102 protein-coding genes, 3 tRNA genes and 2 riboswitches (2 of these 107 only partly in view) are annotated in these 115,343 nt (G+C 51.5%); of the genes, 63 read left to right on the top strand and 42 right to left on the bottom strand.

The window, feature by feature from the left end:
• The 7 genes from KB213_RS02565 to KB213_RS02535 form a co-directional block, all read right to left on the bottom strand.
• On the bottom strand, positions 1-410 hold the 5' portion of the coding sequence (locus KB213_RS02565) for a CopD family protein (RefSeq protein WP_211680482.1). The gene continues 34 nt to the left of window position 1, outside the view; only the first 410 of its 444 coding nucleotides appear in the window; it begins with the start codon at positions 408-410; its stop codon lies off the left edge, out of view.
• A 2-nt stretch (positions 411-412) separates the two neighbouring features.
• On the bottom strand, positions 413-1,111 hold the full coding sequence (locus KB213_RS02560; protein WP_211680481.1) for an HAD family hydrolase: 699 nt from the start codon (positions 1,109-1,111) through the stop codon (positions 413-415).
• Positions 1,108-2,202, bottom strand: a complete 1,095-nt coding sequence (gene hemE, locus KB213_RS02555; protein WP_211680480.1) for a uroporphyrinogen decarboxylase — start codon at positions 2,200-2,202, stop codon at positions 1,108-1,110. Before hemE ends, KB213_RS02560 begins: the two co-directional genes overlap by 4 nt.
• Positions 2,203-2,586: 384 nt before the next feature.
• Positions 2,587-4,122: a xylulokinase gene (gene xylB / locus KB213_RS02550; RefSeq protein ID WP_211680479.1), complete on the bottom strand. Its 1,536-nt coding sequence runs from the start codon at positions 4,120-4,122 to the stop codon at positions 2,587-2,589.
• Positions 4,123-4,306: 184 nt separating this feature from the next.
• Positions 4,307-5,170: a hypothetical protein gene (locus tag KB213_RS02545; RefSeq protein WP_211680478.1), complete on the bottom strand. Its 864-nt coding sequence runs from the start codon at positions 5,168-5,170 to the stop codon at positions 4,307-4,309.
• A gap of 22 nt (positions 5,171-5,192) precedes the next feature.
• Positions 5,193-6,215: a ferritin-like domain-containing protein gene (locus KB213_RS02540; RefSeq protein ID WP_211680573.1), complete on the bottom strand. Its 1,023-nt coding sequence runs from the start codon at positions 6,213-6,215 to the stop codon at positions 5,193-5,195.
• Positions 6,216-6,268: 53 nt separating this feature from the next.
• Positions 6,269-6,883 (bottom strand): ATP-dependent Clp protease proteolytic subunit, encoded by a 615-nt coding sequence (locus KB213_RS02535; protein ID WP_211680477.1) that lies wholly within the window; start codon positions 6,881-6,883, stop codon positions 6,269-6,271.
• 178 nt (positions 6,884-7,061) lie between these two features.
• Between KB213_RS02535 and KB213_RS02530 the strand changes: the two genes are divergently transcribed.
• From KB213_RS02530 to KB213_RS02475, 12 genes are all read left to right on the top strand, one after another.
• A complete protein-coding gene (locus tag KB213_RS02530; RefSeq protein WP_346266652.1) occupies positions 7,062-7,937 on the top strand; it encodes a hypothetical protein in 876 nt (291 codons plus the stop codon).
• Positions 7,938-8,007: 70 nt separating this feature from the next.
• Entirely contained in the window at positions 8,008-9,246 is a 1,239-nt protein-coding gene (locus KB213_RS02525) for an LL-diaminopimelate aminotransferase (protein ID WP_211680476.1), read from the top strand.
• Positions 9,243-10,532 carry a homoserine dehydrogenase gene (locus tag KB213_RS02520; protein ID WP_211680475.1) on the top strand — a complete coding sequence of 430 codons (1,290 nt, stop codon included), beginning with the start codon at positions 9,243-9,245 and terminating at the stop codon, positions 10,530-10,532. Before KB213_RS02525 ends, KB213_RS02520 begins: the two co-directional genes overlap by 4 nt.
• The gene (gene glpX / locus KB213_RS02515) at positions 10,529-11,530 is read left to right on the top strand and encodes a class II fructose-bisphosphatase (protein ID WP_211680474.1); all 1,002 of its coding nucleotides are present in this window, start codon (positions 10,529-10,531) and stop codon (positions 11,528-11,530) included. The genes KB213_RS02520 and glpX overlap by 4 nt, the downstream gene beginning before the upstream one ends.
• Before the next feature lie 11 nt (positions 11,531-11,541).
• Positions 11,542-13,335 (top strand): single-stranded-DNA-specific exonuclease RecJ, encoded by a 1,794-nt coding sequence (gene recJ / locus KB213_RS02510; RefSeq protein WP_211680473.1) that lies wholly within the window; start codon positions 11,542-11,544, stop codon positions 13,333-13,335.
• A gap of 53 nt (positions 13,336-13,388) precedes the next feature.
• A tRNA-Glu gene (locus KB213_RS02505) sits at positions 13,389-13,464 on the top strand.
• Positions 13,465-13,722: 258 nt separating this feature from the next.
• Positions 13,723-14,535 (top strand): mechanosensitive ion channel family protein, encoded by an 813-nt coding sequence (locus tag KB213_RS02500; protein ID WP_068171438.1) that lies wholly within the window; start codon positions 13,723-13,725, stop codon positions 14,533-14,535.
• 207 nt (positions 14,536-14,742) lie between these two features.
• On the top strand, positions 14,743-16,236 hold the full coding sequence (locus KB213_RS02495) for a carbohydrate porin (protein ID WP_211680472.1): 1,494 nt from the start codon (positions 14,743-14,745) through the stop codon (positions 16,234-16,236).
• 7 nt (positions 16,237-16,243) lie between these two features.
• Complete coding sequence (locus tag KB213_RS02490; RefSeq protein WP_249110138.1) at positions 16,244-17,404, top strand: YncE family protein; 1,161 nt, start codon at positions 16,244-16,246, stop codon at positions 17,402-17,404.
• A gap of 18 nt (positions 17,405-17,422) precedes the next feature.
• Positions 17,423-18,625 carry a Dyp-type peroxidase gene (locus KB213_RS02485; RefSeq protein ID WP_211680471.1) on the top strand — a complete coding sequence of 401 codons (1,203 nt, stop codon included), beginning with the start codon at positions 17,423-17,425 and terminating at the stop codon, positions 18,623-18,625.
• A gap of 123 nt (positions 18,626-18,748) precedes the next feature.
• Positions 18,749-19,558: an alpha/beta fold hydrolase gene (locus KB213_RS02480; protein ID WP_211680470.1), complete on the top strand. Its 810-nt coding sequence runs from the start codon at positions 18,749-18,751 to the stop codon at positions 19,556-19,558.
• Positions 19,555-20,400 (top strand): sugar phosphate isomerase/epimerase family protein, encoded by an 846-nt coding sequence (locus KB213_RS02475; protein WP_211680469.1) that lies wholly within the window; start codon positions 19,555-19,557, stop codon positions 20,398-20,400. Before KB213_RS02480 ends, KB213_RS02475 begins: the two co-directional genes overlap by 4 nt.
• 17 nt (positions 20,401-20,417) lie before the next feature.
• Here the strand turns inward: KB213_RS02475 and KB213_RS02470 are convergent, their stop codons facing one another.
• A complete protein-coding gene (locus tag KB213_RS02470) occupies positions 20,418-21,479 on the bottom strand; it encodes a glycoside hydrolase family 28 protein (RefSeq protein ID WP_211680468.1) in 1,062 nt (353 codons plus the stop codon).
• Between the two features lie 478 nt (positions 21,480-21,957).
• Here KB213_RS02470 and KB213_RS02465 point away from each other — a divergent pair, with 478 nt between their 5' ends.
• The 4 genes from KB213_RS02465 to nadC all read left to right on the top strand — a co-directional run bounded on the left by KB213_RS02465 (position 21,958) and on the right by nadC (position 26,387).
• Positions 21,958-22,842 carry an NUDIX hydrolase gene (locus KB213_RS02465; protein ID WP_211680467.1) on the top strand — a complete coding sequence of 295 codons (885 nt, stop codon included), beginning with the start codon at positions 21,958-21,960 and terminating at the stop codon, positions 22,840-22,842.
• A gap of 214 nt (positions 22,843-23,056) precedes the next feature.
• The gene (gene nadA / locus KB213_RS02460; protein WP_211680466.1) at positions 23,057-24,040 is read left to right on the top strand and encodes a quinolinate synthase NadA; all 984 of its coding nucleotides are present in this window, start codon (positions 23,057-23,059) and stop codon (positions 24,038-24,040) included.
• 8 nt (positions 24,041-24,048) lie between these two features.
• Entirely contained in the window at positions 24,049-25,527 is a 1,479-nt protein-coding gene (locus KB213_RS02455) for an L-aspartate oxidase (protein WP_211680465.1), read from the top strand.
• On the top strand, positions 25,524-26,387 hold the full coding sequence (gene nadC, locus KB213_RS02450; protein WP_211680464.1) for a carboxylating nicotinate-nucleotide diphosphorylase: 864 nt from the start codon (positions 25,524-25,526) through the stop codon (positions 26,385-26,387). Before KB213_RS02455 ends, nadC begins: the two co-directional genes overlap by 4 nt.
• A 29-nt stretch (positions 26,388-26,416) precedes the next feature.
• On the opposite strand, the gene KB213_RS02445 is transcribed toward nadC, so the two are convergent.
• Positions 26,417-26,653 carry a hypothetical protein gene (locus KB213_RS02445; RefSeq protein ID WP_211680463.1) on the bottom strand — a complete coding sequence of 79 codons (237 nt, stop codon included), beginning with the start codon at positions 26,651-26,653 and terminating at the stop codon, positions 26,417-26,419.
• A gap of 197 nt (positions 26,654-26,850) precedes the next feature.
• Between KB213_RS02445 and KB213_RS02440 the strand changes: the two genes are divergently transcribed.
• Together KB213_RS02440 and murI are read left to right on the top strand one after the other, a co-directional pair.
• Positions 26,851-27,606 (top strand): orotate phosphoribosyltransferase, encoded by a 756-nt coding sequence (locus KB213_RS02440; protein ID WP_068173692.1) that lies wholly within the window; start codon positions 26,851-26,853, stop codon positions 27,604-27,606.
• Between the two features lie 5 nt (positions 27,607-27,611).
• Complete coding sequence (murI, locus tag KB213_RS02435) at positions 27,612-28,445, top strand: glutamate racemase (protein ID WP_211680462.1); 834 nt, start codon at positions 27,612-27,614, stop codon at positions 28,443-28,445.
• Positions 28,446-28,499: 54 nt separating this feature from the next.
• Here murI and KB213_RS02430 read toward each other — a convergent pair whose 3' ends face one another.
• Complete coding sequence (locus tag KB213_RS02430; RefSeq protein ID WP_211680461.1) at positions 28,500-30,932, bottom strand: hypothetical protein; 2,433 nt, start codon at positions 30,930-30,932, stop codon at positions 28,500-28,502.
• Between the two features lie 195 nt (positions 30,933-31,127).
• Positions 31,128-32,192, bottom strand: coding sequence for a transporter (locus KB213_RS02425; protein WP_211680460.1), 1,065 nt, complete (start codon positions 32,190-32,192; stop codon positions 31,128-31,130).
• Between the two features lie 255 nt (positions 32,193-32,447).
• Between KB213_RS02425 and ahcY the strand changes: the two genes are divergently transcribed.
• Both ahcY and KB213_RS02415 read left to right on the top strand, forming a co-directional pair.
• Positions 32,448-33,743, top strand: coding sequence for an adenosylhomocysteinase (ahcY, locus tag KB213_RS02420; RefSeq protein WP_068171405.1), 1,296 nt, complete (start codon positions 32,448-32,450; stop codon positions 33,741-33,743).
• Positions 33,744-33,824: 81 nt separating this feature from the next.
• A complete protein-coding gene (locus KB213_RS02415) occupies positions 33,825-34,208 on the top strand; it encodes a DUF3597 domain-containing protein (protein ID WP_211680459.1) in 384 nt (127 codons plus the stop codon).
• A gap of 81 nt (positions 34,209-34,289) precedes the next feature.
• On the opposite strand, the gene KB213_RS02410 is transcribed toward KB213_RS02415, so the two are convergent.
• The 4 genes from KB213_RS02410 to mutY all read right to left on the bottom strand — a co-directional run bounded on the left by KB213_RS02410 (position 34,290) and on the right by mutY (position 39,700).
• Positions 34,290-35,738, bottom strand: coding sequence for a PstS family phosphate ABC transporter substrate-binding protein (locus KB213_RS02410; protein WP_211680458.1), 1,449 nt, complete (start codon positions 35,736-35,738; stop codon positions 34,290-34,292).
• Positions 35,738-37,858 carry a TonB-dependent siderophore receptor gene (locus KB213_RS02405; RefSeq protein WP_211680457.1) on the bottom strand — a complete coding sequence of 707 codons (2,121 nt, stop codon included), beginning with the start codon at positions 37,856-37,858 and terminating at the stop codon, positions 35,738-35,740. The genes KB213_RS02410 and KB213_RS02405 overlap by 1 nt, the downstream gene beginning before the upstream one ends.
• A gap of 162 nt (positions 37,859-38,020) precedes the next feature.
• Positions 38,021-38,632: a hypothetical protein gene (locus tag KB213_RS02400; protein WP_211680456.1), complete on the bottom strand. Its 612-nt coding sequence runs from the start codon at positions 38,630-38,632 to the stop codon at positions 38,021-38,023.
• 12 nt (positions 38,633-38,644) lie between these two features.
• Entirely contained in the window at positions 38,645-39,700 is a 1,056-nt protein-coding gene (gene mutY / locus KB213_RS02395) for an A/G-specific adenine glycosylase (RefSeq protein ID WP_211680455.1), read from the bottom strand.
• Positions 39,701-39,710: 10 nt separating this feature from the next.
• On the opposite strand from mutY, the gene KB213_RS02390 reads away from it, so the two are divergent.
• Entirely contained in the window at positions 39,711-40,223 is a 513-nt protein-coding gene (locus tag KB213_RS02390) for a DUF721 domain-containing protein (RefSeq protein ID WP_211680454.1), read from the top strand.
• 82 nt (positions 40,224-40,305) lie between these two features.
• Here KB213_RS02390 and serB read toward each other — a convergent pair whose 3' ends face one another.
• Positions 40,306-41,190, bottom strand: a complete 885-nt coding sequence (gene serB, locus KB213_RS02385; RefSeq protein WP_211680453.1) for a phosphoserine phosphatase SerB — start codon at positions 41,188-41,190, stop codon at positions 40,306-40,308.
• Positions 41,191-41,253: 63 nt separating this feature from the next.
• Here serB and miaA point away from each other — a divergent pair, with 63 nt between their 5' ends.
• The 6 genes from miaA (at position 41,254) to speE (ending at position 47,299) form a co-directional block, all read left to right on the top strand.
• The gene (gene miaA / locus KB213_RS02380) at positions 41,254-42,237 is read left to right on the top strand and encodes a tRNA (adenosine(37)-N6)-dimethylallyltransferase MiaA (protein ID WP_211680452.1); all 984 of its coding nucleotides are present in this window, start codon (positions 41,254-41,256) and stop codon (positions 42,235-42,237) included.
• Positions 42,238-42,271: 34 nt separating this feature from the next.
• Positions 42,272-44,095, top strand: coding sequence for a biosynthetic-type acetolactate synthase large subunit (ilvB, locus tag KB213_RS02375; RefSeq protein ID WP_346266651.1), 1,824 nt, complete (start codon positions 42,272-42,274; stop codon positions 44,093-44,095).
• Positions 44,095-44,652: an acetolactate synthase small subunit gene (ilvN, locus tag KB213_RS02370; RefSeq protein WP_211680450.1), complete on the top strand. Its 558-nt coding sequence runs from the start codon at positions 44,095-44,097 to the stop codon at positions 44,650-44,652. Before ilvB ends, ilvN begins: the two co-directional genes overlap by 1 nt.
• Positions 44,652-45,671 carry a ketol-acid reductoisomerase gene (gene ilvC / locus KB213_RS02365; protein WP_068171397.1) on the top strand — a complete coding sequence of 340 codons (1,020 nt, stop codon included), beginning with the start codon at positions 44,652-44,654 and terminating at the stop codon, positions 45,669-45,671. The genes ilvN and ilvC overlap by 1 nt, the downstream gene beginning before the upstream one ends.
• Before the next feature lie 166 nt (positions 45,672-45,837).
• The gene (gene speD, locus KB213_RS02360; protein ID WP_211680449.1) at positions 45,838-46,314 is read left to right on the top strand and encodes an adenosylmethionine decarboxylase; all 477 of its coding nucleotides are present in this window, start codon (positions 45,838-45,840) and stop codon (positions 46,312-46,314) included.
• A gap of 115 nt (positions 46,315-46,429) precedes the next feature.
• Positions 46,430-47,299 (top strand): polyamine aminopropyltransferase, encoded by an 870-nt coding sequence (gene speE / locus KB213_RS02355; RefSeq protein WP_068171591.1) that lies wholly within the window; start codon positions 46,430-46,432, stop codon positions 47,297-47,299.
• Between the two features lie 86 nt (positions 47,300-47,385).
• Here the strand turns inward: speE and KB213_RS02350 are convergent, their stop codons facing one another.
• Positions 47,386-47,688, bottom strand: a complete 303-nt coding sequence (locus tag KB213_RS02350; RefSeq protein WP_211680448.1) for a putative quinol monooxygenase — start codon at positions 47,686-47,688, stop codon at positions 47,386-47,388.
• Positions 47,689-47,778: 90 nt separating this feature from the next.
• Positions 47,779-47,867: riboswitch (glycine riboswitch) on the top strand.
• A gap of 1 nt (position 47,868) precedes the next feature.
• Positions 47,869-47,943: riboswitch (glycine riboswitch) on the top strand.
• Between the two features lie 58 nt (positions 47,944-48,001).
• Between KB213_RS02350 and gcvT the strand changes: the two genes are divergently transcribed.
• From gcvT to gcvP, 3 genes are all read left to right on the top strand, one after another.
• Positions 48,002-49,135, top strand: coding sequence for a glycine cleavage system aminomethyltransferase GcvT (gcvT, locus tag KB213_RS02345; protein ID WP_211680447.1), 1,134 nt, complete (start codon positions 48,002-48,004; stop codon positions 49,133-49,135).
• Between the two features lie 40 nt (positions 49,136-49,175).
• Complete coding sequence (gene gcvH, locus KB213_RS02340; RefSeq protein WP_211680446.1) at positions 49,176-49,535, top strand: glycine cleavage system protein GcvH; 360 nt, start codon at positions 49,176-49,178, stop codon at positions 49,533-49,535.
• 324 nt (positions 49,536-49,859) lie between these two features.
• The gene (gcvP, locus tag KB213_RS02335; RefSeq protein ID WP_211680445.1) at positions 49,860-52,691 is read left to right on the top strand and encodes an aminomethyl-transferring glycine dehydrogenase; all 2,832 of its coding nucleotides are present in this window, start codon (positions 49,860-49,862) and stop codon (positions 52,689-52,691) included.
• Positions 52,692-52,722: 31 nt separating this feature from the next.
• Here gcvP and KB213_RS02330 read toward each other — a convergent pair whose 3' ends face one another.
• Positions 52,723-53,613: an NAD(P)-dependent oxidoreductase gene (locus KB213_RS02330; protein ID WP_211680444.1), complete on the bottom strand. Its 891-nt coding sequence runs from the start codon at positions 53,611-53,613 to the stop codon at positions 52,723-52,725.
• A gap of 192 nt (positions 53,614-53,805) precedes the next feature.
• Here KB213_RS02330 and KB213_RS02325 point away from each other — a divergent pair, with 192 nt between their 5' ends.
• The gene (locus tag KB213_RS02325; RefSeq protein WP_249110136.1) at positions 53,806-54,522 is read left to right on the top strand and encodes an AraC family transcriptional regulator; all 717 of its coding nucleotides are present in this window, start codon (positions 53,806-53,808) and stop codon (positions 54,520-54,522) included.
• A 63-nt stretch (positions 54,523-54,585) separates the two neighbouring features.
• On the opposite strand, the gene KB213_RS02320 is transcribed toward KB213_RS02325, so the two are convergent.
• Positions 54,586-58,050, bottom strand: a complete 3,465-nt coding sequence (locus KB213_RS02320; RefSeq protein ID WP_211680442.1) for an autotransporter outer membrane beta-barrel domain-containing protein — start codon at positions 58,048-58,050, stop codon at positions 54,586-54,588.
• 417 nt (positions 58,051-58,467) lie between these two features.
• Here KB213_RS02320 and KB213_RS02315 point away from each other — a divergent pair, with 417 nt between their 5' ends.
• Together KB213_RS02315 and KB213_RS02310 are read left to right on the top strand one after the other, a co-directional pair.
• Positions 58,468-58,770 carry a putative quinol monooxygenase gene (locus tag KB213_RS02315; RefSeq protein ID WP_249110134.1) on the top strand — a complete coding sequence of 101 codons (303 nt, stop codon included), beginning with the start codon at positions 58,468-58,470 and terminating at the stop codon, positions 58,768-58,770.
• A 37-nt stretch (positions 58,771-58,807) separates the two neighbouring features.
• Positions 58,808-59,017: a heavy-metal-associated domain-containing protein gene (locus KB213_RS02310; RefSeq protein WP_211680440.1), complete on the top strand. Its 210-nt coding sequence runs from the start codon at positions 58,808-58,810 to the stop codon at positions 59,015-59,017.
• Between the two features lie 4 nt (positions 59,018-59,021).
• Here the strand turns inward: KB213_RS02310 and KB213_RS02305 are convergent, their stop codons facing one another.
• From KB213_RS02305 to glnA, 3 genes are all read right to left on the bottom strand, one after another.
• The gene (locus tag KB213_RS02305) at positions 59,022-59,666 is read right to left on the bottom strand and encodes a trimeric intracellular cation channel family protein (RefSeq protein ID WP_211680439.1); all 645 of its coding nucleotides are present in this window, start codon (positions 59,664-59,666) and stop codon (positions 59,022-59,024) included.
• Positions 59,667-59,834: 168 nt separating this feature from the next.
• Positions 59,835-60,434 (bottom strand): hypothetical protein, encoded by a 600-nt coding sequence (locus KB213_RS02300; RefSeq protein WP_211680438.1) that lies wholly within the window; start codon positions 60,432-60,434, stop codon positions 59,835-59,837.
• A gap of 315 nt (positions 60,435-60,749) precedes the next feature.
• Positions 60,750-62,195, bottom strand: a complete 1,446-nt coding sequence (gene glnA, locus KB213_RS02295; RefSeq protein ID WP_068173644.1) for a type I glutamate--ammonia ligase — start codon at positions 62,193-62,195, stop codon at positions 60,750-60,752.
• A gap of 200 nt (positions 62,196-62,395) precedes the next feature.
• On the opposite strand from glnA, the gene KB213_RS02290 reads away from it, so the two are divergent.
• From KB213_RS02290 to KB213_RS02280, 3 genes are all read left to right on the top strand, one after another.
• Positions 62,396-63,559: an aminotransferase gene (locus tag KB213_RS02290; RefSeq protein ID WP_211680437.1), complete on the top strand. Its 1,164-nt coding sequence runs from the start codon at positions 62,396-62,398 to the stop codon at positions 63,557-63,559.
• A 25-nt stretch (positions 63,560-63,584) separates the two neighbouring features.
• Positions 63,585-65,063: a metalloprotease TldD gene (gene tldD, locus KB213_RS02285; protein WP_211680436.1), complete on the top strand. Its 1,479-nt coding sequence runs from the start codon at positions 63,585-63,587 to the stop codon at positions 65,061-65,063.
• Positions 65,064-65,229: 166 nt separating this feature from the next.
• Positions 65,230-65,451, top strand: coding sequence for a type II toxin-antitoxin system HicB family antitoxin (locus KB213_RS02280; RefSeq protein WP_211680435.1), 222 nt, complete (start codon positions 65,230-65,232; stop codon positions 65,449-65,451).
• Positions 65,452-65,596: 145 nt separating this feature from the next.
• Here the strand turns inward: KB213_RS02280 and KB213_RS02275 are convergent, their stop codons facing one another.
• Complete coding sequence (locus tag KB213_RS02275; RefSeq protein ID WP_211680434.1) at positions 65,597-65,899, bottom strand: YggT family protein; 303 nt, start codon at positions 65,897-65,899, stop codon at positions 65,597-65,599.
• Positions 65,900-66,154: 255 nt separating this feature from the next.
• Here KB213_RS02275 and KB213_RS02270 point away from each other — a divergent pair, with 255 nt between their 5' ends.
• The 4 genes from KB213_RS02270 (at position 66,155) to KB213_RS02255 (ending at position 70,984) form a co-directional block, all read left to right on the top strand.
• Positions 66,155-68,548: a TonB-dependent receptor gene (locus tag KB213_RS02270; protein ID WP_211680433.1), complete on the top strand. Its 2,394-nt coding sequence runs from the start codon at positions 66,155-66,157 to the stop codon at positions 68,546-68,548.
• A 2-nt stretch (positions 68,549-68,550) separates the two neighbouring features.
• Positions 68,551-69,744, top strand: a complete 1,194-nt coding sequence (locus KB213_RS02265; protein WP_211680432.1) for a phosphotransferase enzyme family protein — start codon at positions 68,551-68,553, stop codon at positions 69,742-69,744.
• A 10-nt stretch (positions 69,745-69,754) separates the two neighbouring features.
• The gene (gene pnuC, locus KB213_RS02260; protein WP_211680431.1) at positions 69,755-70,336 is read left to right on the top strand and encodes a nicotinamide riboside transporter PnuC; all 582 of its coding nucleotides are present in this window, start codon (positions 69,755-69,757) and stop codon (positions 70,334-70,336) included.
• A 123-nt stretch (positions 70,337-70,459) separates the two neighbouring features.
• Positions 70,460-70,984: a hypothetical protein gene (locus KB213_RS02255; protein ID WP_211680430.1), complete on the top strand. Its 525-nt coding sequence runs from the start codon at positions 70,460-70,462 to the stop codon at positions 70,982-70,984.
• A 261-nt stretch (positions 70,985-71,245) separates the two neighbouring features.
• On the opposite strand, the gene KB213_RS02250 is transcribed toward KB213_RS02255, so the two are convergent.
• The 4 genes from KB213_RS02250 to KB213_RS02235 all read right to left on the bottom strand — a co-directional run bounded on the left by KB213_RS02250 (position 71,246) and on the right by KB213_RS02235 (position 75,496).
• The gene (locus tag KB213_RS02250; RefSeq protein ID WP_068173348.1) at positions 71,246-73,432 is read right to left on the bottom strand and encodes a pyrroloquinoline quinone-dependent dehydrogenase; all 2,187 of its coding nucleotides are present in this window, start codon (positions 73,430-73,432) and stop codon (positions 71,246-71,248) included.
• Entirely contained in the window at positions 73,432-73,833 is a 402-nt protein-coding gene (locus KB213_RS02245) for a glycerol dehydrogenase (protein ID WP_211680429.1), read from the bottom strand. The genes KB213_RS02250 and KB213_RS02245 overlap by 1 nt, the downstream gene beginning before the upstream one ends.
• A gap of 111 nt (positions 73,834-73,944) precedes the next feature.
• A complete protein-coding gene (locus KB213_RS02240) occupies positions 73,945-74,517 on the bottom strand; it encodes a TetR/AcrR family transcriptional regulator (protein WP_211680428.1) in 573 nt (190 codons plus the stop codon).
• A gap of 529 nt (positions 74,518-75,046) precedes the next feature.
• Positions 75,047-75,496, bottom strand: a complete 450-nt coding sequence (locus tag KB213_RS02235) for a methylated-DNA--[protein]-cysteine S-methyltransferase (protein WP_211680427.1) — start codon at positions 75,494-75,496, stop codon at positions 75,047-75,049.
• A 569-nt stretch (positions 75,497-76,065) separates the two neighbouring features.
• Between KB213_RS02235 and mnmE the strand changes: the two genes are divergently transcribed.
• The 6 genes from mnmE to KB213_RS02205 all read left to right on the top strand — a co-directional run bounded on the left by mnmE (position 76,066) and on the right by KB213_RS02205 (position 81,632).
• Positions 76,066-77,361, top strand: coding sequence for a tRNA uridine-5-carboxymethylaminomethyl(34) synthesis GTPase MnmE (mnmE, locus tag KB213_RS02230; protein ID WP_211680426.1), 1,296 nt, complete (start codon positions 76,066-76,068; stop codon positions 77,359-77,361).
• A 3-nt stretch (positions 77,362-77,364) separates the two neighbouring features.
• Complete coding sequence (gene mnmG, locus KB213_RS02225) at positions 77,365-79,221, top strand: tRNA uridine-5-carboxymethylaminomethyl(34) synthesis enzyme MnmG (protein WP_211680425.1); 1,857 nt, start codon at positions 77,365-77,367, stop codon at positions 79,219-79,221.
• Positions 79,221-79,805, top strand: coding sequence for a 16S rRNA (guanine(527)-N(7))-methyltransferase RsmG (gene rsmG / locus KB213_RS02220; RefSeq protein WP_211680424.1), 585 nt, complete (start codon positions 79,221-79,223; stop codon positions 79,803-79,805). Before mnmG ends, rsmG begins: the two co-directional genes overlap by 1 nt.
• Positions 79,792-80,592 (top strand): ParA family protein, encoded by an 801-nt coding sequence (locus KB213_RS02215; RefSeq protein ID WP_068173373.1) that lies wholly within the window; start codon positions 79,792-79,794, stop codon positions 80,590-80,592. The genes rsmG and KB213_RS02215 overlap by 14 nt, the downstream gene beginning before the upstream one ends.
• Positions 80,593-80,596: 4 nt before the next feature.
• A complete protein-coding gene (locus KB213_RS02210; RefSeq protein WP_211680423.1) occupies positions 80,597-81,469 on the top strand; it encodes a ParB/RepB/Spo0J family partition protein in 873 nt (290 codons plus the stop codon).
• 87 nt (positions 81,470-81,556) lie between these two features.
• Positions 81,557-81,632 (top strand) — tRNA-Lys (locus KB213_RS02205).
• A 43-nt stretch (positions 81,633-81,675) separates the two neighbouring features.
• Here KB213_RS02205 and KB213_RS02200 read toward each other — a convergent pair.
• From KB213_RS02200 to queG, 3 genes are all read right to left on the bottom strand, one after another.
• Positions 81,676-82,509 (bottom strand): TerB family tellurite resistance protein, encoded by an 834-nt coding sequence (locus KB213_RS02200; RefSeq protein WP_211680422.1) that lies wholly within the window; start codon positions 82,507-82,509, stop codon positions 81,676-81,678.
• Between the two features lie 25 nt (positions 82,510-82,534).
• The gene (locus tag KB213_RS02195; RefSeq protein ID WP_068173367.1) at positions 82,535-82,765 is read right to left on the bottom strand and encodes a ribbon-helix-helix domain-containing protein; all 231 of its coding nucleotides are present in this window, start codon (positions 82,763-82,765) and stop codon (positions 82,535-82,537) included.
• A 177-nt stretch (positions 82,766-82,942) separates the two neighbouring features.
• Positions 82,943-84,028: a tRNA epoxyqueuosine(34) reductase QueG gene (gene queG, locus KB213_RS02190; RefSeq protein WP_211680421.1), complete on the bottom strand. Its 1,086-nt coding sequence runs from the start codon at positions 84,026-84,028 to the stop codon at positions 82,943-82,945.
• A gap of 153 nt (positions 84,029-84,181) precedes the next feature.
• Between queG and KB213_RS02185 the strand changes: the two genes are divergently transcribed.
• On the top strand, positions 84,182-85,600 hold the full coding sequence (locus tag KB213_RS02185) for a glycosyltransferase 61 family protein (protein ID WP_211680420.1): 1,419 nt from the start codon (positions 84,182-84,184) through the stop codon (positions 85,598-85,600).
• A gap of 114 nt (positions 85,601-85,714) precedes the next feature.
• On the opposite strand, the gene KB213_RS02180 is transcribed toward KB213_RS02185, so the two are convergent.
• The 4 genes from KB213_RS02180 to mazG form a co-directional block, all read right to left on the bottom strand.
• Positions 85,715-87,991 carry a TonB-dependent receptor gene (locus KB213_RS02180; RefSeq protein ID WP_211680419.1) on the bottom strand — a complete coding sequence of 759 codons (2,277 nt, stop codon included), beginning with the start codon at positions 87,989-87,991 and terminating at the stop codon, positions 85,715-85,717.
• Between the two features lie 158 nt (positions 87,992-88,149).
• Positions 88,150-89,292 (bottom strand): tRNA guanosine(34) transglycosylase Tgt, encoded by a 1,143-nt coding sequence (tgt, locus tag KB213_RS02175; protein WP_211680571.1) that lies wholly within the window; start codon positions 89,290-89,292, stop codon positions 88,150-88,152.
• Positions 89,293-89,324: 32 nt separating this feature from the next.
• Positions 89,325-90,368, bottom strand: a complete 1,044-nt coding sequence (gene queA, locus KB213_RS02170) for a tRNA preQ1(34) S-adenosylmethionine ribosyltransferase-isomerase QueA (RefSeq protein WP_211680418.1) — start codon at positions 90,366-90,368, stop codon at positions 89,325-89,327.
• An 87-nt stretch (positions 90,369-90,455) separates the two neighbouring features.
• Positions 90,456-91,241 (bottom strand): nucleoside triphosphate pyrophosphohydrolase, encoded by a 786-nt coding sequence (mazG, locus tag KB213_RS02165; protein WP_211680417.1) that lies wholly within the window; start codon positions 91,239-91,241, stop codon positions 90,456-90,458.
• A 107-nt stretch (positions 91,242-91,348) separates the two neighbouring features.
• On the opposite strand from mazG, the gene argC reads away from it, so the two are divergent.
• From argC to KB213_RS02130, 7 genes are all read left to right on the top strand, one after another.
• On the top strand, positions 91,349-92,248 hold the full coding sequence (gene argC / locus KB213_RS02160; RefSeq protein ID WP_211680416.1) for an N-acetyl-gamma-glutamyl-phosphate reductase: 900 nt from the start codon (positions 91,349-91,351) through the stop codon (positions 92,246-92,248).
• Between the two features lie 65 nt (positions 92,249-92,313).
• Positions 92,314-92,397 (top strand) — tRNA-Leu (locus tag KB213_RS02155).
• Positions 92,398-92,450: 53 nt separating this feature from the next.
• On the top strand, positions 92,451-93,608 hold the full coding sequence (locus KB213_RS02150) for a phosphoserine transaminase (protein ID WP_211680415.1): 1,158 nt from the start codon (positions 92,451-92,453) through the stop codon (positions 93,606-93,608).
• Positions 93,605-94,759 carry an ATP phosphoribosyltransferase regulatory subunit gene (locus KB213_RS02145; RefSeq protein ID WP_211680414.1) on the top strand — a complete coding sequence of 385 codons (1,155 nt, stop codon included), beginning with the start codon at positions 93,605-93,607 and terminating at the stop codon, positions 94,757-94,759. The genes KB213_RS02150 and KB213_RS02145 overlap by 4 nt, the downstream gene beginning before the upstream one ends.
• A gap of 39 nt (positions 94,760-94,798) precedes the next feature.
• Positions 94,799-96,088: an adenylosuccinate synthase gene (locus tag KB213_RS02140; RefSeq protein WP_211680413.1), complete on the top strand. Its 1,290-nt coding sequence runs from the start codon at positions 94,799-94,801 to the stop codon at positions 96,086-96,088.
• Between the two features lie 91 nt (positions 96,089-96,179).
• Positions 96,180-98,117 carry a serine/threonine-protein kinase gene (locus KB213_RS02135; RefSeq protein WP_211680412.1) on the top strand — a complete coding sequence of 646 codons (1,938 nt, stop codon included), beginning with the start codon at positions 96,180-96,182 and terminating at the stop codon, positions 98,115-98,117.
• 3 nt (positions 98,118-98,120) lie between these two features.
• Positions 98,121-98,558, top strand: coding sequence for a hypothetical protein (locus KB213_RS02130; RefSeq protein WP_211680411.1), 438 nt, complete (start codon positions 98,121-98,123; stop codon positions 98,556-98,558).
• Between the two features lie 18 nt (positions 98,559-98,576).
• Here the strand turns inward: KB213_RS02130 and ftsY are convergent, their stop codons facing one another.
• The 3 genes from ftsY to dapF all read right to left on the bottom strand — a co-directional run bounded on the left by ftsY (position 98,577) and on the right by dapF (position 101,859).
• Positions 98,577-99,533 carry a signal recognition particle-docking protein FtsY gene (gene ftsY / locus KB213_RS02125; RefSeq protein ID WP_211680410.1) on the bottom strand — a complete coding sequence of 319 codons (957 nt, stop codon included), beginning with the start codon at positions 99,531-99,533 and terminating at the stop codon, positions 98,577-98,579.
• Between the two features lie 308 nt (positions 99,534-99,841).
• Positions 99,842-101,068 carry a MiaB/RimO family radical SAM methylthiotransferase gene (locus tag KB213_RS02120; protein WP_211680409.1) on the bottom strand — a complete coding sequence of 409 codons (1,227 nt, stop codon included), beginning with the start codon at positions 101,066-101,068 and terminating at the stop codon, positions 99,842-99,844.
• Positions 101,065-101,859 (bottom strand): diaminopimelate epimerase, encoded by a 795-nt coding sequence (dapF, locus tag KB213_RS02115; protein ID WP_211680408.1) that lies wholly within the window; start codon positions 101,857-101,859, stop codon positions 101,065-101,067. Before dapF ends, KB213_RS02120 begins: the two co-directional genes overlap by 4 nt.
• Positions 101,860-101,962: 103 nt before the next feature.
• Between dapF and KB213_RS02110 the strand changes: the two genes are divergently transcribed.
• From KB213_RS02110 to KB213_RS02100, 3 genes are all read left to right on the top strand, one after another.
• Positions 101,963-102,613: a methyltransferase domain-containing protein gene (locus tag KB213_RS02110; protein WP_211680407.1), complete on the top strand. Its 651-nt coding sequence runs from the start codon at positions 101,963-101,965 to the stop codon at positions 102,611-102,613.
• Positions 102,614-102,790: 177 nt separating this feature from the next.
• Positions 102,791-104,602, top strand: coding sequence for a DEAD/DEAH box helicase (locus tag KB213_RS02105; protein WP_211680406.1), 1,812 nt, complete (start codon positions 102,791-102,793; stop codon positions 104,600-104,602).
• 351 nt (positions 104,603-104,953) lie between these two features.
• Positions 104,954-105,883: a hypothetical protein gene (locus KB213_RS02100; protein WP_211680405.1), complete on the top strand. Its 930-nt coding sequence runs from the start codon at positions 104,954-104,956 to the stop codon at positions 105,881-105,883.
• A 123-nt stretch (positions 105,884-106,006) separates the two neighbouring features.
• Here KB213_RS02100 and KB213_RS02095 read toward each other — a convergent pair whose 3' ends face one another.
• The 3 genes from KB213_RS02095 to KB213_RS02085 form a co-directional block, all read right to left on the bottom strand.
• On the bottom strand, positions 106,007-107,257 hold the full coding sequence (locus KB213_RS02095) for an alkaline phosphatase family protein (protein ID WP_211680404.1): 1,251 nt from the start codon (positions 107,255-107,257) through the stop codon (positions 106,007-106,009).
• A 65-nt stretch (positions 107,258-107,322) separates the two neighbouring features.
• Entirely contained in the window at positions 107,323-107,982 is a 660-nt protein-coding gene (grxB, locus tag KB213_RS02090; protein ID WP_211680403.1) for a glutaredoxin 2, read from the bottom strand.
• A gap of 210 nt (positions 107,983-108,192) precedes the next feature.
• Entirely contained in the window at positions 108,193-108,777 is a 585-nt protein-coding gene (locus KB213_RS02085; protein WP_211680402.1) for a YqgE/AlgH family protein, read from the bottom strand.
• Between the two features lie 100 nt (positions 108,778-108,877).
• Between KB213_RS02085 and KB213_RS02080 the strand changes: the two genes are divergently transcribed.
• Positions 108,878-109,633, top strand: a complete 756-nt coding sequence (locus KB213_RS02080) for an SDR family NAD(P)-dependent oxidoreductase (protein ID WP_211680570.1) — start codon at positions 108,878-108,880, stop codon at positions 109,631-109,633.
• 68 nt (positions 109,634-109,701) lie between these two features.
• Here KB213_RS02080 and KB213_RS02075 read toward each other — a convergent pair whose 3' ends face one another.
• Positions 109,702-110,934, bottom strand: a complete 1,233-nt coding sequence (locus KB213_RS02075) for a YncE family protein (RefSeq protein WP_211680401.1) — start codon at positions 110,932-110,934, stop codon at positions 109,702-109,704.
• Positions 110,931-111,779, bottom strand: coding sequence for a creatininase family protein (locus tag KB213_RS02070; protein WP_211680400.1), 849 nt, complete (start codon positions 111,777-111,779; stop codon positions 110,931-110,933). Before KB213_RS02070 ends, KB213_RS02075 begins: the two co-directional genes overlap by 4 nt.
• A gap of 158 nt (positions 111,780-111,937) precedes the next feature.
• Here KB213_RS02070 and KB213_RS02065 point away from each other — a divergent pair, with 158 nt between their 5' ends.
• The 5 genes from KB213_RS02065 to KB213_RS02045 form a co-directional block, all read left to right on the top strand.
• Positions 111,938-112,432, top strand: a complete 495-nt coding sequence (locus tag KB213_RS02065; RefSeq protein ID WP_068172728.1) for a DUF2721 domain-containing protein — start codon at positions 111,938-111,940, stop codon at positions 112,430-112,432.
• Positions 112,433-112,582: 150 nt separating this feature from the next.
• Positions 112,583-112,720 carry a hypothetical protein gene (locus KB213_RS02060; RefSeq protein WP_211680399.1) on the top strand — a complete coding sequence of 46 codons (138 nt, stop codon included), beginning with the start codon at positions 112,583-112,585 and terminating at the stop codon, positions 112,718-112,720.
• Positions 112,721-112,822: 102 nt separating this feature from the next.
• Positions 112,823-113,827 carry an ADP-glyceromanno-heptose 6-epimerase gene (gene rfaD, locus KB213_RS02055; RefSeq protein ID WP_211680398.1) on the top strand — a complete coding sequence of 335 codons (1,005 nt, stop codon included), beginning with the start codon at positions 112,823-112,825 and terminating at the stop codon, positions 113,825-113,827.
• 3 nt (positions 113,828-113,830) lie between these two features.
• Positions 113,831-114,349: a D-glycero-alpha-D-manno-heptose-1,7-bisphosphate 7-phosphatase gene (locus tag KB213_RS02050; protein ID WP_211680397.1), complete on the top strand. Its 519-nt coding sequence runs from the start codon at positions 113,831-113,833 to the stop codon at positions 114,347-114,349.
• 72 nt (positions 114,350-114,421) lie between these two features.
• A protein-coding gene (locus tag KB213_RS02045) for a putative bifunctional diguanylate cyclase/phosphodiesterase (RefSeq protein WP_211680396.1) crosses the window boundary here: on the top strand, positions 114,422-115,343 show its start. The gene runs 1,202 nt beyond the window's last position; 922 of the gene's 2,124 nt are visible here — the first part of the coding sequence; its start codon is at positions 114,422-114,424; its stop codon lies off the right edge, out of view.

Here is a 115,343-nt window from a genome sequence, read left to right as displayed (position 1 = left end):
ATCATTAAAATTGTCGGTATTTCATTCGCAATACGATAATATCGTTCTGTATGGTTATTTTTCTGTATGAAAAATTGTTTACGCCACACAGAACACATTCCATGAAAACCACAAAGTCCAATCACAGCGATAAGCTTCATCCACCACCATAGAGCCCCCCACTCAATGATACCCGGCAAAGAAGCAAGCGTACCACCAACGAGAATAGTCACGATCATCGCTGGATTCATGATCTGTTTGAGGAGTTTCCGCTCCATAACGGTAAAGCGCTCATACTCTGCAGATCCCGGCTCTGCTTGGCAGTGGTACACAAACAGTCGGGGGAGATAAAATAATCCCGCCATCCAAGCTGTAAAAGCCATAATGTGCAGTGCTATCAACCACTGCACATGCTCCATAACAGCCTGCATTATCACGATGCTTGGCTTTGCAGTACACGCTCCACTAAGGGGGCGAGTTCAGACATATGCGATATCCGCACAAAGCCAGGCTGCGGCCAAAAGGCAGGTAAAGGCTTACCGTCTTCCCTTAGCAAAACACAGCTCATACCAGCCTTCCAAGCTGCCTCTGCTCCAGGGTCACTGTCTTCAATAACAAGGCAGTTTTCTGGCGCTTGCCCCTCCTGCTGTGCGGCGTACAGATACACGGCAGGTGATGGCTTTGGTTCTCCCATGTCATTTGCTGAATGTATGCGGTTTTCTGGGAAAAATTGCGTCATATTCGTTCGTGTAAACTTTGCTTCCATCTCTTGGACAGATGAATTTGATCCAACACGAACCGGCATTCGCAAACGCCGTATTTCTTCAAGCATTTTAGGAGAACCACTTACAGGTTCTGCCATTTTTTCCATAATCTGTACAAGATTTTGACGTAAAATGAACGCCGTATTTTCTGGAAGTGAATGTCCTAATTCTGCTTCCAAATCTCGCACGACATCCGGCAAAGCCATGCCTATAAAACGTTTATGCGCCTCATCATCCGAGATTGATAAGCCTAAGCTACGCGCAAACTGCGCTGTAGCCTGACAAGATACAACCTCACTATCCACTAAAACACCATCACAATCAAAAATGATGAGTTTTAAGCTGCCAGAAGGATCAAGTGCCGTCATAAAGACCTTACCGCTGCAACAAGTTCTGCCACGTGTTCTGGAGGTGTATGCTGCATCACACCATGTCCAAGATTAAAAACATGTGAACGATGACGCAAAGAATGACAAATAGACTGTGCCTCTTGCACCATTGCCTTTCCGCCTGAAAACAAGATTGTCGGGTCTAAGTTGCCTTGTAATGTGACATGAGGGGCATGTTTATTCAGAAGATCAGAAATCTGTACAAGGTCAGCACTCGTATCAAGTGCCAAAGTGCCTATGCCTGTTTTTTGAGCATATTCAACAGCCATAACACCAGCTAAGCGAGGAAACCCAATAATAGGAATCTCAGGGTAACGCCCTCGTAAAATAGAAACAATCCGTCGGGTAGGTTCAATAACTGTACGTCTAAAAGCTGAAGGAGGTAGTAAACCTGCCCATGAATCAAAGAGCATAACAGCTTCAGCGCCCGCTTCGATTTGTCCAAAAAGCATCTCAGCAGTTTGTTCAACAAGAATATCAATTAAACGATCAAATAATAATGGGTTTTCCAACATCATTTTACGTGTTGTTGCAAAATCTCGTGACCCACCACCTTCAACCATGTAGCAAGAAACAGTAAAAGGACTGCCTGCAAAGCCTAATAAAGTTGTTTCTTTTGGTAAAGACTTCGTCAAACGCGTTAATGTTTCACGAATAGGAGCGGTAATCTCTGCAATACGTGCAGGATCTAAACGAGCTAAATCGTGTTCTGACCGAATAGGCTCTAGTACGGGGCCACGGCCTTCAATAAATTCTAATGATTGCCCCATAGCCCACGGCAAAATGAGAATATCTGAAAATAGAATAGCACCATCCATGCCATAACGTCGGATAGGCTGTAAGGTTAATTCTTCTGCAATATCCGGTGTTGTACACCGTGTTAAAAAGTCCGCTTGTGCGCGCAAAGCGCGGAATTCAGGCAAATATCGTCCAGCTTGTCGCATTAACCACATTGGTGGTGGCCATACTGCTTCGCCTTTGAGTGTTCTTATGAGTTTTTTTTCGACAGAGGCTGAACCAGTCACATCACAAGCTTTCAATGCGGAATCAGTGGAACGAAATGAATTCATAACGCTCACTAACCATGAATAATAAAAGAAAGAAATCCTGTTGGGATTATAGAACCCTGTGGTACTTGGGGTACCCGGCTTTCAGAGAATGTACCCCAGCTTACGCACAGTGTGTACAACTCTACACGATAGGAAAAATGCGGGCTGCATGATTCTATCCCGTTTTACCCACAGAGGGGGTGTGTACAATCCCCATTGCAGAGAGGTGTACCCACTCATCCCCAGTACTCGGTACTCGTCTACGGTAAGGCAGTACCGTCCCCATGTACCCCAGTACTCGAACACTGTACTGACAGGGTTAAAGTCAGGAGAGACTCGATTCCTTTTGGGGAGCCATAGTCTCTTCAAACCGTCTTGGCGATAGGCTTGCATGTACAAAGACATTCAAAGATCGGCACGACGACCATAGCTATGGCCATAATGATGGCCATGGGGCCCAGCGTGATGTGGTACACCATGGTTGGCGTTACTAATCTCTTTGAGTAAGGGGTACGCTGCACGATAACGCTCCTGAGATTGAGCGTAGGCATCACGAAGCGATGGATCAGGCATAAGTGTTTCTGCCCGTAATGGTGGCAGACAGATGTTGCTAATGTCTTCTTGTGTTACGGATAGTCGTGCTAACCGCGCAGCACCAAAAGCTCCTCCCTGTTCACCATGGGCTAGTCGGTTCAAAGGGAGGTCCAAAACAGAAGCTAGGATTGAAATCCATAAACGACTGCGCGAGCCACCGCCAATAACATCGGCTGAGCGCAGCATGGAGCCTGCGTCATGCAGGCCATCTAACGCATCACGAAAAGAATGAGCTACGCCTTCGAGAACCGCTTGTGTGAGTTCAGGGCGTGCTAAGGAACGATCAAGACCTAGAAAAGCCCCTCGAACATGACCGTCATTATAGGGTGTACGCTCACCGTTTAGGTAAGGTAGGAACAGTGCACGGGAGGGACGATCCACATGATCCGGCAGTTCCGATAATAACGTGCTAACATCGCAATGATTAATGTCGGCCCACCATGCCAGTGAGGAAGCTGCAGACAGTGTGACGCCCATTTGATGCCATGTTTGCGGCAGAGCATGGCACATGGCGTGGATGGCGCTCTGTGTGTTGGGACGAAAGCGATCTGTGGTGCACCATAGAACTCCAGAGGTGCCGAGGGATAAAAATGCATCTCCCGCTCGCACAGCGCCTAATCCTACCGCTGATGCCGCATTATCCCCTGCACTGCCTGCAATCTGTGGTGGGTGCTCTATGCCCCAGCGGGCGGCTAAGGACGCTGAGAGGGTTCCTGCGGCGTCAGTGCCTTCACAGAGGCGTGGCATAGCCTTTTGGCTTAATCCTGTGGCATCCAAAGCGGCATCAGACCATTTGCGCTGCCCGACATCTAACCAGAGCGTCCCTGACGCATCGGACATGTCTTCGATTTTCTCGCCACAGAGTTTAAATCTCAGCCATGCTTTTGGCAGCAGAACGTGACGGACATTTTTAAAAATATCTGGTTCGTGTTTACGCACCCATAAAAGTTTAGGTGCGGTGAAGCCAGGCATTGCGATATTGCCGCAAACAGCGCGACTTTGCGGGAAGGCATGTTCAAAGGTGCGGCATTCGGTATCTGACCGCACATCATTCCAAAGAATACAGGGTCGTAACACCTGATCCTGAGCCCCTAATAAGACAGCGCCATGTTGCTGCCCAGAGAGACCGATGCCTTTCACTTGCGCCATTGCTTGTGGAGCATCTTCTTTTAACCCATCAAGAGCTTCTAGAAGAGCCTCCCACCAGTGCTCTGGGTTTTGTTCACTCCAGCCATTATGGGGGGATTGGACGGAGAGTTTAACGGTGCGGTTCGCAAGGACGTGTTGCTGTTCATCGACCAAAATGGCTTTTAAACCGGAGGTGCCAGCATCAATACCAATATACATGAGGGAGATCCGTTTCAGCCTTCGCTTAGACGGTTTTGTTACGCCTCATGTTTAGAGTGGAGGGATCACGATCTTTGTGAAGGACTGCACGATTACGCGAGTAAGAGTATTATGGCCCTAGTGTTCTAGGCGCCATGGCGTATGTGGAGAGTAGATGGCCGAGTGATGTGCTACCTTCGCGTGGTTACGAGCTTTTTCGTCTTAGAAAAGGGCGAGTATGATCCCAAACTTTCAAACCACGTAAAGCGAGATCTGCAATTCCCGGTAGTAGCCGAGGCTGCATAAGGGATGGGTTAAAGGCTTGCATGCGCCGGGCATTTTCACGGTAGCAATCTTCAACAAAACCACGGAATGAAAAACCATCGAGGAACAGGTTGGTTTGTGTAACGGCAAAATCTTTCCCGTCATTTGCGTCCTGTCCACGTTTCGCCATACCGAAGAGACGTTTTGCCGCACGTCCATAAAAGCGTAAGGTTTTGAGTTGGCGCCGGGCGTTTCCTAAGCCTTTTTGTCGTTCACGCCATGCCATATAATTGATGAAGAACACGATATGCCGTGTTTCTTCAAACATGAGCACATCAAAAATTTCAAACATGGCTTCGGGCAGAAAACGTGATTGTCGTGCTGTTTTGAATGCACCAAACCCTAAAAAAGCATCCAGACATTCCCCAAAACCGAAATCGATAAAGGCTGTTTCAAGATCATCTGGAAAAGCTTCTAAGGGCTGGGGGTGTGCATCTAACCCATAACGCTCGATCATGACCTGAATAAGTTTGGCATGACGTGCTTCTTCTAGCCCCTGCAAGGCAACGGCTTCTTTTACGATTGGATCTTTAATCTGTGGTGTGAAAGCATCGACAATGGCACCGGCCCGGCGCTCTGTATGATACACTTCTTGCCAGAAAGGGACGGCACGCAGCTTAGCGAGGTCTTCCTCAGATAAAGCAGGCCAAGGGAGGCTTTCTGGATCAAACACCTGATGAGTGTCGATGAATTGCTGGCAGAAAAACCGTTTATGCGTTTCTGAACCGGCTTCAATCACAGACATAGTGCTCTCCCTTGGGGAACGGTTAGGCTGCGGCTTTACGCTTTCCAAACCGGGTTTGTGCTTTGTCCCATAGCTTTGCCCCTTTAATGATGACGCGGGCAATGGCTGGGGTGGTGGTTGGGCGTTTGAGGCGCACGTCATAACCGGAGAAACGGCGGGCATCTTCATCAAGGCAAAGCTGCATCAGTTCAGGCACTTTGATGTCGATATTCGTGACATCTTTTGCACCGTTTACCGTGAAGTTATTGTCTTGCGTATGTTCTTCACCATTATCATCCATGGAGCGCGCCAGTCCCATACGTTCATAGGCTAAGAACAGCCAAACACCGATCACGCGCAGTTCAAACCATGGGCGTTTCCAGAATGGCATGACCGCACGATGCCATGCGAGCCAGTTGGCGAACAGTAAGATATGGCGGCACTCTTCCTGCATGACAGGCTCAAATGTTTCGATCAGTTCGAGTGGGAAGAGACCTGAGCGTTCGGCGAGTGCGAAAAGTCCAAACGCAAAGAAGCTATCAACACATTCGGAGAAGCCTGTGACCAGATAGGCCCATTCTGTGTCTTTAGGTTCTTTATATTCTGGCTCTGGGGCCATTTTAATCTTGTAGGCTTCAACCAGCTTGGACAGCACTTCTTTATGACGGTTCTCTTCCCATGCATTGCGGGAGAGTGCGTCTTTCATCTCTGGGTCATCAATCATGGCGGCATAAGCGGCCATGCGTAAGCGTGCTTTGCCCTCCGTTTGCACGGCAATATCCCAAATTGGAAGAGAGGTAATGCGGTGCAATGTAACGGGGTCAAGCTCCGGCCAAGGAATGACCGAAGGTTTGTAAGGATTAAATGTATCGCGGAACATTTGCGCGGTTGCCCGCTTATGTTCATCAGTGCCGGGCTTTAGGGGGCCGGGGATGTCACTGCTCCAGTGGCGCGCCTCATAATCAACGCGTTCGAGCGTTTTCTGCGATGGGGCATCAGGCAGATGAGAATAGATCTCTTCGATCGATTTGGCGCTTTTGAGTGACGTTTGAGGCGCGCTGGTCATGGCGTGTTTTCGCGGCGCATTGTTCATGCGCCGTGCTCCTAAGTCGTTGAGCGTTAGGTGAGGTCAGTGGCAGAGGAAATGATACGGTTTACAAGGCCGTATTCGATCGCCTCTTCGGCAGACATCCAGTAGTTACGGTCCGTATCTTTCGCAACTTTTGCGTATTCTTGCCCTGTTTCCCGCGCGAAGAGGCGGTTGAGGCGTTCGCGCATTTTGATGATTTCGCGCGCTTCAATGTCGATATCAGTTGCGGGACCGCGCACGCCACCCATCGGTTGATGGAGCAGAAAGCGTGTATTGGGCAAGCAGACACGGCGTTCTGGTCGGCCAGCCGCATAAATAAGCGCACCAGCAGAAGCGACCCAGCCCGTGCCAATCATGTTGATGGGAGCGACAGAATCCACAAAACGGATCATGTCATGGATCGTGTCACCACTTTCGACATGGCCGCCGGGTGAATTGACGTAAACGTCGATGGGTTTGTTGGAATCGCCAGCGAGAGCCAAGAGGCGGCCGGTGACTTCACGGGCAAGCTTATCGTTGATCCCGCCGAAAATCAGCACTTTGCGTTGGTCAAACAACCGGTTTTCTAGTTCGGGCCCGGCTGAGGCTTTGATGTCCTCTTTTTCGGGGGCGTCGGTTTCTTCGTCAAAGCGTCGGAAGGTCATGCGTGTGATGTCCTTGATAGATTATAGTGGTCCAGCGTCTTCTTCCCCTATCCTGCGCCTCGTTTGCCTCGGTGCCAAGCCCGACAGTGCACGAAGTCTCGCCATGAAGGACGAGAGAGGCTAGGTTTCATAGAATTTCATCTTTGGGTTGAGCCAAAACAAGAGCGGGGTCGCGGCAGTGCTTGGACGAAAACACGGAATTGTGGTCGGTGGTTTCCTGTTAGGGCTGGCGGGGTGTGCGCATCAAGATGGTGTCGAGACGACTAATCAGTGGTGGCATAATTTTGAGGGTGGTGAGATTGCACAGTTGCGTGCACCACCGCCGGGACAAAGTGAGCCTTATCCTTTAGTGAGCAAAACACCAACGGAAGCGCCTGATTTGCCCTCTCCGGCAGCGCGTGAATTGCAAACGCAGCAATTGGAAATGGACCGTAACCTCGCACAGCGTGCAAGTGCGGCACAGGGACCATTACCGACCGTCCCAAAATCAGCGCCACCACCAACGGTGAAGACGGATAATAATGCTACGATGGGGGCTGCGACGGACCAGAAAGCGCCTCCATCAGTGGCCTCGGTGCCGCAGCACTCTGAGGCGGTGATGCCAAAATTTGTAGCGAAAACCTCAGTGAATTCAGGTGCTTTGCCAGAGATGGTGAGTGCTCCTCCTGTGCCTGTCTCGTTTCCGGGTTTCTCTGTGCCTATGACGGCCGGCACATCACAGGCGGTATTGCCGGAGATCAATGCGGCTACACCGGAAGGAACGCTTATTCGTTTTCAGGTCGCGACGGATCAGGTCGTTGGTGATGCTCAGTCAGCCTATCAGCATATTGCTGGGCAGCGTCACGGTCAGCGCGTTAAAATTTTGGGATTTGGTGCGGCAATGAGCGCTGATGCTGGATTGGCACCGGCAGATCAGGTTCGTGAGGTCTCACTGGGGCTTTTACGGGCACAAGTGGTGGCACGTGGTTTGATCGCGCAAGGTGTGCCGCAAAGTGTCATTGATCTGTCAGGAGAAGCTATTGGTGATGGGGTGCGGGTTCGTATTGCGCAGTAAGGCTGTTTCGCTTCTGTGAAAACCTGTCTATCGTCGTTGGTCCATTCAATTTGCTAACTTTGAGCTGGTCATGACTGAAGAGTTCCATCGTATCCGCCGCCTGCCCCCTTATGTGTTCGCTGAAGTGAACAAGGCCAAGGCAGCCGCCCGTGCGGCCGGTGAGGACATTATTGACCTTGGGATGGGAAACCCGGATTCAAAGCCGCCGGAACACGTAACGCAGAAATTGGTGGAAACACTGAATAATCCGCGTGTGCATGGTTATTCAGTGAGCCGAGGGATCCCTGGGCTACGGCGTGCACAGGCAGCGTATTATGAACGCCGATTTGGTGTGAAGGTTGACCCGGAAACGGAAGTGATCGTGACACTGGGCTCCAAAGAGGGGTTGGCTAATCTGGCATCGGCGATCACCAGTCCGGGTGATACTATTCTGGTGCCGAACCCATCATACCCCATTCATCAGTTCGGTTTTATGATTGCGGGTGCTTCTGTGCGTTCTATTCCGGCAACGCCAGATGAGGATATGTTGCGGGCGTTGTATCGTGCTGTGAAGCATTCTGTGCCAAAGCCTACAGCTCTTATTGTCAATTTTCCGTCTAACCCGACGGCATTTTTAGCAGATATTGATTTTTACAAAGAGTTGGTCACCTTTGCTCGCCGTGAAGGGGTCTGGATCCTCTCTGATCTTGCGTATAGCGAGATTTATTTTGGTGATACGCCACCGCCTTCGATCTTGTCTGTGCCCGGCGCAAAGGATGTTGCGGTAGAGTTCACGTCTATGTCTAAGACGTATTCTATGGCGGGTTGGCGTATGGGATTTGCTGTTGGTAATCCTCGGCTTATTCAGGCACTGACGCGGATTAAGTCTTATTTGGACTATGGCGCCTTTACCCCCATTCAAGTGGCATCAGTTGCTGCGTTGAATGGGCCGCAAGATTACGTGAATGATATGCGTAACCTCTATCGTGATCGGCGTGATGTTTTGCTGCGTGGGTTGCATGCTGCAGGTTGGGATGTGCCAACGCCAGAAGGGTCCATGTTTGCATGGGCGCCTATTCCGGAGAAATTCACCGAAATGGGCAGTGTTGAGTTCTCAAAATTATTGATGAAGGAAGCCGGCGTTGCCGTTGCACCGGGTTTAGGCTTTGGTGAGTATGGCGAAGGCTTTGTGCGCATTGGGTTGGTGGAAAATACGCAGCGTTTGCGTCAAGCAACGCGCTCCATCAAAGGATTTATGAGCCGACATGGAATAAGCCGCCCAGCGGACATGTCTTCGGCAGATACAGGATCAAAGGTGGTATCATCATGAAACCATTACGTATTGGCCTAGCGGGCCTTGGCACGGTTGGTGTTGGCGTTATTAAACTTCTGCGGGCGCATGCTGCGGAGTTAACGGCGCGTGGTGGCCGCTCGATTGAGGTTGTGGCTGTGAGCGCACGCAGCCGCACGCGGGATCGTGGTGTCTCGCTGGATGGTTTGCGGTGGTATGATGACCCTGTTGCCTTAGCGCAAGATGCAGAGATCGATGTTGCTGTTGAATTGATTGGCGGTTCAGAAGGTTCTGCTCGTGCGATGGTCGAAGCTGCGCTCGCACGTGGGATACCTGTTGTCACGGCCAATAAAGCCTTGGTTGCTTTGCATGGTGGTGCCCTCACAGCATTGGCTTCAAAGCACAATACAACGTTGTTTTATGAAGCTGCTGTTGCGGGCGGTATCCCCGCGATCAAGCTGGTGCGTGAAGCTTTGGCAGCAGACCGTTTGGAGAGTGTCGGTGGCATTTTGAACGGGACGTGTAATTACATCCTGACCGAAATGCGTGCGACAGGTCGTGACTTCGCGGATGTTCTGGCTGAAGCACAGGCTAAAGGTTATGCAGAAGCAGAGCCTTCCACAGATGTCGATGGATGGGATGCTGCGCATAAATTGGCTATTTTGGCGGGGATCGCTTTCCGTCCAATCCGGTTTGACAGTCTTTCGGTGCACGGTATTCGGGACGTGACGTCGGCGGATTTGCGCTTCGCGACGGAACTTGGTTATCGCATCAAGCTGTTAGGGCTGGCACGTCAGCAAGAGGGTAAGCCGCTTGAGGCTTGGGTGCGTCCGTGCATGGTGCCTGTATCGGTGCCGGTAGCGTCTGTTGAAGGTGTATTTAACGCCGTCACAACGTTTGGTCCTTTCTCCGGCCCGATGACGATTTCTGGGCGTGGTGCCGGTGAAGGCCCAACGGCGAGTGCTGTTGTCGCGGATTTGGTTGATGTAGCGCGTGGGGCATCTTTGCCGGTTTGGGGCGTTGCAGATGTGCCGGATGTGATTGATTGTGCGCCATTGGATGACGTGGAGAGTGCTTTCTATGTGCGTCTAGATGTGGCTGATCGTTCTGGTACGATGGCCGGATTGACCTCTGTTCTGCGTGACCATGATGTATCAGTGCATTTGGTTTCCCAGCATGAAGCAGCGCCGGGTCGTGCGCATGTTGCGCTGGTAACGCACCGTGTGACGGAGCGTGCCGTTCAGGAAGCAGTGGCAGGTTTGTCTGCTTTGCCAACGGTCAATGGAGCGCCGTTGGTGTTGAAAATTGAGGATAGTCTGCAATGAACGCCGCGCGCATCGCTCCACCGGATTATCCGAAAGACCGTAATCTTGCTTTAGAACTTGTGCGCGTTACAGAAGCCGCGGCGATTGCTGCTGCCGTCTGGACCGGGCGTGGGTGCAAGAACGAGGCGGATGGTGCCGCAGTTGAAGCGATGCGCGCAGCGTTTGATACGGTGTCGATCGATGGTGTTGTGACCATTGGTGAAGGTGAGATGGATGAAGCCCCCATGTTGTATATTGGGGAGCGTGTTGGATGTGGTGGTCCGGCGATGGATATCGCTGTGGATCCATTGGAGGGCACGAATTTATGTGCCCGGAGTTTACCTAGCGCTTTGACCGTTGTGGCTTTGGCTGAGCGTGGTCGCTTCTTGCATGCCCCTGATGTTTACATGGAAAAGATTGTTGTTGGTCCGGACCTGCCAGATGATGTGGTCGATTTGGATGCACCGATCCAATCCAATTTAAGGTCCTTAGCAAAGGCAAAAGGAAAAGATATTTCTGAGCTGGTTTTGTGTGCTTTGGATCGTGAACGGCATGAGGCATTAATTGCGCATGCGCGTGAAGCCGGTGCGCGCGTGATGCTTGTGACGGATGGTGATGTCGCGGCATCGATTGCAGCTTGTTTGCCTGAGGGGGGCGTTGATCTTTACGCCGGGTCTGGTGGTGCTCCAGAGGGTGTTTTGGCTGCGGCGGCTTTGCGTTGTGTTGGTGGGCAAATGCAAGGGCGTCTTTTGTTCGAAAATGATGTGCAGCGCCAGCGGGCTCAAGAGATGGCAAAGGGCCGTGACCCTGCACGGCGTCTTTTCCTAGATGATATGGCTTCAGGACCTGTTTTGTTTTGTGCCTCAGGGGTAACGACAGGACCTTTATTGCGTGGCGTACAAGGTGTGGGGACCCATCGTGTCAGGACAAACTCGTTGGTGATGCGTTCACTCACAGGCACGGTGCGTTATATTGAAAGTTTACATGATCGGCGCCTTGGAGCGCATGGTTTAGACTGAAATCGGGTAACATGACAGAAACAGCAAATTGCGTCCTCGGCGTTGAACACAGCGTAGGGGGGCGGCAATGGGTATGGCGTGATGCGTCACTTGGTCATGAAGAACATCGTGTTGCGTTGGGTATGGCGCAGCGGCTTGGTATTCCAGAGCTTTTGGCACGTATTTTATCGGCTCGTGGCATTACAGCAGAAACGGCAGATGCTTTTTTAACGCCACGTCTGCGTGATCTGATGCCAGATCCGTCTTGTATGATGGATATGGACCGCGCGGCGGAGCGTCTTGCCGCAGCGGTGCGTGCGCGGGAGCCGATTGGTTTATTTGGCGATTACGACGTCGATGGTGCGTGTGGCACAGCACTTATGGCAGATTTTTTGCGTCAGTTAGGCTGTGTTGTGCAGACGCATATCCCAGACCGCATTACGGAAGGTTATGGCCCGAATAGTGCAGCGCTAGAAGGCATGATTGATCGCGGGGCGAAGGTGCTCGTGTGCATCGATTGTGGAACTGCGGCCATTCAGGTCTTGAATGACGTAGCACAGAAGGCAGAGGTGATTGTTCTGGATCATCATAAGCCTGACGGTGCGGTTTTGCCGCATTGTATTGTGGTGAATCCTAACCGTTTAGATTGTCAGTCGGGGCTTGGGTCCATTTGTGCTGCTGCTGTGGTGTTTATGACCATGACGGCCGTTGCGCGCGTATTGCGTCGTTCGGGTTGGTTTGAGGAGCATCATGAACCCAGTTTGATCAGAGCTTTGGACCTGACAGCTTTGGCAACGATTTGTGATGTGATGCCGTTGGTTGGTTTGAACCGTGCTTTTGTTCAGCAGGGCCTGAAAGTGATGGCGCGTGGTGAGCGTTTGGGGCTGGTAACGCTGTCTTCTGTTGCTGGGGTGCGTGAAGATGCCAGTGCGATGTCCTGTGGCTTTGCACTTGGGCCGCGTATTAATGCTGGTGGACGTATTGCCAAGGCAGATTTGGGTTTAACCTTATTGCTCTCAGAAGATGCAGAAGTTGCACGACAACTGGCAGAAGAGTTGGATCAGGTTAATCGTCAGCGGCAGACGGTTGAGGGTGATATACTAGAATATGCGATGGAGCATGCCGCGCGCCAAGTTCAGGCAGGGCATGCGGTGATTTTCTTGCATCAAGGCGGTTGGCACCCCGGGGTGGTCGGCATTGTTGCGGGGCGTCTGAAGGAAAAATTCAATAGGCCTGCTTTGGTAGGAGCCTTGAATGAAGGGGTGGTAAAAGGGTCAGCGCGTTCAGTGCCCGGTTTGGACCTAGGGGCAGCTATTATTGCCGCGCGGCAAGCAGGTGTACTTTTGACGGGGGGCGGCCACGCTATGGCGGCAGGTTTCTCCGTTGCTGAGGATAAAGTAAGCGCGTTTCATGCATTGTTAGATCAAGAGCTGGCTGCCGCGCGGAATTTGCCATCCCGGGATGCTTTGCGTGTTGATGGTGTTGTAACGGTTCGTGGTGCATCGTTGGATGTTGCTAAGCAACTGGCGCGTCTATCTCCCTTTGGTCCGGGGAATGAAGAGCCAATTTTGGTTGTGCAGAATGTGCGCTGTGTAAAAGCCGACCGGATTGGCCGAGACGGGAATACGATGCGCGTTTTGCTACGTGGTGAAGATGGGGGCACAACCTTAAAAGGATTGCTCTTTCGTGCGGGGGACAGCGATTTTGCTGCGACGTTGGAAGATCGCAGCATGCCTTTGCTCCATGTGGCAGGCCAATTACGCCCGGAAAACTGGCAAGGACGAGAAAATGTCACTTTTTTTCTCGCTGATGTCGAAAAAGTTTAAATTAGTGCTTGACGGGGGGACGCTGCCCCCTTATACACCCACTCACGCCTCCAGTCCCGTTCGTCTAGAGGCCTAGGACACCGCCCTTTCACGGCGGCAACACGGGTTCGAATCCCGTACGGGACACCATCATATTGGCATATAAATGTCTTTATGATTATGAGGAATAAATTCCTTAAAAAATAAAATCACTTACGATTTTATCGTTATCTTACACGATAAAATGCAACATTTTGCGAAGCATAGTCTTTGTATCTCATGAACACGATGACGCATTTTGTAAAAGAAGTGCTGCTTTCTGCTGGTTAAACGGAACGCGAAGGCGTTTTAAGATATCTGCGGGTATGCACACATGTGCCGTCTATCATGGATGTATGAGGAAAGTTTATGGGAAATCATGTTGCTTCATTGTGGGATCAATTCCACGAATGGATCCCTGTTATCGTAAGCTATCTAAGTAAAGTGGCTCTCGCTCTTGTTGTCTTGTTGATTGGTTGGAAGATCATCAACATGGTCACGCGGACCATGGATCGGATGATGGCGGCAAGTCATCTTGAACCGACGTTGCGTGGGTTTTTGAATAGCGTTGTTGGGATGCTGTTAAAGGCGCTGCTTTTGATCAGCGTTGCATCAATGGTTGGCATTGCCACGACGTCATTCGTTGCTGTGTTGGGTGCAGCTGGCTTGGCTGTTGGTATGGCTCTGCAGGGTAGCTTGGCGAATTTTGCCGGCGGTGTTTTGATCCTGCTGTTCCGGCCTTTTAAAATTGGTGATTCCATTACGGCTGGTGGAAGCACGGGTAAGGTGATCTCTATTGAGATGTTCCGTACAGTGCTGCGTGATTCCAGCAATGCCGTCATTTATGTGCCAAATGGTACGCTATCGAACAATATCGTGATCAATAATACGCAGGGTGAACGCCGTTTGGCAGCCGTCTCTGTGATGATTGATTATACGGATGATACGGATAAGGCCCGTTCTATTTTGGAAGGATTGTTGCAGGGGGATGACCAGATTTTGGATCCAGCATCTGCCGGCGTGTCTTTCCAAGCAAAGCCGGGTAATATTGCTGTGACGTTGGAGTTCTGGTGTGCTGCTGGTTCAGTTAGTGGTCTGACGGCGAAATATTCTGAGGCTGCGATCAAAGCATTGAAGGCTGAAGGGTATCGTTTAGGTGTGACGACACGCGCAGCTGGCTAAGGTTTTTCCGTTATAGAGCGTAATCAGCTCTTTTTTAGACACTGTGACATTTTCGCCCGCACGCAGCTTGTGTGCGGGTTTTTTTGTGTTTTTTTGCACACTATTTTCAATAAGCAACAAATTCACAACAAAATATTTCTGGAATGCACGAAAATTTTATGTATGAAACATGTGCGAGTTATTCTCATTTTCATAGATTGAGAGATCATGACATATTCAATTTTAAAGGGGCGTGGCCCGGTGAGATGTGTTTCTCACGCTGGACGGATGCTTTTAGCGGGTACGGCTTTGGTTATGTTTGCTGGACAGACAGCACGTGCCGTACCGCCGCGCATGAACATTGGAAATGCTGCTGAAGCCGCTGATGAATCTTCCAATGGTGTTTTTGGCTTTTTGTCTAATTGGCGTCGTACGGCCAATTTCTTAGGTGATATGTGGGGTTTACGCCCTGAGCTTGGGAAGTATGGTGCTGTTTTGGCTATGCAGGAAACGTCAGAAGTTTTCGGCAATGTGAGCGGTGGTAGCCGTCGCGGTGCTGATTATAATGGCTTGTTTCAAGCGGCTTTGCAGGTGAATACGCAGCGTGCTTTTGGTTGGTACGGTGGCACGTTCAACGTTAGTATGGAACAAATTCACGGGCGGAGTTTGAGTGCTGATAATCTGCAGGTTTTGCAGACGGTGAGTGGTATTGAAGCAGACCGTTCAACCCGTTTGTGGGAATTGTGGTTTGATCAAAAGTTCTTAGATCAGCAAAAGCTTGATATTAAGGTTGGCCAGCAGAGCCTTGACCAAGAATATATGGTCAGCAGCAATGCGCTCGTTTTTGCCAACACAATGTTTGGCTGGCCTATGCTGCCATCGGCTGATTTGCCAGGTGGTGGACCTGCTTATCCGCTATCTGCTCTTGGTGTGCGTGGACGTTATTGGCTGGCTACACCTCTTTATTTGATTGGCGGTGTATATAGCGGCAGCCCAACGCGTAATCTGGATGGTGATCCACAGAAGACGAACGCATCCGGCACGAGCTTCCCATTGAATAAGGGTGTTATGGCTATTGCAGAGTTGCAATATGTTTATCCAGCCCTTGGTGCGATGGTCTCCCCGGATGAGGTAGAGCCACTGTCTCATGTCTATCGTTTAGGTGGATGGTATAACTCTGAGCCATTTGCAGATCAGTATTTGGACAATACATACACGCCGCTGGCGTCACCGAATAGTAATGGTAATGCTTTAGCGCATCGTGGTGCGTTTTCGCTTTATGCTGTTATGGATCAAATGCTGTGGCGTAGTCACTTTGACCCGAACCGTACGTTCAACGTGTTTGGTCGTGTGATGGGAACGCCGCAATCCTCACGTGTTCCTGTTGATTTCAGCATGAATTTTGGTTTTACGTTTAAGGATCCACTGCCGTACCGTACGGATGATACATTCGGCATTGGCATGGGTTATACGCATGTCAGTCACGCTTTAGCGAAGAATGATAAAGCTGTAGCGTATTATCAAGGGATATACTCTCCTGCACAAACAGGTGAGACCTACGTAGAAGCGACGTATCAATTCCAATATACGGGTTGGTTACAGATACAACCAGACTTCCAGTATATCTTTAATCCTTCTGGTGGTGTCCCAAACGTTACCAACCCGAACCGTCGTGTTCATGATGCGGCTATTTTTGGTCTCCGCACGAACATTGCTCTGTAAGGATTTTATGATGCGTTTTTTATCGTTTAAAACGTTAGCGGCTGTTGGTCTCGCTTGCTCCTCTTTTTTGGGAACTGCACAGGCAGAGCCGCGTGGGTTTTTGGAAAGTATTCACCGGCATGCAACGCTGGCATCAACAAGCCCCGGTAATGGTGATCTGAACCCGTACGCTATTTTTGTGATGCCGCAGGATAGTGGCGTGCTGCACAAAAATGATGTGTTGGTGACGAACTTCAACAACATCACGAACTTGCAGGGCACAGGCACAACGATCGTAGCCTACCATCCAGAAACGGGAAATATCTCGGAGTTTGCGAGTTTGCCGGCTAATTTGCCAGCATGTCCCGGTGGTGTTGGTCTGACGACGGCTCTAACCGTTCTGAAAAGCGGTTGGGTGATTGTTGGTAGCGCACCGAGTAAAGATGGCTCCACTCTGACCAAGGGTGATGGCTGTTTGATTGTTCTCGATACAAAGGGAAAATACGTTACCGCGTGGAAGGGGCCGCTGATTAATGCCCCTTGGGGTGATATTGCCGCTTTAGATCGCGGGGATAGCGCAACGCTGTTTATTTCAATGTCTGGTTATGATTTGCCGGGTCCGTACTATAAAGACCCCGTAACGCATTATCCGCCGATTATTAATAAAGCGACGGTTCTGCGCCTTGATCTGCGTATTCCGCAAGGTCAGCCTCCCATTTTGGATAAGCAAACCGTTGTTGCAAGTGGGTTCTCTGCGCGTGCTGACCGTGACAACTTTTTGTTTGGCCCAACCGGCTTGGCGTTGGACACGGATGGCACATTATACGTCACGGATGGTTATGACGAAGAAGTCACGGCCATTGATAATGCTCTGACACGTACAGACGCAGTGACCCGTAGTGGGGATGCTGTTGGGCGTATCATTTCTCGTGGTGGGTTGTTAAACTGGCCATTGGCTATGATGTGGGTTCCAGGGCATCATTTGCTGGTGTCTAATGGGCGTAATGGTCAGGTTGTTGAAATTGATCCTGCGACGAAAAAGCAAGTTTATGCGCAGTGGATTGATAACGATCAAGCGCAACAGCCACCGGGTAATGGAGACCTATTTGGGTTGGCAATGACACCTGATGGGAAAAGCTTCTATTACGTTGAAGACGATATGAATACGTTGAACATCAGTACCCCTTAAGGAGAAGAAGTCTCGATTATGAAACCAATACTATCGAGGCGTTTTTTCTTGGAAGCAACGTTAGGGGCGGCTCTTGTAGCGGCCCCTACTTTGCGTGGTGAGGCTGGGGAGTTGCAGAGCGCTCCTGTGCTGCACCAGCCAGGAATTGACACGCCGCAGCAGCCATTTGTGTATTTTATTACGTTTGATTTGGTTGCTGAAAAGAAAGCTGATGTTGCGGCGCTTATGAAGCGCTGGACAGACGCGGCAGATGCACTCATGGCAGGGCGCTCGATCCCAGGAATAGTGGATTCTGAAGATGCTCTGGGTTTGTCTCAGAAAGATCTGACGATTACTTTTGGATTTGGTCCGGGTGTTTTTGTGAAGGATGGGAAAGACCGTTACGGTCTGGCTTCACGCCGTCCGGCACCTTTGGCGGATCTGCCACGCTTTACGGGTGATCAGTTGATTGCGGCAAAGACTGGCGGGGATCTGTCTGTTCAGTGCTGTGCTGATGACCCACAATCGGCGTTCCATGCAGCCCGACAAATCGCACGTCTTGCTTATGATATTGCGGAACCTCGCTGGGCGCAGTCCGGTTTTTTGCCGTCTTTTGGTAAAGGCAAAACGGCCCGGAATCTTATGGGGTTCAAGGATGGTACCATCAACCCAAATATGACGGATTCTAAGGTTAAGGATCAGTATATTTGGGCTGGCCCACATGATGAGGCGTGGATGGCAGGCGGCAGCTATCTGGTGGCGCGTATCATCCGTATTGCGCTAGAGCATTGGGACCGGATGAATGTCCCGTTCCAAGAGCAGACAATGGGGCGGCAAAAAATCAGTGGCGCACCAATGGGTGGAAAGCATGAGTTTGAGCCGCTGACGCTCAAACAAATGGATCATGATGGAAACCCCATCACGGCGCAAAACTCACATGCTCGTTTGGCGGCACCAGAAGAGAACGGTGGCGCACAGATGCTGCGCCGGGCGTATTCGTACGAAAATGGCTTGAGTGTCATCGCCGAGCGTTGGCCACCTTGGCGTCAGGCAAATGAGTTTGATTCTGGTCTGTTGTTTTTGTCCTACCAGCAAGACCCACGGACTGGTTTCTCAAAGATTTTTGAACGTATGGCAAAGTTCGACATGATGAACCAATTCACAACCCATATTGGGAGTGGTTTGTTCGCATGCCCGGGCCGCCGTAAAGGTCATTATATTGGTGAAGAACTTCTGTCCTGACAGAAGGTGCTTATGGGCTGCTTGATATGATGCAGCAGCCCATAAGTTTGATTATTGGGCACGCAACCTAGCGCGTGTTTAAGCGCTTTCGTTTCCGTCATCGATTATGAAGGATTACGCGCGGTGCCCTACATCAAGACGAATGATAATACGCATATTTATTATGAGAGCTTTGGCTCAGGGCGCCCGCTGGTTATGTTGCATGGGTGGACGTTTTCAGGGCGTTTCTTTCATCGAAATATTCCAGAAATTGCCAATCATGCTCAGGTTATCACGGTTGATTTAAGAGGGCATGGCAAGTCCGATAAACCAGATCATGGATACCGTATTCCGCGCTTGGCCGCTGATTTACGTGATGTTTTAGAAGCACTTAATATTGAGGATGCGACGGTTTTGGGGTGGTCGATCGGTTGCCCGATTATTTGGTCGTATCTTGAGCTGTTCGGCACAGAGCGTCTGCGCAGTGCTATTTTTGTTCAGCAGACGCCGCGCCAGTATTTTTCATCGGAATGGAAGCATGGTCATGCGGCCTGTTATGATCAAGCAGGGTTGGCGGAAACCATTCAGAAATTAACATTCGATCCAAAAACGTTTGATATAGGCAATTTGGAAGCCTGTTGTGCGAGCACGCTGTTAGACGATGAAAAGACCATGCTTTTAGCAGAGATGGCCCTTAGTCCAGATTATGCGCGGGCAGCGATGATGGCAGATCATACGGTGCATGATTGGCGGGATTTACTGCCGCATGTGACGTTGCCGAGTATGATGATGGTTGCGGAAAAAGATCAGGTTCTTGTGCCTGCTGGTCCGACATGGGTGGCGCAGAATATGCCGAATTGTGAAGAGGTTCGTTTCACGGAAAGCTCTCATATGATTTTTATTGATGAGACAGAAAAGTTCAATGAAACGGTCATTGGGTTCTTAAAGAAATGAGCACTTTTCCATTTCAATTCGGTATGAACGAATTCACAACGCAGCCTTGGTCCTTCGAAGAAGACGTGCAGAATTATGCGTCTTTGGGTGTCGATGCGATTGAGATCTGCGAAGCGAAACTGGACCCTGATCGGGCGGTGGAGCAATTGAAGCATGCGCGCCAATCAGGTCTTACCATTAGTGCGATCCAACCAAAAATCAGAACATTTTTTGGCAGTAAAATGGCGCCTGAACCAATGGATGTTGAGGCGCGGGTCAAGGCTTTTGAGCAGAGTTTACACCGCTTAGCACCATATGCAGAGGGCGCGTCCTTTGTGATGAATACGGGCGCACCACAGAATGGTAATATGCGGAAAACGGTTGAGGAAACTGTTAAGCACGTACGTCGCCTTGCACCAATTGCCCATAATCTCGGTGTAAAGATTGCTATTGAGCCGTTAAACCCAATATCTGTTAATATTGAGACAGCGATCTGGACGATTGATCAGGCGCTGGAGATGATAGAGGGCGTTGCGCACCCAGCTTTTGGGTTATGCTTGGATTATTGGAATATCTGGCAGCAAAATGATTGCGCTCAGTCTATTATCACAGCAGGCGATAAAATATTCGTTTTACAGGTATCAGACTGGCGTATGCCGTATTCTGGGATGGATCGACTGATTCCGGGAGAGGGCTCTATTCCTCTCAAAGAACTATTACACGCTACGTATCAAGCGGGTTTCCGTGGGGCGTGTACTGTTGAGATATTTTCAAATGATGTGCCTGACAGTGTGTATGATCATAATTTAGTGGATGTTGTGCGCAAAAGCCGTGAGGGCTTGTTGCGCGCATGGGGAGAATGAACGCGTATTCTACGTGCTTATTGTTCAGGGGGTGATGCAGGGAAGGGGGCCCATTGATCCGCACAAGGGGTTTGAGGCATTTGCGGCTGTGCAGTGGGCTCTTTTAAGGCAGGGGTAACGTTGCTCTCTGTGATTTTAGCATATTGGACATCCCATGTTGCGGAACCGAAGAACATCACGTTAGAGAGCGTGGCTTCTATCGGGTTTGAATCATCAATGCCGTGTATGAGAAGAACACCATCTGCACCATAAACATCGTTGAAGTTGATGTTGCGGTAATGGGGCGTATCAAAGCCGAAGGCGTGCGGGTCATAATGCGTATCAAGCATGATGGGCCATTTATTATGGCGTAGGCAGATATGGTCATACTGAATATCATCAACTAGTCCGCCGCGAGAGCTATCACTTTTGATACGTAGCCCTGCCGTGGTGCCATCTAAGGTCAGATTCCGCACAAGAACATGACTGACCCCGTTGAAGGTTTCACTCCCGATAGACATGCCGTGGCCAGCATAAAAATGATTGTCCAGCACAGAGATATAACGGCTGGGGCCGTTTCGCCCGGCTTTGATGGCAATATTATCATCACCTGTGCGGATGAAACTATGCGCAATGGTGATGTCCTCAGATGAGCCGGGGTCGATACCGTCTGTGTTGCGGGCATCTTCGGGGGTATCGATACGGACATCCCAAAAGGTCGCACCTGAGACATGATCTAGTGTCACGTGGAAATTGGGTGAATTACGCAGAGTAAGATGCGCAAAGGTGATGTTTTGCGCATCTTGCACAACAATGAGGCGAGGTACGTTTTGTTTGCCTTCTTCGCGTTGTGCTCGTCGGGCTAAGTGCCACCATGTTTCGTCTGTATCCGTCATGGGTTGGCCGCCATTGCCGTCAATAATGCCTGGGCCAAAAATGCCACCGCCAGAGGTTTGGCTAAAAAGAATAAAGGGACGGCACCCATGGCCGTGCGCGTCAATCGTACCGCAGAGATTTCGGCCTTGATCATAACGTGCAGGGTTGGTTGAAGCGGTTAAGACAGCTCCTTGGTCAAGCCATAAGAAGACGCCAGATGGCATGGTAAGAGGGCCGCTTTCGTAGTGGCCAGAGCTAAGATGCAGGGCGCTTCCCTCAGGGCATGAATCAAGCGCTGATTGGAGAGAGCCTGTCGAAGATGGGGTGTAAATTGCGCAGAGAGTATGCGGGAGCACTGGCTTTGTAACCACTCTGCGGTCTTGCGCATACGCTTGGCCTAATGAGCAAAATAATATGAAAATGCCAATGATGTATTTTATTGGTGCAATAGATTTATTTATCTTCTTACGAGAAGAGTATCGTACAATATAACGCATATGGAATATATCCTATAAGAAAGTGTTATAGATTATTTTCCTTATGGAGGGTTGTTTGTGATATTTATTTTTTATTAATATACTGCATTGAGAACCATATTGCACAGTTAAAATTACTTAATATGAAACGCGATAAAATTGTAAAAAATATAGTGTTTATGACACTCACAGTTTAAAAAGTGCGGGAAGATCAGTGGGTTGAGGTATGATGCAGGCAGGATGTCAGATTGAACTTGTGGCGGCATTGCTGCGTGTGCAGGAGGGCAGACCCGAGGTTTTAACAGTCTGCCCAGATGTCTCTTTGCCTTCTGGTCCTCTGGAGCCAACGCATAGGACGTTGCAGGCTGGAATGCGGAGCTGGGTTGAACGACAAACGGGCGTGAAGCTGGGGCATATTGAACAGCTTTATACGTTTGGGGATGAAGTGACCGCAGACCAAATGCGTTTACTGCGTGTGTCCTATATGGCTTTGACACGTGAGACGCGGGCACATGTCGGTTGGGGAGGGTGGTACCGGTATTTTCCATGGGAGGACCGTCGCTCTGTTTCGGCAGAGAGTTTGTTACGCCGCATTGTGCAGCGTTTGAAATGCTGGGCAGGGGACTGCCTGTCACGCAGAGAACGAGTGGCGCGGCATTTTGGTCTTAATGGTTATGAATGGGATGGAGAGCGCGCGCTCGACCGGTATGAAATGATGTGGGAAGCAGGTTTATTACCCGAAGCACCTCATGCTTTTGAGCCTTTTCTGGCCGGGGAAGGTATGCAGGGCGATCATCGGCGTATTCTTGCAACAGCAATCGGACGTTTACGGGCTAAATGTCGCTATACCCCAGCTTTGTTCCGCCTTGTTCCAGAAGAGTTCACGCTTCGTTTTCTTCAAGAAACGCTGGAAGCCGTTTCAGGGCAGTTGCTGCACAAGCAAAACTTCAGACGTTTGATACAAAACCAGAATTTGGTCATTGAGACAGAGAAGTATGATGCTGCTGGCGCGGGGCGTCCTGCACGCTTGTATAGGTTGGCGAATATCGAGCATGCATCATGCTCATTAATGGGCGCTAATTTGCCTCTTTCTGCATTGGACGCAGCATAAACTTCGGACGTTATCCGTTGGATGATAGAGCGCTTTCACTCTTGTTTGGCTGGAAGTATGGCACTCATTGTGTGGGCATAATGGGCCGATTGCAGAGGGTAAATATCCTTTCGTAACTTTATCACATCATGGTGTGACGTGCCTTTAGGGCTTTTGTTTTTGGGTAGAGATGTTTATATGCTCAATCTGAACATAATAAGGACGGGAGCCCGTCATGTCCGTATCCTCTACGCTTCAGAGTCGAGATTCTCTTTATGCCCCTGTGTCCCGTGTGATGGATCGGGCAGATTGGGAAGAGCAGTTTGCGGATGATATTGAAGCGATTTTGCGCCTAAAGCGTGAGAAGAATGCTGTGATTTTGGCGCATAATTATCAAACGCCAGAAATTTTCCACTGTGTGTCGGATATTAAGGGAGATAGCCTCGCGCTGGCTCGTGAAGCACAGAATGTGGATGCGGATATTATCGTGATGGCGGGTGTGCATTTCATGGCGGAAACAGCCAAAATGCTGAACCCAGAGAAGCTTGTTTTAATCCCAGATGAACGTGCAGGGTGCTCGTTGGCTGAAAGTATCACGGCTGAAAACGTGCGTGCTATGCGCCGGGAATATCCCGGTGTGCCTGTCGTGACCTATGTAAACAGCACGGCAGAGGTGAAAGCGGAAAGTGATGTCTGCTGCACCTCAGGTAATGCTAAAAAAATCGTTGAGAGCCTAGGCACTGACCGGGTGATTATGATCCCGGATCAGTATTTGGCACGGAATATCGAAGCAGAAACAGGCATTAAAATGCTCACATGGCCGGGTTCATGTGAGGTGCATGAGCGCTTTACACCGCAGGAAATCCGTCAGTATCGGCGTATGCACCCCGGTGTGGTGGTCATTGCGCATCCAGAATGCCCACCGGAGGTTGTGGCTGAGGCTGATTTTTCCGGATCTACAGCGCGTATGATCGATTTCGTCGCTGAAAAGCGCCCAGAAAAAGCACTGCTGGTCACGGAATGCTCCATGAGCGATAATTTGACCACCCTCGCCCCAGAAACAGAATTTGTGCGGCCCTGCAATCTGTGCCCGCATATGAAGCGTATTACGTTGAAGAATATTCGTACCACGCTGGAAAATCTGGAAACGCCGGTTACGATTCCAGAGGAGCTAATTGCTCCCGCCCGGCGTGCCGTTGAGCGGATGTTAGCTGTCTAAGAGGTGCAATGATGCACACGCTTTCAGCTTTTGCGGGTCATGTAGTGATTGTCGGAGCAGGCCTCGCCGGGCTTGTGGCTGCGCTGAAGCTTGAGCGTCCCTGCGTTGTATTGTCGCCAACCCTTTTAGGGGAAGGTGCCGCCTCTATGCTGGCTCAGGGTGGAATCGCAAGTGCCGTAGGCCCAGATGATAGTCCAGCCCTTCATGCACAGGATACGCTCGCCGCTGGGGCTGGATTATGTGATGCAGAGGTTGTGCAACGCATAACGGCTGCAGGCCCAGCGGCCATTGCGCAACTGCGTGATTGGGGTGTGTCCTTTGCGGGAACCCCAGAACATCCAGATTTGCATTTAGAAGCCGCACATACACGTCCTCGTATTCTGCATCTGAATGGTGATCGGAGTGGGGCGGGCATTATGCGCCCTCTGATTGCGCGGGTGAAAAACCATGGTCAGATCACCCTTTTAGAGCAGGTTGCTCTCTCTGGTTTTTGTACGGAAAATGGTGAGTTAAGCGGTGTCCGCACAACGGCTGGATATATCCCAACGACACAATGTTTGATTGCTTCAGGCGGGATCGGTGGGCTTTTTGCGGGGGCGACATGCCCGGCGGAAGCGCAAGGGCTGCCATTGGCACAGGCCGCGCGTATTGGAGCTGCTCTTGTGGATATGGAGTTCACGCAGTTCCATCCTACGGGGTTAGCGATGCCTTTACCGGACGGGCGCAGGGCATTGGTGAGTGAGGCTGTACGCGGTGCAGGTGCACGCCTGATAGATGAGCGTGGAGAACGCTTTACCGAAGAACTCCAGCCACGAGATATTGTCGCGCGGGCAATTGCTGCACATCGTGCGGCGGGGCATCAGGTATTTTTAGATGCACGCTCTTTGCCGAAGGGGCCATTCTCTACGCAGTTCCCCGGTATTGCTGCCGCGTGTCATGCGGCCGGTATAGACCCTGATCAGCAGCCCATTCTTGTACAACCATCCATGCACTATCACATGGGGGGATTAGCGGTTGATGCGGCGGGGCGAACAACGATTCCCGGCCTATGGGCATGTGGTGAAGCGGCTTGTACAGGGCTGCATGGGGCGAACCGCTTGGCCAGTAATTCTCTTTTAGAGGCCGTATTGACCGGGCAGTGGGCTGCTCAAGATATTAACCAGCATGAACCCTCTCGGGCGCTATCCCACGGTAAAATGGTAGAGCCTTACCAAGGGCCGACACCTCCTGACCTCTCCGAGCATTTAGTGCGCTATGCCGGGATATTGCGCGATGAAGCGGGGTTAAAGGCGCTTTTGCAGCAGATCGCCCCCTACGCGCAGAAGAATGATGCGGCACTGGTAACTGCCTTTCTCGCGGCAGGTGCTTTATTACGTCAGGAAAGCCGTGGCGCGCATTACCGTACCGATTACCCCGAGCAAAAAACGCCAGAACGGCGCGTAATGACCTATTCGGATTTAAAATCCTTTGGAGTTGGCTTGTCATGAGCATGACCGCTTTTTTACCAGACCTGATGTGGCAGCCTGTTGTCGAACTGGCATTGCGTGAAGATTTGGGCTCTGGGGGCGATATCACCTCTCAGGTTCTTGGGTTGAATGAACAAAAGCTGACGGCTGTTTTTCGGGCACGCCGTCCCGGTGTTATCGCCGGATTAGCGGGGGCACGCTTAGCGTTTACGCTGTTACAGCAGGATGCAGGCTTTGAGGCGCATGTCGCTGATGGTGTATTCGTCCAGCCGGGAGATGTAATCGCGACGGTAACGGCCCATGCGTCTACGGTCCTTGCGGGGGAACGCACGGCATTGAACTTGATGTCTCATTTGAGCGGCGTTGCAACGGCCACGAGAGATATTGTGGACCGTGTGTCTGGAACAGGTGTGCGTGTGTGCTGCACGCGCAAAACTACGCCGGGCCTGAGGGCTGTTGAGAAATATGCTGTGAAAGCAGGCGGAGGTTCAGGCCATCGCCAGCGTTTAGATGATGCAATTTTGATCAAAGATAATCATCTGGCGATCTGTGGTGGCGTAAGCGCAGCATTGAAAGCGGCACGAAGCCGCGCGGGTCATCTGCTTAAAGTTGAGTTGGAAGTAGATACGTTAGAGCAGTTGGAAGAGGCATTATCCGTTGGCGGCGCTGATGTGTTCTTGCTGGATAATATGTCGCCTGAACAATTGCGGCGTGCTGTGGCTCTCGTGAACGGACGCGCTATGACCGAAGCATCTGGTGGCATTACACCGCAAACAGCACGAGGCATTGCTGAAACAGGTGTTGATGCGATTTCGATGGGGTGGTTGACGCATACCGTTACCGCTTTGGACATCGGATTGGATAGTGACGTCGTAGCATAAAAAAGGGCGCCTTAAGGCGCCCTCATTGTTCAGCAGTTACAGCCATTTGTTTGGCCTTGTGCCTGTCGGATCACATGATGGTCGATCCATTCAGCAACAAGACGGCGAGCCTCGGTAACTGAGGATTCCGGGTGGTGGATACGGTACAGCGTCGTGCAGGCGGCAAAAGCCTGCATGTCAGGCTGTCCAACGCCACGCAGTTCTTGATAAGCGGTCACTACGGCACGCTCACATTTGCGGCCGATCCGGTGGGTCTCGAAGCTCACGGCTGCTCCTGCAAAACTTTAGAAGAGTTCGGACCTCTTCCTCTATGACTACCGCTCGCCTCATGCAAGGGCTATGTCGTATCTAAATGTGTTGTTATCGCCTGAGGTGATAAAATTGCCCTACCCTTTGACGGGCGAGGTCATTAAACCAACAGGCAGAGATTTAGGCACGGCCAAGGAAAGTGGGAGAATAAAGAGTGACCCAATTAGCAGAAAGCGCAATCGCAGGACGTACGGCATGGGACCGCGATGCGGCTCTGACCACAGCGAAGATTCTCCTTGAGATCAAAGCCGTCAATTTTCGCCCAGAAGAGCCCTACACCCTGACATCTGGCTGGAAATCACCCGTTTATATCGACTGTCGTAAGATTATCTTCTTCCCACGCGCCCGTGCGAAGATCATGGATCTTGCAGTCGAAAAAATCGGCCGCCACATCGGCTTTGAAAGCCTTGATGCTGTGGTGGGTGGTGAAACAGCCGGTATCCCATTTGCGGCATGGATTGCAGATCGCCTGATGACGCCTATGGCGTATGTCCGTAAGAAGCCCAAGGGTTTTGGCCGTAATGCGCAGATCGAAGGTGATGTGCCAGAAAATATGCGCACCCTTCTGGTGGAAGACCTGACAACAGACGGCGCATCAAAAGTACGCTTCGCTAATGCTCTGCGTGAAGCTGGTGCGATTGTTGACCATACGTTTGTGGTCTTCTTCTACGGTGTCTTCCCTGGTGCGCATAAGACACTGGCCGATATGGATATTTCCCTGCACGCTCTGTGCACATGGTGGGATGTGCTGGAAGCCTGTGCAGATGGGAATTACTTCTCGGAAAAAGACAGTGCAGAAGTACGCCGCTTCCTTGAAGACCCATGTGCGTGGTCTGCACGTCATGGTGGCGTTAGCAGTGCAGAAGAAGCAGCGGCCCTAAAGGCTGCGGCTGCTAAAGCAGAAGGCTAATTCGGATGGGCCTGATGCACCAGAGTTGCCTTGTCTTCGATTCGGGGATTGGGGGAATGGGTGTCGTTCAGGCCCTTCAGAGCCTAAAACCAGAATTGGTTATTGATTATCTAGCTGACACAGCGCTCTACCCTTACGGGGAGCAACCAGATGATCTTTTGATTGAGCGTATCGTTCGTTTGATCCACGCTGCTTACCAGCAGTTGAAGCCAGATATCGTTGTGATCGCGTGTAACACCGCGAGTACCCTTGCGCTTCCGGCTGTTCGTGCCGCTTTGCCTGTACCCATTATTGGGTGCGTACCGCCTATTCGTTGGGCAGGGCGAGTGTCTAAAACGCGTACGATTGGTTTGTTTTCAACATCAGCAACGGCTCGTCGGCCCTATGTGCAGCAGTTGCATGCAGATTTTGCAGCAGATTGTCGGTTGATCGTGCATGGAGCTCGTCAGCTCGCAGATTTGGCAGAACAGGCATTTCTTGGAAAAACCTTGAATGTAGATGCATTACAGGCAGAGCTTTCCGCCCTTTTTGCTCAACCGGGCGGAACGCAGATTGATACGATCGGTCTAGGCTGTACCCATTATACATTTTTACTGCCTGAACTGGCGTCATATGCACCACAAGCTATTACATGGCTTGATCCAGCTCCTGCCGTAGCGCGTCATGCATTGACGATCTTAGAAGAGCTATCTGCGCGAGCGCCGTGTGAACGCCTTGCAGCCTTATATCTGACAGCCCCTCCCCAAGGAGAGGCAGACTTTTCACAAGCAATTAGGCGATTACGTTTCGAAAAATGGGATATGTTTGAAACCCATTTTTTAAATACGCAGAGTCCTTAAAGGAGGGCCTCCCCAGAGACATTCGCTGTATCTGGAGAGGGTCATTTTACAACCTTAGTTGGACAAAGCGTTGTTCATCGCATCGGTCCATTTATTGGCATAAGCATGCCAGTAGGCTTCCACGCCTGCTATGCCGTTGAGTTTGCAATCTGCACACCACGCATGGGCTCCGTCCGAAACGCCTGTGCTTGGCAAATCATGCAAACCATAAGACTGGTCAGATGTGGTGCCACCGCGTACTTGCAGGGCTGAAGTGACGGTTACGGCGTTCCCAGATTGAGCACCAACACCATTGGCTAGAATATAAGGTGCTGAGAGTGCTCCATTCGCATGAATCATGCCGTTCATTTGCGCTTCACTTTGGACCGTCAGTGAGCCGGTTGTTGTATTGTTAGAGACCTTCAGCCCTTGAGATGCCGCATCAATATTCACGAAATTCGTGAATTCTGTGCTCATAGTATTGTAGAAGACCTTGAACTGGTCATTCCATTGCATAGCGCCAACAGGCTGCCCATTGGTGTCATCCATAGTAATGGATGATTTCACGGCTACAGGGCTCGTAAGGCTGATATTCCCATTAGCTGTTTTAGCTCCAACACTATCTGTCAGCATGTAAGGTGTTGAAAAACCATTCGGTGCCATAGCAGGGCCTGATGGCATAGCCACAAGTCCGACCTGAGGTGCTTGGAATGAACCACCTGCTGCTAGTGCTACACCGTTAAGGTAGTTTTGGGGGTTCCAGACAATTTGCCCAAAAGATTGTGCATTTTGTTCAGATTGTGGGTCTTGGACACCATCGGCTTTGTAGCTGAGATGTAGGCTGTTGGTGGTATGTGTATCCCCAGTAAAGCCATTGCTGATATCTGTATCACGGTACTGTGTCAGGCGTAGCGTGGATGTATCTACCCCTGCTTTACTACCGCTTGAAAACTGCCAATTTTGTGCAGTGTATTCTGATCCTGCGCTTTGTCCGACGACTTCTGGCTGATAAATATTATGCTGAGTAATATTGCCCATACCCATAGCTTGATAGGCGATGGAGTTTGGCAGCAGGTTCCACACACGAATACCATAAGGCAGAGCATCACCGCCAGCGATGCCGATACCAAGGCTATCACGTGTCAACTTACCGCCACCGGCATTATCAAAAACCATCGTCAAACCATGGATGGAAGAACGATAATCAACAGGGTCATGGTTCCAGAGGTCATACTCGTTATCACATTCATGAACGAGGGAGCCTTGGCTACCATTTGGGTCAGCAATATCTCCGCGAGGGTTATTATTGAGCACACAAAGCAGGTAATCAGGGAATGCTTTTGTAAAGACCCCGAATTCAATGACTGGTTTGCTATAGTTGGTAAAAAAAGTATCTAATTGTGGCGTACTTCCATCAAGGGTGTCGCGCCCTGGAATTTTTCCCGGAGTGGCACCGTAACCAAAGACATTTTGTTGTGGGACATACCAACCAGTATCAAGTGAAATACTATCAACTGTGCCATCTGATAATGTGTTCCAACTTGAAATAGTACCCATATAAACATTAAATGTATGGCGGAATTGATCGTTTGTATTCCAAGGCTCATTCCACCGGTTTTCTGGTATTTTAGCGACACCAATTTCATTGGTGGCGATATTCATGCCGGGTACAAGCATTTTAGCCCAATAAGCGGGTAAAGCAGGGGAAAAGGTAGCGCCTGTTGCGGTGAATGTAATGGCGTGTGTGACCCCGTCTGGGTCTTGAATCGCCGAGGATGCAACAAACTTTGGAGGCGTAGAACCTGTTTCTGTTGCTCGGGTGGCCGCATCAAAGTTCATATTGCCATTGACCATGCCGTTCCATGTCCCGGCTGAAACACCGGTGCCTTGGGCGGCTGATTTGGCGTTCATAAAAACACCGTCTACGACACCACCTAGACCACCGCTGACAGGCTGGCCGAAGACAAAGTGATGGCCTTTATCATCCGCACGATGGCCGCCAAGCATCCATGTGTGGTCCCATTCAAAGCCTTGCCCTTGCAGATCTCCAGGTGCATCCCATGTGGTGCCATTATCGTCTGTTTTACGTAAGGCAGAGAGAATAGGGCTCGATTGCTCAGTGCCTGCGTAGCTTTTGGTGATCGGGAATACACCTAAATTTCCACCTTGAGACAGGGTAGTGGTTGATGTGTCGGATGGGGCAGTGACCTCACCGGATGCATTAAGCCCGGCAACACCATTCGGTTGGTTGATATTCGCGTTATTATCGCAAGAAACAGGGTGATTATTACTATCAAGTCCACAAGCGACAAGCACAGCTTGTGCGCGGTGCCATTGATTGTCATCACCTTTATAGGTTGGAACAGAAACTTGATTATTGCTGTTAATAGGTGAGACGACACTAACAGCTTGATAATTGCCGCTATTATCTTGAGCTGCAGGCGTGCTAGCCGCTAGGGCGCTGATAGGGGTTAGGCACCATGCTGCCGTGGCCATTAGTTTTTTCACTATTGAGCGCTCCAAAGAGAGTCCACTGTATAAGGACTGTAGAGAAGGTTTTCCTTGGTCAAAATAAAAAAAGCCCAACACCGGGAGTGTTGAGCTAATGCCAAGGGTTTCTTTAAAATTTTTGCCTAATATTCAAGGCTGCGTTCTTGTACTGTAAGTTGAACGCAAAAGCAAGTTATTTACAGGGAAACTATTTTACATAAGCCGAATGGCTTTGAGGAATAAGAATGTTACGGCCATTGCCGAGAAGCAGACCGCGCCAGCCTCAACGGTTCCCCAAGCACCTTGCGCAAGAAACATCCCGCCAGTGTTCATGCCGAAGAAACCCGTGACGAAAGTAGCGGGTAGCATCAATGTCGTGCCAACAGAGACGATATAAAGACGTCTGTTTGTTTCTTCGGCTTGGCTGGAGCCGAGCTCATCTTGCAAAGACCGGGCCCGGTCTTGTAGCGCAATAAGATCATCCAAGGCCGCGTGTACTTGTCGCTCAGCCCGGTCACGCAGCGTATCTTCGGCCCATTCTGGCAGGTCTAAATCCTCATCTCTTAAGACGCGGTCAATCGGCGTGACAACGCGGCGCAATTCGGTTGCGCGGCGTCGTACTTTACCAACAATACCACCCATGTGCCCTAGGTCAGAGCGGTGTTCAATCGTTAGGAGAACATCTTCAGCACGGTCCAGTTCATCATCCAAGCGGCCGAGTTGACGGCGTACTGTGCTGGTAAAGTCCCGCAGGGCACGGTCAATCATACCCGTTGGGCTGCGTGGGATTTGGTCAGCTTTCAAGGAACGATAGGCCGCACCGAGAACCGGGATGGGGTTGCGGCGTGTGGTAATGAGCAGATCTGGACTGGAGGCAAAGCGCCACGCACAAATCTCACGGTCTTCTTCGGACAAAGCATCGTCAAATGCAGGGAAAGCCCCCCAGACGATGTCCTCATAGGCATCAAGTGTGATGCCATATTCTGTTTCGGCCAATGTGGTGCAGGCATCTTCGGGCAAAATAGGGAGATGTGCGATGAGCGATCGGGCTGAACTATGTACTGTATCAAAATGGAGCCAGTACCACCCTTCAGAGGATGGTTTACGGTCTTCTTTAAGGAGGGATTCCACCATATCGGAGGTGAGTGTGGAGACACCTTGTCCGGGAACAGCATGGATGGCCCATACCAGACCATTGGCAAAGGCAGGTGCACCTTGATCTTGGTGTGCAGGATCAATCACCGTGAAGGGAAAGTTGTAAGCTGGCTTTTCAGACACGGCATCCTCCCATTGATCCAAGGAGTGAGCGCTGCATAGAGCGCTATGGAAACAAAATAACGATCATAAAGAACGTTTGGTAGCTTGGTTCTGTCAGTTCATACAAAAACTGTAAAATGGTTTTATGCATGCTCTGCCCTGCATCCATCATTTTGTGAGGTGCGTTGGCATTCAGTTTGAGAAGCAGCCCTTTGCGAATGGCGGGGTAATCTCTATACCTTTCCCCGTTATTCTCCCGCAGTAAGGGCATTACTCATGACCGTTCAGGACTATAAAGTTCGCGATATTACCCTCGCAGATTGGGGCCGTAAGGAAATTTCCATCGCCGAAGGCGAAATGCCGGGCCTGATGGCGCTCCGTGAAGAGTATGGTGATAGCCAGCCTTTGAAGGGCGCGCGCATTGCAGGCTGCCTGCATATGACCATTCAAACGGCTGTTTTGATTGAAACGCTGGTGGCTCTGGGTGCGACGGTTCGCTGGTCTTCTTGCAACATCTTCTCCACGCAGGATCATGCGGCAGCAGCGATTGCAGCGGCGAATATTCCTGTGTTTGCATGGAAGGGCCTGTCCGAAGAAGAATTCTGGTGGTGCATTGAGCAGACCGTGCGTGGCCCAGATGGCTGGACGCCGAACATGATTCTGGACGATGGCGGCGACCTGACGGTTCTGATGCATGATAAGTATGCAGACCTTCTGGAAGACGTTCGCGGCCTGTCCGAAGAAACCACAACGGGCGTGCATCGTCTGTGGGAAATGGCGCGTAAGGGTACGTTGAAGGTTCCAGCCATTAACGTGAATGATAGCGTTACGAAGTCTAAGTTCGACAACTTGTACGGCTGCCGTGAGAGCCTTGTTGACGCCATTCGCCGTGGTACGGACGTGATGATGGCCGGTAAGGTTGCTGTTGTTGCTGGTTATGGTGACGTGGGTAAGGGCTCTGCTGCGTCTCTGCGTAATGCGGGTTGCCGTGTTCTGGTTACAGAAGTTGACCCGATCTGCGCACTTCAAGCCGCTATGGAAGGCTATGAAGTTGTCACGATGGAAAATGCTGCACCACGCGGCGATATTTTCGTGACCTGCACAGGCAACGTGGATCTGATCACAATTGAGCATATGCGCGCTATGCGTGACCGTGCGATCGTTTGTAACATCGGTCACTTTGACAGCGAAATTCAGGTCGAAGCGCTGCGCAACTATCGTTGGAACAACATCAAGCCGCAAGTGGATGAGATCGAACTGGCTGAAGGCCGCCGTATCATCCTTCTGTCCGAAGGCCGTTTGGTGAACCTTGGTAACGCAACGGGCCACCCATCTTTCGTGATGTCTGCATCCTTTACGAACCAAACGCTGGCTCAAATTGAGCTGTGGAACGCAAAGCCGGGCCAATATGAGCGTAAAGTTTACACGCTGCCAAAGGCACTGGACGAGAAAGTTGCAGCTCTGCACTTGGCTAAGGTTGGCGCTGAGCTTTCCAAGATGTCTCAGAAGCAGGCTGATTATATCGGCGTGCCGGTGAGTGGTCCGTTCAAGCATGAAGAATATCGCTACTAATCGGAACACTTACGATAAAAGCGCGTTTCGAGTACGGACGCGCTTTTTGCGCCTCGTTGTTACAGTTTAGGAGTGTGACCCATGGGTCTTTTTAGCTCAATCATGTCCAAGATTTTCGGTCAGGCCGACGCAGCAACGCCATCTGCTCCAGCAGATGCAGCACCTGCGGCAGCACCAGCATCTGACGCGCCAGCAGCAGCACCTGCCGCTGTCGATGTGAATGCTGTGCTGGCTGATTTGGCTGCAAAGGCTGGTCAACAACTGAACTATCAGACGTCAATTGTTGATCTGTTGAAGCTTCTGGGCCTAGACAGTTCTTTGGACGCGCGCAAGCAATTGGCGGGTGAACTGCATTATTCTGGCAGCACAGATGATACGGCTACGATGAACGTTTGGCTCATCAAGCAGGTCTATGCTGAACTGGCGAAGAATGGTGGTAAGGTTCCAGAAGGCTGGGCACACTAATCTATTAAAATATGCGTGTCATTGAATGATGACATGATGTGTTTTTAGTCCCTGCGGAGTTTTATTCCGCAGGGATATTTTTTATAAACTATTTATTTTGTTACGCTCTTTAAGTAGTTCTTGTTTTTGAAGTGGAAGATATCCGTTTTCTTCGTATCGATGTTTAAGGATGATTTTTTGACCTTCTTCAGATGTTAAGTAGAGAAGAAATTTCTTAATTGGCTGAGGAATATGTTTTCCGGGTGCACAATCAATATAGATATTAAAAAAATATGAGATTGGCCATTTAGAACGATCGCTCACTCCGTCTGGAAGAACAAAGGGTCCTGTGACGTTATATGAGAGGGGGAGTAACTTGACCATTGGCGGTGCTTTTCCAGCATCCATCCATGTGCTGTACCCAATGCCGAGCGGATCACGCGCGACAGCGTCTAAAACGGCTTTTCCAGTTGGCATGGCTCGGTAAAAAGAACTGAAAGGTAGCCCCTTTAATTTAGATTGCTGCATAGCGAGAGCAAAACTGCTGTCTGGGTTCATTCCGTAAATATGGATGGGAGCATGTGCCCAGTCTTCTTGCGTTAAGCCAAGGGATGACCACTGTGGGGCTTCGGGTTGAGGGGATGATGCGGAGAATATACGCTGTATTTGTGACCAAGCTGCTCCTTTTATTGGGTTCTTCTGGTTGATATAAACAGCTGGTGGTGTTTTGCCATCTGGGCGAGGACCAAAGCTTGCATATGCAATACGAATACGGGTTGGCGCATATCCTTTTGCTTGCTGAAAAGCGTTAAGGTCTTCTTGCCAAGCTTCACGGCCCATGGGAGCAATGGCACTGGTGCCAGCAATTAATGCGGGAATTGCCAGTGAAGATCCACGAAGGTCATTAGAGAAGTTTAGTGTTGGGTTGTGGGCTTTATAGCCATACTCTAATTCTGGAAGTAATTTATCAATAGTATCGCTTCCAATAATATTTATTGTGTTGATTTTTGTGTCATTTTCAGTGGGTGTTAATTCATATTTCTCATTTTTTATATTTTTGTTAATACTATCCAATTCATTATTGGATATATTTTTTAAATATAGAAATATGTTCTTTGTTTTGGTGTGATCGTTTTCTGAAAAAAGCGCTCTTAATAAAGGAAAGAGTCTTTCGTCAATGGCATTAGAAGAGTTGCGGCGTACGCAGATGTAAAGTCCTTGTAGAATAGGCAAGATAAGTGGATCGCCGCCCGTGTAGCGCTTCATAGCGGCGCGCTCTCCATCTGTGAGGACACGAGGAAGAATTGCAGCTGCAATGATACCATGTGTCAGGAGAGGGATGCTGCCTGCGGGGCCTACTATGCGTGAGGAGAGATTAAATTCATGAGCAATATCCTCACTTTCTGGCCCTCCCCCAATGATGAGATGCCCCTGAGGGTCGAGATAATGTGCCACCAAAGGAGGGATGGGTGGCTCATTTTCTGTGGTGGCGGCGTGCACTAAAGACGTGCACGCAAGGGTGGATAGGAGGGAGAAAAGATGTTTTTTCATTAGAAATCTGCGCTCACGCCACCGAGGAAGGTTCGTCCCGTACCTGGTGTAATTTGAGAAGAGGATACGGATGATTCAATGTAATATTCGTTGGAGATATTTTTAATATTGAGGGACATTTTAAGGTTTTTGCCAATTTTTTTCCATATACTTGCATCAAAACGATGATATCCACCTATACGGAAGCTATTATCAAGATCTCCTTGACGGTTACTGGCAGCAAAAACACCACCTCCGATTCCAGTATTTTTGAAAAACCCGCTCTTTGGTTCATAGGTCATCCAGACGCTGCCTGCCCATTTAGGAACTCCAATAAGGGAGTTTCCAACTTTATAAGTACTAGAGTCTAAAATCGTAGTATCAGTATATGCGGCAGTTGCTATGACCTGAAGGTCAGACGTTATGGCACCATTGATATCCAGTTCGACACCGCGGGATCTCTGTTTTCCAGCGTCAATATTGAAGCCAACATTGGTTGGGTCTTGTTGAGCCACATGCGCTCTGACGAGATGGTACAATGCGAGATTGATAAAGAGGCGCTTTTGTAGTGCTTCAGCTTTCAAACCCGCTTCGAATTGTTGCCCTGTTTCAGGTGGAATGGGTTGACCTGAGAGGGTTGGAGCGGGTTGTGACTGGAAAGATCGTGTGTAATCAAAGAAGAAAGCAACAGGATCGACAGGTTTCCAAACAATGCCAGCACGCGGTGACCATTTTTTGTCATTGGATGCATAACCGGTCGTGCCGTAATCTGATTCTCGTGCATGGTCAAAGCGTACACCCCCAAGCAGATTGATATGTTTTCCAATATCGATTTGGTCTTGCATATACGTTGAAAGTGAGCGCGCCCGGACCGTACGATCTGCTGCTGTAATCCATTTGGTGGGTAGGGCACCGTATACAGGGTTATCAATATCAATGCTTGCTAAAGAACCTCGGTCGAAGGTTCGGAAGCGATAGCTGTTAAGCCATTCCCCCCCTAAAACAAGTGTGTGGGACAGGCCAAAGGTTTTAGCATTGGCAACGGCATCAAGTTGAAAATCAGCATTATGGTTGTTTTCATCCTGACGTACGGATGACCGTGCAATGGTTCGCGTCAGGGTTTTGGGGGCAACTTTGATATTTGATCCATAATTGACGCCCAAAATATTAATCGCACCCATATCATAATGGCCGATTTGACGGATTTTTAGCCAATCTAAGAGTTGATGCTCTATGCGGTAATTAAACTCTAGTCTTTGAGAATCTGTTGCGGCCCATTTTTCTCCCAAGAAGCGGCTACGCGGTAGATCAACAACCAATCCCTTACCGTTGGCTGACGGCGTAGCAATGAGACCGCGATCGGTTTGGTTTTTTTGATGGGTGAAGGTCAGGCTCGCTAAAGCTGTTGTGCGAGATGTTGGCTGCCATAAGAGTGACCCGGCGATAAATTGGCGCTGGTACGGAATGAAAACATCACGAAATGTATTAGTTCGTTCTGCAGCACCAATAAGCCGGAAAGCGAGCGTATGAGAACGATTAACGGCGCCCGTTACGTCACCTTGACCGCGCACAAAGCCAAAGCTTCCGCCTTGTAAAGAGATATTATTGGAGGCTGTATACTTGGGTTGTTTGGTAACGATATTGATCAATCCGCCAGGGTCGCCGCGCCCATATAAAACTGAGGCTGGCCCTTTGAGAACTTCTATACGCTCGATATTTGCTAAATCCCTATAGCTATCATTTGTTTGAATAGCAGGACTCAGCATTATGCTATCTATAGCGTAGTAAGAAGATCGAAAACCTCTAATGGTAAAGCTTTCGGATCTATTTCCGGCATCAGTTCCAGGCAATACGCCACTGACGTTGCGCAGTGCGCTTGTTAGATCAATTGCTTGTTGGTCATCAATGACCTTTCGGGTAACTATTTGAATAGATTGAGGTATAGATATTATACTTGTGCCGGTGCGTGTCGCAGTTGTAATTTTATTAATCTTATACCCATTAGTTCTTTTTCCGAGAACAATAATTTCTGATGTATTTACATTGCTTTCATTAATTTTTTCTTTTGCAATAGTGATGTTTGAATATAATAATGAACATAAATAAGTGGAAAATAAAAAACAAAACTTCGTTTTTTTCAACTTTGTGTTCCTTTTAGTTTTTTATGTGCGCATGTTTTTTCCTGAGGGATGAGGTTTATAGAACAATTCTATGAAAATGAAAGTCATTCTCATTATGAAAAAATTTCAAATTGTGTATGAAATTTTATAATTTTAATTATTTAGATATAAAGAATGATAAATTTATTTTTTATGTATTGTTAAGGATAATTTTTCAGAATTTTCCTGATTTATTAAGTTTATTTCTGTATTTTCTTTTCCAATTAGATCAAAATTTCTAATATTATCTACAATTGATATATTAAATCCATCAATCGAGCCAATATTTGAGTGTGGATGAAGAGTAAGCGCTGAGACCGGGCGGCCATCTTTGGATATAATTGAGTAAAGCTCAGGGAGCATCAACAATGAGAGGCCCCGTAGAGCAGCCGGGGTAAAGGGGATGAATTTTTCCCATCCATGCACGAATTCGGCTCGGATAACGGCTTGTTCCTGCTGTTCCGGTATAGGTAGGCAAGTAAGATAGCGTTGTTTTTGTGGAAAGAACAAAGATACATAGCCACCCCCAGCATCGTCCATGATGCAGGTCGGAAATGGTTTGGGCATAGAGATATGTTTTATGAACTGGATGTCCGTTGGTAGAGAAAAGTGCTTGGGCGCATTGATAGTAAGGTCTGGCAGTATGCCGGGATTGAAAGGAGATACTGAAAACCTATCGCGCATTGGGTCGTGGCTAAGGAAATGACCATGCCAATCCATGAGATACAGTGAAGTTGCTGCGGCTGAGTTCTTCATGGAATGTCCTGTTTACTGTGCAGATGTTTTATAAAGTGCGAGACACTTACTCATAATACCCGGAAGAGCTGCGCTCTTCAGAGGACGAAAAGAACCGTAATCCGTATCAATCGTTTGATTACGGTTTTGGAGAAGACGAGTTCCGTAGACAGTCACTTTCAGTGTGAAATGTGAGAAAATATGTGTCACTTCTCCACAGAGTGTCCAGCTTAAGAGAGCCGGTGCTTGGTTTAAAGCTTCTTCTTCGCTCCACGGGCTAGAACGCCATTCCGTTCCTGGAAACTCGTCCATGCCTCCTAACAGACCTTTAGCGGGGCGTTGTCGGAGTAAAAATTGTCCCTGATGGTCCGTAATAATGAAGTGCGCGCCGTATCGTGTTGGCCTTACTGCTTTAGGGGCGCGTTTTGGAAGCGATGCTGCAATGCCTTGTGCTTGTGCTTTGCAGGGTGTGCGCCACGGGCACGGTAAGCATGTCGGGTTGCGTGGTGTGCAAATGCTTGACCCTAGGTCAAAAAGTGCCTGAGCAAAATCTGAAGGGCGTGTTTTAGCGATAGGGTCATCGTTGAGCGTCGCGGCGTGGCGGTGCAACTGTGGGCGGGCGCCCGGAATGGGGTCTTCAACAGCAAAAAGCCGCGATGTAACACGCTCTACATTGCCATCAACCGGCACGACAGGCACACCAAAAGCAATCGCGGCCACGGCCCGCGCCGTATATGCGCCAATGCCCGGTAGGGTTTGTAATTCATCGACGGTTTGCGGAAACCCCCCACGCTCAGTGACCTTTTGTGCGCAAGCGTGCAGATTGCGGGCGCGGGCATAGTAACCAAGCCCGGCCCAACGCTGAAGGACGTCTTCCAGTGGTGCAGCGGCTAATGCTTGAACCGTGGGATAATCCGTGAAGAAGCGTTCAAAATACGGTATAACTGCCTGCACAGTGGTTTGCTGGAGCATGATTTCGCTCAGCCACACGGCATAAGGTGAAGGGCGCAGTTTATCGGAGCCGCGCCATGGCAAGCTACGGCGATGCGTGTCATACCAGCGGAGGAGTTCAGAAGCGTTAAGAATCACGCTCTCTTATATGGAAGAGGATGGGACGCTGAACAAGCGCAGTAATGAGACTTTTCCGACAGGAAAAGCGCCTTTTAGGCCCAAAACAACAACTTATGGCACTAAGCAAATTGGTGCGTTTGTAACGCAAGTCACGCAACCGGCATTTAAGAAAAAATCTCCTATTTTGGTCCGTCTTGCGTTGAACTGGCCTGATTTTGTAGGGCCTTATTTAGCGCAGCAGACGGAGCCTCGGCGTTTATCCGCAGGCACATTGACGTTGGCTTGTGCAGGCCCTGTGGCGATGGAGTTGCAGCACCAAAGTGTCCAACTTTTAGAACGTATTAATACAGCATGCGGGTTACGTGGCGTGCATGCGATTGAGCGTTTGAAATTGGTACAAGATCATACACTCCGGCCTGTTGCGCCCCGCGTGAAAAAGCGTCTTCCAGCCGTTTCTGTGGAGGGTGTGGAGAATGATGAGTTGCGTGCAGCCCTAGAGCGTTTGGGCGGGCATATTAAGCTAAAACGCACCCGCAGATAGGTTTCCCATCAGCGCGGTCTGCCAATGGGAAAAGAGAAGTGTTGAGGGAGGAGTTCTCCCTCTTAGCGTGTAGTCTGTATGGTTAGTCTGTTACGAAGTCTTCTGCGCGGTAGCCTTGGGCAAAAAGATGTGCCCGGAGTGATGCAAAATTAATCTGCATTTCGGTCACTTTGCGCACGTTTGGTTTCGCGTGGAATGCGAGGCCAAGCCCGGCTTCTTTCAGCATCGGAATGTCGTTTGCACCATCGCCTGTTGTGACGCATGCTTTGAGCTGTACGCCGCGTTCAGCCGCGAGGCGGCGAAGATGGTCCAGCTTTGCATCCGGCCCTAAAATCGGTCCGGCAAGGCGGCCCGTTAAAATATTGCCTTCGAGGCCAAGGTGGTTCCCGTGATGCTCATCAAAGCCACATAATGCGGCTACGCGCTGCGTGAACCATGTGAAGCCACCAGAAACAAGCGCCGTGCGTGCGCGATGAGCGCGCATGGTCATAACCAGTTCCCGTGCGCCTTCTGTGAGATGGGTTGCGTTCCATACGTCCTCAAGCACACTGGCTGAGCGGTTTTCTAGAAGGGCAACGCGCTGCTCAAGGGCTGTATCAAAATCCAACTCCCCATTCATAGAGGCACGGGTGATGGCGGCAACATCCTCTCCAACACCAAGAATATTGGCCATTTCATCAAGCGTTTCGCTTGTGACGATCGTACTGTCCATGTCGGCCACGAGAACGGCTTTGCGACGACCGCGTGTTTTGATGAGAAGAGCATCGGTTTTGTATGGCGCGAGTGTTGCGCGAATGGTGGCAGCATTTGCAACGGTTGGAGGGCAGGGAATATCAACAGCCTCTCCCGGTGAAAGGGTAATGGGCTTTTCGCCGCGTACGAGAGTGCGCGCAATGTCGATGGCCTCTGGGGCAAGCGGACCATTGCGGCGGTCTGCAACGAGGGTCAAGACATAGGGGAGAGACATGATTAAGCCTTTAGCGGTTGAACACTCTCGCCTGTGGGGCGGTGCATGTGGCAGGAAGAGGGTATGAACGCCTCAAGAATTGCAATTATTGTGGCCGGGCCAACCTGTTCCGGCAAGTCAGCTCTCGCGATGGATATTGCACGGCACCAGAATGGCGTCGTGATCAATGCGGATTCGATGCAGGTCTATCGAGATCTGCATATTCTCACCGCTCGCCCCTCGGTAGAAGATGAAGCACGCGTTCCGCACCGTTTATATGGTGTTTTAGATGCCGCGTCTCCTGGGAGTGTCGCATGGTGGCGTGAGCAGGCTTTAGCTGCCATGGAGGCATGCTGGGCCGAAGGGCGTATGCCGATTTTGTGTGGCGGTACAGGGATGTACCTCAGAGCTCTTCTGGAGGGGTTGGTTGAAGTTCCTGACCCCGGAGAAAGCGCTCGGAACGAAGCACGGTATTTGGTTGAGGAGATCGGTCCAGCAGCTTTGCACGCTCGTTTGGTAGAAGTAGACCCCGATACAGCAGAAACTCTGCGTCCCAATGATGCGCAGCGTATTGCGCGGGCTTGGGAAGTTTGGCGAGGGACAGGGCGTGGATTGGTTGCATGGCGCGCCGAGCCGGGTTTGCCGCCGGCATCGTGCCGTTTTGTGTCTGTACGGTTGGACCCACCTCGTCCGGAGCTGAGGGCCTCAATTAAAGTCCGTTTTGATCAGATGCTGGCGGCGGGGGGGCTTGATGAAGTGGCCGCATTAGTAGAGCGTGGGTTGGATACCGCTTTGCCAGCGATGCGCGCACATGGTGTTCCAGAGTTATCGGCAGTTTTACGCCAAGAGCTTTCTTTGGCTGAAGCCGCTGAAGCCGCAGTGTTGGCGACCGGGCGTTATACACGCCGACAAGCAACATGGTTTCGCCATCATGATCTGGGTAAAAAAGAAGACTCTATGGTTTTGTTGCGTAGATACCCGCCAAATGAGCAAGATTCGGAAAAATATAAAGAAAAAATACAGAATTTTATATCAAATCGCGTTGACCTTCAGAGCGTAGCGTCCTAAACCCGGCACTCTAAACGCCATTGGGAGGATAGTGGTGACGGATCTTGCGGCGCCCAAAGCCGATGAACACACAAAAGAACTGCACACTGAAACGCTGAATGGCGCAGAAGTCCTTCTGCGCGTTCTCCGTGAACTCGGTGTGGAAGTCGTGTTCGGATACCCGGGTGGAGCAGTGCTGCCTATTTATGATGCACTGTTCAAGCAAGATCATATTCGTCATATTCTTGTTCGCCATGAGCAGGCTGCCGTGCACGCAGCGGAAGCTTATGCCCGCTCTACGGGGAAAACAGGCGTTGTGTTGGTAACGTCTGGTCCCGGTGCGACCAATGCGGTGACGGGCTTGGTTGACGCCCTGATGGATTCCATTCCGCTCGTATGTTTGAGCGGTCAGGTCCCGACGAAGCTGATTGGCAATGATGCGTTCCAAGAAGCGGACACAACGGGCATCACACGCCCGGCGACGAAGCATAATTACTTGGTACGTACACCCGAAACACTCGCGCCGACGGTACGGGAAGCGTTCGCGGTGGCACAAGGCGGTCGCCCCGGGCCAGTGCTGATTGATCTGCCAAAAGACATTACCGTTGGTAAAGCTCCGTTGGTACCAGCAATGCCGACGCCTGCAATGAAGCGTTTGCAGAAAGTGGCAGCGCAAAATCGTCCAACGCAGGATGCGATTGCCCGTACGCTTGAGGCGATGAAAACTGCGAAAAAACCGCTGTTTTATACGGGTGGTGGTATCATCAATTCGGGCCCGCATGCGGCAGAGTTGTTGCGCGCATTGGCGCGGAAAACGGGTTTCCCTGTAACATCAACCTTGATGGGGTTGGGTGCTTTCCCTTCACCTGATCCACAATTCCTAGGCATGCTGGGCATGCATGGTGCTGTAGAAGCCAATATGGCAACCCATGGCTGTGACCTGTTGATTGCATTGGGTGTACGCTTTGATGACCGTGTGACGGGTCGGGTCGATGCGTTCTCACCACATTCTTTCAAGGTTCATGCGGATATTGATCCGAGCCAGATTGATAAAATCATCCCGGTGGATATCCGCTTGGAAGGTGATGTTGGTGAAACGTTGGAAGCTCTGCTGGAAGGCTGGGGTGAGACGGAAACTCCTGACCTGACGCCGTGGTGGAACCAAATTGCGTCATGGCGCAGCGTGGACGGCTTTGGTTTTACGCAAGATATGACGCCTGAAGCGGTAATTCGTCCGCAATATGCCATTCAGCGTTTGTATGAGTTGGTGAAGGAAAGCGGTCGTGACACATTTGTTTCCACGGAAGTGGGACAGCATCAAATGTGGGCTGCACAGCACTTCCAATTTGATAAGCCGAACCGTTGGCTGACATCCGGCGGCCTAGGTACGATGGGTTATGGTTTGCCAGCAGCTGTAGGTGCTCAGGTCGCTCACCCGGATGCTCTGGTCATTGATATTGCCGGTGAAGCATCCACTCTGATGAATATTCAGGAGTTGGGGACCATCGCGCAGTATCGTCTGCCGGTGAAAATCTTCATTCTGAATAATCGCTACATGGGTATGGTGCGTCAGTGGCAGGAACTGCTGCATGGGTCACGCTACTCGCAATCCTATAGTGAAGCATTGCCTGATTTTGTGAAATTGGCTGAATCGTTTCATGGAACGGGTATGCGGGCCACGAATGTCGGTGAACTGGACAAGGTGATCCGTGACATGTTGGCGCATGATGGCCCAGTGATTGCGGATATCTGCGTGGCCGAAGGGGAGAATTGTTATCCAATGATCCCATCGGGGGCGGCTCATAACCAGATGTTGCTCGGCCCAGATCAAGATTCTGCGGCCGCAGGTCTGACGGAAGAAGGGATGATGTTGGTCTAATGTCTGACACAGCTTCAACAGATATCATCCAGAATTCGGTTATTTCGGTTCTGATTGAGAATGAGAGTGGCGCTTTGGCCCGTGTGGTCGGCCTGTTTTCTGGTCGTGGCTATAATATCTCTAGCCTCACGGTCGCGCAGGTTGATGAACGTCAGGGGCTGTCTCGCATTACCGTACTGACCTCCGGTACGCCGATGGTCATTCAGCAAATCAAGGCGCAGTTGAAACGCCTTGTGCCGGTTCATGCCGTCTCGGATCTCACGGAAGAAGGCGCTTTTGTTGGGCGTGAACTTGCGTTGGTGAAGATCGTGTCTTCTGGAGAAGACCGGACCGAAGCCCTGCGCATTGCGGAATCGTTCCGTGCGCGGCGTGTGGATAGTACGGCGACGAGTTTCGTGTTTGAACTGACCGGTTCGCCGGAGAAGATCGACGCGTTTATTGAGTTGATGCGAAATCTCGGCTTGGCTGACATTTCGCGGACAGGGATTGCAGCCATCGCGCGCGGCCCTGAAGTTTTTGCACCTTTGGTATTTCACCCCAGCGAGGAGACTGTCTGATGCGGGTTTATTATGATCGTGATGCTGACCTGAACCTGATCAAGAGCAAGAAGGTCGCGATTATCGGTTATGGCAGCCAAGGCCATGCCCATGCGAACAACCTGCGTGATAGCGGCGTATCTGATCTCGTGATCGGTCTGCGTCCAACCTCCTCTGCTGTGAAGAAGGCTGAGGGCGCTGGCTTTAAGGTTATGGGACCGGCAGAAGCAGCAGCTTGGGCTGACGTTGTCATGGTTCTGACGCCGGATGAAGGCCAGGGCGCACTGTATAAAGACAGCTTGGAAGCCAACCTGAAGCAAGGCGCAGCACTGGCTTTTGCTCATGGCCTGTCCATCCATTTCCGCATCATCGAAGCCCGCCCTGATCTGGACGTGTTCTTGATCGCACCAAAGGGCCCTGGCCACACGGTGCGTTCTGAGTACCAGAAGGGTGGCGGTGTGCCGTCTCTGGTTGCTGTTGCACAAAACGCTTCTGGTCAGGCTCTGGACATTGCTCTGTCCTATGCTTCGGCGAATGGTGGTGGCCGTGCAGGCATCATCGAAACGTCGTTCAAGGAAGAAGTTGAAACCGACTTGTTCGGTGAACAAGCTGTTCTGTGTGGCGGTGCGGTTGAGCTGATCCGTGCAGGCTTTGAAACGCTGGTTGAAGGTGGTTATGCACCGGAAATGGCGTATTTTGAGTGCTTGCATGAGCTGAAGCTGATCGTGGATCTGCTGTATGAAGGCGGTATCTCGAACATGAACTACTCCATCTCCAACACGGCGGAGTATGGTGAGTATGTAACGGGTCCACGCATCATCACGGCTGAAACAAAGGCTGAAATGAAGCGCGTTCTGACCGATATTCAAGATGGTACGTTCGTGCGTAACTTCATTCTTGAGAACCAGTCAGGCGGCGTTGGCTTTAAGGCTATCCGTGCCCGCAATGATGCGCACCAGATCGAAGAAACCGGCGCTAAGCTGCGCGCTATGATGCCTTGGATTTCCAAAGGCAAATTGGTCGATAAAGAGCGCAATTAAGACGAAGCATTACAATTCTGAGGTGGTTCGCTGACAGGTTTTTGACAATTCACGAATCATCTCAGAAAAACCTTGCATCCAGGTGGGGAGGCGCTGTATCCAGCCCTCACCTGGCCCAAGGGGGCGATGACGCCCAACAGGCCGTCTACTGGTTTGGGGGTACGTGATGAACGCACTTGCTCAACTGGGGATGGTATCGGAACACCCGAGAGATATCCAGAACAGCGAAGCTCACTCTGTTGAAGAGGAGCGCAAGGACTATTTTATCGAGCGTGACGGCGAACGTTTCGCAGGGAATCACATCTTGGTCGACTTCTGGGACGCGAGCAATCTCGACGATCCGAAGCGCATTGATGAGACTCTGTGTGAAGGTGCGATCGCCGCTGGTGCAACGATTTTGCACAGCCACTTCCACCACTTCACGCCGAATGGTGGTGTGTCGGGTGTTGTCGTTCTGGCCGAGAGTCACATTTCCATCCACACATGGCCGGAGCGTAATTTCGCGGCTGTGGATGTGTTCATGTGTGGCGCTTGTGACCCGAATCTGACGATTCCTGTCATGCAGCGCTTGTTCCAAGCTGGCCGCGTTGAGGTTGACGCCGTACGCCGTGGCCGCGTGCAGGGACGTGCAAAAACGGCTTAAGGGCCGGGCGAAGACTATCGCCAATAGATAGCCGGGGTCTTTCATGGTCCCCGGCTTTTTTCTTATTAACGTCGCCTCAGAGCGCCTCGGATTATTCCGTAAGGAGACGATGATCATGGCCGAAAATTGGCTGAACGAAACTCTGTACCCTGACTGGGGACAACGTTTCCTCGTGACCCGCGAACTGGCACGTGTGAAGTCTGACTTTCAGGACATTGTTGTGTTTGAAAGCAGCAGCCATGGCCGCGTTTTGGTTCTGGATGGTGTGATCCAGATCACTGAACGTGATGAATTTGTGTATCAGGAAATGCTCGCTCATGTGCCGTTGATGGCGCATCCATGTGCGAAGCGCGTTCTGATCATTGGCGCGGGTGACGGCGGTGTTCTGCGTCGCGTGTTGCAGCATGACACGGTTGAAAAAGCGGTCATGGTGGAAATCGATGGCGCAGTGATCGAACTGTCCAAAGAGCACCTGCCGAATATCGCTGGCGATGCATGGAATGACCCACGTGCAGACGTGATCGTCGGTGATGGAATCGATTATGTCGCAAAAGCGGCTGATGGTTCCTTTGACGCGATTATCGTTGACAGCACTGATCCGATTGGCGTGGGCGAAGTTCTGTTTACGGATGAGTTCTACAAGAACTGTGCCCGCATCCTGTCGGATGAAGGCATCATCGTGAATCAGTGCGGTGTTCCGTTCATGCAGGCTGATGAATTGCATGACACCAGTGAGCGTCGCGCAAAGTTCTTCCCGCATGTATCCGCGTATGTTGCGGCTGTACCGACCTATGTCGGTGGCTTCATGACGTTGGGCGTGGCTGCGAAGGGTCAATCCCCCAATACGCAGACCATTGAGCAAGTGCGTGCACGTGCGGAAGCGGCCAAGATTCTGGGTAAGACCCGTTATTGGACGCCAGAAATCCACGTCGGTGCGTTTAACTTGCCGCCTTATATTGCTGAGCATCTGCCCAAAAAAGGCTGATATTAGCGTATTAGGTTTGGAGACCACGAGAGCAGCTTTGATGGGTAGCTTTCGTGGTCTTTCTTATAAAAAAACCAAAACGCTTTTTAAGGCGCGGTGCGGTTGAAAAACCGTACGGCGTTTTCTTTTGCGCCATAGTCTTTTACGGCTTTGGCGAATGCTGCGAAATGCGGTGTTTTGAGGTGCGCTTCAAAAGCTGCACGGTCCGTATAGGTTTCGACCAACACGACTAGATTCGGATCTTCTGGTGAGGATAAAACCTCGAAGCTATGACAGCCGGATTCGACTGCGATAGATTGGCGGCTATCTTCCGCACAAACAGCAAGAAATGCTTCGAGATGAATGCCGGGGACATGAAACTCGGCAATAACAGTCAATTCTGAGGCCATGAGTGTGCTCCTTTCGTAACAAGATATGAGAGAGCGTGTGATGCTGCTCTGTGACGATTGCATGGCAGGTCTGTCTCTGGCAAAGAGGGGGAGATCAGCACGGGAGAGACTAGCCGCAAGGCTGGCGCCGAAGGAGCAACCGCCCCGGAAACTCTCAGGCCAAAGGACCGGTTGATCATAATTTTTCTGGAGAGTGGCGTATCTTGCGCCCGCCGACGGGATAGCGATCTCAGGCCAAAGGACAGAAGGGGCGGCACTTTTCCGTGTGTGGAGACGTGTCTGCGCTATTTGTCTAAGTGAGCCGGATCGACCTATGAGCGACACTCTTCAGCAGACTCCCCTTTTTGCGCTTCATGGTGAATTAGGTGCCCGTATGGTGCCGTTTGCTGGTTATGCCATGCCGCTTCAGTACCCTGCAGGCTTGATGGCAGAGCATCTGCACACGCGCACAAAGGCTGGCCTGTTTGATGTGTCCCATATGGGGCAAATTCGTATTGCTGCGAAGTCTGGTGACGTTCGTGACGCTGCGCTGGCTTTGGAAAGCTTGGTCCCGGCCAATTACGCAGGTTTGGGTGCGAACCGCCAGCGTTATGGCCTGCTGACCAATGATGAAGGCGGCATTCTGGACGATCTGATGGTGGCCAATTTGGGTCATGAATTGCTGGTCGTTGTGAATGCATCGTGCAAAGAGGCTGATGCAGACCGGATTGAGGCTGCATTGTCCGATCGCTGCGTGGTGACGCGTCAGTTTGATCGTGCGTTAGTTGCGCTGCAAGGCCCGGCGGCTGAAGCTGCATTGGCACCGCTTTGCCCAGCTGCGGCATCGATGCGCTTTATGGACATGATCGAAACGCAGATTGAGGGCATTTCGGTTACTCTGTCTCGCTCGGGTTATACGGGTGAAGATGGTTATGAAATTGGTTGTGCCGCAGAAGATGGTGAGCGCTTGGCGCGCCTGCTTTTGGCACAGCCCGATGTGATGCCGATTGGTCTGGGCGCACGTGATTCCCTGCGCCTCGAAGCCGGCCTATGCCTTTATGGCAATGATATTGATACCACCACAACGCCGATTGAAGCGTCCCTCGGTTGGGCGATTCAGAAAATCCGCCGTGAAGGCGGTGAGCGTGAAGGTGGGTATCCGGGGGCGGAGCATGTGTTGCGCCAAGCACGTGACGGTGTGTCCCGTCAGCGCGTTGGCTTAATGGCTGAAGGCCGTGCGCCAGTCCGTGGTGGGGCGAAGTTGTTTGCGGATGCTCAAGGCACGAAGCACGTGGGTGTGGTGACGTCTGGTGCGTTTGGCCCCACGGTGCAGGCCCCGGTGGCTATGGGTTATGTTGAAACAGCCTATGCCGCTGTGGATACGGCCCTTTTTGCAGAATTGCGCGGGAAGTTTGTTCCCGTTCATGTCCGGGCGACGCCGTTTGTGGCGCCTGGTTTCAAGCGTTGATCTTTGATCTCCAAGAGAGTTTTGGGAGAGGAAAGCGGTTATGACGACTTACTACACGAAATCGCATGAGTGGATCCGCCTTGAAGGCACAGAAGCAACCGTCGGTATTACCGCGCATGCTTCTGAAGAGCTGGGCGAACTGGTTTTTGTCGAAGCGAAGGATGAAGGCACAGAAGTTGCAGCGGGTGATGCAGCAGCGGTTGTGGAATCCGTAAAGGCAGCGTCTGACATTTATGCACCTGTTGCCGGCACAGTGTCTGGTTTCAATGATCGTCTGTCTGACGAGCCGACGCTGGTTGGTTCCGAGCCAGAAGGTGAGGGTTGGATTTTCCGTATGACGGTATCAAACCCAGAAGACGTCACGAGCCTTCTGACGCGTGAGCAGTACGACGCGCTGTAATCCTCGCGTGATGTGATGATTGACGGGTTTTAGAGGTTTTTCTGTGTCGTTTTATGGGGTGGGATTCGTCTTTTTCTGGAAGAAAAAGAAGCAAAAAGACTTTTGAAAGTGAGGGTATGGTCTTCGCAGCAAGGCTAGACCACTTAATTAACAAGAGTTTTTTGGTTCTTTTTTGCAAAAAAGAACGTCCTACCGCACAAACAGTCCCCTCCTTTTCAGGGAAAACACCACAGAAAAACACCCTGCACCCGTCGAACGATAATGATTGACCTATCGTAGCCCTCACTCGGGCTGCCCTGTGATGATGCAAAGAGTATCCCCATCGTGACAACGCTTTGGCCTCAGCCGACGGAATCCTTCAGTGCCCGCCATATTGGCCCGCGCTCCTCTGAAATTGATGCGATGTTGCAGGTGGTTGGGGCGAGCAGCCTTGATAACCTGATTGATCGCACTGTGCCGGAAGCTATCCTTGATCGTGGAGATCATGGGGTTGGTGCGGCGCTGACGGAAGGCCAAGCGTTGGCACGTTTGCGTGGTATGGCAGAACGTAATCAGGTTCTGACATCCATGATCGGGCAGGGCTATTATGACACGGTTCTTCCCGCCGTCATTCAGCGCAATATTCTAGAAAATCCAGCATGGTACACGGCTTACACGCCGTATCAGCCAGAGATCAGCCAGGGCCGTTTGGAAGCGCTTTTGAACTTCCAAACGCTGGTTGCGGATCTGAGCGGCTTGGATATTGCGAACGCATCCTTGCTGGATGAAGCGACCGCATGTGCGGAAGCCATGGCCTTGGCACGCCGTGTATGTAAGGCGAAGTCCGAGCGGTTCTTTGTGGATGCTGATACGCACCCACAAACGCTGGCTGTCCTACAAACACGCGCTGAGCCTTTGGGCTGGGAAATCGTCGTTGGTAACCCATGGACGGATCTTGAAGGTCAAGATGTGTTCGGTGCGTTGTTCTCTTACCCGGCATCGTCCGGTGCAGTGCGTGACCCGCGCGCGCTGATTGACGCATTGCACGCTAAGGGCGCGATTGCGGCTGTTACGAGTGATCCGCTGGCACTGGTGATGTTGGAAAGCCCGGGCGCATTGGGTGCCGATATTGCTGTTGGCTCCATGCAGCGCTTTGGCGTGCCAATGGGCGCCGGTGGCCCACATGCGGGCTTTATGGCCACGCGTGATGCGTATAAGCGCCATTTACCGGGTCGTTTGGTCGGTGTGTCCAAGGACAGCGCGGGTAACCCAGCCTATCGTTTGGCGCTGCAAACGCGTGAGCAGCATATCCGCCGTGAAAAAGCGACGTCCAATATCTGCACAGCGCAGGTTCTGTTGGCCGTGATTGCCTCTATGTATGCGGTCTATCATGGGCCAGAAGGTTTGCGTGCCATTGCACAGCGCACGCACCGTATGGCGTCCATCCTTGCGGCGGGCCTGAAGGCGCTGGCCGTTAAGGTTGAGACGGACGTCTTCTTTGATACGATTACGGTCGATGCCGGTGCATCGGCTGCGTTGGTGCTGGAGCGTGCGCGTGCAGCGGGCATTAACCTGCGTGATGCAGGCAATGGCCGTTTGGGCATCTCCTGTGATGAGACCACAGAAGCGGACAGCATCCGTGCATTGTGGCGCTGTTTCTGCCCAGATGAGGCGCGCTTGGCCGCTTTGGAAACGGGTCTGTCGTTAACGGAGGTTCTGCCAGCATCCTTGCAGCGCAGTGCAGCGTTGTTGACGCATCCGGTGTTCCACGCACATCGCTCTGAGACGGATTTGCTGCGTTATATGCGCGCATTGTCCGATAAGGACCTCGCGCTGGATCGCACGATGATTCCGCTCGGCTCCTGCACAATGAAGCTGAACGCGACCAGCGAGATGATCCCTATCACATGGCCGGAATTCGCACGGATTCATCCGTTTGCACCCGCTGATCAGCGTGAAGGCTATGCAGAACTCTTCGCATATCTGGAAGATGCTCTGTGCAAAATTTCGGGCTATGACGCAGTCTCATTGCAGCCGAATTCCGGCGCGCAGGGTGAGTATGCGGGCCTTTTGGCAATCCGTGGTTATCATCGCGCACGTGGTGATGACGCGCGTGATGTGTGCTTGATCCCAGCATCCGCACATGGCACGAACCCAGCATCCGCGCAGATGGTTGGTATGCGCGTGGTTGTTGTGGCGTGTGATACCGATGGCAATGTTGATGTTGATGACCTGAAGGTGAAGCTTGCGCAGCATGATGGCCGCGTTGCCGCGATCATGATCACCTATCCGTCCACCCATGGCGTGTTTGAAGAGCGCGTTGTTGAGATTTGTGCACTGGTGCATGACGCTGGCGGGCAGGTGTATCTGGACGGTGCAAACCTGAATGCACAAGTTGGGCTGGCGCGTCCGGGTAAGTACGGAGCAGATGTCTCACACTTTAACCTGCATAAAACCTTCTGCATCCCGCATGGCGGCGGTGGTCCGGGTATGGGGCCAATCGGCGTTGGCGCGCATTTGGCACCGTATCTGCCGGGTGCATGTGATGTAGCGGTATCGGCTGCGCCTTATGGTTCAGCGTCCATTCTACCCATTTCCACGGCCTATATCATGATGATGGGCGATGCTGGCCTGCGCCATGCAACGGAAATTGCTATTCTGAACGCGAACTATATTACGGCGCGTTTGGCAGAGCATTATCCCGTTCTGTACCGTGGTAAAAACGGCTTCACGGCTCATGAATGCATCATTGATCTGCGTCCATTGAAGGATGCGTGCGGTGTAACGGTCGATGATATCGCTAAGCGTTTGATCGATCATGGCTTCCATGCGCCGACCGTGAGCTTCCCAGTTGCGGGGACGTTCATGATTGAGCCGACAGAATCTGAAAATAAAGCCGAACTGGACCGTTTCTGTGACGCGATGATTGCGATCCGTAAGGAAATCGCAGTTATTGAAAGTGGAGCGGTTGCCATTGCAGATAGCGCGCTACGTCACGCTCCGCATACGGTGGCCGATTTAGCCGGCCCTTGGGAGCGTTCTTACACGCGTGAGGAAGGCTGCTTCCCGAATGGTGTGGATACCAGCAAATACTGGTCTCCAGTCGGTCGTCTCGACAATGCGTGGGGCGATCGGAACTTGATCTGTTCCTGCCCGGATATGTCCGAATACGCTTAAAGAAAAACGGGGCTTCGGCCCCGTTTTTTGTTTATTGAACGTCAGGTAAACCGCTGGCTTTTCGCGCATGTTCCATAAGGATGACGAAGTCTTTCTCAGCATTGCCTGCGCTGATGGCGCTGAGGAGATGATCGCGGACGATTGAAGCGTAAGGGAGTGGAACATTATAATCGCCACCGGCACCTAAAAACATCTCGATATCTTTTAGACCGAGTGTCACAGGAGCGCCGGGGTAATTATATTGTTGTTCAACCATAAGGCGCCCATAATTTTTATGAACTGGCGCATTGCAAAAACTACCTGTCATGAGCTCAAAAATTTTGCATGGGTCTGTCCCGGCTTTTTCGTTCAGGGCAAAGACTTCGGCCATCTGTTCGATAGTGGAATAAATCATAAAATTTAGCGAAAGTTTGGCTAGATTGGCCTGAATAGGGTCACTGCCTATTTTGAAAACACGCGGGCCAAAGCATTTCAGTACAGGCTCCAGAAGGTTGAGAGCGGAACTTTCTCCAGCGGCCATGATGAATAATTCTCCGGCCTCTGCCGCTGGTGGGCGCCCTAAGACATTGGCGCTCACATACACTTGGCCTCGCTCTGCATGACCGTCGCGCAAGAGGCGCGCTTGTTCTAAAGAGACCGTGCTGCAACAGACATGTATAGAGTCTGGAGATAGCCCTGAGGCGATGCCGTTTTTGCCAAATGTTGTTTCATGAGTTGTTTTGTCGTTAAACATCATTGAAAAAACAATATTGGATTCTCTCGCAACAATCTCAGGTGTTTCTGCAAAAGTAGCTCCCATTTCTAGGAGACCTGTCGCTTTGGATACTGTACGATTATAGATGAAGAGAGAGTGTCCTGCTTGAATAAGACGTTTAGTCATTGGATATCCCATGGCACCAAGACCGATAAATCCTATTTTCATGATATTTCCTTTTGTCTTTACTATTAGAGTTAGGGACAGATATTTTCTGTCCTGCTGAATATTTTAAAGAGATTGCACTTGGCTTTCTTGCTTCGTTAAGCCATTTTTTGACTCATGTGCGCCAAACCATCGCTAATTTTTTCCGAAATTGAATCTCTTGATGCAAACTGTCCGTGGTTGCTTGGTGGCCATATGCAACAAAAAACCCGCCGTATCGCTAATCCGCATGCGCATTCTCGTGGGCAGATCTTGGGGGTTAGGCACGGCATTATGGCGGTGCGGACGGAAAGCGCTTATTGGCTTGTAGGCCCAGGGCAGGCGTTATGGCTGCCACCTTTGTTGGAGCATAAAGCCCGTTCTCATGGTGCAATTCAGGGGTGGAGTTTGTTTATCGCCCCAAGTCGATCAAATATTTTACCTGAAGACCCTTTTTTAATTCGGTGTACATCTCTGCTAATGGCACAAGCTGAGCGCTTGTCTCACTGTGCATCTGGCTTGGTTTGGAATGATGTTCATGCGCGTTTAGCAGAAAGCTTTTGGGATGAACTTCTGGTTCTGCCGCATGCATCCGTTTCGTTACCTTTTCCTCAGGACGTTCGATTACGTCGTGTGGTGGATGCTTTGAGTGAAAACCCTTCTGATCGCCGTGAGCAGCAAGATTGGGCATACGAAGCTTCTATGTCAGTACGCTCATTTGTTCGTTATTTTCGACAAGAAACAGGTATGTCGTTTTCTGCCTGGCGGCAACGTTTACGTATAATAAATGCACAGGAGAGATTGGCCTCTGGTGAGGCCGTTACGCGTGTTGCTCTAGATGTGGGTTACGAAAGTATAGGTGCATTTAGCGCGACATTTCGAAAAATAACGGGATGTACGCCAAAAGAATATTCTATAAAAATGTGTATTTAAGATGGATAGATTTTTTGGGGACCATAAATTCTGGCCCCCAATACTTTTGATGATAAACCTTAATTAAAAACGGTAGTTCAGAGCAGCATGGATACCGCTTTGTGTGTATCGGCTTCCATATTGTCCTGAATACTGGAGGTTTAAGTTTAATCTGTTCGCAATTTTCGCTTGTGCACCGGCAGAAACAACTGCGGCATCTTGTGCGAGAGGGATACCTGCGGCTTCAAAGTTGGAGCTTCCGTTCCAGAAATATTGATGCACTGTTGGCGTAATATTCCCAAAAGCATGGCGATAACCAGCCGAGAATTGCGGTTGAACATGCAATTTATGGAATTGTAGGTCCGTTGCGAAGCGTGAGCCGAATGTGGTGAAGGCAACGCCCGTGTTGGAGTTCGCTCCAGAGATTGCTGTGGCGCCACCTTGTTCCGTAAACGGATTGGTATTCTGGTTAACGTAGGCTGCGTTTGCAAAGGGCTCAACATTTATACGACGGAACGTCAGGCGATAGCCAAGATCTGCAAAGGCTTGCGCCGTGCCTCCGTTATAATGGCTGCTATTGCGGTCAGAAACACCAAGGTAATCAACGTTGCGGTTCATCGTCATGGCGTTGAACGTGTATGTTGCGCCTATGTTTAGACCCAGCTTTTTCCAACGTCGGCCACCATAGGCACCAAGGCTGAAGTTGTTGCTCTGCCCACTAGCGGATTGGCCGCTATCAGCAGAGAAACCAGAATGGCCATAGGCAAACAAAGCTCCCAGATGCCATTGCTGGAAAGCCGTCGTATCGGCACCGAGAATGAAACCGCCGGTTTGATTATGTAGACCTGCGGCATTGGCTGTTTGTGCGTTATGGCTCCATTCGCCATAGCTTTGCATCCAAAGTCCTTGGCGGTCTGTATGGCATTGCCCATCATCCGCAATGCGTACGCCGTGTGAATAAGATGCACTTTGCTGTGCTGAAAGGCCGGCTCCAGGGGCGCACTCAATTGTCCGAAGCCGCTCAACTGCTGTATCACGGATGTCAGAGGCATCTTGGATCAGAGCCGTACGAACAGACGCATGTACTTCACCTGCAAGCGCACGGAGTGCTTGGCGTGCTTCGGGTATATTCAGTTGTGTTAGCGGCGTCGTGAGTGCCAGCGTAGCGGGGAGGGCATCTAAAGCACTGCCTGCTGAGTATTCGTTACGATTTGTTGCCGCAGAAGAAAACAAGACATTACTGCGGCTGATATCGAGCGAAACGCTGTTTGCTGTGTAGCTGAGTGATGGTGTTAGGAAGGGCAAATAGCCAGATGGGCCGGTCAAGTTGCTTGAGAGCTGTCCAAATCGTCCGTAAACGCCGTTCATCGCTGTGAGAATGGTGTAGCTTTGGCCCAGAACAGGAGCACGGGTTCCGCTGGAAACGGGAGCAGACACAGTGGCACCATTAAGGGTAGCTTGCCCGTCCACGGTGATACGACTGCTATTTGCACCTTGTGTCTGTACAAGATACGTCGCGTTTTGTCCGAGCGTTAAGTTCCCAAACGATACATTAAATGCACCGGGTGCGGGGCTTGCCGAAGGTGTGCCGGGGGAGACAATGCCAGACACGACGTTTAAGCCGCCCGTGAAGGATCCCGTACCGCCGATAAAACCGGTGGATTGTACGAGGCCATTGGTCTTGCCATTGTTGATAAAGACACCAGCATTTTGAACGGTCGTTTGTCCGAGAGAGCCGTTGAGGATCAAGCTAGCATTTGCGCCGATGCCTGTGTCGCCGGTGTAGGTATTGTTACCCGAAAGCGTTTCCTGGCCGCTTGCGATAATCAGGCCACCAAATTTAGCGCCTGAAGACAGAGCATATGTGACCGGGTATGGCTCGCTGGTTGTTACACTGCCGGGAGTATAGAAGTTTTGGAGAGCACCGGAGAAAGTGTTATTTGCGTTGGTTAAGACCAGTGTGTTCTTGCCGAGTAGAACGGTACCCGAACCAGATAGTGATTGGATTTCTTGGCCTTGCCATGAATTGGTTAGGTCCAGAGTACCATTATTCTGGACTATTGAAGACGATGCAATGCTCCCAGGCCCACCAATACCGAGCCACCCTTTGGCTGCGATAGTGGTTGCTCCGGTATAAGTATTGGCACCGGTCAGGTAGGCAATGGCATTTTGTTCAACTGTGACGGAGCCTTTTCCAGAGATAATACCAGCGACGCCGAGAGGCCCCATGGCGTTTGTAATATCAAGTCCGTTGCTGAAATTATCAGATGTTACATAAAATGGTGTGTAACCAGTTGCTGCATTTTTCAGGTCATACATGACGGCATTATGGAAATAAAATGAGATGCCATTAATAGCTGATGGAGGGTTGAACTCATTATCAGACGGAGCAACTGTAATCGTGTTGCTCTCATCGCCACTGTAATCATCACCGGAAGATAAATTTTCGGATTGGTTTCCTGTGCCATATCCGAGTGTTGTTAGGGTAATTCCGGGACGTAAATTACCATTCGATGCAGCATTTGGGTTGCTATATGGATCGGCGTTTGGATCAACTGTTCCATTATTCACAGCGCCCTGATAGAGGCCTGAATCGGTTAGAACAATGCTTGGCGTACCAGAGTCCAGCAAGGTTAGCAGAGTTTTGCTAGAGCTTTGTCCATTAGAGCTTAGAGTGTACTTAAAGAGCGTATCAAACTCAGTGGAGCTTTGTGCGCCGGAAAGAGCAAAAGTCCCTTGAGCCCCTGCAGCCCATGGTACGATGCTGAAGAATTGTGCCCGTAAAGCGGGTGTTAAACCCAAGATCATGCAGGCACTACCACAGCTTCCGGGGGTAGAGGCGGTCCCATTAGCTTCAACAATGTAACCAGATTTGGTCAACATGCCTGGAACGCCATTGCCAAAGTCACCTGCGCCAAACGTGCCAAAGAAGTGACCTTCTTCGGGGGGCTGTCCTTGGTCTATATTCTGCTGCCAAGTCAGGTCTTGGTAATAGGGTTGTGTTGTAAAACCTGCATTGGTGAGTGTGGGGTTATTGATTTGTATTCCGGGTTGCCCAGGGAGGCTATTCATTGTGGCAATGTAATAAGGTGCTGCCGCGACGGGAAGGCCACCCTGTGTGTTATAGTTTGAGTTTATTTTTCCAGTAGATGAGTTAAAAAACTGAATACTCTGCACGGTCGTAGGATTGAGTAGATATCCATACGTACCATCCCCGTACATATAAGGCGTAAGACTTGCGACGGATTGTTGTGTGTTTGCTGTCGGGAACCAAGACGGTGCAGTGCTTCCATTACCGACATCAATATTAAAAGAATCTGATCCAGTATCGAAAAGATATTCTTCTGGTTGCCCGCCGTTAACCCCGACATTGATGCCTAGTCGATAACCGGTTGTGAGTGGGCCATTGCTTTGATTGGTCCACTGTTCGGATATAATATCGAGAGGAATAGACTGTGCGCCAGCATGAGATGTGCAAGCAAGCACAGTCATAGAGAGAAGTGTGGCACGATAACCGAGAAGAGAGCGGTTTTTTTTGTTATGCGACATAGAGATCAGTTACCAATCAAAACATACTATTTATTTTTGTAACTATATTTAACGTTATTGGTGAAATACATTATTTTAAATAAAATTATATAAATATTTTTACACAATAACTCATGTATTAATAAATATATTGAATATCTATATATGATATTTTTATATTGTTTTGATTTAATAATAATACTCTTGTGGTGATGTGTTTATGTTTTATTGTGTGGTCATACTCATGGTTTGAAATATACCCTCTTTCGGAGGAGTAATTCTTTAAAAATTTGGTGTTTGATAAAATTTGATTATCACCACCTTTAGGGCGTGATGGGGTTCTTTTTTGTGGTTTAGAGCACCACCTTAAGAAATGGTTTTGAGCTTTGGGTATTGTTGCTCATGGCGCATAATTTAAATCTTATGGAGGGGAGCATCATGACCCAAGCGGTACATGTTGTTGCGGTGGTAACGGTTACGCCAGAGAAGGCACCAGAATTACAGGGAGAACTGACACGTTGCTTGCGTGATACCCGCAAAGAAACTGGGTGTGTTTCTTACACGATTAGCCGGGACCTTGAGAAAATAGGGCGTTTTACGGCGGTTGAAGAGTGGGCATCCCGTGGAGCATTTGAGGAGCATCTGCAAACACCGCACTTTCAAGCCTTAGCCGCTCTGGCTCAGACATTGGATGCGCAATTGGATCTGATGCAGTTGCAGCCTTTAGAAGCCGCTCCCTAAGTTTTGAGCATAATGTATTGTGGAAAAGGAACAGAATATGGCGGAAGTGTCTTTGCGCGTTGATGGTATGTCTTGTGAAGGATGCAGCAAGCGCTTGCAAACATCATTAAATGCCCTTGAAGGCGTGCAGCAGGCTCAAGTGACGTTAAAACCGGGGCAGGCCGTTGTGCAGTATGATGAAACACAAGTGACCGTTCAGGCTCTAAAAGAGAGTATTGAAGAAAGTGGTTTTGATGTCCTGAATTAATGCCTTAGCGGTGATATACAGGAAGGCCAATGCCGCGCGTAATGGCTAAAGCGCGAAGACTAAATCCGGCCAAAATGCTCACGCCCACCGTTATGATTGGCGGTTGGCCCAGATGTGTGAGCAATATATAAAGCCCTGAGGCGAGAGCAACGGCAGTCACGTATAGCTCTCGCCGTATGACAATGGATGGTACACCAGCGAGAACATCGCGGAAGATTCCCCCCAAACAAGCGCTTACCACTCCCATGAGTAATGCGGGGAGGGGAGGGATACCATAAGCTGTTGCTTTAGCTGTTCCAAAGACGCCATAGGCAGCAATGCCTAAGCCATCAAACCAGTCGACAGCCCGCGCGGGCCATAAATGTGCAGGAGTAAACCATACAGCAAGGGCTGCAATTAGGCATGTTAGGGCTGTGGTTGAATTATGCAGCCAAGCGACTGGGGCGCCGATAAGGAGGTCGCGCATTGTGCCTCCGCCAACGCCTGTGATAACGGCAAAAAAGAAAAATGTGAGAATGTTTTGTCGTGCTTTGGCAGCTTCAAGCGCACCTGAAATAGCAAAAAGGGCAGTTCCGGCTACATCCAATAACCGTGTAGCATGAGTGGAAAAGTGGTGAAGAGTGCCGGGAAAGTTGGGCTGGAAGTCCATGAGTGAAGAGGCTGCCTAAGATCTATATGCGTATGAATGCCGTATTGTGCATGATTGACAGGCGGAGTGCTGGGTGTCACGTTTATTTTCGTTTCCCGAAATATCTTCACGTTATTACTCGATAAGGTTATAAAATAAGAAACAAAATTTATAATTGAAACTTATTGGTTATGAACGGCGCCCAAGAGTAACCTTTACTTTTTCTTTCGCCATTTTAATGGAAATAAGCGATGCTCCCATCATGCGGTTGATCCGAGTATCATCTGTAAGAGAATATACAGGGATATGTTCTAAGAGAGCGCTGATTATTTTGCCGCCCGTTCCAGTTAAAAATTTCTCAAAAGTAGGTCTGAAAGTGTTAATGAGGCTCGCTGTTTTTTCTTCTAAATTGAGGGTTTTTACCACACTGCGCAGCGCATTTTCCCAAGAGTTATCCGCTGATTCTTTTTCATTGGTGTTGGAAGTTGTGATTTTACCAATAGTTGTTTTTTCAATTAATAGATCTGAAATATAAAATTTCTTCTCACGAAAAATTAGTGTGGCAGAGAATTGTAATTCAGCCTGTGCATGAAATATTCCTTGTTGCACATTTAGCGTCGTGGTCACTCTCATTCGATCGTCTGACATGAAGGATAGATCGACTTTAGGTATAGAAATTTCGAATCCTGCGGCTTCAGTAGTGAGTGGCAGGGCTAAATTGAGTGATTTTTGTAAGGCAAGTTTGGGGATAGACAGCGTAATTTGTTTTTTGAAGAAAAATTTCCACATAAATAAACTCCAAAAATAAAAACTCATTTTTATTTAATTATATATCTCCTGTAAAGTGGGTGTTATTGTTGATAATTATATACCATTTTGCGAATTTATATGGTGAAGACCTTTGTGTGTGGTTTTATAAAATATATATTTCGCGATCGTATGTGAAGCGTGCTCTAAGTCATGCCATAAATATATACAGTTTTAAAATTAAGAACCAAGATTTATGGGCTGTTGTTGTTTTTGACGTTAAACGTCTCTTAGTGGTGAGTATAAAAAAAGCCCGGCACTAAGGCCGGGCTTTTCTCTGTCAAAATCCCAGAAGGATTAGACGGAGTAGTACATTTCGAATTCAGCTGGGTGAGGCGTGTGTTCAAACTTGTACACTTCGCTCCATTTCAGATCGATGTAGCTTTCGATCTGATCCTTGGTGAACACGTCACCAGCCAGCAGGAACTCATGATCTGCGCTGAGGGCTTCAAGCGCTTCACGCAGGGAGCCAGCAACGGTTGGGATCTGAGCCAGTTCATCCTTCGGCAGTTCGTACAGATCCTTGTCCATGGCTTCGCCTGGGTGAATCTTGTTACGGATACCGTCAAGGCCGGCCATCAGCATTGCAGAGAATGCGAGGTAAGGGTTAGCGGTCGGGTCAGGGAAACGAACCTCGATGCGCTTTGCCTTCGGGCTGTTGCCGTGTGGGATACGACATGAAGCAGAGCGGTTTGCGGCTGAGTAAGCGAGCAGAACAGGTGCTTCAAAGCCTGGGATCAGGCGCTTGTAAGAGTTGGTGGATGGGTTGGTGAAGGCGTTCAGTGCCTTCGCATGCTTGATGATGCCGCCAATGTAGAACAGAGCGTCTTCTGACAGGCCAGCATATTTGTCGCCAGCGAAAGCAGGCTTACCGTCACGCCAGATGGACTGGTGAACATGCATACCGGAGCCGTTATCGCCAGCGATTGGCTTCGGCATGAAGGTTGCTGTCTTGCCGTAAGAATGCGCAACGTTGTGGACGCAATACTTGTAGATCTGCATGAAGTCAGCAGATTTTACGAGCGTTGCGAACTTCGTGCCGAGCTCATGTTGTGAACGCGCCACTTCGTGGTGATGCTTTTCAATCGGCAGGCCCATTTCGCCCATTGTGGACAGCATTTCAGCGCGGAGGTCGTGCTCGCTGTCTACCGGCGGTACTGGGAAGTAACCACCCTTTTGCGTTGGGCGGTGACCCATATTCCCTTCTGGATAAGCCTTCAAGCCTGCTTCTGGGCCTTCGATGCTTTCCAGTTCGTATGTGCCGTAATTCGGGCCTGTACCGAAGCGAACGCTATCGAAAATGAAGAACTCAGCTTCCGGACCGAAGAATGCTGTGTCACCAAAGCCAGCAGACTTCAGGTAAGCTTCAGCCAGCTTTGCCGTGGAGCGTGGGTCACGGTTGTAGTACTTGCCCGTACGTGGGTCGACGATATCACAAACGAGGATCAACTGCGGCTTAGCAGAGAAAGGGTCCATGACAGCGGTTTCTGGGTCCGGCAGCAGAACCATGTCGGACTCGTTGATGGCTTTCCAACCCTGAATGGATGAACCGTCGAACATGAAACCTTCTGTGAAGGTGTCTTCTTCAATGGTGCTCACGGTTTGTGTCGTGTGGTGCCACTTGCCCTTAGGGTCCGTGAAGCGCAGGTCGACGAATTCGGCTGCATGCTCTTGGATCAAGGAGAAGACGCGTGCAACGGCTTCTGCGTTAGGGGCCGGAACGGAAGAGTCTGTCTGAGTCATGGGACTATAACGCCTTAACTGAGTGTGAACGGCATCAAAACGATTAGGGGACATTTGCCCCGCTGTCGAGGGTATGTTGCGTAAGAAAAGCTAGAGAATCTCTCTTAGAAATAGGAGGGGTTTTGTCCAGATGAGGTGTTGACGAGAAAGCGACTCTCAATTGATGTGTGTGTCAGCAACGAGACCGACGAGGAATAGGTATGAAGACCCCAAATACGATGCTCTCGGCATTGCCGACGACGATTTTCACACGCATGTCACAGCTGGCGGTACAGTATCAGGCTGTGAATTTGGGGCAGGGTTTTCCGGATACGGAAGGGCCAGCGGATATTGTAGCGCATGCGGCGCAAGCGTTGCGGGATCAACGCAATCAGTATGCGCCTCTTACGGGGCTTCCGGAACTGCGCGAAGCTGTTGCGGAGTCCAATAAGCGTTTTTATGGTTTGGATATTAATCCGGCGACAGAAGTCGTTGTGACATCAGGTGCTACAGAAGCGCTGGCTGCCAGCTTAACGGCGGTGATTAATCCTGGTGATGAAGTGGTGTTGATTGAGCCGCTTTATGACACGTATCTACCCATGATCCGTCTTTTGGGAGCGGTTCCGAAATGTGTGCGGCTTGAGCCGCCGTCATGGGAGTTGTCACTGGAGGCTCTGAAAGCGGCGTTCGGCCCTAAAACGAAAGCCATTTTGCTGAACTCTCCCATGAACCCGGCCGGGAAAGTGTTTTCGCATGAAGAGTTAAGCGCGATTGCCGCACTGGTACAGGAGCATGATGTCTATGCCATCTGTGATGAGGTGTATGAACACCTAACGTTTCACGTGAAACATTATCCGTTGATGACGTTTCCGGGAATGCGTGAACGCTGCATGCGGATTGGTAGCGCTGGTAAGAGCTTTTCATTGACTGGGTGGAAAGTCGGGTATGTCACGGCGCCGGCACCGTTGGCGGATTTGATCGCAAAAGCGCATCAGCTTTATGTTTTTGCGACGGCCCCGAATTTACAGCGTGCCGTGGCTTATGGTCTGCGGAAAGATGATGCGTATTACCATGAGTTGGCGTCGTCTCTGGAAGAACGACGTGATTTGCTGCGGGATGGTTTGCACGAATTGGGCTTTAAAACGCTCCCGGCAGATGGAAGTTATTTTGTCGTGGCGGATATTACACCCTTGGCCAAGGGGCAGGATGATGTCGCTTTTGCAGAGTGGTTGGTGCGTGAAGCGGGTGTAGCGACGATCCCTGTTTCGGCTTTTTATGATGCCAGCTCGGCTGAGCCGCCGCGTAATTTGATCCGCTTTGCATTTTGTAAGCAGCCGGATGTGTTAAAAGAGGCTCTGAAACGTCTAAAGGCGGCTTTGGGCTAAGATGAGTGTTAAGGAAAACAAGAGTATGTCGGATATCAGCGCGCAGGCGGTATTACAGCATGGCTCCGCGCTGAAAACGACGGATGATGTGTTTTTCGGCAGAGCGCAGAGTGCCCTATCATTGGATGGGGCGCAGCGCGCGGTGCAGCGTGCTTTGGCGCATGTTGATGATGGTGAGCTTTTCTTAGAATACCGTGAGAATGAAGGGTTAGCCTTTGATGACGGCACCATTCGTTCGGCTAGCTTTTCGACGACGTCTGGTTTTGGTCTGCGTGCCGTTTTGGGGAATGAAACCGCTTTTGCACATTCGGATGAACTGAGTGACGCGGCTTTAGGGCGTGCGGTTGAGGCTGTATCGGCTTTATCCCAAGGGCGGTCAGGTAGTGCTGCGTTAGCACCACGTCGTGCTGGCGGCGCGCTTTACGGTGCTGAACGGCCGCTAGAGGGGACGGCATTTGCACAGCGCGCTACGATTTTAGCTGAAATTGATGCTTATGCACGGGCAGCGGATACGCGGGTGGTGCAGGTGAGTGCGAGCCTCAGTTCAGAATGGCAGGCTGTGCAGATTATGCGCCGTGCTGATGATGGTGAGCGTTTGGCTGATATTCGTCCCTTGGTACGCTTGGGGGTGAGTGTTGTTGTTGAACATGGTGGCGTTCGGGAAAGCGGCTCTCATGGTTTGGGGGGGCGCTATACGCTTGAGCGCCTTCTGGCACCGGAGGTGTGGAAACATGCTGTTGATGAGGCCCTGCGTCAGGCTCTCGTGAATTTGGAAGCAAAACCGGCTCCTGCTGGAGAGATGGAAGTCGTGTTGGGCGCTGGCTGGCCGGGTATTTTGCTGCATGAAGCTGTGGGGCATGGTTTAGAAGGCGATTTTAACCGCAAGGGTACGTCCTCTTTTAGCGGTATGGTCGGGCAGCGTGTGGCGTCTCCGGGGGTAACGGTTGTTGATGATGGTACATTGCCGGAGCGCCGTGGCTCTTTGACGATTGATGATGAGGGCACCCCGACAGGACGTAACGTTCTAATCGAAGATGGTATTTTAAAGGGATATTTGCAGGATCGGCTCAATGCCCGTTTGATGGGGGTTGCCCCAACGGGGAATGGCCGTCGTGAATCCTACGCACATGCGCCTATGCCCCGCATGACAAATACCGTGATGCTGGGTGGTGATGCGACCACGGAAGAGATGATTAGCTCCGTGAAAAACGGATTATATGCGGTGAATTTTGGCGGCGGTCAGGTGGATATTACCTCGGGTAAGTTTGTTTTTGCCGCGTCTGAAGCATATCGCATTGAAGATGGAAAAATCACGACCCCTGTGAAGGGTGCAACCCTTATTGGTAATGGTGCTGATGCGATGAACCGTATCTCTATGATCGGGCAGGACATGGCGCTTGATCCCGGTATTGGTACATGTGGTAAAGCTGGTCAGGGTGTGCCTGTGGGTGTAGGGCAACCGACGTTGAAGTTGGCCGGTTTGACTGTAGGCGGTACTGTGTAAGTCAGGTCGTCTCTGTACGGTGGGAACTTGCTCATTGTGGCGTTGTGATCGGCGGTACTCTTGAGTGAATGTGTGAAGGATGGAGGTCTTAATGCTTTTGAGTGTTAAGGCCTTTTTTCTGAGTGTAGAGTGACGGTCATGAGCGTCGTGTTAAGGGAGTAAGACGGTGCCGCATCATCAGACAAAACCTTTGACAGAAGGCGCACGGTTGGATCGTGTTCTGGCGCGTTTGCCGAAGGATTGGCGTATTACGATTGAGCGTGACGAAACAACGTTTTGGTCTGTTGTTTTGGCAGACCCAGAGGGTGGGTGTGTGTCGGAGAGTGGCTCATCCTTGGGGGAAGCGCTCGAGACGGCATGGCGTGCATTGCGCCGGCCATCGGCTTAATGCTGAGCAGCATGGAGCGGGTTATGGAGGGTGTAAAAGGCAAAGGCTTTGTGAGGGAATCACAAAGCCTTTTTTGTCTTTTAATGGAGGTAAATACTACCTTTCAGCCTCGTGCAGATAGGTCTTATTGCGGCACAGTATCGCGTTAGAATTGATGGTACAGCGTGGCCATGAAGAGGTGGCGTAAAAGCGGTTGTACAATGAACTGAATGGCCAGAAGTAGGACAAAGGGGGCAAAATCGAGTCCGCCTGTTGCCGGGAGAATACGCCGTATAGGGTTCAGAACAGGCTCAACGATGCGGCCTAATGTGCTGTAGAGGCCATAAAAGAAGCGGTTATGAATATTCAGGACGCCATAACCAAGCAGCATGGACATGACGCAGTAACCGAGCAGCATCCACGTGAAAACACGGATGAGAAGTTGGATAAGCAGGTACAGATCGAACATGAAGGTGCCTTGTCTGCGAGGGGGGTTAAAACTGTGGAAGGTTTTAGCTTAGGAATTGTTTACGCTTAGAATTTGGTTTTTATCGGGCTTGTTGAGGAACGACAACCGGTATGCAGTGTGCCGTTTGAGGCATGTCAGTTCCATGTTTATGGCAGGGTGACGGATGGCGGAACTATGATACAGGGTAACATCATAGTGTTTTAAAAGAATATTTCATCTCGTGTGAAGCTTAGGGAGATCAAGGTGGTGGTAGTGATGTTCGGTAAAAAGGTCTCCCGCTCACGAAAAACGAACATTTTGGCAGGTGTATCGGCCTTGTCGATGTTAGTATCGGTGACGGCTCAGGCTGCTGAACAGGTTTCGCCGAAGACGTCTAAAGCACGGAGCGTGGAAGCTTCTCACGTTGAAAAGGTGACGGTTGAGGGGTTCGCAGATCGTAATCAAGGGCATCAGCCGGGCGGTGGTTTGATCCATCCGCAATCGGGGGTGAAGTCCGTCAGTACGGTGGGGCAGGATTACATTATGAAGCAAGCGCCAATGGCGACGGCGTTTCAGCTTGTGTCGTTATTGCCTGGGGCGAATGTCTCTACGTCGGACCCAATGGGTTTCTCACCGAATACCGATATTACGGTGCGTGGTTTGAGCAATGATTCCATTGGTTATGTTTTGGAAGGCATGCCGCTGAATGATGTGTCCGCTTATAGCGGCACGCCGAGCCAGTTTGCGGATAGTGAGAATTATCAAGAGATCGCGCTGGCGCAGGGTTCTGCGGATTTGAATAGTCCGGTGCTGAATGCGGTTGGTGGGTTGATTAATATGACCTTCCGGGACCCTGCACAAAAGGCGGGCGGATACGCTGCGGTATCGTATGGCTCATATAATACCAATCGTGAGTTTTTACGCTTGGATACGGGGGATATTGGGCATTCGGGTGTGCGTGGGTTTATTTCATATTCGCATGGCGCGACGGATAATTGGCGCGGGCCTGGGCGGGATAAGAAGCAGCATGTTGATTTTAAGCTGCTGAAGGAATGGGGTGAAGGAAGCCGCGCTGCGCTTGTGGGGTCGTTTAATACGACGATTACCAGTTGGTACCCAGAGCCGACAATGGCCACATGGAAGTCGGACGGCATTGGTGGGCAGAATAACCTTCTGGCGCATTATGACGCGCAGAACGCTGAAAATGGTGTGAATTACTGGCGTTTATGGCGTGATGGGGAGCGCACACTTTATGGGGGCGCGCCCGTGCATGTGCGCCTGAACGCGCATTGGTCCGTTGATGCTGAAGCCTATGCGCAGATGGCTTATGGGAATTGGCCGGGCGGCAGCACGCTCTCTGAAACGGGCGTGTATCAAGGGACACAGCCTGTCCCCGGCACATTGAACCTGTCGAACACGGTTGATGGTGTTGGGGTTGTACGGGCGGATTATACGCAGCGGAGTTACCGCTCCGGCTTTACGACGACGGTGCATTATAAGCGCGGCTGGAATGATGTTCTGCTGGGTTATTGGTATGATTATGGGGATGATAACCAGCAGCAGCCCTTCACGTCCGTGCAAGCGAATGGGGTAGCGCCGGATATTTGGGCTGAGAAAGCCTCGTATGTTGTGCATATGCCCAATGGTCAGGCGCTGTTGGGAGATAGCTTCCACACAATTTCGCAGACCAATGCGTTGTTTGTGGGGGACCATATGAGCCTATGGGGTGATCGCTTGGCGGTGGATGTGGGGTTGAAGGCGGTGATGATGCGCCGTTTTGGGACGAACTCTATGCCCGGCCCGCAATATCATGCGATTTCAAACAGCTTTGAGCCATTGCCGCGTTTGGGTGTGCGGTGGCGCATTGATAATGCCAATCAGCTTTTTATGAATGTGGCCACGAACTTCCGGGCACCGACGGAATCCGCTTTGTATAATAGCTATGATCCGGGGTCTGGTTCTGTGCTGACGCAGGGCGCGACGCATGTGCAGAATGAATATTCGATTTCGGAAGAGCTGGGGTACCGCCGGACGGGGCGTTGGTTGATTGGGAGCCTGACGCTGTTCAATTACAATTTTACGAACCGTCAGATTCAGACGCAGGCTGTGCAGAATGGCTCTGTGATTAACACCACGTTAAACGCTGGTGGGCAGACGACGCGCGGTGTGGATGTAGAGATGGGGCTGCGCCCGTGGCACCATCTGGCGCCTTATGTATCGGGGGAATACCTCCATGCAACGGTGGATAGCAACATTGTGGCGGGGGATGATTATGTGCCGACGCGCGGTAAGCGTGCGGTGCGGAGCCCAACCCTACAGGCGGCCGCTGGGCTGACGTATGATGATGGGCATATTTTTGGTGTGGCGACGGTGCGTTATACGGGCCATCAATATGCGACCTTCATGAATGATGAGCGGATGCCGGATCATACGACGGGTGATTTGGCGATTGGGTATCGTTTCTCGGATCATCTGCATTTGCAGCAGCCAACGTTGCGGATGAATTTTATGAACATCACCAACCAGCATTATCTCTCTGGTGTGGCAAGTCCGACCTTGAACGCGAAGGATGTGACGGGCGTTTCGGGCACGACGATTTCTGGAAGTGCGCCGAGTTACTTTATTGGTGGTGGGTTTGCAGCGCTCTTTACGGCATCGACTGGGTTTTAAGGATGGTGGATCTGCGGTGTGGTGAGGGGTCTGTAGTTGCGGAGGGGGAAGCCTCTCCCGACGTGCATTATGTGCATGGGTTAGGGACTGCACCGCAGCAATCTGACTGGCCGGCATTGTGTGAAAGCGAACTCTCAGCACTGTTAGAGCAGTTTTATGATGTGGGCGCCTTGCGGGAGATTTCGTGGCACAGTCCGCGGCCTTTCTCCTCAGCTGCGCGGATTAAAACGACGAAGGGCGTTTTTTTCATGAAGCGCCATGCGGCAGCGCTGCGGAGCCAAGAGGATATTTTAGAGGAACATCGTTTTATCCGCTTTTTGGCAGGAAAGCAGATCCCTGTGGTGCGGCTGGTGCCGAGCCGTAATGGAGAGACGGCTCTTGCTCTCCATCGGTGGACGTATGAGTTGCACTATATGGGGCGGGGTGAAGATGTATATCGTGACCATACATCTTGGACGCCGTTTATACGGTGGGAGCATGCGTATCAGGCTGGAGAGATGTTGGCGCGGCTGCATGGTGCGTCTTATTTGTATGGGGCACCGGCTCGTTCTACGAGGCTGCTTATCACGAATGCACGTCTTTTTGGGCAGGTAGACCCTATGGCGGCGCTGGAGCGTGCGGTGGTGGAACAGCCTGCGGTGGGCGAGTATTTAGATCAGCATATGTGGCGTACTGACGTGTTGGAGCGTGTTGTGCAACCGTTTCACGTGGCAGCGTATCAGGCGTTGCAGCGGGGACCTGTGGTGTGGGGACATGGGGATTGGCATGGCTCGAATGCCTTATGGTCTTCCGCAGGGGGAGATGCGCAGATGAGCACGGTGCTTGATTTTGGGCTGGCGGATCGGAGTTCGGCCTTTTTGGATGTTGCGGTCGCTTTAGAGCGCAGCATGGTGTCGTGGTTGGATATGGAAGGGGGGCAAGAACCTGTTGCACAATTGGAGCATGTGACGGCGTTTTTGAGGGGATATGCTGGGGTGTCCGGCTGGGGGGATGCAGAGTGTTCGGCTGTAGCGGATGTGCTTCCCATTGCTCATGCTGATTTCTCAGTAAGTGAGATCGATTTTTTTTATGGAATACTGAAGAATATCGATAATGCGGATTTGGCCTATCAAGGGTACCTCTTAGGGCATGCAGATTGGTTTCAGTCATCGGAGGGAAAGAGGCTTTTGCGTCATATACGGCAGGTAAATCTTTAAGGATAACGCTATGTCTTGGTTGGAACTGCTGGGCGTTATCGCGAATGTTTTAGGCGTGTGGTTTACGGTGCGGCGGAGTATGTGGTGCTGGCCTATCGGATTGGTTGGTGTCTTTGTTTATTGCTATCAGTTTTTGTTATGGAAACTGTACAGTGATATGGGGCTGCAAATTTTCTATGCTGTGATGTTGTTTTACGGTTGGTGGGCATGGGCACGTGCGGGGCAGAAAGATGCCGAATATGGCTTGATGGTGCAGCCAGCGCAGAGGGGGAGGTTTGCGTTGGAAGGCGTTGTGACGCTGCTTCTCTCTTTTATTTTGGGGTATGGATTACGTTTTTATACGGATGACCCGATGCCATGGGGGGATGCTGGGCTGACATGTTTTAGTCTGTTGGCTTCGTTATGGGCAGCGCGGCGTCATTGGGAAAACTGGGCGCTGTGGATTGTGGTGGATACGCTGTATGCGGTGGCCTTTTTTTGGCGGCACGACCTGCTTACCGCAGGGCTGTATGTAATGTTTGCCGTTCTTGCAGCTTATGGGATGCGTGATTGGCGGCGTGAGGTGAAGGCTGCTGGTGGTGCTAAGGTTTGAGTAATGTATTTGAAAATAAAAAATTAAATATGTTTTGGGGTATATCATATTTTTTCTATATGGACTGATTTGGTGAATTTTTTTTATTTATAAAACGATAAAATTTAAATAATGGAAAATAAAATGACTAAAAGAAAAAGTTCTTTTATTTATCGTAGTAAAAAATTTTACGCGATAATAAGTTCAGAAATACGGGGAGGGAATAATTTTTCTAGCAATGGATGGGCAATATACACTGATCGAAAGTATGCAACACCTCAATGGATTGGTGAAAACTTTCGACGTGCTTTGCACACAAGCGACGATATGAACGAACACCTTCAGTATCATCCAGAAGATAGAGAAAGCATCACAGAAAAAAGCAATCAAGCTTTTTATGACTTCTGGGAGAAGATCGTTGAGGACTTTCAAATCAAAGATTGGCGGACGGCTGTCATTCGAACAGCTCGTGTATTTTCCAGCTGGGACTATGAAAATACAGATCAAATCGAGCTAACGGCCACACGTGGCAGTGGTGGTGGCCACGGGGCTTGGGATTTGGATAAGAATGATGGAAAGATTTTTCATGCCTCCATTCATGATACGGATGAAGTGATTGGTGAGGTGGTGTTGAAAGCGTTTGGTGCGTGTAAACCCAATTATGCCTGAATGTCGGTGAGTGTCATTCGGACATTCTAAACGTGTATTCTCCCTCTGTTTTTATAAGCATATGTGCTTTCGTGTTGAGGCAAGCGCAACGTGCCTATACTCAAAGTTTTTATTTGATTGAGCGTGCCTTTTGAGGCGAACGGATCTTTTGGAGAAGAGCCGTTAATCATCGCGCAATGCGGCGCGAATAAATGGATTGTTTGGCCCCTATATGGGGTGCCCTGCTGTCTCTGAATGGAGAGAGAGCAGGGCGTTTGACGTTTAGTGGGTTGTTTGCGGCAGGGCGTAGACGACGAGGTCATCTGTTACGGGGGTCATCATGAAGTGATGGCCGCCTGCCATGATGGCGAGGTATTGCCGCCCTTTATATTCATACGTCATCGGGGTGGCTTGTCCGCCACCGGGGAGGACATCGCTCCAGACGGTTTTGCCTGTTTTCATATCAATGGCGCGGATTTGGTTATCCGTTGCCGCAGCGACGAAGACGAGGCCACCTGCTGTGATGATTGGGCCGCCGTTATTAGGGGTGCCAATCTTGAGGGGTAGGTAGGTGGGGAGGCCAAAGGGGCCGTTGGCGCGTGCGGTGCCGAGTGGTGTTTGCCACAAGACTTTGCGGGTGTGCATGTCGATGGCGGTAATGGCGCCATAGGGTGGTTTGTTGCACATCATGCCGGTGAATTGATCCCAGAATGGCGTAACGACAATGCCATAAGGTGTATCAGCCTGTGCGCCATTGCCCTCTGCACCGCCAGATTTGGCGTTGAAATAGGGGGAATCAATGGGGCGCATCCCTAATTTATCCGCATGGCGGCGGGTCACTAACTGGTCATACATGGGGGTGTTGTTCCAGTTGGCAATCAGGATGCCGGTTTTGGCATCATAGGCCATGCTGCCCCAGTCAGAACCGCCATTATAGCCGGGATATTCGATGGATGGTTTATCGACGCCCGGTGCCGTGAATTCACCCTGATACCGTGCGCGACGGAATTTGATGCGGCAGAAGAGTTGATCAATGGGGGACATGCCCCACATGTCGCTCTCTTTAAGGTCTGGGAAGCCCAGCCGTGGCATGCCGGTTGACCAGGGTTGCGTTGGTGCGCGTGGGTCATTGGGGATGTTCCCGGCAGGGGCAGGACGTTCTTCTACCGGCAGGAGGGGCTTGCCTGTTGCGCGGTCGAGCACGAAGGTTTGGCCGCGTTTGGTCGGGACAATCAGTGCTGGAACAGGGCCGTGCTCGCTTGGGAAGTCAAATTTGGTGACTTGGGAGCCGATATCATAATCCCATACGTCTTTATGGACCGTTTGGAAGACCCAGCGCGGTGAGCCGGTTTTGACATCAATGGCGACGATGGAGGAAGAAACCGCGTTTTCCTCCGGTGTACGCAGGGCAGAGTAGTAATCGGCTGCGGAGTTACCGGTTGGGACATAAACGAGGCCGAGAGCATTATCGCCTGTCATGGCGGCCCATGAATTGGGGGTGCCGCGGCTGTAATGCTGGCCGGGGGCGGGTTGGCTGTGGTCATTGGGACGGTTGACGTCCCACGCCCAGAGGAACTTCCCGCTCTCCGCATCATAACCACGAATGACGCCGGAAGGAGCCCATCGTCTTTGCCCGTCGAGCACTTCTTGGTTGGTGACGATCACGCCATTCACGATAGGGGGTGGAGCTGTTTCGGACACAAAGCCCGGGACAGATTCACCCATGCCCTGCATGAGGTTGATTTGCCCGTTGAAGCCGAAGGCTTTGCACGCTTGGCCAGTATCGGCATCCACGGAGATCAGGCGTTCATCCAGTGTGGCTTCGACAATGCGATTATGGCAGGGTTGGCCTTCGGGGATAGTGGAGGATGTGTAGTACACCACGCTTTTACAGGCCGCAGTGTACGGGATGGACTGGAACTTTTCGCCCACATTGAAGCGCCAGATTTCACGCCCAGTTGCGGGATCGAGCTTCATCATGTCGTTCATGGCAGAGCACATATAGAGCCCGTCCCCCACTTTGATGGGGGTGGTTTCTGCGGCCCATTTATTGGCTTGGCCGGGGGCTGGCTTGCTGCCGGTATGGTAGATGAAGGCGCGTTGTAATTGCCCGACATTGGCCGGGGTAATTTGCGCTAATGGTGAATAGCGTGAGGCATCATCATCTCGCCCATAGGCTGACCAATCTTCTGGAGCAGGGGCGGCGCTCTGTTGGGGGACCATGGCGGGAACGGTCGCCGGGTCCATGGAGGGATCATCTGGTAGGTTGGCTGCGTTTACGCCGGGCGCTTGAGGCGCGTAGGGGGAAGGGGCGTTAAAGGTGGGGTTCAGGGATGGCCCGCTCTCTTGAGGGGTATCTCCGGGGATGGAGGATGTGTGCTCTGAGGCGACCTGTGCATAGGCCAGAGGGGTCAAAGCCGTGCAGGCGGCGAGAGAGAGGGCGCTGGCCAAGAAAAGAGATGTGCGCATCAGAATGCTGCTCCTGACTGCGAGGTGGTGTTTGATGCAGTGCGTGTCAGGTCCCGTTTTTTGAGTGTTGGGATGATGAACAGCACCAAAATGGCGAGGATTGAAGGGCCAAAAAGGCGCGGGAGCAGGCCCCACCCATCAAAGCCGACTTCCCAGAAAGACCAAATAGCTGTGCCGAGCCATGCAAGTAGGTAGGCTGTGGCCCCTAATGTTCGGCCCAGTAGGATTAAAATGCCAGCAATAACAACAACAAGGCCGCATAGGGCATAATACCATGACCCGCCTAGTGAGATGAGGTCTGCCCCCAAAATCACCATAGGAAGGCCGAGAAGTGTGATAACCCCGCCTAAGACAACGGCGCACCAGTCACCGGGGTGGCTGGGCCAGCGCATGTTGGACATGAGGACCTCCTGCAATGTGATTCCGTGAGGATGCGGTATTTGGAGGTTTATTTCTAATGATATTTTATAGTGTAACGTTCTTTTGACGGTTTTGTTGTAATGTTGTCATGGTTATTTAACGGATAGTGTATTTGCTAAAAGTTTTTCTAATGAAATTGGAGTTAGTGGTTGGGGAGTTAGGGTCTGTAATTGCCCATCAATGGCGAGGATAGCGAGGCCATGTACTTTTGCCCATGCTGAAGCCATGTGTGCGGCTTTGTCGAGTGGGGATGAGGGGGCGTGTTCAGATGGTAGAGCCGCGAGGCAGGAGAGTGCTTTTTCAGAAGCATTTTTGAGGTCTGGTGTGGTATGATCAATCGAATCGTTACGAAACATCAGTGTAAATAAGCCGGGATTGGCAATAGAGAAGCGTATGTAAGCGAGGCCAATATCACGCATTGTTTTGTGTGTTGTGTTGGACATAGCTGCTGCGAGTTCATTGAAGCCAATGGCGGCAAGAGCACTTAGAACGCCAGAAAGATTTCCGAAATGCGGCGTGGCTGCTGTGGCTGAAACGCCAGCATGGCGTGTGATGGCGCGTAATTTGAGGGCGGCAATGCCGTCTTGTTCAAGGAGTACGCGGGCAGAATGGAGCAGCGTGCTGGGGAGGTCCCCGTGATGATAGCGTAATTTGGTCTCGGTCATGGAGGCATCTTTACGGTGTAAAAATTGACATATGCAAGGGATGCATGAATCTTTTCACTGTAAAGATTTGGTATTTTAAATATGGCGTGGCTATTTTCGTATGCTGTTCTTGGGTGAGTTTTGTGTATGGCTGATGATGTGGGATGTATGATCGTCATCAGCTATATCGTGGCATTATGCGTCGTGTATTTTGTGCTTATCGACGTTTTTTGGTGTTTCAAAGCACGTAAATTTATCCTGATTTTGGTGGTTTTACGGCTATTATATCCCGTCAGGTCGAAAAGTAGTCTTTTCTCTGCTCTGAGTGCTTGAGGCGTATAATATGTAGGCGCTGCTGACAATTGCAGTGTTAAGGAGTGTGAGTGTCTGACCTTGCAGAAGAAGGGGGCATCAACTGGTAACACGCCCGCAGCGCTTGGTGCCGAATAATGTTGTGCGTGCTTTGTCGTTTTTATCCCTCAGTATGTTACTGAGGGCAGGATATAATGGCGATGGTTGGGGGGTGTTCTCGATAGTCTTCAGCCATTCTTTAATCGTCGGGCTGCTCAAGGTTGAGGAGAATTTTTTTATCGTCAATGCCATTCATGCCGGAATAACCACCAAGGCCTGAGCGACCGATAATCCGATGGCATGGAATGAGAATAGGGATAGGGTTTGCCCCTGCAGCGCCACCGATTGAGCGCGCTGATCCGCCATATTTGGAGGCAAAGTCAGAGTAGTAGCGTGTGGTGCCGTAGGGGATATTGAGTAGCCCTGCCCAGATTTTCTTTTGGTAGTCTGTTCCGTATGGATTGAAGGGGAGGTCACTGAAATCAACGGCTTCCCGGTCAAAATAGCGTTCTAAGCGGTCCCGAACCGTGGTGAGGAGCGGAGTTTCCTCTTGGTCACGGCCCCAGCCCCAGTCGAGCGCAACGATTTTATGGTCGTCTTCGCTGATGGTGAGTGCGCCAAGGGGGGAGTGGCATGAAAGTTGGGGCATGGGGGAGGGTACTTGTCTCTGTGGAGTTGGTCGTGAGGATTATAAAGGGTGATGGGCTGTTGGTCATCTCTCTTGCGTGAGTAAGGGGGTATTTGGGCATAGGGGAAGCGGAGTGATGTATAATTTTTTATGAATCATGACGTCCCGGTGGATGCATCTTAACGTAGAGAGCGTTGGGCTAAGGAACCATGACCTATAAAGCACAGTCGTTTTACGGAAGAGCCGATATATAAAGGCTCTGTATGTGTAGGAGGTGGTGTGGAAAGTGCCATCCCATCAATCACACTCTATTATTATGAGTTCAGTCTCTGGGTGTCTTTTTGACGGAATAAAATCTTTAAAATCATGTTGGGTTACGGACCTGAGCCTATTAATAGATGCAGGTTTTGCGGCGTTTTTGTCTAAAAAAAGAAAGTCTCAAATTATACGTTTCGTCTTAGTCACGCATGACCAATCATCCGTTGGCTGATGATGCTTTGGCGGGCATGGGGTAAGCAGGGATATAAAATATCTGTGCCGAGGTGAGGGTTTTGGTTTTCCCTTGGGCGGAGGTGCATTAGAGAACGCGTATGGCTAATCCAGATTTCAACGATTCCGATGTGATTTTTGCACTTGCGACCGGCGCAGGGCGTGGGGCGATTGCGGTGATGCGCGCCAGTGGCTCGGGGAGTGACCGCGTTTTGTCTACTTTGGCGGGGGGCTTGCCAGAAGCACGGCGGGCGAGTTTGCGCCGGTTGAAGCATGAAGGCGATGTGTTGGATGAGGCGGTGGTTCTGCGTTTCCCGGGGCCAGGGTCCTACACGGGAGAGGATGGGTTTGAACTGCATTTGCATGCGGGGCCAGCTATTGTGGCGCGTGTTGCGGATGCGTTGACAGCATTGGGCGCTCGTCCTGCGGAACCGGGCGAGTTTACACGGCGTGCAGTGCAAAATGGCCGTATGGATCTCTTGCAGGCAGAGGCGATTTCGGACCTTGTCGAGGCGGAGACGGAGAGTCAGCGTCGTCAGGCTTTGCGGCAAGCGGATGGAGCGTTGAGTCAGTTATATGATGGCTGGGCTGAGCGGTTGCGTATTGTGGTGGCTCACCAAGAAGCATTGATTGATTTCCCGGACGAAGACTTGCCAGAAAGCGTAGAAGAGGGGCTGCTCAACACGATTAATGCGCTTCATACGGAGATGAGTGCGCATTTGCAGGATAATCGTGGGGAGTTGATGCGCGCCGGGATCACTGTGGTGATCGCAGGGGCGCCGAATGTTGGTAAGTCTAGTTTGCTCAATGCGTTGTCTGGGATGGATGCCGCGATTGTGACGCACCGGGCTGGGACGACGCGGGATGCCATTGCGTTGGATTGGGTTCTGGATGGTGTGAAGCTACGTTTGGTCGATACGGCGGGCTTGCGTGAAACGGATGATGAAATTGAGGCCGAGGGGATACGGCGTGCATTGTTTCACGTGAAACAGGCCGATATCGTTTTGCACTTGAGTGGCCCGGAAGATGACGTTGAGGCATTGAGTGCAGATGAAATTGCTGTGCGAACGAAAATCGACATCGCACCAGCTCCTGATGGCATGCTAGGGATCAGCACAAAGACGGCGGCGGGGCTTTCAACGTTGCGTATTGTTTTGAGTGAGCGTGTGGCGGCCTTGACGGCAGGCGCTGCGGCACCACCTCTAACGCGCGCACGGCACCGGGCTGGAATACAAGAGGCTGCGCAGTACTTGGCTCGTGCATTAGATGCAGACTGGCCGGAGTTGCGTGGTGAAGAATTACGTCTGGCATTACGTTCTTTGGGGCGTTTGACGGGCCATGTGGATGTCGAATCACTGCTCGATGCAATTTTCGGGCAGTTTTGTATCGGGAAGTGACGTTTGACGGATTTTGATGTCATCGTAATCGGTGGTGGCCATGCTGGGTGTGAGGCTGCCGCGTCTGCTGCGCGCTATGGTGCGCGGACGGTGTTGTTGACGCATCGTTTAGAGACGGTTGGTGCCATGTCCTGTAATCCTGCGATTGGTGGGATTGGGAAGGGCCATCTGGTGCGTGAGATTGATGCGCTGGACGGCTTGATGGGTAAGGCCGCAGATCGGGCCGGTATTCACTTTAAACTGTTGAACCGCTCGAAGGGGCCTGCGGTGCAGGGGCCGCGTGCGCAGGCTGACCGCTCTTTGTATCGCACGGCGATTCAGGAGTTATTGGCTGAGACATCTGGTTTGCAGATCATTGAAGGGGCTGTGGCAGATGTCACGGTTGATGATGGTCGTGTGACGGGTGTGGTGTGTGAAGATGGACGTGTGTTCCGTGCGCCGTCCGTTGTGTTGACCAGCGGTACGTTTTTGCGCGGCGTGATTCATATTGGTCATAGCGCGCAGGCGGCCGGGCGTATTGGTGAAGAACCAGCAACCATTTTGGGTGAGCGTTTAGAAAAGCTCGGCCTGATGATGGGGCGTTTGAAAACAGGAACGCCGCCACGGATTGCGCGCGATAGTATCGCGTGGGATGCGTTGGATGAAGATAAGGGTGATGCCGTTCCAGAGCCGTTTAGTGTTCTGACGCAGGGGATTACGAACCCTCAGCTGTCGTGCCGTATTAGCCAGACGACGGAAAAGACGCATCAGGTTATCCGCGATAACCTGCATTTATCGGCAATGTATGGTGGAGCAATTGCGGGGCGTGGGCCGCGCTATTGCCCATCGATCGAAGATAAGATTGTGCGTTTTGCTGAGCGTAATGCCCATCAGGTCTTCTTAGAGCCAGAAGCACTGCCGGGGAATCCGGGTGGAGATTTGGTGTATCCGAACGGGATTAGCACTAGTCTACCGGCGGATGTGCAAGCGCAGATGATTGCGACCATGCCGGGGTTGGAAAATGCGCGTATTGTGACGGCAGGTTATGCTGTTGAATATGACTATGTTGATCCCCGTGAGCTTTTGCCGACCTTGGAAGTGCGGCGTTTGCCCGGTTTGTATCTGGCGGGACAGATTAATGGCACGACGGGGTATGAAGAAGCAGGCGCGCAAGGTCTTTTGGCGGGGTTGAATGCAGCCCGTGCGGCCGGTGGTAGTGATGCTTTTGTGTTGGACCGCAGTGAAGCCTATTTGGGCGTCATGGTGGATGATCTGACGTTGCATGGCATTAGTGAGCCGTATCGGATGTTCACGTCTCGGGCGGAGTATCGTTTAAGTTTGCGTGCAGATAATGCGGATATTCGTCTGACCCCGAAGGGGATTGCGGCGGGGTGTGTTGGCACTGAGCGCCAAGCGGCACATGAGGCGTTATTGGCTGATATTGGTGCGGCATCAGCCAAGGCTACGGAATCAAGCTTCTTGCCGCAGCAATTGCGTGATGCAGGGCTTGAAGTGTCTTTGGATGGTCGCCGTCGTTCGTTGCATGACGTGTTGGCAGCGCAGGGATCGAAAGCAGATTTGCAGAGTTTGGCACCGTGGTTTTTGGAGTTGTCCCCCCGTGTGAAGCGCCATTTGGAAACAGAAGCGCGTTATGGTGGGTATTTGCAGCGGCAAGAGCGTGAAATTCGTCAATTAGCTGCTGAAACAGCCATTACGTTGCCGGTTGATTTGGACTATTACAGCGTTGGTGGCTTAAGCAATGAGATGCAGGAACGTTTAGCGGCGGCTAAACCGACCAGCTTCGCAGCAGCTCAACGTGTCCGTGGTGTAACGCCTGCGGCGCTGGTTGCCTTGTTGGCGCATCTGAAGGGGGCGGCGTGATGGTTGAAGTTTCACGTGAAACACAGGAGAAGTTGGAGCATTTTGCTGCGCTTTTGACGCAGTGGAATGCACGCATTAATCTTGTGAGCCCGCGTGACCTTGTCCATTTATGGCCGCGTCATATTGAAGATAGTTTGCAGCTGGCGGCTCTTGTGCCGGAAAATGCACGTATTACCGATCTTGGTTCGGGCGGTGGGTTCCCTGGGATTATCCTAGCGATTGCTACCGGGCTTCCTGTGACATTGGTTGAATCAGATCAGCGTAAATGTGCGTTTTTGCGTGAAGCTGCGCGGGAATGTGGTGTTAAGGTGCAGGTCGTTGCGAAGCGTATCGAGACGGTATCTTTGGAGCCGGCCGATGTTGTGACGGCCCGAGCATTAGCACCGATGGAGCGTTTGCTCGGCTGGGCGCGTCCACTCTTGAAGCCCGAAGGTTTTTGCCTTTTTCTGAAGGGCGCGAAGGCGCCAGAGGAACTGACCGAAGCACAGCGGGACTGGCATCTCTCCACTGAGATTTTTAATAGCCGTACTGCCGAAGGCGGCGTCATCATCAAGGTTTGTGATTTTCAGCGTGTCACTCGATAAGCAATCAACAACACCCCGTATCATTGCAATCACCAATCAGAAGGGTGGCGTTGGTAAAACGACGACGGCCATCAATCTGGCTGCTGCTTTAGCCGAAAAGCAGCGTGTTTTATTGGTTGACCTTGACCCACAAGGCAATGCCTCCACCGGTCTTGGGGTGGAGTATGATCAACGCTCAACAGGCACTTATGCTGCGTTGACGTGTGAAGCAGAGCCTCAAGACTTGCCGCAGGAAACGGCTCTGCCGAACCTGTCGATCATCACGGCCAATAGTGATTTGGCGGGTGCTGAGATCGAACTCATTGGCGATGAGCGTCGGGAGTATCGTCTGCGGGATGCGTTGCATGCCTTGGGCGGGCAGTATGATACTGTTCTGATCGATTGCCCGCCAAGTTTGGGGCTGCTTACGCTCAATGCGTTGGTTGCGTCGGACAGTGTTTTGGTGCCGTTGCAGTGTGAGTTCTTCGCACTGGAAGGGATCAGCCAATTGGTAAAAACGGTGGATCGTGTGCGCCGTGCGTTCAATGCGGATCTTCAATTAGAAGGTATTGTATTGACCATGTATGACCGTCGGAACAATCTCTCTGAATTGGTTGCGCAGGATGCGCGCGGCTTCTTTGGGGATAAGGTTTATGAGACGTTGATCCCACGGAATATCCGTATCTCAGAAGCACAGAGTCATGGGACAACGGTTCTGAATTATGATGCCCGTTCGACGGGGGCTGCGGCGTATCGTGCGCTGGGTCAGGAACTGATTCAGCGTCATGAAGCGCGAGTAAAGGCATAACGCGATGGCAAAAAAAGACACCATGCCGCGCTTAGGGCGCGGTCTTGCGGCATTGCTTGGGGAGCAGGCTCCTCAATTAGCGCAGGCAACGCGTACGGGCGGGGTAAGCCACTCTTATAGTTCTTTGTCGGTTGATGTTCTGGCGCCAAGCCCGTTCCAGCCGCGCAAGGATATGAACTCGGCACGGCTGGAAGAGCTGGCGGTATCGATCCGTTCGCGTGGGGTGTTACAGCCATTATTGGTGCGGCCTAATCCTGAGAAGGATGGGCATTATCAGATCATCGCGGGTGAGCGGCGTTGGCGTGCCGCTCAGCAGGCGGGGCTGCATGATGTGCCGGTTCATATTCGTGAGCTTGATGATATGGATGCCATGGCTGCGGCTTTGGTGGAAAACCTTCAGCGTGCTGATCTGAACCCTATCGAAGAAGCGGAAGGTTTGCAGCGCCTTTTGACGGATTATGTTCTGACGCAAGAAGAACTAGCGGGAGCTGTTGGTAAGTCCCGGCCGCATATTGCGAACATGCTCCGTTTGCTGAAGTTGCCGCAGGAAGTGCGCCATCATGTCCGTGAAGGGCGTTTGAGTGCGGGGCATGCGCGGGCATTATTAACGCATCCAAAGCCAGAAGAAGTGGCGCAGGTTGTGTTGGATAAGCAGTTAAATGTGCGGCAGACGGAAGCGTTGGTCGCTGCGAAGGATGTTGAGTCGGTTATTCCGAAAGAGCGAGACTTAGAGATTGTTCGTTTGGAAGAGAGCTTAGCGACCCGTTTGGGGCTAAAGGTTGATATTGCTTATGATGGGAAGAAGGGTGGCTCTTTGAAGATTAGCTATCGTTCTTTGGAGCAGTTTGAGGCCCTGATGCGCTTGCTGAACGCGTAAGGTATTTTTTGTAAGAAAATTGAAAAAAACACTTGCCTTCTGGTGTGAGAATCACTTATAAGCCCTCTAACAGGAAGGCAACACCTTGGGCACATAGCTCAGTTGGTAGAGCAGCTGACTCTTAATCAGCGGGTCCAAGGTTCGAGCCCTTGTGTGCCCACCAAGTTGTTGCCTCCGGTCTTTCCCTTAAAATTAGAAATTATGCTTTAGAGCTGACGATCTCGCTTGATCTGGTCCCATGCGGCATTGATCTGCGCGACGCGGTCTTGTGCTTTTTTGCGTTGTGCATCGGTCATAGGTTTTTGCGCGAGTACATCCGGGTGATGTTCGCGGATGAGTTTGCGCCATTGTTGCCGTACGTCTTGATCACTGGCAGAGCGTGATAAGCCGAGGATGCGGTAAGCATCAAAGCCATTGCTATTGGGTTGGGCGCGTGTTTGCCCGCTTTCAGCGCGTTCCCATGCGCCGGCCGAGAGGCCAAAGGCAGCGTGAACACGTTTGAGGAAATCAATCTCTTTAGGGTGTAGGATTTGTGTTTTTCCAGCATCTGCCCGTGCGATGCGGAAGAGTGCTGTTAAGAGATGCTCGAGCGGTGTTTTGTCTTGCGTATAGGCCTTGCCCATTTCGCGCGCGTACATTTCAAAGTCATCCGTGCGATCACGGGCGCGGTCAAAGAGCATGCCGACTTCGCGGACGTTGTCCGGCGGGAACTGGAAGCAGGTCTTGAAAGCGTTGATTTCTGCGCGGTTTACCGGAGCATCAATTTTGGCCAATTTGGCGCAAAGCGCGACTAGGCCAATAGCGTAGAGCTGATCATTTTTTCCGAGTGCTGCAGCAACCTTGGCTGCGGCAAAGAAAGCTGCACTGTTAGGGTCTGGCCGTCCTTTGGTGGCGAAGCGTTCGCTAAACCCGCCGCTTTTGGGGTTGAGGAGAGAGCCGCTATCCGCAGCGTGCCCAAGGGCGCCTCCCATTAAAGCACCAAATGGCCCGCCGACAGCGAACCCAGCTACACTTCCGAAAAGTTTGCCCCAAACACTCATACAATTAGCCTAGCATGCAATGGCGTTACAGCAAATCAACCTGTTGAGGGGTGCGCCATAGAAGGGCGGCAACCCGTAAGGCGGAGGCTAATGGCCGTTCCGGTGTGCGTTGTGCGTCGATCTCAGCCACGAGAGCTGTGAAGCTTAAACGGCGTGATGCTGCGATTTGGTCCAAAACATACCAGAATTCGGGCTCTAGAGCGACAGAGGTGCGATGCCCGGTGAGGGAGAGGCTGCGCTTTACCAAGAGGCTCATGGGAATGTGTCTCCTGTGAGGAGGGTGATGTGGTGAGGTGTTGTGGTTTTTTCTGGAAACAAGAACCACAGCATTTTTGTATCTTCCGGGGGAATAGGTTCGGCAAAGATTATGCTTTTTGAAAGTCTTTTGTCTCTTTTCTTTCGTGCTTAGAGGTGGGGGTGTTGAGGTTAGTGTTTATTCTAAAAGATCAGAGCTGTGCGGTTGGGTGAGGCGCGTTGTGGCCCATGTGGCGGTTTCTGCGATATCTGGGTCTGGGTCCGCACGTAAGGCTTGAGCGGTGGGGATGAGGTGTTGATCGGCGGAATTGCCGATGGCAATGAGGACGTTCCGTACGAAGCGATTGCGCCCGATGCGTTTGATGGGGGAGCCGCTGAAGACGCGCCGGAAGGCAGGGTCATCAAGGGTGGCGAGTTCGGCCAGTTTGGGGGCGGTGAGGTCTTCACGGGCTTGGAGTTTGATGTGGTGCCCAGTTTCAGCGAAGCGGTTCCAGGGGCAGGCGGAGAGGCAATCATCGCAGCCATAAATACGGTTTCCCATGAGGGGGCGTAAATCGTGCGGGATGGGGCCTTTATGTTCAATGGTGAGGTAAGAGATGCAGCGGCGTGCATCCATGCGGTAGGGGCCGATAAACGCGTTTGTGGGGCATGCTGTGAGGCAGCGGGAGCAACTACCGCAACCGCCGCCTTGTGGGCGTGAGGGCGTGAGATCGAGGGTGGTGTAGATCTCTCCCAAGAGCATCCATGAGCCATGTGTACGAGAGACGAGGCAGGTATGTTTTCCTTGCCAGCCAAGATGGGCTTTTTCTGCCAGGGCGCGTTCCGAGACGGGGGCAGTATCGACGAAGACTTTGACCTGCGTACCGTCTCCTCCCATGCGGACCATGAATTGCGCGAGGTGTTTGAGCATTCCCTTGATGACGTCGTGATAATCCCGGTTGCGGGCATAGACGGAGATGAGGCCTTGATCGGTTTTAGAGAGGGCTTCACGGGGGTCATGGTCGGGGGCGTAAGACAGGCCGAGGGAGACGACAGAGCGAACTTCAGGCCATAAAACGGTGGGCTGTGCGCGTTGTTCGATGCGTGTTTCCATCCACTCCATGGTGCCGTGATAGCCTGCGCCGACAAAGGCTTTGAGGCCTTCTTCAATGGATGGGTCTAGGTTGGCTTGGCAGAAGCCTATGGCGTCAAACCCAAGATGTTGGGCATGTTCCGCGATACGATCTTCAAGGCTGTGTTTGGAGGATAGCGAAGGCTGGCTCATGGGCGCTTATATTACTGAAACTGGCCCGTGGATGCACCAGAGGAATGGGGGCTTTTAAACGTACGAACAGGAGATAATTATTATTAATGCCTCTTGCAGAATTGAATTACTTTTTGCGATATTGAATTGTCTTTTGTCGATGTGGTCGTAAAAATGAATACTAATAATGTACAGGCTTATACTGACCTTTTTGGTTTAAAAATATTCAATGATGAACCAGAAATTAATGTAAGAAAAAATGTACTTTATATTCCAAGAGATCTTAATTTAACCGATCTTGATAAGAGCTTTGGGCTATATGATCGTTATGGACGACTAATTAGTGATGCAGGACCAAGAAGAGAGTGGCCAAATCATGCGGTTGGTCAATCTGATGTATCATGTATAGATCCTTCTGGGCGTCATGATGTAGCGCCTCGTGGTGATTATTTTTATGGAGGGCATGTAGGTACGCATTTTGGGCATTTTATTGCCGAAACATTACCTAGGTATTGGTGTGAAAAGAAATTTTTTCATAACAAAAAAATAGTAATACATAGTTCATATAATATAGATGAAATTTTTTCATCATATTTCATTAAAAAATTCTTTTCTTATTTGGATCTCTGTAAGGATAATTTTGTTATATTTAAAAGACCTACAATTATACCAAATATAATAATTTCAGGAACTTCTTTTGAAGAAAATCATTTTGCGCATAATGTTTTTGCATCTTTCTGTAATAAAATTGGTCGTGATTTTGGAGTAAACAATTTAAACGATAAACCAGTATATCTTTCAAGGTCACAATTTGGTTCTGGAATGAGGGTATTTGAATCTGAAAGTATTTTAGAAGAAAATTTAAAAAATAAAGGATTTAATATTGTGCATCCTCAAAAATTAACATTGGAAGAACAGATTTCTTTATTTTCTACAACAAGGCCTGTGTGTGGATTTATAGGTTCAGCATTTCATAATAGTATTTTTTCATCGTTTCCTATTGGGGTAGCACTGTGTCCAAATGGAAATTATTCTTCCAACTTTTTCTTGATGGATGAAATTAATCGTAGTCAAATAAGTTATGTACGAACGCCATACTTACATCAAAAATCGTCACAGGCACATTTTTCTATAGATGACCCAAAAAAAATGTCTGAATTTTTAGATGAAATGGTTTCGGGAAAAGTTTGGGAGCATAAAAAATCATATAAATTACCAGAAAATTTCGAAGAAAATTTTTGTTTACCACCGATGAAAATAAAAACCATTCATGGAAGCTTTCTTGGAACTCAACAACACACAGGTATTGTTCATGCACAATGCTTTGATAATAAATTAGATGATTTAATTTTTTCATATAAACATAAAAATGATCCTGTTGTATTTTTGGTAAATAAAAGAAATCAATGTTTGACTATTAATTACGATAATCGTTGTTCTAATATAGTTTCATATATTTCCATACCTCATGAAAAAGGTTTTTTCTTATTAAATTCAGAAACAAATCGTTTTTTATCAGCTGAGCCTAATGGAGAAATTAAGTGTGACCGTCTTGAGCCTAGTGATTGGGAGTTATTTGAATTTATTGATTGAGTTATTACATAAATATATTTTTCAATCTGACGTACTTGTGGTTGGACACTTAATTCTAGCAGGAGAAAGCGATATGGACTCATTATAAGTCCATATCGTCAGGGTATTGAGGTGTTAGAAGCGTGTATGGGCGCTGATGCCAATGATGCGTGGGTCATTGTACACGCCGGCCATATAGTTATCGATCACGCCTTTGAGGTTTTTGTTGTTGGTGATGTTACGAACGAACACGGCCATTTCATATTTTTTCCATGAATAACCGAGTTTCATACCCCCCTCAAAGTTACCGTTTGAGGTGAACTCTTTGGTCTTATACGGCACGAAGCTTGTATAGCCTTGGACGTTCCAATCTGTGGCCCAGAAGGCATCACCATGGCCGATGGGGAGGTCATAACGTGCGGTGAAGTTCAGGTTATAACGTGGTGCATTGGGAAGTGGGTTGCCGTTGATTTGTGCAAAGGTCGATCCGCGCACGTTAATCGTTGGGTTTTCAACCGTACAGACGACAGCGCCATTGAGAGCGCAGACTTGGGCGTAAACGCGTTTATCGTCAATTTCTGTGTGTAAGAGGCTGACGCCTGCGGTTAGTAAAAGGTTGGAGATGGGGCGAAGTTCGGCTTCACTTTCCATGCCCCAGCCGCGGGCTTTATTGGCGTTAAAGAGGACGCCGTTGCCGTTACTGTCATTGCCGTTGAGTTGGATGTTATCCACGACGTAGTAGAAGCCGTCTGTGTTCAGACGGAGGCGGTTATTCCAGAGCTGTGTTTTTAAGCCAGCTTCATAGGATGTGTTTGTTTCTGCATTGGCTGTTGTGAAGTCCGCATTGAAAACGGCGGAGCGGCCTTGAATGGTGGGGCCACGGAAACCGCGCGCAATGCGTGCGTAAGCGTTAACGTTGGATGTGAGTTGGTAAAGGGCGCTGACATCCCAGCTTGGTTTTGTTGCAGACAGGCGGACATAGCGGCGGCCTGTATAGGTTGCGACATTGGCAATGGTATTAGCCGTGTGCAGCAGCCATGTGTTTTTTGTGTCATTTGTCAGGCGTACGCCGCCGGTTAGGGTCAGGCGTTTGGTTAATTGGTAGCTGCTTTGTCCGAAAATACCCCATGATGTGTTTACGTCATGCAGGAGTACCCAGTTATTGGGGTTATGCGCCGCAGTGTTGAGGAAAAAGGCGCGTTGATCGAACTCTGTATTGTCATGTGAGTTAAAATACAGGCCACCAATTTGCCATTTCCAGCGGCCTTTATCGTTATTTGCGAGGCGGAGTTCTTCGGTCACTTGATCAAGTCCGCGCAGTCTTCCACGGGAGAGGCCGTATCCGTTCGGTACGCCGCGCACGGGGTAATTTGCAGCTGCGCCGCCATCGGTGTCACCCAAGCTCCAGCCGTGACTGGTTTCATAGGCGGTAATGGATGTTAACTTTACACTGTTAAGATCGTAGGCTGCATTAATGGAGCCGCCATAGGTGTGGTACGATTGGGGATTGTTTTGCCCTTCATCGTACTGAACGCTGTTGCGGTGAAAATCCTGGGGAACAGCGTTGGTGCCTTTTTGGATGGACTGGCGGTAAAACAGCGTAGAAGTGCCATCATAATCGCGGGCGTGGCCTGAAGCGAGGATGGAAAGGCGGGCTGTTGGTGTGAAGAGAAACTGCAACCGTGCGTCACGCTCATCAAAGCCGCCGAGTGCGTTTTTGCGTGGGGTGGCTGTGCCATCATCGGAGGGGCCAGCGAAGCGGTTATCGACCCAGTTATCGCGGTGTTGAAAGAGGCCAGAGAGGCGGAAGGAAAGGATATTCGCGAGGAGGGGGCCGCCAAAGCCGAGATCCATATTGGTGGTATTGTAGCTGCCGTAAGAGACATCGGCGCGGCCATGAAAGTCGTTTGTTGGCTTGTAGGAATCGAAGCGGATGGTCCCGGCGGTTGTGTTGCGTCCGAACAGGGAGCCTTGTGGGCCGCGTAGTACTTCGACTTGTTGAATATCGAAGGCTGGATTGGATTTGAGAACAACATGTTCCAGTACGACATCATCTTGAATGATGGAAACGGGCTGGGATGCGCCGAGGTAAAAGTCGTTATTGCCGAGGCCGCGAATATAGAAGCGTGGGAAGATGCGCCCGGTTGTGGATTCAACGTAAAGGCTGGGGCTGCGGCCGGAGAGGGAGAGTAATGTATCGGACCCGTCTGCTTGGAACATCCGCAGGGTATTGCCGTTGATGACGCTGGTTGAAATGGGGAGTTTTTGCAGATTTTCTTTGCGGTGTTCTGCGGTGACAATTACATTTTCAAGTGTTCCGTGGGGTTCGGAAGTATTCTTTGTTTGTGCATGGAGGCTGAGTGGTAGTGCTATGCACAGTAAGAGTGGCGAAATAGTTTTATGGTTTTTCACCCTGGGGGCCTTTTTCTAAAAGTGAAGCATCAATGCTCTCGGCCTGTCAGGTAGTGTGGTAGAAACATTAAGTCTTGTTAATTTTAAATGACGTTTTACTTAAGAAACAAAGCGAATGATATAAGGGAAAGCAATAAACCTTCCCTTATGGTAGGTATTTACTGATAAGAGGGCATTACCCACTCATCTTCGGACCAATCACCTTGCGCCCAGTCGGCACGCAGCTTGACGGCTAATTCGTTCAATGTGCCATCGACGATAGCAGCGCGAATTTGGCGCATAAGGCGTTGATAGTAGGCAAGATTATGAAGTGTCAGAAGCATCGGTCCGAGCATTTCTTTGGCGCGGAACAGGTGGTGCAGATAGGCGCGGCTGTAGCGTCCGGCCATGGGGCTATCATCATAAGGGGTGATGGGGCGAGTGTCTTCGGCAAAGCGTGCATTACGTAAATTGATAGTGCCGCGCTCAGTATAAGCGCGAGCGGTACGCCCTGCGCGTGAGGGCATGACGCAGTCGAACATATCGACGCCACGCATCACGGCGCCCAGCAAGTCATCTGGGGTGCCGACGCCCATGAGGTAACGTGCTTTATCTTCCGGCATCATGGGGGTGGTGAAATCGAGGGTGGAGAACATGAGGTCCTGCCCTTCACCCACGGCAAGGCCGCCAATGGCGTAACCTTCAAAGCCGATATCAGTCAGGGCTTTGATGGATTGGGCGCGGAGGTCGCGCTCGGTGCCGCCTTGGACGATGCCGAATTGGCCATAGCCGGGGCGGGCGATGAAGGCTTCACGGGAGCGGGCTGCCCATCGCATGGACATTTCCATGGATTTGCGCAGGGCTTCTGGTGTGGCGGGGAGTGCGGGGCATTCATCGAAAGCCATGGTGATGGTGGCATCCAGCTTATGCTGAATATCTGTGGAGCTTTCGGGGGTGAGGCGGTGGGCGCTGCCATCGATATGAGAGCGGAAGGTGACGCCGTCTTCATCTAATTGGCGTAGTGCGCCGAGGGACATGACTTGGAAGCCGCCGGAATCGGTGAGGATAGGGCCTTGCCAATCCATCATACGGTGCAGGCCGCCGAGCTTTGCCACGCGCTCTGCCGTGGGGCGGAGCATGAGGTGGTAGGTGTTGCCCAGAACAATGCCCGCGCCGGTGGAGCGGACGGAATCCATTGTCATGCCTTTGACGGTGCCGACAGTGCCGACGGGCATGAAGGTTGGGGTGGGGACGGTGCCGTGGCGTGTGTGCAGGTGGCCTGCACGGGCTTGGCCGCAGGTGCTTTCAGGCGTCCAGACCATTTTATCGGCATGTTGGGAGAAATCAGGCTTGCTCATTCGGCACGCTCCAGCAGGCAGGCATCGCCATAAGAATAAAAACGCATCTCTTCATTGATGGCGCGGGCATAGGCGGCACGCATGGTGTCTGTGCCGCTAAAGGCGCAGACGAGCATGAAGAGTGTTGAGCGCGGAAGGTGAAAATTGGTCATGAGGAGGTCCACCGCGCGGAAGCGATATCCGGGGCGGATGAAAATGGAGGTTTCACCGCGCCATGGGCGGACGGTGCCGTCTTCTTGTGCTGCACTTTCCAGAAGGCGCAGGGATGTGGTGCCGACGGCGATGACGCGGCCACCTTTGGCGCGGGTATCGTTGATCAGTTGGGCGGTTTCGGCATCAATTTCACCCCATTCCGCGTGCATACGGTGCTCTGAAATGGAGGAGCGTACGGGCAGGAAGGTGCCTGCGCCGACATGGAGGGTGAGTGTTTTGCGGGTTACGCCGCGTTCATCAAGAGCGGCGAGGAGCTCTGGTGTAAAGTGAAGACCGGCTGTTGGGGCGGCGACGGCGCCGCGCTTGTCTGAGAAGATGGTTTTGTAATCATCATCATCTTGCTGCGTTGGGCCGGAGGGGCGCTCAATATAGGGTGGAAGTGCGAGTGCACCGACGCGTTCTAGGAACGCGTCAAAGGCTTCTCCTTCAACGGAGAAGCGCATTTGGACGGCGCCGTCTCCTTCATTCTCGACGATTTCGGCTGTGACCGGATCATCACCGAAATCGAGCACATCACCGGAGCGGAGTTTGCGGGAGTTCCGGGCGAGGGCGTGCCAGCTTCCATCTGGTAAAATACGGTCAAGGGTAATGCCAATACGGGCTGTGCCGCGTGTGGCTGAAAGCTGCGCACGGATGACGGCAGTATCATTGGCAATGAGCAGATCGCCTTCCCGGAGGAGCGATGGGAGGTCCCGTACGATGCCGAGGGCAGAGGGGCCTTGTGCGGGAACGTGCAGAAGCCGTGCGCTATCTCTTGGCCGTGCGGGTTCTGTGGCGATGCAGGATCGGGGGAGGTCAAAGTCGAAAGGGGCAAGCTCATCGGTCATGCTCGGTTCTCTAGCAGGTTCCCGGCGTGCCGAGAATATTGTGGGGTGTACGGGGTGTTGGGGTGGTGCGTCTTTTTTTGAGAGTGTTTAGCCCATGCCGGGTTGTTTTTTAACGGCTTTCCAGAGGGCTTCTAGGGTTGGGAGGTCTTGTTCTGGCATGGTTTTGCCGTCTTGGGCGAGGGCGGCTTCCATGGCTTCAAAGCGGCGGGTGAATTTTGCGTTGCTGCGGCGCAGGGCGGCTTCGGGGTCAATCTTCATTTTGCGGGCTAGGCTGGCGACGGTGAAAAGAACATCGCCGAGTTCATCTTCGATCCGGTCTGGGTCACCGCCCATCTCAGCTTCGAGTTCAGCAATTTCGCCTTTGACGGCTTGGAAAACGCCCTGTGCGCCATCCCAGTCAAAGCCAACGCGCTCTGCCCGGGAGCAAATCTTTGCGGCGCGGGAGAGGGCTGGGAGAGAGGCGGCTATGCCTGCGAGGGCACCGAATTCGGAGCGGCCGCGGCGTTCGGTTTCTTTGATATTTTCCCAGTTTCCACGCTCTGCGCCGGGGGAGAAGATATGGGGGTGGCGGCGTTCCATCTTGTCGGCGATGGTGCGGGCGACATCGTCAAAATTGAACTGTCCGGCTTCTTGGGCCATTTGAGCTTGGAATACGACCTGTAGGAGCAGGTCTCCCAACTCATCGGGGAGGGCTGCATGGTCAGCCCGTGCGATGGCATCTAGGACTTCATAGGCTTCTTCAATGGCGAAGGGGGCAATGGTTTGAGGGGTCTGAGCGATGTCCCAAGGGCAGCCATTTTGTGGGTCACGGAGGCGGCGCATGATGGTCAGAAGACGGTCTATTTGGCGTTCTTCAGCGTGGGGAGCGGTCATGGCGGGCCCTTGGGGTGAGAGGAAAAGATGACAGTGTCGTCTTCGCTCTCTACAATAAGCCTGACAGAGAATGGACCCCCTAATTCAGGATGGCAGGAGCAAAGCACATGGCGCGGATCTTTATCGATGGTGAAGCAGGGACGACGGGGCTCGGTATTCGCCAGCGTATTGAAGCGCTGCCGTCTGGTTTAGGGTTTGAGATTCTATCGATTGATCCGGCACTGCGTAAGGATTCTGAGGCACGTAAAGAGATGTTGCGTCAGGCGGATGTGGCAATCTTGTGCTTGCCGGATGATGCGGCGCGTGAGGCTGTGGCCTTGGGTGAAGGACTGGATGTGCGGTTCTTGGACGCATCAACGGCGCATCGGCGTGCGGATGGTTGGGTCTATGGTTTCCCAGAGATGGATGCAGAGCAATCTGCACGTGTTGCGGCGGCGCGGCATGTGTCAAACCCGGGTTGTTATCCAACGGGGGCGATTGCTTTACTGCGGCCTTTGGTGGCGGCAGGTGTGATACCGGCGGATCATCCGATCTCGGTTAATGCTGTATCGGGCTATAGCGGCGCTGGGCGGAGTGCGATTGAAGCGCATGAGCGTGAGGGTGGGCCGGCCTTTTTGCTGTATGGGTTAGGGCTACAACATAAGCATGTGCCGGAGATTCAGCATTATTCAGGCTTGAGTCATGCGCCGATTTTTGTGCCGTCCGTTGGGCATTTTGCGCAGGGGATGATTGTTTCTATTCCGCTGCATCTGCGGAGTTTGCCCTCAGGGGCGACGGCGGCTGAAATCGAAGCGATTTTGCTTAAGGCTTATGCGGGCAGTGATGTTGTGCGGGTTCTGCCTGCTGAGCCAACATTGTTAGCTGATAGTTTGGCGGGCACGGATGCTATGGAGCTTCGGGTGCATAGTGATGGCGAAAAACTGCTGCTTACGGCGCGTTTAGACAATTTGGGGAAAGGCGCTTCAGGTGCGGCAATCCAAAATTTACGCCTTATGTGCGGGAAATAATGGATTAAGGGGCTTTTGGCCTCTAGCCCTGCCTGATGAAATGCAGTATGGTGCCTCCGTTCCATGCGAGTGTGGCGGAACGGTAGACGCAGTCGATTCAAAATCGACCGCCGAAAGGCGTGGGGGTTCGAATCCCCCCTCTCGCACCAGATATTGCCCTGCCCAAGTGGCAGGGCATCGAACCGCCCAGCTTGGAACGTTCATGAATAAACCGACCGTAAGACCTCATCGCCCGTTCTTCTCGTCAGGTCCGTGTGCGAAGCGCCCTGGTTGGTCTCTTTCCGCTCTCGATAATGCATTATTAGGTCGGTCTCATCGTGCCCCGGAAGGGCGAGCACGTTTGAAAGACGTTATTGCGCGGTCGCGTGATGTGTTGGGTGTGCCGGATGATTGGCGTGTGGGGGTTGTTCCTGCGTCAGATACCGGGGCTGTAGAGATGATTCTCTGGTCCTTGGCGGGGCAGCGTGGTGTGGATGTACTCTCTTTTGAGAGTTTTACTGCCACATGGGCACATGATTTGCGGGATGTTCTCGCGCTCCCGGACATACGCGTCTTTGATGCGCCTTATGGTCAATTGCCAGATTTAACGGCGGTGGATTGGTCGCGTGATGTTGTCTTCGCGTGGAATGGGACGACATCGGGTGTGCGTTTGCCGCATGCGGATGTAATCCCGGCGCAGCATGATGGTTTGGCGATTTGTGACGCCACATCCGCTGCGTTTGCGATGGATCTGCCGTGGGATCGCCTCGATGTGGTGACGTGGTCTTGGCAAAAAGCGCTGGGCGGGGAAGCAGCCCATGGGATGGTGGCGATTAGCCCGCGTGCTGCTGAGCGTTTGCAGCAGCCTGCACCGCGGCCTTTGCCTAAGATTTTCCGTCTGGCGAATAAGAAGGGTTTGATTGAGGGTATTTTCGTTGGGGATACCATCAACACGCCGTCCATGCTCTGTGTGGAAGATGCGTTGGATTCCTTACGCTGGGCGCAGGATGTGGGTGGTTTGCCAGCTCTGAAGGCGCGTGCGGAAGGTAATCTTGCCGTTATTGCGGCATGGGTGGAGCGTTCTGATTGGATTTCGTTCTTGGCAGAAAAGTCAGAGGAACGGTCTTGCACCTCCATATGCTTGAAAATTACAGCACCGTGGTTTGTGGCGTTAGAGCGTGATGTGCAGATGAAGGTCGTCAAGCATTTGACGAGCCTCGTGGCTGCAGAAGATGCTGGGTATGATCTGGCCTCTTACCGCGATGCGCCGCTTGGGCTGCGTATTTGGGGCGGTGCGACGGTAGAGCGTGCTGATATTGAAACTCTTCTGCCTTGGTTGGACTGGGCGTATGAAGAAACGCGGGAGGCTTTTGCCGCATGAGTTCATTTGACGAAATCCTGACGCAGGGTGCTCGTGGTGATGCGCTGCTTCCTTCCGGTTTTGCGGATCTGTTGCCGGGAGAGGCGGAAGCGGAAGCACGCGGTATTGCGTGTGTGATGGAGGCTTTTTCACGGCATGGGTATCAGCGGGTTCGCCCGCCGATGCTTGAGTTTGAAAATGCTCTGCTGAATGGTGCGGGCTCTGCTCTGCAAAATCAGACCTTCCGTCTGATGGATCCGAACTCCCATCGTATGATGGCGCTGCGCCCGGATATGACGACGCAAATTGCGCGCATTGCGCAGATTCGCCTGGCGGATGCGCCACGGCCTTTGCGTTTGTCGTATTCTGGAAGTTGCATTGTTGTTGGTACGCCGGGGCGTGAGACGGACCGTCAGGTGTCTCAAGCTGGTATTGAGCTGATCGGCCCGGATTCTGCTGTGGCGGATGCTGAAGTGATTGCGCTGGGTGCGCAGGCCTTGGATGAGCTGGGCATTGCGGATGTTTCATTTGATCTGTCTATGCCAGCTCTGGCGCTGGGTGTGATTGACGGAGCGATTGCGGAGAAGGACCGTGCGGCGCTTTTGCACGCGCTGGACCGTAAAGATGCTGGCGCTGTGGCTGCGTTGGGTGGTTCGATTGCGGAGACGCTGTTGGCGCTGTTGCGGGCGGCAGGGCCAGCAGATCGTGCGCTAGAGATTTTGCGCGGTTTGGCTTTGCCGGAAGCTGTGCGGCCGCATTTGGATCGTTTGGTTGAATCCATCGCAGCGCTGCGTGCGCGTCGTCCGGGTATTCGTCTGACGGTGGATCCGGTGGAGTTCCGAGGCTGGCAATACCATACAGGACTATGCGTTACGGTGTTTGCCGCGGGATCGCGTGAGGAATTGGGGCGTGGTGGGCGTTATCTTGCTGGTTCAGAGCCTGCATGTGGTTTGACGTTGCGTCCACAAGCTTTGTTACGTGCTGCCCCGCTTCCCCCGGCGCGCCCGCGCTGCTATGTGCCGCTTGAGATATCCGGTGATGCGCTTTCGGCGCTGCACACTCAAGGTTTTGCAACGGTATCTGCTTTGGCGCAAGATGCGCAATTGGAAGCAGAGGCGTTGCGCTTGTCTTGCACGCATTTTTGGCGTGATGGCGCGGCTCACGCGCTGTAATCTGTTGTTCGTTTTTGATTCTTCGAGGAAAGCAAGCCCATGTCCAACGTCACCGTAATCGGCACCCAATGGGGCGATGAGGGTAAAGGTAAGATTGTGGACTGGCTTGCCAGCCGCGCCGATATCGTTGTTCGTTTCCAAGGCGGCCATAATGCGGGTCATACGCTGGTGGTGGGTGAGCAGGTTTACAAGCTCTCTCTGCTGCCATCCGGCTTGGTGCGCGGTAAGGTTGGTGTGATTGGGAATGGTGTGGTTGTTGACCCCCATGCCCTGATGACCGAAATCGACCGTGTGAGCGCACAGGGTCTGGTTGTAAATCCAGAAACCTTATGGATTGCTGAGACAGCGCCGCTGATTCTGCCTGTGCATGGTGCGCTTGATCGTGCGCGTGAAGCAGCGCGTGGTGAGCATAAGATTGGCACAACGGGTCGTGGTATTGGTCCGGCTTATGAAGATAAGGTGGCGCGTCGCGCTATTCGTATCTGTGACTTGTCTGAGCCAGAAACGTTGGACTGGAAGCTGGATGAGCTGTTGTTGCACCACAACACGCTTCTGGCAGGTTTAGGGGCAGATACCTTCACGAAGGAAGAGATTAAGGCATGGTTGGCTGAGATTGCGCCCCGCCTGTTGTCTTTCGCATGCCCAGTTTGGGACCGTTTGGATGAGGCACGTCGCGCTGGTCGTCGTATCCTGTTTGAAGGTGCGCAGGCTGTCATGCTGGACGTGGATCATGGCACGTACCCGTATGTGACGAGTTCAAACACCATTGCGGCTGTTGCGGCATCTGGTGCGGGTGTGGGCCCGTCTTCCATCGGTTTTGTGCTGGGTATTGCAAAAGCATATACGACGCGCGTTGGTGAAGGCCCGTTCCCGACAGAACTGAATGATGATATTGGCCGTACGATCGGTGAGCGTGGTCATGAATTTGGCACGGTGACGGGGCGTTCACGCCGTTGTGGTTGGTTTGATGCTGTGATGGTACGCCGTGCATGCCGCGTTGGTGGTGTGTCGGGCATTGCGCTGACCAAGCTTGATATTCTGGATGGTCTGGACGAGATTTCCATCTGCACCGGGTATGAGTTGGACGGAGAGAAGATCAACTTCTTCCCATCAGCTCCGGGCGCTCAGGCACGGGTACGCCCTGTTTATGAAACGATGCCGGGCTGGCAGGAAACGACAGCTGGTGCGCGTTCATGGGCAGAACTGCCAGCGCAAGCCATCAAATATGTACGCCGCATTGAGGAATTGATTGAAGCGCCGGTGACGTTGCTTTCAACCAGTCCAGAGCGTGATGACACCATCCTGATGCGTGATCCGTTCGAAGACTAATTACTGCGGTTATAACGTCCCCTGTTAACGCTCCATCAAGGGTTCTTCTGGCATTATAGGCTGGAAGAGCCGTTGGGGGCGGTGAAGGGGTATGACTGCGGCAGATGAGATTCTTATTGGTGGGCGTTATAATGTCCGCTTAGACCGGCCGATGCCCCCAGTAGGGGGGTGTAATGCATATGCTGCGCATGATGTGAGTGTGCCGGGGGCGCCGCTATTGGCGCTGGCTCCACAGACCTTACGGGCACGGTGGCCCGAATATGCGTTGTATCGTCATGGTAGTGTGATTCCGTTTCAGGCGCAGGAATACCATGACGGGGCAATATGGGTGATTTGCTCACCATTGCCCGGCCCGGCTTTATCAGCTGGGTTTACACCTTGGCCAGAAAGCCAACTGATTGAGAGTGTTATTCGGCCTATTGCTGAATTGCTCATGCATCTTGATAGTTTGGGCATGACTTGTCGGGCATTGAGACCCGATAATGTGTTTCAAGAGCAGGGTAGTCGCCGTCTTTTTCTGGGCCCATTGGGTTTGACGCCTCCGGCTGTGCATCAGCCAATTGTTTTTGAACCGTTATCGTCAGCCGTCTGTGCGCCTCATCAGCGTGGTGATGGAACCATTGCGTGTGATGTCTTTGCGCTTGGTGTGATTATTTTGATGCTGTGTACGGGCAAGGTTCCTTTGGAAGGCTTGTCTGATGAGGAAATTCTACAGCGGCGTTTTGAGCGTGGATCAGCGGCAGTGTATATGGCAGGGGCTAATATTCCTGTCGGTTTGGTGTCTTTGTTGCAGGCGATGTTATCCGATACGCCAGAGTACCGGCCCGCGCCGAAAGATTTGGTGACGATTGCACCGAGTAAAATGTTTTCTTCCCGTAGCAGAACTTTGGCTCGGGTACCGTTGGTTATTGAAGGGCATCAGTTACGGACGCCGCAAGCGGTGGCATGGTTCGCCGCGCGTTATTCAGACACGTTTTTATCGCTTTTAAAGCGGCGGGTCATTGGTAAGTGGCTGCATCATGAGTTGGATCTTGTAGATGTTGCGCGTCATATCGAGCGGTTGGTTGTTGTTGGTGGGGCTGTTGGGGCGGTCAGTTCAAAAACATGGATTCTGATGCAGGCGGTTTCGCTGTTGGATCCGACGGCGCCGTTATGTTGGGGAGAACGGTGGTTTTGGCCGCAGGCTTTGCCACAAATGATGGCCAATGCTTTGTTGCAAGAAGACGAATCTTCTTTGCGGCAAGATGTTTTTGGTTTTGTGGGGCTGTTGATTGGAACGCCGGATTTATTGAATAAGGCCCAGCTTTCTCCGTCTTTGAAGCAGCCCTTGCAGTATTTTCTACGTTTGGCCCGGCAGTCTCCCATGAAGGGGCAGGAGCAGGGGCGCCGGATTGTTTATCATGCGAACCACTATCAGCCATGTTTGTCGGAGCAGTGCTGGGAGCAGCGGATTATTCAATCTGTAGGGTTGGCTCGTTGGTTAGAAAAACGATGCGAGGGGCAGAATTCTTGGCCCAATGATTCGTTGTTGGATAAGCATATGCGCAGTTTTTTGAATGTGCATGCGACATTGGGCTTGATGCGTCCCATTGTAGAGGCCCCTGTGATGGGGCGTGCAGTGTGGATGTCAGATTTGCAGATGATTGCGCGGGTTCAGCAGAAATCTGACACGGGTTCGTTGCCGAATATCGCGCGGAAAGCGTTGCCGCATTTAAAAGAAGAGCTGCGTGCATGGCGTAGTAAGACACTCCGCGAGCAGAAATATGCACAATTGGAACAATTGGCGCAGCGGGGGGATTTATGGGCTTTGTTGTGCTTTGTACAAGATCCTGGGGATTTAGCGCGTGATAAGGCGCAGGCGCAGGATGCGGAGCGGGAGGTGGAAGCGATCCGTGCTTATCTTGGGCAAGAGGCGGAGCGCTTGAATATGACGCAGCAGCATGCCCGGAATTTGGGTGAGTTCTGCTGCCTTTTAATGGGCATTGTGGTGGCGATGTCGAGCATTTGGTATGAATTTTGTGGGCATTAGACCATGAAGCGTGGTGCTGTCTTCCCTGACTTGCGATGGTGGCATGGTCTCTTTTTAGGGGCTGGTTTGATGTATTGCCCCGGTGTTGTGTTGGTGCTGTGCGTCTTGCTGTTGCCTGTTGCGGTGTTAATGATGATCGACACGCGAGCGGATCGTCAGCGCTTGGTGATTATGTTGTTTTATATTGGCGCGGTGATGGTTGGGCCGCTGCACCATGTTTGGGTCGAGCGTGGGGCATGGTTGGCGTGTGTACGCACGATTGAAGACGAAACTGTTTTGATTCTGGATTGGTGCGCTTTAGCGCTCGCGTGGTTGGTGTCTGAAATATCGGCTGTAGTTGCCCGTTTTATAGGGGGACAACGGATTCGGGCAGAGCGGATCAGATTAGAAAAGAGGGTTACAGCGTTGGAGGAAGAGTGGGGGCTGAACACTAGCATTTAATGTTCAGCCCTGAGTTGTTTAAGTTTCGTCGTGCTCGTTTTGGGTTTCGACCAAGCGAGCGGCGAGATCACTATCCCCTCCAACAAGACCGCGTGCGTATTCTTCCGCGAGGAATGGGCGCAGGTCTTCTACTTGTTCACCCACGCCAACCAGATGGACCGGCAGACCAAATTGCTCTGCTAGGGCGACGACAATACCGCCACGGGCTGAGCCATCCAGTTTGGTGACGATTAGGCCGGTGACATTGACCAATTCGCGGAAGACGCGGACCTGTTCAATGGCGTTCTGGCCGGTTGTGGCGTCCAGCACAAGGAGCACGGAGTGAGGGGCCGTTTCGTCAAATTTCCGCATGACGCGGATAATTTTGGCCAATTCTTCCATGAGTGCGCTTTTATTGTGCAAGCGCCCTGCGGTGTCGATTAAGAGAAGGTCGGCCTGTTCTTCGGTCGCGCGTTTGAGGCCGTCAAATGCGAGGCCGGCGGCGTCTGCGCCATGTTTGCCGGAGATGACGGGGACAGTGCTGCGTTTTCCCCAGACTTCTAATTGTTCGACGGCAGCAGCGCGGAAAGTATCGCCCGCAACGAGCATGACTTTCTTGCCTTCTTCGGAATAATGGCGCGCCATTTTGCCGATGGTGGTGGTTTTGCCAACGCCATTGACCCCGACGACCAGTACGACATGCGGCTTACGGGATGTATCAATCGTGAAGGGTTGTGCGACAGGATTGAGTACCTGTGCGATCTCGTGGGCGAGGGCCTCACGGATTTCATCGCTGGTGACGTCTTTTCCGAAGCGAGAACGCCGGAAATTTTCGATGACGCGTTGTGCGATTGCGGGGCCGAGATCGGCAGCAATCAGCTCGTCCTCAAGTTCCTCAAGTGCAGCTTCGTCGAGCCGACGATGCGTAAAGACCGCGCCAAGCCGTGCGCTTGAACGGGACAAACCCTGTTTTAGTCGAGAGAAAAATCCAGCCATAATTGGGAGTTCGGACAGGTTGGGCTTCGCGTCAAGCCTTGGAAGGGGATTTAGGAAATTTTCTCATGTGTTTTGGTGTGATGAACTGTTTTTTTTGGGAAAAAAAATAGGACGATAGGCTTTGTTACTGTGGAAGCATTTTATTCTTTTTTGGAAAAAAAACCAAAAAACTTTTGATTGTTGGGGTCTCATATTTTCCTATGTCGGGGAACCATTATGCAAGTGTCTTGGGGGGTATGACGGTATAGCGTCACAAACTATTGGAACATTAAAGCTCTCTCATCTTTACGACGGACAGAACCAGCACCTTAGCCCTGTAGGGTGCCGAAGAGAGTTCCGTTTTCGACATATTCGACATGAACGGGAGCCAAAGTACCGCGTGGGGGCGATGTCTCTGGGTCGATCAAGCGCAATGGGGCGAAGCTGGCGATGTGGCCTTGGGCGGGGGTTTCAATGAGCACAGCTTGTTGGGTGCCGACAAATTGCGTCAGGAATTCGGTTTTATTGCGTTCACCGGCATCACGCAGGAGGGCAGCACGGGCTTGGCGTTCTGCATTGGGGACGGCGGGCATACGGGCGGCCGGGGTTTCTGGGCGTTCGCTGTAAGGAAACACGTGCAGGAAAGGGATTTTCTGCGTTTCAATGAAGGAGAGGGTTTCTTGGAACAGCGTATCGGTTTCGGTTGGGAAGCCGGCGATGAGGTCTGCGCCGATGCCGATTTCTGGGCGGATGGCGCGGATGCGGTCCAAGCTATGGGCAACGCTGCTGGTGGTGTGGCGGCGCTTCATGCGTTTGAGGATCAGGTCAGAGCCAGCCTGTAGGGAGAGGTGTAGGTGCGGCATGAGGCGTGGCTCATTCTCAAGAAGCCACCAGAGGTCAGCATCGCCTTTGTCTGGGTCGAGTACGACGGGGTCTACTGAGGAAAGGCGTAGGCGCTGGAGGGCTGGGAGTTCTTTTAAGAGGGAGCGGCAAATATGGCCAAAGCCTTCACCGTTGGGGCCGCGCCATGAGGCTACGTCTACACCCGTGAGTACAATTTCTAGGTGGCCAGCATCGACGAGGGCTTGAGCGCGTTCGAGTGCTTCTGGCAGGGGGGTGGAGCGTGAATCGCCGCGGCCATAGGGAATGATGCAGAAGGTGCAGCGGTGATCGCAGCCTTGTTGCACTTGCAAGAGGGCGCGGGCGTGGCGTGAAGGCGGAGTGCTGGGGCGTTGGGCTTGTGTCTGCGGTGTGCCCCAGTGTTTGGGGTTCAGTTTATCGGTGTTTTTGACCACGCGGGAGACGCCGGGAAGGACTGTCCATTTTTCTTCCGCGACTTCAGACGCGCAACCGGTGACGACAATTTTGGCATTGGGGTTTTCGCGGTGAGCGCGGCGGATGGCTTGGCGTGCTTGGCGCTCTGCGGTGGCGGTGACGGCACAGGTATTGACGATGATGGTGTCTTCGGCGTTTTCGCCTTCTGCCAGATGCGCCATGACGTCACTTTCATGGGCGTTGAGGCGGCAACCAAAAGTGAGAACCTTGGGTGACGTCATGAGAGTGTTCCCTCAAAAACGCGGGTAGCAGGGCCGGTCATCCAGACAGTGCCGTCATCGCGCCAGTCAATATGCAGTGTGCCGCCATCGACATCGACCGTACAGGCGCGTTCTGTCAGGCCGCGTCGGGCTGCGTTGACGACAGCAGCGCAAGCACCAGAACCGCAAGCTGGGGTGAGGCCTGCACCACGCTCCCAGACACGCAAGCGCATATGTGTTGGGGAAAGGATTTCCGCAAAGCCGATATTGGCGCGTTCTGGGAACAGGGGGGCATGTTCAAGAATGGGGCCGAGGGTTTCAGCGTCTTGGGTGCCATGAAAGAGGGTGGCGTGTGGGTTGCCCATGGAGCAAGCTGCGGCAGGGTGTGGTGTGATGCCCTGCACGGGCAAATTCAGCGTGTCGCACGCATGGTTGAGAGGGATCTCCTGCCAGTCCAAACGTGGCGCTCCCATATTGACGGTGATCATGTCTCCTTGCCGAGAGGTGGAGAGGAGACCTGCGTGCGTTTGGAGTGTGGGGGCTGAGAGGTCCTGTAAGTAGAGGGCGACGCAGCGTGAGGCATTGCCACAAGCACCGGCTTCTGAGCCATCCGGGTTAAAAAAGCGCACAAAAATATCGGCCCCGTCATGAGTGGGGGCGCTGAGCAGGACCAGTTGATCACAGCCGATTCCCAATCTCCGGTCGCAGAGATGTTTAATCATATCTGTGCTGGGCACAGAGTGAGAGTGGCGTGTGTCGATAACAACAAAATCGTTACCGAGTCCGTGCATTTTCGTGAAGGATAGAGTCATGGCGGGGGTCTTCTAGCGCATGTGGCGGGTTGACGCACGGAGAACATGATTTACGGGAGAGAGGATTTCTAAGTGACCGGGTTATAAATCGAGGAGAGGTGGAATGAGCAAGGTAGAACAGCTTGAAGGGTTTCATGCCGCAGCCTTTACGCGCGTTGATGATGCGCCGGATGCGGCGTTTTATGCAGACCGCCTGCCCGATACATTGATGGATTTGGGGGCGCGTACGGCGGTTACGGCCTTGTATCAGACAGCGTTGCCGGTTGGGGGGCGTGTTCTGGATCTGATGGCTGGCTCTTTGAGCCATTATCCGGAAGAAGCAAAGTTTTCTGAGGCGACAGGGCTGGGGGTGACGAAAACAACCCTTGAAGCGAATCCTGTTTTGACGAAGCGTAAAGTGCAGGATTTAAACGAAAATCCGATTCTGCCCTTTGAAGATCAGAGTTTAGATGCGGTGACGCTCTGTGATGGTGTGGCGTATTTGACCCAACCTTTAGCCGTTTTTGATGAGCTACACCGTGTGTTAAAGCCCGGTGCACCGCTGATTGTGACGTTTGGGGATAGTTTCTACCCGCAGAAGGCCGTTGCGCTTTGGCAGGCTTTAGAAGCAGAAGATCGTAGCCGTCTGATAAGTATTCTGCTATCTCGTGCTGGATTCGTGGATCTTGATACAGGGGAAGTGGTCCCTCCAGAAGATCTTAACGGCTGGCACGACACGGTTCGTGCCTTGATTGGGCGTCGTTCACGCGATTAAACATGCCCAATTGATCGTTCACGCGGCGAAGAGCTGTGCTGGAGGGGGGATGTCAGGAGGGGCAGACCAATACCTTTCGGTATTTTACTGGCTTTTTGACGCATAAGTCTCTATCCCACCCCTCCCTGCCGCCGCATTTTTGACGTCGGCGTGACGTTTGTCGAGTAATTGTTGCCCATGTTGTCTTCCGATATCCATCCCGCACTCAAACGCGCGCTTGAAGCACGCGGTTACGAACAGCTTACGCCTGTTCAGGAAGCTGTTTTACAGCCGGGACTTGATGAGCGGGATCTGCTGGTGTCGGCTCAGACAGGATCAGGCAAAACGGTTGCTTTTGGCATCGCGATTGCGCCGACTCTTCTGGGCGAAGCTGAGCGTCTTGCACCATCCCCACAGCCTATGGCGCTTGTTATTGCCCCAACGCGTGAACTCGCGATTCAGGTGCAAAATGAGCTTGAATGGCTTTATGCTGATACTGGCGCACGTATTGCGAGCTGCATTGGTGGCACCGATGCGCGCCGTGAAGCACGTGAACTGAACCGTGGCGCTCATATCGTTGTGGGAACGCCGGGCCGTTTGTGTGATCACCTTTCTCGTGGTGCCCTTGATCTGAGCGCTGTGCGTTGCGTCGTACTCGACGAAGCGGATGAGATGCTCGATATGGGCTTCCGTGATGAGTTGGAGCAGTTGCTGGATGGTGCTCCGGCTGAGCGTCGTACGTTGCTGTTCTCTGCGACAATCGCACGTGAAATTGTTTCTCTGGCAAAGCGTTACCAGAAGAATGCTGCACGTGTTGATACGGTCAGCGGTGCGAAGCAGCATAGCGATATTACGTATCGTGCGGTTGTGACGGCTCCTCAGGAAATCGAACGTTCTTTGGTGAATGTTCTGCGTTTCTATGAAAGCCCAACGGCGATGGTGTTCTGTAACACCCGTATGATGGTGAATCAGGTTCAGGCCGCTCTGCTGGAGCGTGGCTTTGCATCAGTCGCTATCTCTGGTGAGATGGGACAAAATGAGCGTAGCCGCGCTATTGAGAGCCTGCGTTCTGGTCAAGCTCGTGTTTGTGTTGCGACGGACGTTGCGGCACGTGGTATTGACGTACCAGCGCTGAATCTTGTGATTCATGCGAGCATTCCAACATCAGCTGAAACACTGCTTCACCGTTCAGGCCGTACCGGTCGTGCGGGCCGTAAGGGTACCAGCGTTGTTATGGTGCCATTCAGCCAGCGCCGCCGTGCTGAGCGCCTTTTGGCATTGGCAAAGCTGAATGCATCATGGGATGCTGTTCCAACGGCAGACGCGATTGCAGAGCAAGATGCACAACGTTTGCTTGAAGACCCAATTTTGACGGCAGCTTCTGGTGAAACAGATGATGCGCTGGTCACGAAGATTGCGGAAACGCATGACGCGAAGGCTTTGGCCGCAGCATTGGTTGGTATGTACCGTGCGCGTCTGCCAGGTGTTGAAGCGCTGCGCCCTGTCTCTATTGAGGCACCGCGTCGTGAACGCGGCGAACGTGGTGAGCGCGCAGAACGCGCGCCGCGTGAAGAGCGTGTTATGGCTGGCCAGTGGTTCCGTATGGGCGTTGGCCGTACGGAGCGTGCAGATCCGAAGTGGCTGATCCCGCTGATTTGCCGTTTGGGTGGTGTGCAGAAGCGTGAAATCGGTAGCATCCGTATCGATCAAGAGCAGACACACTTCCAAATCGCGGATGAAAGCGTTGATCGCTTTAAGTCCTGCCTTGCTGGTGCAGATGCTGATGAAGTGACGATTGAAGCCTCAGAAGCGCCACAGGGTGGTGGCTACGGTGCGCGTGGTCGTAATCCGGGCGAAGGCAAGCGTTTTGGTAAGGGTGGCCCACGTGGTGGTGCTGGTGGCGGCTATAAGGGCCGTGGTGGTGCAGGTCCGAACCGCTCCCGCCCAGAAGGCGGCTCACGTGGTGGCCGTCCGACAGGTGATGGCTCTAGCCGCCGTCGTCGCCCATAACGAAAACGAAATAAAACTTTTTTCTTTTACTTTAAAGAAAGAGTTGTTTTCTCTGTTATTCCTTGCCACTAAAGTCATGGTGGCAGGGAAAAGCAGTACCACCACCATGTGGTGGGAGCCGTCATATCCTCGGATGTGACGGTTTTTTATTATAGAGCAATATTTTGTATCAAATAGCCTGCTTCGGGGTGGTGTCTATTTGTACTGTTTTTGCAACGACTTCACGAATATTGCTCATCTCGATAATGTTTGAGGAGATGATGATTGACGTTCTGCACGTATCTTAAAAAGAATAGGTTTTCTTTTAGGTTGTGTTCAGAGCAGAGGTTAAAACCCTTCGCTATTATTGCTGTGTTATTTTCGGCTGGTGTTGCTCAGGCGAATGACCAGCGTCAGTCCTTGAATGACTTTTGGGTGACTGGGTCGTTGTATTCCTCGACGGCGGCGACACTGCCACAAGGGAGTGCGTTCTTTGAGCCGTATTTATGGAATGTGATGTCTTACGGCACGTACTCGGCCAGAGGGCAGCATCAGTCAGGGCCAGTGGTGAATCATGTACGCTCTTTTAACCCACTTTATTATGGCTTGACCTCGAACCTTATGGTCGGGGTGAAGGCTAATTTTGGCTATAATAGTAGCCGTGCTTTTGCACCATATCGTGGGATTCACGTGGGTGATGTTGCTGTGAAAATGCAATATCGGATTTGGCATCCGCCGAAGGAAAGCTCTTTGCCGACAGTGTCGTTGGACTTTCAAGAAACACTACCGGTTGAGCGTATTGACCATCTATCAGAATCCGCGAACCCGATTGGGTCGGGTGTGTTTAGTGAGCAGCTTTCGGTTTTTGCACAGTCTTATGTTTGGTTGCCGAATGGTCGCTTAGATCGTGTGCGGTTGAATTACTCTTATGTTGTGCCGACGGGGCGCCATCTTGAAGGGCGTTCTGTTTATGGAACATTGCCGGGTTTTGAAGGGCATGTTTCCGTTGGGCAGGGTTCGGTGTTTAATCTGTCAAACGAGTACAGCATTACCAAGCATTGGGTTTTTGCGACGGATTTTATCGTGTCGCAGAGTGATGCTGTGCGTGTGCATGGACGGAGTAAGGGGGGGAGTGTGTTCCAAGATAATGCGCCGGCTTCTTACTCGCTCATGATTGCGCCAGCTTTGGAGTATAATATTACGGGGATGGTGGGTGTGATCGCAGGTGCGGGCATCACATTCCAAGGGCGTAATACGGCTGCGAGTGTAACGCCGATGCTGGCGGTGAACTGGAGTTTGTAACGCTTGGTTCGTCGTTTTTTTATGAGGGTGGATAGGCTGCCCCAATGTGCCAGATAGGTGGTGTTGGGGGAGAGTTGAAGCAGGCTGAGAAGGTGACCTCTCAGCCTGTATTGGTATGAAGGTTTAGGTTGGGTTCATGGTCAGCAAAGGCACGAAGGGTGCTAATGTGCCGTCATTTGGCTGAGCTTGAACTTTGAGCAACTGCATGACCAATGGGTAGACATCTACGTTGTCAAAAGGGGCGAGGACTTTGCCAGCCGGGAAGTCCGGTCCGGAAGCAACGAATAGGGCATTCATGTCCGGAGAAGCAGGGTCATAGCCATGATCGCCCTTAATGGGAGGGTGGTTGGCAGCGGGCTTTGTTTTGAGCACGACCCAGCCCGGATCCGCTAAGCAGATATAATCTGGCACGCGTGGGTTGGTGCCGTAGTGCAGGCGCTCAGGGATTTCGCCTTTGCGCCAGCACTGCATGTGGTCATGCTTATGGAGCAATCCGGCTTCGAGCACTTTGGTCTTGCCCGGCTGGGCGTTGACGCCAGCGTACGCGCCGCCGGTGATAAAGTTAAACGATGCTGCCGGTGCGACCTTATCCAAAACGATGAAGTGGTTGTCTCCAATCTCGGACATGCCGTGATCAGCAACGACGATGACGTCGGCTTTGATGTGGCGGCTGGCAAGGCCTTCCATCAGGCGGTTAACGCCTTCATCGACATCGCGCAGGGCATCATTGACCTGTGGTGAGTTGGGGCCAAAGTGGTGCCCGTTTGTATCGGTTGTGTTGAAGTAGAGGGTCGCGAAGCGAGGGCGGTCTTTGGCAGGAACATCAAACCAGCTGAGGAGTTTGTTAACGCGCTGATCATCCGTCATGCTTTTATCAAAAGCGCTGTAATCATCGGGGCGGATGCCGTGGATTTCGCTTTCGGAGCCAGGCCAGAACATGGTGGCGACTTTGAGTCCCTGTTTTTTGGCTGTGACCCAAATTGGCTCGGCTTCATCCCACCAGTAGGATTCTTTGCTGGCCATTGTGAAGGTGACGCCGGGGTGAGCGGGGTCCGTCATTGTATTGCCGACGATGCCGTGATGGTCGGGGCGCAAACCGGTCACCAGCGTATAGTGGTTTGGGAAGGTGATGGAGGGGAAAGAAGGGTGCATCGCGGTGGTGGTGATGCCGTTTTGTGCGATGGCAGCGATATGGGGCGTCAGCCCACGGGAGAGATACTCCGTCCGGAAGCCATCGAGTGACACCAGAATGACCGGTGTTGGTTCGGTGGCGGTATTATCTTGTGATGTCTGCGGCGTGGTCGCACAGCCGGAGAGCAAGGACCCGGCGAGGAGCGCGCCGAGGGAGAGGAGGGAAGAAAAACGCATTTTCATAGTGTTTCTTTACGCCAAATTGTTATGGGCGAGGCAATGGGTTGTACAAAAAGTTTCTGTGACGGTTAGACGGCGAAGACCTCTAACAAGGGTACACGCGCTCGTTCGCTCATGGTGTGGCGATAGGCATCAACTTCAACTGGGTAGTGAATTCCGCGAATGAGCGACAGGCTGCGCAGTTGAGCGAAGAGATGCAGGTCATCGTAAGATAAAGTGCCGTTTACGGCGCTAGGGGATTGGATCAGAGGGGCAAGCTCTAGGAGCTTTTGGTTGATGTGCTGAATGTCGTCCGTGCTGTTGTCCAGAATAATGCCGAAAGGATGTTCGGCCCTTTCTTTGCGGCGGATGAAGTTGGCGCGTGCGGACGTGGTGGAAAACTCTGGGAATGGGGCAGAGGCTACGCGCGGTATGAGAAGTTTATAAGCAGGTGCGGCAATGCTGGAGAGCCATTGAGTGATGGCGTCATTGAGTGGGCCGGTGAGGAGTGGTGTGGGGGCGCTCTTCTCAATATGTGCGATGATATCGAGGCTTTCGGGCATGAAAGTCCCGTTTTCTTCAAGGATTGGTACAACTTTACGCCCAACCATCTCGGTTGGGCCAGTCGTGTCATCATGGAGGAAAATACGCTTTTCGAAAGGCAGTGCATGCAATCCGAAAATCATACGCGCTTTTACGCAGAATGGGCAGTGTTCATACACATGGAGGATGGGCAATGCGGAGGACATAACCAGATGCTTTCTGCCAAGACTATAGAGGGGAGAGTATAAGCGACTCTCTTATATTCGGGCGCATCTTTTTGTTCATGATACCGTGACAAAGATGGAGGGCATTTTATAGCCCATTCTGTTGGGTGCCTTTTGGATTAAGAGAGTGGTGTGATTTCCTTGGGTAGAGCAGTGGGTAAATTATTGTCAGTGGAGCGTTTCTGACAAGCTTTAGGCTTCTCCGGTATGGGGAGAGAGGCGCAATGGGTCGATCTGAATAGAGGTGAGGGCTTTGCGCCATTTATCGGCGTATTGTGTGCTGAAGATGAGGTCTTGGTCTGCGGGGGCAACGAGCCATGAGGAGTCTTTTAAGATCTCATTTTCCAACTGACCGGCAGACCAAGAGGCATGACCAAGTGCCATGATAGCGCGTTCGGGGCCTTTTCCGGCGGCGATCTCTTTGAGGATGTCTAAATTGGCGGTGAGACGCGTATTGTCCGTGACGGTGATGCCGCCTTCATGTTGCCAGTCTGCGCTGTGGAGGATAAAGCCGCGGTCATGATCAACGGGGCCACCGAGGCAGAGTGGGAGAGCGCGCTTGGGTGGATTAGGTTCTACGGAGAGTTGGCTAAAAATCTCCCCAATCGAAGGTTTGAAGACGCGCTTATTGATAATGAGGCCCATGGCCCCTTGGGTGGTAGAGTGGCTGCATACATAGATGACACTCTGGGCAAAAAAGGTGTCAGCGAGTTGAGGGGCTGCGATGAGCAGTTTCCCAGTGAGGTTTTCGTTCTGTCCGGAGAAAGTGTTCGTCATCCGTGTAACATGCGAGAATTTCGCCTTTGTTTGCAAGCATTTGTCATGAATAATGACGGAATCGCATCGTATTCAATGGGTGCAGTTGGTGGAGGGTAAGATGTCTCAAACAGTATTGGTGACGGGGGCTACGGCGGGTTTTGGTCGTGCTATTACCGAGAGATTGGTGCGAGATGGGCATCGGGTCATTGCGACGGGGCGTCGTACAGAGCGTTTAGAAGCATTGCGTGCGGAGTTGGGAGGTCATGTTCTTCCTGTGACGTTGGACATGCAGGACAAAGCTGCGCTGCGTGCGTTGCCAGAGCGGTTACCGTCGGGTTGGGACGTGGTGGATGTGCTGATCAATAATGCGGGTTTGGCGTTAGGTGTTGATCGGGCACAGGATTCGAATCCTGATGATTGGGAAACGATGATTGCCACGAATGTGTCTGGTGTTGTGGAACTGACGCGGGCCTTTTTGCCGCAAATGGTGGCGCGTAATGCTGGGTATATCATGACGCTTGGTAGTACGGCGGGGACATATCCGTATATGGGCGGAAATGTTTACGGGGCGACCAAAGCATTTGTGAGCCAGTTTAGCCGTAATCTCCGCACGGATGTGTTGGGCACGAAAATCCGTGTGACGAATATTGAGCCGGGCCTATGTGGTGGCAGTGAGTTCAGCAATGTGCGTTTGCGCGATGATGCGAAGGCTGAAGCTGTTTATGCGGGGACGACGCCCTTGCAGCCTGAAGACATTGCAGAGACGGTCTCATGGCTGGTGCGTTTGCCGTGGCATATGAATGTGAATTCGATGGAGATTATGCCGGTCTGTCAGGCTTCAGGTGGTTTGGCGGTTAATAAAACGGTTGGATGATGTGACCGTGTGAAGTGGATGTAAAAAAGCCCCGGCGTGAACCGGGGCTTTTTTTGTGGGGCTATAACTTAGCGCATGAGGCCTGTATGGCCGATGCTGTAGCGGCCGGGTTGTGGCCAGACGGCGAGGCCATGTGGCTCTGCCCCGACGGGGATCTTGCGGACTGCACCGGTATCCGTATCAATGGCGTAGACAACGTCATCAAAGCGGCCGGAGAGCCAGAGGAGCTTGCCGTCTGCGCTGACATTGCCCATATCGGGGCTGCCGCCGCCGGGGATGGGCCATGTTTTCAGAACTTTGTCTGTGGCAAAATCAATCACGGAGACGCTGCCGGGGCCGCGGCGTGGGCCATGGATTTTGTTGGAACCACGGTTAGCAACGTAGAGCACGCTGGCATCGCGGCTTGGGTACATGCCGTGCGTACCGATGCCGGTGGGGATGAAGCCGGTTTCACGGAATGTATCGCCATCGAGGACGAACACGCCGTTGGCCATCATGTCTGCAACGTAAAACTTACGTCCGTTTGGTGCGGCCATAATGTCTTGTGGCATGCCGCCGCGTGACAGTTTGAGCATACCGAGCAGTTTGAGATTGACGGTATCAATTTTGGCAACATAACCGCCAAATTCACAGGTAAAGATGGCGTAGCTGCCATCGGCTGCGAAGTTGGCATGGTTGATGCCCTTACATTGTGGTGCTGAGACGGAGCCTTTGAGTTCCATGGTGTGCGGGTCACGGAAATCGAGGCGTTCATGGGCTTCAGCAACGGTAATAGCGTAGCGGCCATCGGGGGTGAAGTACATGTTGTACGGGTCATCTACGACCACATCTTTGCCGCGTAATGTGGTGGCAGGGTCGATGGGGGTGAGGGAACCGTCAGAGCGCCCTTCACTGTTATTTGTGACCCAAAGGGTACGCAGATCCCAGCTTGGCACTACATGCTGTGGTGAACGACCAACTGGAATCGTTTTCACGACTTTGAAGGTCTGCGGATCAATGACGGAAACGCTGTTGCCGCGCAGGTTGGGCACATAGATGCGTGCGGGGTCATTGGCGATGGCTGGGGCAACCCGGCCAGCGCTTGCCTCACTGTAAATGTTGTTGGGGTTGATGACGGCCGGCATGCCCGGAATGGTGTGCACAGTGGAAGGAGCGGTCGTTGCATCTGCCGGGGTTGGTGCGGCTATTGGCTGTGCTGGTGTAGTGTCCACTGTTTGTGCATGTGCGGAGAGTGCTGTGCCGAACAGCAGGCTCAACGCGGCAGCGCTAGCAACGCGGAGGGAACGAGGGGTAAATGTCATGGGTGCTTCTCCTTAAAGGATTGAATGGCCGCAACCCCGGCCTGTATTTGAAGAGAGGTACCAATCTGGCCGAGCGCTGCTGTGGCAGGGCGCGGATCGCCTCCATAGACTCCATCTGCTGTGGTTGGCTTTGACGCATGTCGTAAAGCATCACTATGGACGAGAGATGGGTCAACAGCCAGCATGAGAGATGTGTCGCTGAGTTCGGCATGTTTGCCAACATCTGCACCATAGCCTTTGGCGCGGAGGGCATCAGCGAATGCGTTGGGAATAGCTTCATAATAGCTGGTGGCGGCGAGGGCGTAAGCGGTGCCTTTCCAGCGTTTATTGAGGGTTTGGGCCGTCTCGGTCATCAGGCTTTGATAGCCGCCGTGATCCCCGAGAAAAATGATATTATGGAAGCCTTGTACACGGAAACTTTCAGCAGCGCCTTGGAGAAGGCCCGTGAACACGGTGGGGGGGACAGAGATGGTGCCGGGAAAGCGCATATGGGACGTACGTGGTGTAGTGCTGCCTTCAGGGACATAAGCAATGACGGGTGCAACGAGCGTTTGCCCAACGGTGTTGGCGATCATATCCGCTAGGGCAAGGGCGCGGACATTATGTTTGCCAACGCCGATAAAGGGGCCGCTTTGTTCTGTTCCACCAATAGGAATGATGATGGTGTGCGTTCCGGCCTGAAGCTGCGCGTTAATATCGGTCCAACTCTGGCAACTGAGCTCAACATGTTGAGCAAGGCCAGTGCAGCTTTCGGCTGCATGGGCTGGAGCGAGAGGGCCGGTCAATGCAGCGAAGGACGTGCCGATAAAAAGCGCGAGACGTGAGAGAGGCCGCCAGAGGCGCATGTGCCATCCTTCCGTGTTGTGAGGTGTGGTATTTATTACTCTATAAGGACGAAGCCTTTCCAGTAGGGGGGCGTTATAGAGCGTATTCGGGCGGTGGGCTGCCATATGTTGCGTGGCTTTCAAGCGCGAAGAACTGTAGCGGAACCGATAGAGACATTATGTTTTTTCAGACTTCCACCGATATTGACCCTGTGGGTAGCGCGGCACACCTGATCCAAGTTGCATTGACGCCGGTTTTCATGCTGTCCGGTATTGGGACTTTGATTAACGTGTTCAACACGCGTCTGGCCCGTGTATCAGATCATTTAGAGGCGATTCATAAACAACTTACGGCTCCAATTGTGGAGAGTGAAGCGCCGATGGAGCCCGTGGATCGTAAGCATTTGGAAGCGCATGCTGTTCATTTGCAGCGGCGTATTTTTGTGTTGGATGCGGCTATTTTGCTGAATGGGACGGGGGGTGCCGCGACGTGCGGCGCGGCGATGGCGTTGTTTGTTGGGTCGTTGCGTGATGCAGGGACATCGTCTTGGATGTTAGCGCTTTTTGGTTTGGCTTTGATGTGTACGGTTGGGGCGTTATCGTTTTTCTTAGCGGATACTTTTTTAAGCTGGCATGGATTGAAGCGCCGTGGAGCATTACCCCCTTTGCCATGAGCAGGGGAATTGGCTGCCTTTCTCTGGGTGCATAATATGCGAAAAGCGCAGTTCTGATACGCTGTAAATCGCTGTTGTGTGGACGAATGAATTCGTAGATATCCCCCCGCCAACGCTGCTTCTGGCGTAAAAAATAGGCGAGTTTACATCATGATATCCACGACACTGACACATCTTATTGGTCTTCCAACATGTCTTATTTCTGAAATCGCAATGGTAGCATTTGTGCCGCTGATTGGTCTTTTAATGCTTGCGACGCTCGCATCGGATCGGTTGCAGGGTAGCTGAAGGCGGGGGTGTTAGCCGCGTCTTTTTCCTTGTCTCTCCTCACATTTTCCTCTCAATGTGCAAAAGAGTAAGTTCTTTTTGTAATGTGAATGTTGAGGCGTGATGTCGAGCCGTATCGTTGTGACCGGGGCTGCCGGGTTTATCGGGTCTAATCTTGTGAAAGGACTGAACCAGCGTGGTTATACGGACATCATTGCGGTCGATAATCTAAAAAATGCTCAGAAATTCCATAATCTGACCGATTTATCCATAAGCGATTATGTTGATAAATCAGCATTTTATGATGCGTTTTCGCGTGGACATTATGGCGATGTGCACGCAATTTTCCATGAAGGTGCATGCTCCGATACGATGGAGCATAATGGTCAATATATGCTGGCGAATAATTATTCGACCAGTAAGGCGCTTCTGGACCGCTGTGCTGTAACGGGGACACGTTTATTTTATGCCTCAAGTGCGGCGACTTATGGTGGGAGTTCCTCTTTCTGTGAGGAAAAAGAGTTTGAGAAGCCTTTGAATGTTTATGGCTATTCAAAATTACTCTTTGATCAGGTTGTACGGCAGGCTTTGCCGCGGATGCGCAGCCAAGTAGCGGGTTTCCGTTACTTTAATGTTTATGGTCCACGTGAGCAGCATAAGGGGCGTATGGCCTCTGTCGCGTTTCATAATTTTAATCAATTTATGGCTGATGGGCAGGTGAAGCTTTTCGGTGATTATGATGGTTATGGCGCTGGGCAGCAGGTGCGTGATTTTATTTCCGTCGATGATGTGGTGGCGGTGAATTTATGGTTTTTTGATCACCCAGAGCAAAGTGGTGTTTTCAATTTAGGTACGGGCAAAGCGCAGCCGTTTAATGATGTTGCACACGCTGTGGTGAATGCGGTGCGCACCCATCAAGGGGAAGAGGCATTATCGCTGGAGGCGATGGTGGCGGATGGTATTTTGAAATACATCCCATTTCCGGATGCGTTGCGCGGTAAATACCAGTGTTTTACGCAGGCCGATTTGACCCGTTTACGGGCAACGGGGTGTGACCATGTTTTTGCTGATGTAGGGACTGGTGTTACGCGGTATGTGCGGGAGTTACTGGCGCAGACGGCGGTATAACGGATGGCTCGTGTTCAGCAGGCAGCAGTTTTTTTAGACCGAGATGGAGTTTTAAATGTGGATACGGGGTATCCGCATTTAATTGAGCACTTCCAGCCGATTCCGGGGGCTGTTGAAGCTGTGGCGACTCTCAATGCCCTTGGATACCGTGTAATTGTTGTGAGTAATCAGTCCGGCGTTGCGCGTGGGTATTTTTCAGAAGACGCTGTGCGGGATTTTAATCGCCATTTACAGTATTATTATGCGGAACGTGGTGCACGAATTGATGCGTTTTACTATTGCCCGTTTCACCCTCAAGCAACGATAGAGCGTTATCGTTGTGATCATGACGAGCGTAAACCGCGTCCTGGTATGATAGAACGTGCACTGAAAGAGCATGCTCTTGATCGTGCACGGTCTTTTATGGTGGGGGATAAAGAATCGGATATTCAGGCTGCGCAGGCGGCGAATATAAAAGGGTTCTTGTTTGAAAACGGTAATTTATGGGATTTTTTGCGTAATACAGCAGTGATGTTTCTGTAAATAAAAAATAATTAGTACATCATTAAGAAACCGAACGCACAGTAGATAGAAAGTTCTGTGCGGAGAATTGGTTTGTTCAGGAATATTTCGATTCGAAGGAAAGTTTTTTTCTTAACATTTTCATTTTGTGCTGTTTCCTTAACAAGCAATATTTATCTTGCTCAAAGTGAGCGAGAAATTAGTGTAAATTACTCATCCTTATTAAGGCAGTCCGACAGCAACGTATCTATGTTGCTCTGTGCCTCTAATTCTTTAGGGAATATGCTGGATATTGCTCAAAAAATCGCACATGAGCAGAACGGTACACAGAATAAAAATGATGTATTAGCTTATTGGAAATTGGTTCAAAAAACGGATTCTTATTTTCAAATAATGTCTTCTGAAAAAGGAATGAATTTATATTTTTTATCGTTTATTAATAAATTTAATGATGTTAAAAATAGCATAGAAAAATCAATAAATAGTAATGATATAAATAAAAGTAAAATAATTATAGATAACATTAACTTGGGTCGTAAATTACAATTTGATCTAAGTATTTTAGAGAAATCATTTCAGCTTAGTGCACAGCAACGCGCTGATTTTCTGGAGGCGGCGGCATGGTCGGATATACGTTTATGTGGCTGGGCGGCAGGTATTACGTTAATCGTTTTTGTTTTGGTCTCCGCATTGATGGGGTATCGAGAAATTGCTTGGCCGTTACTCAGGTTGCGGGATCGAACGTTAGCGATTGCACAGGGTGAATTTTCTGTTTCGGTTGAGGAAGAAAAGCGGCGTGACGAGATTGGTGCAATGGCAGCCGCATTGGAAGAAATACGTTTAAAATTACAAGGTGGACGTGAGGATATTCTTACGAGTTTAGCAAATCGTACTGCGCTGCAGGATATGATGCGCAGTGCCTTAGCGCTCTCTGATGTGGCCAGTATGGTGGCCCTTATTTATTTGGATTTGGATAATTTTAAACAAATAAATGATCGTTATGGACATGGAGCTG

Origin of the sequence: Neokomagataea anthophila, from assembly GCF_018122595.1 — a bacterium.
GTDB lineage: Bacteria > Pseudomonadota > Alphaproteobacteria > Acetobacterales > Acetobacteraceae > Gluconobacter > Gluconobacter anthophilus.
The sequence above is the reverse complement of the archived record's forward strand: the minus strand, read 5'-3'. Positions and strand labels throughout refer to the sequence as shown.

Excerpts from the sequence above, each read along its gene's own strand:
- KB213_RS02560 (WP_211680481.1), bottom strand. The coding sequence starts at position 1,111 with ATGACGGCACTTGATCCTTCTGGCAGCTTAAAACTCATCATTTTTGAT.
- hemE (WP_211680480.1), bottom strand. The coding sequence starts at position 2,202 with ATGAATTCATTTCGTTCCACTGATTCCGCATTGAAAGCTTGTGATGTG.
- xylB (WP_211680479.1), bottom strand. The coding sequence starts at position 4,122 with ATGTATATTGGTATTGATGCTGGCACCTCCGGTTTAAAAGCCATTTTG.
- KB213_RS02545 (WP_211680478.1), bottom strand. The coding sequence starts at position 5,170 with ATGTCTGTGATTGAAGCCGGTTCAGAAACGCATAAACGGTTTTTCTGC.
- KB213_RS02540 (WP_211680573.1), bottom strand. The coding sequence starts at position 6,215 with ATGACCAGCGCGCCTCAAACGTCACTCAAAAGCGCCAAATCGATCGAA.
- KB213_RS02535 (WP_211680477.1), bottom strand. The coding sequence starts at position 6,883 with ATGACCTTCCGACGCTTTGACGAAGAAACCGACGCCCCCGAAAAAGAG.
- KB213_RS02525 (WP_211680476.1), top strand. The coding sequence starts at position 8,008 with ATGACTGAAGAGTTCCATCGTATCCGCCGCCTGCCCCCTTATGTGTTC.
- KB213_RS02520 (WP_211680475.1), top strand. The coding sequence starts at position 9,243 with ATGAAACCATTACGTATTGGCCTAGCGGGCCTTGGCACGGTTGGTGTT.
- glpX (WP_211680474.1), top strand. The coding sequence starts at position 10,529 with ATGAACGCCGCGCGCATCGCTCCACCGGATTATCCGAAAGACCGTAAT.
- recJ (WP_211680473.1), top strand. The coding sequence starts at position 11,542 with ATGACAGAAACAGCAAATTGCGTCCTCGGCGTTGAACACAGCGTAGGG.
- KB213_RS02500 (WP_068171438.1), top strand. The coding sequence starts at position 13,723 with ATGGGAAATCATGTTGCTTCATTGTGGGATCAATTCCACGAATGGATC.
- KB213_RS02495 (WP_211680472.1), top strand. The coding sequence starts at position 14,743 with ATGACATATTCAATTTTAAAGGGGCGTGGCCCGGTGAGATGTGTTTCT.
- KB213_RS02490 (WP_249110138.1), top strand. The coding sequence starts at position 16,244 with ATGATGCGTTTTTTATCGTTTAAAACGTTAGCGGCTGTTGGTCTCGCT.
- KB213_RS02485 (WP_211680471.1), top strand. The coding sequence starts at position 17,423 with ATGAAACCAATACTATCGAGGCGTTTTTTCTTGGAAGCAACGTTAGGG.
- KB213_RS02475 (WP_211680469.1), top strand. The coding sequence starts at position 19,555 with ATGAGCACTTTTCCATTTCAATTCGGTATGAACGAATTCACAACGCAG.
- KB213_RS02470 (WP_211680468.1), bottom strand. The coding sequence starts at position 21,479 with ATGCCATCTGGCGTCTTCTTATGGCTTGACCAAGGAGCTGTCTTAACC.
- KB213_RS02465 (WP_211680467.1), top strand. The coding sequence starts at position 21,958 with ATGATGCAGGCAGGATGTCAGATTGAACTTGTGGCGGCATTGCTGCGT.
- nadA (WP_211680466.1), top strand. The coding sequence starts at position 23,057 with ATGTCCGTATCCTCTACGCTTCAGAGTCGAGATTCTCTTTATGCCCCT.
- KB213_RS02455 (WP_211680465.1), top strand. The coding sequence starts at position 24,049 with ATGATGCACACGCTTTCAGCTTTTGCGGGTCATGTAGTGATTGTCGGA.
- nadC (WP_211680464.1), top strand. The coding sequence starts at position 25,524 with ATGAGCATGACCGCTTTTTTACCAGACCTGATGTGGCAGCCTGTTGTC.
- murI (WP_211680462.1), top strand. The coding sequence starts at position 27,612 with ATGGGCCTGATGCACCAGAGTTGCCTTGTCTTCGATTCGGGGATTGGG.
- ahcY (WP_068171405.1), top strand. The coding sequence starts at position 32,448 with ATGACCGTTCAGGACTATAAAGTTCGCGATATTACCCTCGCAGATTGG.
- KB213_RS02415 (WP_211680459.1), top strand. The coding sequence starts at position 33,825 with ATGGGTCTTTTTAGCTCAATCATGTCCAAGATTTTCGGTCAGGCCGAC.
- KB213_RS02410 (WP_211680458.1), bottom strand. The coding sequence starts at position 35,738 with ATGAAAAAACATCTTTTCTCCCTCCTATCCACCCTTGCGTGCACGTCT.
- KB213_RS02400 (WP_211680456.1), bottom strand. The coding sequence starts at position 38,632 with ATGAAGAACTCAGCCGCAGCAACTTCACTGTATCTCATGGATTGGCAT.
- KB213_RS02390 (WP_211680454.1), top strand. The coding sequence starts at position 39,711 with ATGGAAGAGGATGGGACGCTGAACAAGCGCAGTAATGAGACTTTTCCG.
- serB (WP_211680453.1), bottom strand. The coding sequence starts at position 41,190 with ATGTCTCTCCCCTATGTCTTGACCCTCGTTGCAGACCGCCGCAATGGT.
- miaA (WP_211680452.1), top strand. The coding sequence starts at position 41,254 with ATGAACGCCTCAAGAATTGCAATTATTGTGGCCGGGCCAACCTGTTCC.
- ilvN (WP_211680450.1), top strand. The coding sequence starts at position 44,095 with ATGTCTGACACAGCTTCAACAGATATCATCCAGAATTCGGTTATTTCG.
- ilvC (WP_068171397.1), top strand. The coding sequence starts at position 44,652 with ATGCGGGTTTATTATGATCGTGATGCTGACCTGAACCTGATCAAGAGC.
- speD (WP_211680449.1), top strand. The coding sequence starts at position 45,838 with ATGAACGCACTTGCTCAACTGGGGATGGTATCGGAACACCCGAGAGAT.
- speE (WP_068171591.1), top strand. The coding sequence starts at position 46,430 with ATGGCCGAAAATTGGCTGAACGAAACTCTGTACCCTGACTGGGGACAA.
- KB213_RS02350 (WP_211680448.1), bottom strand. The coding sequence starts at position 47,688 with ATGGCCTCAGAATTGACTGTTATTGCCGAGTTTCATGTCCCCGGCATT.
- gcvT (WP_211680447.1), top strand. The coding sequence starts at position 48,002 with ATGAGCGACACTCTTCAGCAGACTCCCCTTTTTGCGCTTCATGGTGAA.
- gcvH (WP_211680446.1), top strand. The coding sequence starts at position 49,176 with ATGACGACTTACTACACGAAATCGCATGAGTGGATCCGCCTTGAAGGC.
- KB213_RS02330 (WP_211680444.1), bottom strand. The coding sequence starts at position 53,613 with ATGAAAATAGGATTTATCGGTCTTGGTGCCATGGGATATCCAATGACT.
- KB213_RS02325 (WP_249110136.1), top strand. The coding sequence starts at position 53,806 with ATGCAACAAAAAACCCGCCGTATCGCTAATCCGCATGCGCATTCTCGT.
- KB213_RS02320 (WP_211680442.1), bottom strand. The coding sequence starts at position 58,050 with ATGTCGCATAACAAAAAAAACCGCTCTCTTCTCGGTTATCGTGCCACA.
- KB213_RS02315 (WP_249110134.1), top strand. The coding sequence starts at position 58,468 with ATGACCCAAGCGGTACATGTTGTTGCGGTGGTAACGGTTACGCCAGAG.
- KB213_RS02310 (WP_211680440.1), top strand. The coding sequence starts at position 58,808 with ATGGCGGAAGTGTCTTTGCGCGTTGATGGTATGTCTTGTGAAGGATGC.
- KB213_RS02305 (WP_211680439.1), bottom strand. The coding sequence starts at position 59,666 with ATGGACTTCCAGCCCAACTTTCCCGGCACTCTTCACCACTTTTCCACT.
- KB213_RS02300 (WP_211680438.1), bottom strand. The coding sequence starts at position 60,434 with ATGTGGAAATTTTTCTTCAAAAAACAAATTACGCTGTCTATCCCCAAA.
- glnA (WP_068173644.1), bottom strand. The coding sequence starts at position 62,195 with ATGACTCAGACAGACTCTTCCGTTCCGGCCCCTAACGCAGAAGCCGTT.
- KB213_RS02290 (WP_211680437.1), top strand. The coding sequence starts at position 62,396 with ATGAAGACCCCAAATACGATGCTCTCGGCATTGCCGACGACGATTTTC.
- tldD (WP_211680436.1), top strand. The coding sequence starts at position 63,585 with ATGTCGGATATCAGCGCGCAGGCGGTATTACAGCATGGCTCCGCGCTG.
- KB213_RS02275 (WP_211680434.1), bottom strand. The coding sequence starts at position 65,899 with ATGTTCGATCTGTACCTGCTTATCCAACTTCTCATCCGTGTTTTCACG.
- KB213_RS02270 (WP_211680433.1), top strand. The coding sequence starts at position 66,155 with ATGTTCGGTAAAAAGGTCTCCCGCTCACGAAAAACGAACATTTTGGCA.
- KB213_RS02265 (WP_211680432.1), top strand. The coding sequence starts at position 68,551 with ATGGTGGATCTGCGGTGTGGTGAGGGGTCTGTAGTTGCGGAGGGGGAA.
- pnuC (WP_211680431.1), top strand. The coding sequence starts at position 69,755 with ATGTCTTGGTTGGAACTGCTGGGCGTTATCGCGAATGTTTTAGGCGTG.
- KB213_RS02255 (WP_211680430.1), top strand. The coding sequence starts at position 70,460 with ATGACTAAAAGAAAAAGTTCTTTTATTTATCGTAGTAAAAAATTTTAC.
- KB213_RS02250 (WP_068173348.1), bottom strand. The coding sequence starts at position 73,432 with ATGCGCACATCTCTTTTCTTGGCCAGCGCCCTCTCTCTCGCCGCCTGC.
- KB213_RS02245 (WP_211680429.1), bottom strand. The coding sequence starts at position 73,833 with ATGTCCAACATGCGCTGGCCCAGCCACCCCGGTGACTGGTGCGCCGTT.
- KB213_RS02240 (WP_211680428.1), bottom strand. The coding sequence starts at position 74,517 with ATGACCGAGACCAAATTACGCTATCATCACGGGGACCTCCCCAGCACG.
- KB213_RS02235 (WP_211680427.1), bottom strand. The coding sequence starts at position 75,496 with ATGCCCCAACTTTCATGCCACTCCCCCCTTGGCGCACTCACCATCAGC.
- mnmE (WP_211680426.1), top strand. The coding sequence starts at position 76,066 with ATGGCTAATCCAGATTTCAACGATTCCGATGTGATTTTTGCACTTGCG.
- rsmG (WP_211680424.1), top strand. The coding sequence starts at position 79,221 with ATGGTTGAAGTTTCACGTGAAACACAGGAGAAGTTGGAGCATTTTGCT.
- KB213_RS02210 (WP_211680423.1), top strand. The coding sequence starts at position 80,597 with ATGGCAAAAAAAGACACCATGCCGCGCTTAGGGCGCGGTCTTGCGGCA.
- KB213_RS02200 (WP_211680422.1), bottom strand. The coding sequence starts at position 82,509 with ATGAGTGTTTGGGGCAAACTTTTCGGAAGTGTAGCTGGGTTCGCTGTC.
- KB213_RS02195 (WP_068173367.1), bottom strand. The coding sequence starts at position 82,765 with ATGAGCCTCTTGGTAAAGCGCAGCCTCTCCCTCACCGGGCATCGCACC.
- queG (WP_211680421.1), bottom strand. The coding sequence starts at position 84,028 with ATGAGCCAGCCTTCGCTATCCTCCAAACACAGCCTTGAAGATCGTATC.
- KB213_RS02185 (WP_211680420.1), top strand. The coding sequence starts at position 84,182 with ATGAATACTAATAATGTACAGGCTTATACTGACCTTTTTGGTTTAAAA.
- tgt (WP_211680571.1), bottom strand. The coding sequence starts at position 89,292 with ATGGTCTGGACGCCTGAAAGCACCTGCGGCCAAGCCCGTGCAGGCCAC.
- queA (WP_211680418.1), bottom strand. The coding sequence starts at position 90,368 with ATGACCGATGAGCTTGCCCCTTTCGACTTTGACCTCCCCCGATCCTGC.
- mazG (WP_211680417.1), bottom strand. The coding sequence starts at position 91,241 with ATGACCGCTCCCCACGCTGAAGAACGCCAAATAGACCGTCTTCTGACC.
- argC (WP_211680416.1), top strand. The coding sequence starts at position 91,349 with ATGGCGCGGATCTTTATCGATGGTGAAGCAGGGACGACGGGGCTCGGT.
- KB213_RS02150 (WP_211680415.1), top strand. The coding sequence starts at position 92,451 with ATGAATAAACCGACCGTAAGACCTCATCGCCCGTTCTTCTCGTCAGGT.
- KB213_RS02145 (WP_211680414.1), top strand. The coding sequence starts at position 93,605 with ATGAGTTCATTTGACGAAATCCTGACGCAGGGTGCTCGTGGTGATGCG.
- KB213_RS02140 (WP_211680413.1), top strand. The coding sequence starts at position 94,799 with ATGTCCAACGTCACCGTAATCGGCACCCAATGGGGCGATGAGGGTAAA.
- KB213_RS02135 (WP_211680412.1), top strand. The coding sequence starts at position 96,180 with ATGACTGCGGCAGATGAGATTCTTATTGGTGGGCGTTATAATGTCCGC.
- KB213_RS02130 (WP_211680411.1), top strand. The coding sequence starts at position 98,121 with ATGAAGCGTGGTGCTGTCTTCCCTGACTTGCGATGGTGGCATGGTCTC.
- ftsY (WP_211680410.1), bottom strand. The coding sequence starts at position 99,533 with ATGGCTGGATTTTTCTCTCGACTAAAACAGGGTTTGTCCCGTTCAAGC.
- KB213_RS02120 (WP_211680409.1), bottom strand. The coding sequence starts at position 101,068 with ATGACGTCACCCAAGGTTCTCACTTTTGGTTGCCGCCTCAACGCCCAT.
- dapF (WP_211680408.1), bottom strand. The coding sequence starts at position 101,859 with ATGACTCTATCCTTCACGAAAATGCACGGACTCGGTAACGATTTTGTT.
- KB213_RS02110 (WP_211680407.1), top strand. The coding sequence starts at position 101,963 with ATGAGCAAGGTAGAACAGCTTGAAGGGTTTCATGCCGCAGCCTTTACG.
- KB213_RS02105 (WP_211680406.1), top strand. The coding sequence starts at position 102,791 with ATGTTGTCTTCCGATATCCATCCCGCACTCAAACGCGCGCTTGAAGCA.
- KB213_RS02095 (WP_211680404.1), bottom strand. The coding sequence starts at position 107,257 with ATGAAAATGCGTTTTTCTTCCCTCCTCTCCCTCGGCGCGCTCCTCGCC.
- grxB (WP_211680403.1), bottom strand. The coding sequence starts at position 107,982 with ATGTCCTCCGCATTGCCCATCCTCCATGTGTATGAACACTGCCCATTC.
- KB213_RS02085 (WP_211680402.1), bottom strand. The coding sequence starts at position 108,777 with ATGACGAACACTTTCTCCGGACAGAACGAAAACCTCACTGGGAAACTG.
- KB213_RS02080 (WP_211680570.1), top strand. The coding sequence starts at position 108,878 with ATGTCTCAAACAGTATTGGTGACGGGGGCTACGGCGGGTTTTGGTCGT.
- KB213_RS02075 (WP_211680401.1), bottom strand. The coding sequence starts at position 110,934 with ATGACATTTACCCCTCGTTCCCTCCGCGTTGCTAGCGCTGCCGCGTTG.
- KB213_RS02070 (WP_211680400.1), bottom strand. The coding sequence starts at position 111,779 with ATGCGCCTCTGGCGGCCTCTCTCACGTCTCGCGCTTTTTATCGGCACG.
- KB213_RS02065 (WP_068172728.1), top strand. The coding sequence starts at position 111,938 with ATGTTTTTTCAGACTTCCACCGATATTGACCCTGTGGGTAGCGCGGCA.
- KB213_RS02060 (WP_211680399.1), top strand. The coding sequence starts at position 112,583 with ATGATATCCACGACACTGACACATCTTATTGGTCTTCCAACATGTCTT.
- rfaD (WP_211680398.1), top strand. The coding sequence starts at position 112,823 with ATGTCGAGCCGTATCGTTGTGACCGGGGCTGCCGGGTTTATCGGGTCT.
- KB213_RS02050 (WP_211680397.1), top strand. The coding sequence starts at position 113,831 with ATGGCTCGTGTTCAGCAGGCAGCAGTTTTTTTAGACCGAGATGGAGTT.